We start from the raw sequence: 113212 nt of genomic DNA, 5'->3' as shown, positions 1-113212 counted from the left end.
CTCCTAGCGAATGAGGGGCGCCCTGAGACGCCCCAGATCAATTAGGCAGCAGCGACTGCACCGGTGACGAAGGCTTCGGGACGATACACGGCCAGAGCCAGGCGCTCTTCGGCGCGGATCGTGAACATGTTCTTCTCGAAGTCATCGACGTTCTCGCTCGACAGAAGGACTTCGATGTCCATGCGGTCGAAGATCTGAGCGGCGTAGGAGAAGGCACCCGTCAGGAACTGGCCGGAAGCCATGGCCTGCGTCGACACGACGGGCAGGTTCCAAAGGGTCGGCGTGAGCGAGCCCTGCGGATTGCCGATGATGTAGTTATTGCCTGCATCCTTAGTCAGCTCGATCTTCGCCCAGTCGATCGGGTTCAGAACGAATGCCGTAGCCGGATACTCGGCGAGAACAACCTGGAGAACAGCGAGGCGCAGTCGGTCGATGCCAGTGGAAGCAGTCGGCGTAAACGCCGGAGCGAATGCGGTCGCCTGCGGCACAAGGCCAGCAATGTTCTGGCCGGTGCCAGAGCCGTTCAGCAGCTGGTTTTCTTCGACGAAGCGCAGACCATAGCGAGCGCGGCCGTCGATGTAGCTGCGGAGAGCCGGAGCGTCATCCAGGATCTGGCGCGATGCCTTGAACAGGTGCGCGATCGTACGAACAGGCGCAGAAGCCATATCGAACGTCAGATCCGAATACGGCTTGGCAGTCGTTTCAGCGACCGGAGCGGCGTTGTTCGTGTAGCCGGTTTCCTTGACGTACTCGACGTTGTTCGACGCGGTCTGGCCCGGCAGGATCAGGTCGCGGATCGTCATCTGGCGCTCAGGAAGGCCAAAGATGCCGGGGACGCGAGCGCCTGGAACAAGCGAGGTGCCAGGCGAACGGCCAGTGCCGACGGTCGTGTTGGCCGTGGTAATGGCGGCGCGGTCGGCGGAGACCTTAATTGAGGCGCGGCTGGAGCCGGTCAGATTGCCTGCCTTGTAGGCTTCGGAATCGATGACCAGCTGGCCGAGCGACTTCTGTTCGTCCTCGCCCTGCTCCTTCTCACGAGCGGCGCGCTTCTCCAGATCGCCGAGGCGATTGGTGACGTCGCCAAGCTCGGAGAGTGCCTTGTCGGTCTTTTCCTTGAGTTCGGCCGAGACTTCGCCGTTGGCGGCAAGCTTCGAGGTGAAGTCGGAGGCGAGATTGCCAACCTGCTCCTTGATGGAGGCCAGCGAAGTGCCGAGCTCGCCGATCTTGTCGGCAAGTTGATTATCAGCCATAAAAGGCTCCTTTATCGAATAAGTGGAGTTTTTGCTTCGGCTAGAAGCCGGTCTAGGGCTGCCAAAGCAGCAGCATCCGCATCGATGTCAGGAGCCCCCTGACCGTCCTTGAGGTAGAGCCGAGCGGCCCGCTCTGCCTCAGAGCCCGTCAAACCCATCAGTCCCCTGATGCCGTTCTCGAACTCGCGTTTCGTGATTGGTTCGCCAGCGGCCATCTTGGCGGCAAGCGTTGTGGCGGATTCGGCGCGCGCAGCGTTTGCCGACTTTATCCGACGGATCGACGGCGGCTGGGTATCAGCGCCGAAGCGCTCCAGCGTCTCGTCGAGCGTGGCAATCCTGTCGACCATGCCTCGATCGAGCAGCGCCTCGGCGTAAAACACCCTGCCCTGACCGTATCCGTCTTCGACCTTACCGACGGTGGTGCCGCGACCTTCCGCAACAGCAGCAACGAAGCGATTGTAGGATCGATTCACGCCGTCCTGCACATGCGCGAGCGTTTCCTTGCTCAGCGGCTCGGTCTCATTGCCTTCGACCTTGTGCTTGCCGGCAGAAATGTAGGTTCGCTTGATGCCACGCTGCTCAAGGGCAGCCGAAACGTCATCGTGAGCGGTGTAGACGCCGATTGAACCAGCGCGACCGGACGGCGTGACAACGATTTCGTCGGCCGAAGACGCGACCCAGTAGGCCGCGCTCGCTGCGAGGCTGTTGACCTGCGCGATGATCGGCTTTTCGCCGCCGCGGAGCTTCCGAATCTCGGTCGCGAGCTCATCGGTGCCCGGCACCGTGCCACCGGGGCTATCGACATCAAGCACAACGGCCTTAACGTCGTCATTCGCGAGAGCGGAATGAAGCGCCCTCTTGATGCCGGCGTACGAAGTGCCGCCGCTCATCGCTGAAACCAGGTCCATTTTCTGCGCCAAGACGCCGTAAACCGGGATAATCGCGACTTTGCCGTTGGTTTCAGCGATTTCCTTGGCTCGCGCCTCATCAATGGAAGCTGCGAGCTCGGTAGATATGAATTTATCGCCTTCGGCACGAGCGACGAGAATATCGGCCAGAACACCGAGTTTTTCGCGCTGTATCGCCCAAGGCTCGGCCAAAAAGGCCGATATAAGGTGTTCGAACTTCATGATTTGTCCTTACGCAGCGCGCGCTGCAGGCGTTGTAGGCTGCGCAACTGGCTCTTCGCCGAGCTTGTCGAGCGGCGTCATGGTGCCGTTGACGATCGAACGGTTGCCGCCGGGCGTTGGAGCCTTGTCTTCGTACCCGCGAGCCTCGTCGACGTGGTAGATGCCGGCCTGAACCATCTTCGAAAGGAACTCAGCACGCGCCTGGCTGTCGCCGCGCAGGAGTTCTTCCATGTTGAATTTGACCTTGACCGTCTTGCGGGTGGTCGCGTCCAGCAAATCTCGGTAGATGGCCGCCTCGATGCGTTTCAGCATCGGCCGCATGCATGTCTTGGTAAACTGCAAAATCAGCTGCTCAATGCCGCTGCCCCAGGTCGTCGTGCCGTTGGCGGCATGGCCGATCATCACCGGCGGAACGCCAAAGATGCGGCATATCTGCTCGACGCTGTACTGTCGAGCCTCGAGGAACTGCGCGTCCTTTGGGTTGATCGACATCGGATAGGGCTTAAAGCCCGCCTCCAGCACCGTCACGCCGCCGGCTTTCTCTGCGCCGGCAAACTGCGTCAGCGTGTCCGCGATCTGCTTTCGCTGCTCAGGCTTGAGTACCTGGTCGGAGCTGACAATAAGAGACGACAGAAGTCCGTTCTTAAACATCCGACCGGCGACTTTCTCGCCAGACAGAGCGTTTCCTACCGTGTTCCGGACAACACCGATCGGTGACATGCCTCGATCACAGCCAGGTAGACGCGCTCCACGAACGTGGAACATCTTGCCTTCAGGGATGCGGCGCTTCTTACCGTCCTCAGTCACCTCGTAATAGCGGGTGTTGCGGCCGTCGCGGCAAACCTCGACGCTCAGAGGATGAAGCGGGTTCAGCGCCACCAAGCGATCGCCGTTCATCTTCTTCTCAGCGAAGAAGTTGCCGTCCATCATGAGGCACAGCGCCGCCATCGACCAGAATTCCGGCGCGGTGTCGTCGATGTTGGGCATGTCATGCAGGATTTCGTAGAGAGGCGAGTTCTTGTCGATGGTCACGCCATCACCGCCGTATACGATGCACGGCAGGGTGCCGGCCGCGTTCTGGACTAAATTAACGCAAGCCCAAACGGCGTCCAGCGAAAGCGCGCTCTCGATCGTGACTTTCTCGCCTGAAGTCGTGCCCAGGCCGAAGAAACCGCGCCAAAACTCGCCGTCAGTCAGCTTGATAGGCGTACCGCGCCATCTCTCGAAGAGGCCCATGGCAATCCTTTACGGGTCACCATGTGACCGAAATCATGTTGTTTACGAAGTCGTCGAGGTTGCCTTCATCGCCACCCTCGTAGGTGCCGGCCATCGCCGTCGCCATCGTCAGCGCCACAGCACCGTCGATACGTCCCCTGGACTTTTGCTTGTCGAGCTTGCGGTTGCCGCTCGGATCCTGCTTCACCGTCGCGTTCATCACGCACATAGTGAGGACCGGATGGCCGCCGTGGGCGAGCTTTCTGTTGAGCACGATGCTCTCGAGCTCACGGATGGCAGGCGACATTGACGCGAAGCCCTGCCCGAACTGCTTGAAGATGGCCTCGTCACCCTCAAGCTGCTCCTCGGTAAAACCGACCTTGAGCAACCAAGGCTTGAGATGGCGCCAGTTCCAGCGGTCGAACGCAATCTTCCGGATGTCGAGCTGCTGATGGAGCTCGAAGAGGTAGTGCGCGACGAACTCGTAGTCGACTGTCGGTCCGGGTGTCGTCTCCAGGAACCGCTGACCGTCGTCATTCGGCTTGTTCCAGATGTCGTAAGGCACACGGTCGGCCTTGGCCTTTTCGCGCAGAGCCTCTCCCGGCAACCAGAACGTCGGCTTGACGTGCCACACCGTGCCCATGTCCGTCTCCTTTGGCGCCATGAGCACCAGGGACGTTAAGTCTGACACTTCTGACAGGTCGAGACCGCCGAACACCGGTAGGCCAGCGAAATCTTCGACAGCAGCGTCGCAAGCGCGCCATACGGTCGGCGGGAACAGTGGAGCCGATGCATCAATGCGTTGATTCAGGAACAGCCAGCGAAAGCTGGCTTCCTTCGTCGGCATGCGCATGGCCAGCTGCGAGAAGTCTTCGACGTCCTTGACTGAACGGAAGACGCCTAGCGCTGGATTGGCTGCGGCCCACCCTGTTCGGTCGTTAAGTTCAGACTCTACCGGCGCAGTGTAGATATGCGAGACAATCCGCGGATCCTTCGACGTCTCGGCGTCGTCGATCCATCGGCTGAAAAGGTCGTTGTCCGTGGCGGCCTGCGTCGAGATGGCGAACAGCATTGCCCGGCCTTCGTAGGCGCCCTGCGAAGTCTCGATCGCTTCGACGAAGTCATCCGTCGGGCCTTTGATCTGGCCGACTTCATCAAGGATGGCCAGGATCGGCGAGCCGCCGTGCGCGCTCTTGGCCTCTGCCGAACTAGCCTGATACTCGACGTTCTTGGCGAGGCCGACAATCATCTTCGCCGACGGCACGATGCGCGCGAGCTTGGACAGCTCTGGCGACATCATGATCATTTTCGCACTGTAATTGAAGACTTCGGCAGCCTGTTTGCGGGAGCGAGCGCCAGAGACTATGCGGCCGTTCTGGTATGCCTCCGGCCCGACGATATGCGCCAGCAGAAGGCAAGCAATCAGGCCCGTCTTGCCGTTCTTACGGGCGATCGAAAGGTAGGCGCGAGACGTTCCGACTGGGTTGTCATAAACCGCCAGAATGAACTTCTTCTGGAAGTCCAGCAGCTTTACCGGCTTGCCGAGCAACATCCCTTCGGGGACGAGGCAGTAGCGTTCCACGAACGCAATCACGCGCTCGCCGCGGGTCATCGGCTTTTTCGCCATTCACTGTCAGCCCGGTCGCGCCAGCAAATCATCCTCTAGTGGATTGTCTCCCTCGATATCTTTCGCAGCCTCGCGCCTCTTGGCGGCATCCCTCGCCTCGCCCTGAATGGCGCGCGCGTGGAGGGCAAGCGATCGACGGAATGACAGGATTGAACCGGCGTGCATCTGCACGATTGATTTGCGTGGGTTAGCCACAGGCGTGCCTTTGTCGCTGTAGGCAACGCCGCCCTCATCACGAAGGAGCGATTGCTCGCGCACGAGGTCAGCCATTGTTCTGGCGAGCATGGCAGCGAGCTCTAGCTGATGGTCGGTCCATTCAGACCGAGCGAACTCGGCAACAACGTTTCGAAAGAATGGTTCGTCAGCTTCGTCGAGAGGCACGTTCGCAGGCGGCTGGATCTCTGTGGTGGCTTTCGCCATGACGCGCACGGCTTCGGCCGCGCTATCGATGCGCGCCTTCCTCTTGGCCATGTCGTGGATCCTCGTCAGGCCTCGCGCGCTTGCGCACGCGGGAGGCAAAAAACTGTATTAGCGCTATCGTTGTTGGACACCGCCGGTAGGGCGGCCGGACGGGCCAGACTTTGACCCACCCCCTACCCACCTCGTTGGCGTGGCATCCGCGGCGGGTCGATCACCCTATCTCGATCGGATACCCGTCGACCCCGATGATGGCGATCTTCTTGCCTCGCTCCATCATTTGCTTGGCGCTATCGTGATGATGCTTGCACAATGACTGAAGGTTGTTTGGATCGCGGAACAGATCAATGTCGCCCTTGTGAGGCTCGATGTGGTCGACTACCTCGGCAGCCGTGATCTCTTCTGTAATCAGACAGAACTCGCAGAGCGGCTGTATCGCTAGCTGATGCTCGCGCAAGCGCTTCCATGCTGCTGTGTCGTAGAGGTGCTTCCAAGGGTGTTTGGTTGCGGGGGCTGGACTTGAACCAGCGACCTCTTGGTTATGAGCCAAGCGAGCTACCATGCTGCTCTACCCCGCAGAATTGGTCTAAGTGGCAGGGTTCGAACCTGCGACCCCGTGAGCCCAAGTCACGTGCGCTACCAGTCTGCGCTACACTTAGATGGTGCCGGCAGCAGGTATCGAACCCACGACATCCTCGTTACAAAGGAGGCGCTCTACCAACTGAGCTATGCCGGCATTGGCTGGAATGGTTGAGGGCGTGCCAAGCGCTACCTTGACTGGGGACCGGCTTGCTCCTCTTGCGAGGCTGTCGATCGGGGCTTTCGCCTGCCTGCTACGCCTGCTTCTTCGTGCCGACGCCCTCGCGCTTCACTACGCCATGAAGCAAGAAAACAAAAGCGGCAGGGAGCGCAGCGCCTGTAGCGTCGCCATGCTCTACCTGCCGCAGGACTGCCCGTCGCCGAGAGGAGGCGGCGCCAGGCAATGGGGATAAGTGCCAGCGGGTGGGCTTGCTCATGCCTAGGCATGGCCGGGCATCGAACCCGTTACACCATTCCAGATGCCGTAATTTGTGCTGGTCAGAAAGTTACGCCCGGCTCATCGCTGGCCGAGCGTCCGTCGCAACATCGGTGCGCCCGGATAGATGTGGGGCACCTAGCGGCAACCCCTTCACCTATACAGGTGGCAACTTCGCAGAAAGTCAGGCCGATTTGGCGTACCGAGCTAATTCCAGCGCTTCTGCGAAATTATCGTTGGCAGCTATGAGAAGACGCCTGCCCGCTTCGATCGCATACTGGCCTTTGAAGCCGCGAGCCTGACCGAGCTCCTTCAGGTTCCTCGCCTTGCTGGCCTGCGTCAAAACGTCGAAGTGATCGTCAGCCATGTATCCTACCGCCTCATGCCAGGACCTGCGCTGCTCGGTCTCAGACACGACATCTTGCCACGCCATCGATCCACCGCCGGCGCATGTCGTCTTCCGCATGCCAAGGAAGCTATCTGCGACCTTTTGAGATCCGCACGGAAGCCCATCCGGATACCGCGTGATCAGCTTGCTGATATCGCCAGCCTTGGCATAGGCGTCGGCCAGGATCTGCTTTGCTTCCTCGCGACTGATATGCTGCCGAGGCTGGCGCTTCCGTGTCGCCGTGACGTATCGACCTTTCCGGGTCTTGAGCATCTCGGCAAAGTATTCGTTGCTGTCCGTTAGCTCCTGCGGGTTCTCATCGCCGCCACGTTGAGCCCGTTCCTTGTCGACCGTGCCAAGCATAGCGCCGGTGGGCATGCGGTCCTGAAACGTTACGACCTTGCCGTCGATCGTGACCTTCATGGCCTGCTCGGTCTGCGTGCCATCGGAGAAGCGCAAGCGTCCGATGCGAACCGTCTGGCCAGCTTCGTTGCGGTGAACCGGGCCAGCCTTGACCTGCTTCATCATTTCCTCGACCGAGGGCGAGATATCCCAGAGGCGTTCAGTCTTGAGGTCGGCGACGTCTTCCGGATTGTTGTCATTGGCCGGGGTGATGGTCCAGTTCGTCTGGATCGGCTCTGGCTCGTGGTCCGGTGCAATGGCGAAGGTTAGGAGCGCGTCAAGCTGCTCGGCAAGTGATCCGTGTCTGGCCATCAGGCTGCTTCCTCCACCATCTCGTCGATTGCTGCGGCAATCTCCGCCTCAACCCTCGCTGCTATCGATCGAAGTTCATCAGGCACAATACCGTGCTTTCGGTACAAAACACGTTGATCAGTATCCATCGCCTCTATGAGGTCACCCTCCAGTTCGTATCGAATATCCGCTTCTTTCTCCGTGCGGAGAGATGACTTGCGCCGAGAATGCACCGGTTGATTGTCGTTGGCTGCTTGCATACTGATCTCCTCTTTTGTGGTGGTGAACAGCGTGGTGGCTGCGAAAGAGTAAGTAATACCAGGCGCAAAAATTCGCCACTCAGACGCAGAAAAGGCCGCTGGGTGGGCGGCCTTTTGTCGGTGGTCGTAGGGCTTAGGATCTTCTGTCGGTAATCTCGGCCATACATCCTCATAATTAGCTATTGGTTCGCGCACTAACTACGAAACTTTTACAAATTTGTCAAAATCATTGTTGTCATTTTCTGCGATCCATTTGCGGACAAGATCTACGGCCTGCCTCGCCCCATCATCGCCGGTGACGGCGCGGACGACTGCAACGTGGTGGCCTAGACGCGCAAGTGCTGGATGACGCTCCTTCTGGCTGTCGGTGAGCGACGCTCGGCCGACCTTGTTCTCGATGAGTCGTATCTGACCGTTGGCGAGATAGATCCGGACGTCCGGCTCGCCCGGTGTCATCCCCGCGGCAATCGCTTCCTGCTGTGCTCGCGGGCCACGCTTAGCTGCGTTCTGATCTCCGGCCAGGAGAAACTGGGAGCCGTATTCTGGAAGCAGCCGCAGAGCGCGAACCTGAGCCGCCTGGAGCTCCCACTCTTTCGGTAAGGCTGCCTTGGTCGTTACCTTGCCGTTGGCCGACGTGCGAATGATGGTGCGGACGCCTTTGATGCGGACTGTCTGCTGCGTTGGCTTTGCCATGGTGCCTCCTGAGTGGTGTTGGTGAAGTGGATATATGAAATCCGCCTGTGCCCTGCCACTCAGGTTGTATTTCTTCCGCCCGTCTGCACGGTGCACGGTGCCCAATTATATTTGTTGAGAACCGTGCGCGCGGCACACCGCCCTGCACGGTTGCACGGTAATGGGTATATATAAATATATACCCTTATGACCGTGCACTAACCGGGCAGCGTTGTGCAGGTGTCTCCGCCCGGATGTGCACGGATAATGCACGGTTTTTGAAAGCGCATCCGTGCAGTATCAGGGGTTGTAATTGGTGGTTGTGAGGTTGTGTATTAATCGCGAACCGTCACGTCGATCCAACGACCCGAAGCACCGCGGCCGTATATTTCGACGTCGATCCAGACACCACCCTGCACAATCATGCGTGCTGCTTCGTCGGTCATGTTGCCGTTGCGAAGCATATTCTCAAGAGCCTGCCGGTTGACCCCGTCGGCGAAGAACGTGTCTGCCTCGTCATCCCTATCTCTTACGCCGTAGACATAGAAATTCGCGCGGTCCTGTCGAATTATCTGCCAAGGCTTGGTCAGCCGAATACCGGTGGAATTGAATAAATCGTCTTGCCCGATGTAGGCGCGGTAGCTCTCTATCAGCCTATTTGAGTGCTCCACGGTCACGCTTGATTGCGACGACGCAGATGACGCCAATAGAGAAAACGACAAACCAAAAACGACCGAAAAAACGAACCTGCGCATTGCTTGATTGTGCCCCGCTAAGAATACCCTAGTTGGACATTACAAAGCACCGAAACCGAATGCAAAGACGGTCAGTGTGCGTGGTTAAGACACAAAAAAAAGCGGCCCAAAGACCGCTTTCTACCACCAAAATGGTGGCGCTCACTTGACCCACCAAAATGGTGGGTGTATGGATAGTTCACCGAAGCAATCCCGCTTCGGCAACCGACTGGAGGACACCATGAGCTTCAAGCTCACCTTCCAAGTCCGGTTCGGCAAGTGGAGAGTAGCAATCTCCATCGGCCGATAAACTGGGGGCCGGAGGGGCTGCAACCTCTCCGGTTCCCGAAATATAGCAAAGCGTGGGGTAGTTTTCAATGTCGGTCGAGAAGTTGAAAGAACTGCGTGAGGCTACGCATTTAACCCAGGCCGCATTTGCGAAAGCCATGGGCGTGCCTTTGCGCACCTACGAAAACCTGGAAAGCGGCAGGGTAGATGTGCGCAAGGTCCACCTGAACGCCGCAAAGCTCGCCATCATAGAGCTTCTTTCGGATGATGAGATAGGCATCATCAATACGCCTGACGACATCGGCGTGTTGATTGAGCGCGCGTATGGTAACCTTGGCTAAGCCGCCCTGACGAACACCGCCATCTCTCGCCGGATCGGATCTCGCTCCTCGACCTCGACGAGCGCGCCCTCCTTAAACAGCGCCGTGACGACGGTGCCAGCTTTCTTTCTCGCCGCAGCGTCCTCCAGATCTAGCCCCATGGCATAAGCCACAGCCGCACCAACCCAGTTCTTGGCCTTGGCCGACTTCTTGTAGTCAGAGCCGCCTACTGCTGCCAGGATTGCCTGACGCTGCTCTGCGGTTAGCTCGCCTGCCACTTCTTCGGCGCTGGGCCACTGCCACTCCGTGACGACTGGCGCGAAGTCCTGGGGCTTCGTCAGACCGCGCCCGTTCCCCAGAGGCACGCCCTCCAGCTTGCGCCAGTCCAGGCGCGACGACAGGGGCGTGAGGTTCGACTTGCCATACGTCACCGAGAAGTGCCCCATACGATCCTCCGGCTTTACGCCAGCCTCTGCCGCCTGTTCCGGCGACATCCGGTTGAGCACACGCACCGATCGAGCCGCGCCGATAAGCGAGACGGCACCTCGAGCGTCTTCTACTGTCGCCTCGCGATCGGCCACCTTCCGGAGGTGGTGCACGATATCAATGCTGCAGTTCGTGTAATCCGCGATCTGCGCCCATAGCTTCGCCACCTTGTCGATGGCGCCGTTGTCGTTTTCGTTGACGCCGTGCGTCGATACGAACGGGTCGACGATCATCACGTCGATGCCGTAGCGCTCGATCTGCTCCACCACCGCCTCGACGATCGGCTGTTGGATCCGCACGCCGGCCTTCTTGTCCTCGATGGCGACGCAAAGCTCCTGCTCGCGGCCGCTGTCCAGGAACAGATGGCCCTCGATGTCCTCCGGCTTGAGATTATAATGGATGCAGGCCGCCATGATGCGCCGCTCCATTTCATCGCGCGGATCCTCGGCATTGAACACCCAGACCTTGAGACGCTGCGGCGGCTTTGTGCCGAGCAGCGCCCTGCCCGACGTCATGGCAAGCGCTTCGGCAATGCTGCTGGACGTCTTGCCGAGGCCGCCTGGGCTGACGGTGACTGAGACGTACTTGCGGATGAAGTGCGAGCCATAGGCGAATTCACGGCGCGGGATGGTGGCCGGGTCGATCCACTTGAAGGCGGTGGCGGTGATGGGCGAGGAAGGATGGTTGTCGTTGGCAGGCTCGACAGGTTCCGGCTCGTCCTCCACGACCACCTGCTCGCTCACCACCGCCTCTACTCTCGCCTCCAGAGCCCTCGCCTTCTCAAGCCCACGCTGAATCATCCGCGTGATATCTACAAGGCGCGTGTTGTCCTGCGGCTGGAAGTCCGGCTCCGGGATATGGCGCGGCTGCGCAATGCCAGCCTTCAGTCCGTTCTCGATCGTCTTGCAGCACCGGGACCAGTCCCTGCCCCAGCCGCGCGCCACGTCTTGCAGCAAGGCGCGCGCCTCGGCCTCGGGCAGCGCACCGGCGCCGACGAACGTGCCAAGCGCGAACGCCGCGTCATTCAGCGAGTTATTGCGGTTGCCCATCGGTGCACCGGCGAGATCCGCAAGCTCGCGATCTACGGCCGCGTCGACATAGGCGTTGTTGGTCGCGCTCGAAGCTGTGTAGCTGCTGTGCGTCGGCGCCGACTTCGGTAGCAGCAGGTCCAGCAACCACGCCGGCGCGTCGGCGATCTCGCGCACGTCGTCGACCCACTTGTACTGCCGACCGTTCGCCATCGTGCTGCCGGCCGCCACCACGTAGCCGCCTTCAGACCGGATGTCGACGCCAGCGCCAAGAGCGCCGCGGTTGCGGGTGCCCACGACGTACTTGAAATAGATGTGCATCCCGCCGTTCGGGCTGATGACCCTTGCGGTGGGAGGAAGCGGGCCATGCTCGGCCTGCATCTCGTCGAGCCAGATGAAACCATTCGATCCGCCCGGCTTATTGTCGATGTCGAGGGCGAAGAAGCCTGTCGGCGAGCCGGTCGGCAAGCCTACGGCAGCGTCGGGCCAATCCGTCCACCAGCGGTCAAGGATCCGGGCAAAACGCGTCGCTGCCTTGAAACCATTCGTGGTTAGCGGCGTCTTCTCGCCGAGCGTGGTGATTTCGCCGTGTTGGTCGACGTGCTCCTCGGCGTGCGAACGGCACGGAAAGACCGGCCAGCCTTGTTCAGTGTAGTGCTGGGCGAGTTTAAGCGGCGCCAGCGATGTGGTAGGATTAGACATAAACCCTCCTCCGGAGATACAGGCATGCATCAGCAACGGTATGACATGCGCAAGGAAGCTGATGGTTCGTGGACGGTGTTCGACATCGAGACCGGTGATCCGGCAGAGGTGGAGAACGTCCCGCAGAACGGGCTAGAGATGGAGCAGGCCGATGATTTAACCGACCTGCTCAATTATCTTGAGACTAAGCGGCGCAAAGAGATTGCGCAGTGACGTTGTCGTTGGCGACCGCCAGATGCCCGCAGTTGGCCGCGACCAGGGCGCGAGCCACTGGCGGCGACACCGGTTGATGCGCCACCGCCGGCGGCGAAGCTGTCGATGATGAGAGGGCGTGCGGGTTTCGGCGCGAAGTGAAGCGTCATGGTGATCTCCTCAGATTGTGGTGTAGTGGTTCCGAGACGTTGGTGGCGTCTCGGCTAAATTAATCCGGTACTTGATGCATCTTTTTGCTCCTTTGCTTGTTCGAGACGTGAAGGAGAACTCGAATGACAGAAGCAATGAGCAAGAAGCCTGACGTGTCGCCTGTGAAAGACGAAGGACATCAGCGAATCAAAGAGTTCGTGGACACAACGAAAACTCCACAGGAAGAAAGAGATGATCCGCGGCGCGGTGATGCCGGAAAACCGGACGCGACGACAAAATAAGTCAAAACGGCGCATCCCCTTTCCTGACAACTTCCCTCAGCCTGTCGGCGCAACCCTTCCATATCGCGCCGCAGAACATGAGGACTTGCTCTTCGCTCCATTCGGCCAGATCGCTGCCGAACTCGTCAACGAGCGGCCCGGCTGCTTCCATGCCACCCATTCGGGCCTCAAGCTCATACGGATCGAACCGACGGACGCGCTTCAGCTGCTCGACGAGGATGACGCACTCCTGGCAGAGGTAGCGGGGCTCCTTTGCGTCCCCGATGCCAATGCCGATCGCGTGGCGGCCACAGCAATTGCAGACGGCCGGCGTGTCTCCGACGGTGGTGGGTTGAAACGGCATCAGGCCGCCACCTTGAACAGATCGCCCGACTGACCCACGGCCGCAGCCTCGCCCAGGTTCTTCACCGCCTGCCGGAAGTAGTTCGGGTTGAGCTCGGTCCCAATGAACCGTCGCCCCTGCTGCAGCGACACGTAGCCCTCGGAGCCGATGCCCATGAACGGCGAGAAAACGACGTCGTTCGGGTTCGACCACATGCGCAGCGCGCGCTTGGTGATGTTGAGCGGCATGGGGCAAAGGTGCTTCTCGTCCTTGTCGGAGCGGGCGACCTTCACATTGAGGACGTCGGTCTCCGGCAGATCCTGCTTGCCGAAATTCCAGACCGGCGACGCATGGTCCTGCCATTCTTCGACCGGGAATGTCTCCTTGGTGTGGGTGACGGGCGCGACCTCTTCGCCGTCCTTCGCCCACTTGCGGAATACGAGCAGATATTCAGGCATGCCCATGCGGCTGAACGTGCTGTCGGCGCGCAGTGTCTTCCAGAGAAGGCCGTGCGCCTTCGTCTTCTGCATCTCGCGCACCGGGTCGCGCCAGATCGTGATGCGGCTGTGGAAGTCCCAACCTTCCTCTATGTGGAGGCGCGTGCAATCGTCGGAGAAAGGACGAAGTCCGGCTGTTCCGCGGTCGCTGCTGTTCTGGTAGTAGACGAGATCCTTGACGTGGATGGCCGTCAGGCGACCCGGCCGAGTGGCGCGGAATTTCTCACGCACCAGGTAGCGGTATTGCTCGAAGAACTCGTCATCGCTGGCGCAGTTGCCCATGTCGGCGACGCTCTCGGAGTAGATGTAAAGCGACGAGAACGGCGGCGAGTAGACGCTGAAGTCGATGCTGTTGTCAGGAAGTCCAGCGGCAAAAGGCACGCAATCGGCGTTATAGGCTGACCAGTTTTGACCTGAAGCTTGATCCAGAACGTTCATGCGGCTACTCCTCTCATCCATGCAGGCAGCGCGACAGGCTTGGTCGGCTGGTAGTCGATTTTGACTTGGCGGCTTTCGTGTGCGCGGCGCATGGCGGCGTACATCTCGATCTTCATCTGCTCGTGGTCGCCGCTCTTGCGGTTGACGACATCCCAGATGGCGCGCTCGGTGTCGGCGAGTGCTATGTGGACATCGACCGGACGCTTCTGCCCGAACCGGTAGCAGCGGCGGACGGCCTGGTAGTAAGCCTCGTAGCTGAAGGACAGTCCGGCAAACGCCATACGGGCGCAGTGCTGCCAGTTTAGACCGAAGCCTGCGATGCTCGGCTTACTGATCAGGACGCGGACGCTGCCCTCGCTGAAGCCGACAAGGCGGCTTTCTTTTACGTGGTCCGGCATCGAACCTCGAACCTCGACCGCATCGGGAATGAGCGCGGAAAGTGCGTCAGCCTCGTAGTCGGTGTCACACCAGACAATCCACGGTTCTTCGCGCTCCTCATTCACTCGCCCAGCGATGACAGCAGCTCGAGCTCCAGCCGTGAGGCGCTTCTCTTTGTGGATCGCGGTGGCGCTGGTGTCGGGAATCCGGAACAGGAGGTCGCCGGCGTCGATCGAGATGTCTGACTTGACCTCGTGCCGATGAATGTTCAGCGGCGGCAGCTCGAATCCGTCATCCGAATAGCCGAGATCCGACGGCTTGGAGATGCAGCGAGCCCAGCTGGCAACCCAGTTCCAGAACGGCTTGACCGCATGCCCCTTGAGGCGATAGCGGCCCATGTTGGTCTGGTCTGCAATAAACCACCGTGTCAGCATCTCGTTGCTGTTCATCACGCCGAGGAACTGCGAGTGCTGGCCGAGCTCCATGTGGTCGTTGGGCGCCGGGGTTGCGGTGCAAGCCAAGCGGAACGGCGTCGACTTCCACATCGCAATCATCTTGCGCGTCGTCTGGCCGGTGAAGTTCTTGATGATGCTGGATTCGTCGAGAACAACACCCGCGAACGCAGATGGATCAAAAGCGTCGATCTTGGCGTAGTTGGTCACATTGATTCCGGGACCGACCTCGCTCTGATCGCGAACCACCCGCGCATCTTCGTAGCCAAACTTCTTGGCTTCTCGGACATGCTGCGGAGCTACGGCGAGCGGTGCCAACATAAGAACTGGCTTGCTCTCGTTTTCAGCGACGACGCGAGCCCATTCCAGCGAAACGAAGCTCTTGCCGAGGCCGGTGTCCAGAAATGCCGCTCCACCGCCGACGCCGAGCAAGAAACTCGTGATGTCGCGCTGATACGGGAACATGTCTCCATGCAGTGACGGGATTTGCGATAGCCCGCGTACGGGCGCGTCGACGCTCTTGCGCGCCAACAGCTCGGCGTAGCTCATATAGTCTCCTCTTGTGGTGCTTTGCGCGGTGGTGGCGCGCTGGTCCTGACGTCGCGATTAAAAGTCAGTAGGTCGAGACTGCTCGCCTAGAAGGCGGAAAATCCCCAGTCGCCGGCAGATCCGTAAGAATCTGCACTTTCTTCGCTCTGCATCATGCCGACACAGACAGCCAGCGAGCGAACCTTTGGGCAGATCGACACACCGGTTAAATTCCGCTCAACCCACAGAATGTACCGAGGATTTGAGCGGGCCACGTAGTCGCCTGTCTTGCCTTTGTACCTTCCAAACCAGAACTCCCCGTCAAGGGTGATCTGGCGCTCCTTCTTCTTTTTCTCGGCCGCCACCATGGCGATGATGCGGGCGGCTTGAACGGCTGCGCTGCCGTGGGCGATCATGACGGTTTTGGTCATGGCGTCACCGGATCGCACATGAGCGCGTAGCTCTGCCCGCTCCACTGATGCTCTGCAAGGAAGCCGCCGATGCCGTCCTTGTGCTCGGTTGCGATGGCCACCAGTTCGGCAAGCCACGTAATCGGAATATCTCTGTCGTGGACGATGACACAGGAATGTCCGACGCGCAGAGTTGCCGTGCCGCACTCGTAGTTAGGACTTACGATTTCGAAGAAAGACCCGCCGCGTGCGCCTTCGCCGCCAAACCGGTTATTGCAGACATGCCTAGCCATCATCGAGCCACCCGATCTTCAACAATCGTGAATCCCTCGATCGAGCGCACACCACCGCGCACCTGTTCCTCCGCGAGAGACAGCGCCATAGCCATGAAGTCGCCCGGCGCATGCGTGAACGCCCAATCCAAGGCCTTCTCTTCATCCGCGATATTCACGTTCCAGACCGAGCGAAGGCCGGTTCCGGTCGTCGCGGCCTTATCCGCCAGGCGCGCGCCCCGCTCCAGCTTCTTCGCATCGGCCAGCAACTCCTCGGCATATTCGCGTGCACCGAGATTGCCTGACGACGAGCGGATCGCGGCCTCTGCGGCCTCTTTTGCTGCTGCAGCCTCTGCGGCCTGTTTGGCGGCCTCCGATGCCTTTTCGTCCGCTACCTTCTTGCGCCATGGCGCCAGCAGCGCGCCGAGCGTCGACTTGGCAAGATCGACCTTGCCTTTCTTCGGCTGGATGTACTTGTTGTAGCGGTCCTGTATCTCTTTGACCTTCTCGTCGAGCGGCTTCTTCTCCTCGACGCGTAGCGCATCGGCACGCTTTCCGGCCTCGTGCAGGCCGTCGTAGAGCTTCTCGATCGCGTCGTGCATCTCCTGGCTAGAGATTGCTTCGCCGTCGGCCCAATTCTTGGCCTCGTCATAGAGGTCGTCGATCTCGGTGAAGATGGCGATATAAGCAGGCTGGTTGTGCGTCTTCGGGACGCCCGCAATGTCAGTGGGATCGAAATCAGGCGCAGCTGCGGATCTCGGCATGGTGGCTCCTCTTGTGGTGTGGTCTTCTGCCAAGCGCTGGTGAGGCGCTCAGTCCTTGTACGGGTCGAACTCATTGGCGCCGGCCATGATGACGCCGCGCGGCTTGAGCACATGCTCGATCGAGATCGTGCCTGCATGTGCCGCCAGAACATCTGGCAGTCGGCGGTAGGCCTGCGGTGCCTCGTCGAGATCGCTGCCAAGGACGGTCACTCCCTTATCGCGGATCCACTGCTGCCACTCGTCGTGGCGGACCTTGCCGGGTTGGCGGATTTTCTTGCCGTCAATCTTCACGAACTTGCCGCGAGCCTCGGTGCGAGACATGACGCGACCGGCGCCGTGGACGGTGGAGTACAGGCTGGCCTTGCTGTCCGCACTCTCGATGCCGCGCAGGATGACGGCATCATCGCCCATCGATCCGCCGACGAAGCCGTACTGCCCCGGAAACGCTGGCGTCGCGCCCTTGCGAACGACCCACATGGCGACGCCGTCGTGCTTTTCGTGCCAAGCGAAGTTGTGGTGGTTGTGGACCGAGAAAGTCACCTCGCCGCCAATGATTTTACGTACGCGCTCAACCACCCACTCGCGACCGGCGTAGGCGTAGAGGCCGCCTAGTTCGATGCCGGCAAGATATCCACGGCCCATGTCGTGGTCGGCCGGAAGCAGTGCCGGTGGCACTTCCATACCGTCCTTCGCTCCAGCCATGGCGAGGTACTTCGTTGTGATCTTGTGACCCAGACCGCGCGAACCGAAATGCACACCTATCCAAGTGGCCTCGTCGCCGTCCTCAAAGATATCGACGTAGTGATTGCCGGAGCCAACCGTACCCAGCTGCGCCTGTGCCATCGCTTTAAGGTCTGTCACATCAGCAGCGCGCCAGAGGTCGTCTCGGTCGAACAGCTCGTGCTCGACGCGCTCTTCGTTCTTCCGACCGACCCCGAACGATACGACGCGCGAAATGTCCTGCAGGATCTCCCCGATGCGTGGCGCGATCTCGGCGTAAGGTGTATCGAGCCGGACGGCCATGTTGCCGCAGGCAATATCAAAACCCACCCCGCTAATGCTGATGTGGTCGGTATAACCGACTACCCCGCCGATTGGGTGCGCATAGCCAAGGTGGCCGTCGGCGCAGAGAACTCCAGCAGCGGCGCTGCCGGTGCTCATGCAGGTTTCCATCTGTCTGATGGTCTTGTCGTCGTGCTGACCGTAAATCTTGAAGGTCATTAGGTCTCCTCTGCCGTGGTGTTTGGTAGCATCCACCATATGCATTTTTACAAATTTGTCAAGTTCAGAACGGAATATCATCCCAGTCTGGCTCCTGCATGTACGCCGGACGATTATCATTCGCCGGCTGCTCCCCGTTGTCGTTGGCGGCCACATAATCTCCGACGACATGCCCGACGACATCCCAATATTTATCGCGAGGCTTGACGGTGATTTCGACCGTTTCCTTTAGCTCCGACTGGCGCTCAAGCCAATCGAGCACTGCGCGCGGGAACGGCCTTTGCCCGCCATGAGCCATCCAGAATCGGTCAGCCTTCGACTTTGCAAATCCGGAATGCTCCGGGCATAGCCACTCATTGATGGCCGTCATGCCCGACATATACGTGACCTTGACCGACGGTGGCTTGTCGCCCTTCCCTTCATGGAAGCGGAAGGTGCGGCTCGTGACCGTCCTGCTCTCTGGCTCCGCCATGGTCATGATCGGAACGTCGGCGGCGTTAGCCGAAATCTTGGGACTGTCGTCGATGTCGAACTCGAAGCCGCAGCAGGTGCAGATCCGGGCAGAGGCATGCAGCTTCTCACCGCATCCTGGCGCGCCGTGCTTATCGAAACCGTCCTGCGGGCAGATCTTCATCGGCGCCTCGCCGTCGCCGCTGCCAGGCTCCTTCGGCTCGACCATATCGACCGGACCATGCTTGTCGACGAGGCCGGCAAAGTCCAGCACAAGGCAGGACGGCTTCGGCCCGGCGGCGATAGCGGCGCGGCGCTCCTCGGGCGTCTCAAGCGACATACCTGGAGCATAAAGCACGCGGGTGCCGCGGCCCATCATTTGCAAGTACAGCGAAGCTGACAGCGTCGGCCTAAGTGCCGCGATGAGATCCACGCCCTTGTGATTGAATCCTGTCGTCAGAACGGAGTTGTTCGTGAGTGCGCGGATCCGGTAAGCCTTGAAGTCTTCGATTATCCGGCGGCGCTCTTCCTTCGGGGTGTCACCGGTGATGGTCTCGCAGCTGATGCCGCGCGACCGGATCTCATCGCGGACGTGCTCGGCGTGTTCGACTCCGGAGCAGAAGCAAAGCCAGGAGCGCTTGTCGGAGCCCTTCGCCACGATCTCGTCGACCGCGGCGCGCGTCACGTCCATTTGGTCGACAGCGGCCTGCAGCGCCGACTGTTTGAAGTCCCCGCCCAGCTTGCCAACGCCTTTGGTATTGAGTTCCATCGCTGTGTGCTTTGACGACAGCGGCGCGAGATAGCCGTCCCGCACACCGTCGGCGATGCCGTAGGTATATACGACGCGATCGAACATGCGATCGTCGCCTTGGTCGAGGCGGCCGCTGTCGAGACGGAATGGCGTTGCTGTCAGGCCGACAATCTTCAGGTCCGGATTCACTTCGCGCATGACGCGGAAGAACTGGCCATACTGCGTGTCGCTGTTCTTTGGGATCAGGTGGCACTCATCGACCAGCACCACGTCGATAGGCCGGTCGAATAGCCTCTCTCCGTCAACGATGCGGGCGCCACAAATCAAATCTGCTTTGTTCCAAACGGTCTGGATACCGGCGAAAATAATCTGACTGCGCGCATCGCGACGGTTAAGGCCGGCCGAAAAGATGCCGGCCGGCGCGTTCTTCCAGACGCCGATGAGCTCGAGGAAGTTCTGCTCGATGAGCTCCGCTACATGGGTCACGACCATGATGCGCATATCGGGCCAGCCTTCAACCAGCTGCTTAATGACCGTGGCCATCACCATCGACTTGCCCGTGCCGGTGGCAAGGTCGATCAAAGGATTGCCGGCCTCCTCGCCCCAGTAATCGAACAGCGCCGCAACGGCGTCCTCCTGATAATACCGCAGACCCATCACGCGGCCTCGCGCAGTTCGATGAGACGCAACCGCTCGCGCTCGCAAAGCTGACGGATCCGCTCGCGGCCGACGCCGTAAGTCTGGCCGATCTCTTCCAGCGTGTCGCCCATGGCCAGACGCGCAAGAGCTTCGCCGTCGCGGCCTGACAAGGCACGGATGGTTTCGAATGCCTCGATCTGCCTTTCCTGCGGCGCACTCATCGCCATACGATTGGCGTAGCGGCCGTCGGCATCGTCGACAGTCTGGATTGCCCGGCGCGCGGCCTTACGCCGTTCTTGCGCACAGGCTCGCATGGTAAGCGATAGCCAGTTCCAGAACCCGCCATCTTCGCGGAAAGATCCCCAGCGGTGCAGCGCGGTCATCATGGTGTCGGATACGAGGTCTGTGCCCTCCTCGCCGCGAAATCCAAGGCGGGATGCGAGAGAACGCAGGCCGGGCATGTAGGAGACCAGGCGATCGTCAAAAGCCTTCGGTCTGCCCGGCTTGGTGGGCTTTATGTTTTTGGTCATGGCAGTCTCCTCTGTGGTGTAGTCAGGCCGCGGCGGTGGTGGCGCCGTCAGTCCAAGTCTCGCCACTGGCGAGGCGGTAGGTGATGGTCTCGGCGTCCTCGTCGACGTCGATCTGCTCGCCCGGCACCATGGCCGGAATCGTCAGATGCGTCGGGCATGCCTCTTTCTGCTCATCGAATGAGATCGGCTTGGCCCAGCGGGCGCAGGACCAGTGCCCGTCGCCGCCCATCTCTGGCGTCGAGTGAATGCAGGATCGGCAGGTGACGCGCGGCCAGGCTTGCTGTTTGCATACCGGCTTGTGCTTGCAGAACAGGCATTCAAACCATTCCGGATCCTCGCTGATGCGCGAGGGCGGCTCCGGCGAGTTGATGATGCGCTCAAGGCGAGCCAGAAGTCGCAAGCAGAACTCGGCATCGTATTCGATGCGCTCGGCGTAGAGCGTGTCGTCGTCCTTACAGCTTACCAGGTAGAGCGCCCGGGTCAGACCAAAGGCGTGCATTCCCAGCTGAACCTGGCCGTAGTGGAGTGGCTTTTCCTTCTCGCAGCCTTCCTTAACAATCAGCTTCATGCCCTTGGCATTGCTCGATTTAAATTCAAGCAGGTGCTCTGTCTTCGGCGCCTCGACGACACCCATTGCCTTGCCGTCGCACTTGCCGCGAACATGGTTGCCGACGAGGCGAATGCGGTCCTGCTGACCGTAGACATCAACGCCGATGCGTTCGAGGTCGGCGACGAGGCGGTCCTCTTCGATGTTGCCCGTTTCGAACAGCCGCAGCTGCCGGCCGTGATGTTTTTCCAGCGGGCTAGCCCAACGGAAGGCGTACCAAAGCTGTCGATCGCAAGGCGCGTTCGCTTCGCCGACCGAGATGCCGAGGCTGTCCCAGGAGTTGGCCGCCGCTTCGTAGGCAGCGTAGATGGCGCGGACAGTGCTGGCTTCAGGTTTGGGGAGTGGGGCCAAGCGGCATCTCCTTCGTAAACAGGCATCGCGCTGGGCGCTCTGGATCCTGCCGGAATGATAGACACCAAGGCTGTCCATGCCGGGTTGTCCACTCGTCGGGATGACCGCCGCATTGCGCGAGGGTTAGGATCGAGCAGCAACCATCGACGTGGTGGCCGAACTCATCTTCCCAGTCTTCGCCACGTTCCTCCAGGCAATGGCCGCACCAGTCGTGCTCGAAGTCATGGCCCTCAGTCGCGTTGGCGGGCCGCCACAGCCCGCCTTCCTGTTCGGTGGGTGCCATCAGACGCGAACGGGCATCAAGACGCCGTCCCACCCTTCGAGGCCGCCGGTGATAACTGCAGGCGATCCAGGCCCGGCCATCTTCATCGCGACCTCGCCCGCAGGCAGAACCCCGAAGATTGCGCTGACGTAAGCTGCGTTGAAGCCGATCTCGAAAGGCTCGCCGGTGTAGTCGGCCGCGACTTCGTCCTGCGCCTCGCCGACGTCGGAACGAACGGCAAGCGCAATTCCACCCGGTGCGATGGAGAACTTCACGGCGCGGCCGCGCTCTGTCGAGACTGACGTGACGCGGTCGGCCGCCTTCATCATCTCATCGCGGTTGACGGTCACTACCTTTTCGTTGTCACGCGGGATCACGCGAACATAATCCGGGAACGTGCCGTCGATCAGTTTCGACACCAACGTGAGGTCGGTGCTCTGTACTCGGATCTTTGTATCCGAGACTGATACGTTAACAGATCCTTTCGGCAGTAACCCGACGGTCTTCCGCGGCACGATGATGCCCGCAAAGTCGGGCAGCTCCGGCCCACGATGGCGTGCAAGACGATGGCCGTCGGTCGCCACCGCGACGCCAGCGCCGTCGACGACGTGGAAGAAGATGCCGTTCAGATAATAGCGCGTTTCTTCGGTCGAGATCGCGAATGCCACCGGCGCGAACAGCCCAGCGAGGTCGATGTCGAAATCGGCAACGTAGGTGCCGCCAGAGAGATCCGGGTAATCAGATGCCGGCAGTGTCTCGAGCTTGAACTTGCTGCGGCCCGATTTCACATCGAGGCGACCGTCCTTGAGTTCGATCGAGATATCGCCCGTCGCCTTGCGCACGATACTGTCGAGCAACTTGGCGTTGACGGTGATGCGGCCTGGCTTCTGGATGGTCGCTTCAGCGGTCGCAGTGGCCTGGATGTCGAGATCCGTGCCGGTGACCTTGAGCGTGTCGCCCTCTGCCTCTAGCAGAAGGTTAGACAGAATCTGGATGGTATTTCTGGCTTCGACGACCTTGCCCACGGCGCCCACGACGCGCGCGAGTTCGGTGCGGCTGATGTTCAGCTGCATTGGTGGTCTCCTCTTGTGGTGGAAAGGCGAGCCGCTGGTGAGGCGGCCCGCCGGCTACTTACTTGTTGCCGTTACCCCAAGGACGGCGCGTGCCACCTGCAGCTGCGCCACCGGCCGGCTTGCTGGCCGCGTTGTCGTTGGCCGCTGTGCGCCGGTTGTCGTTGGCCGGTGCAGCACGCTGCGCAGGCTGGTTGGCGTCGATCTCCGGCGCCGGTACATTGCCTTCGTCCGGATAAAAGAATCGCTTGATCTCGTTGCGCGGCTCGTAGCCCTCGCGCGGCTTTTCCACGCCGACCTTTGCGGTGAACGAGATGAAATGTAGCTCGTCGGAGTCGTTGACCTCGTCGAGGCCGATGGCGCGGCATAGCTTCGCAAGATCGCGCTGGCCGATTTCCTGCGCCGTGGCGTTGGCGTTCTCAAGGTTGATGTTGGCGAAGATCTTCCGGCCCTTGAACTCCGACGGCTCGACGACGTCGTAGGTGAGCTTGAGGATGGTGCCGTTGCCCTTCGCGGTCGGCTTCACTTCTGAGGCCGAAACCTCAAGCACATAGGTGCCGTTCGGCACGTTGCTGCCGCGTTGTTCGGTATCGTGATCCTGAGCGTTAAATCTTTGACCAAGTCCGGCCATACGTAGTCTCCTTCTGTGGTGGTGGTGTTAGGCGTAGTAGCGGAAAGGCCCGCTACCGTAGGGGCTTACGATGCGCTCTCGCCACACCGTCTCAAGCCAAGCCAGACGCCGCACGCCGCGGTGGCGTGCGATGACCGGGAACCAGGCGAACCAGTTCTCGCCTTCGGACATTCTATCCTCCTATAGAAGCCGCCCGCGTTCTTGAGCGAAGTCTATTGGGTGCTTGGCTGCCTTCTTGAGATTGCAAGGCGGGCAGAGCACCTGAAGGTTCTGTTTTCCATTCGAACCTCCGCGCGATAGCGGCATGATGTGATCGACGTGCCGCTCTGTGGTCTTGCGAACCGACGCTCCACACTCGGCGCATCGGTACTTTTGACGCCGCATTATCTCCGCGACATCATCCTTTGTGTGAGTGTCGGGGCAGCCGCGACGCAACGCGCGGCGGTTTCTGTCTGCCACCAGCCTGAGCTCATGAGCTCGCTCTGGATTGGCCTCAGCCCAACGCCTGGCCCGCCTCACGTTGTTAGCGGACACCTCTGGTTTGGAGTTCGAACGACGAGCGTACTCTCGCTTGAGCTCAGGGTTGTTGGCGGTCCACTTCCGGAGGCTTGCCACCCGGCTCTCACGTTCCTTCTCTGGATTCGCGGCTGCCCATTCTCGGCGGTGCTCACGCTGACAGTCGACGCACTGGCCGGTGCTGGTGTAACGGCAAGCAACGTGCCATCGCTTGCAGGGTAGGCCAGTAAAGTAGTGCCTGAGGCCCGCTTCTCTTGCTGCTTCCTTTGTGCTCGGAAGCTTGTCGTTCGCCGCATCCACTACTGGATGCCCGTTGGCTCAGGAAAATACTTTGCCAACTCGCTGTAGCCACTGCCCTTACGGTAGGGGATGGTGTCTGGCATGCTATACCTGTTCTTGGCTTGGAAACCTGCGCCCTCGTTTAGGTGGATCTGGCGCTCCTTGCCGCCTTCCGCATGCGCCACCTTCGTCTGGCGAGCCACTTCCTTCTCTTTGATGGAGACGCGATAGTTGCAGAACGCGACTATGTCCGACTTCTCACGAACCAGCGCATTAGCGCGCTTGTGAAGCTTCGGCTGGTATCGGCTGTACGGGTCCGTCACCGGGCTGTCGAAGCGCACGATCTCCGGGTGGGCAAGCATGACGACGCAGATGCCGCGCTTAGCCAGCGCCGAGACCGCAGACATCAGCTCGTTCCACTCGGTGTCGGTCTCGATGTAGCCACGGCCATAGCCCGGCTCTTCGATGGTCGCGACGCCGATACGTTGGCATGTGGCGCGCCAGACGAGCGGCTCGAGTCCGTCGAGGCTGTCCAGGATGACGGTCTTGCGGTCATGCTCCTCGGTAAGAAGCTCGCCGAAGATGTCGAGCAGTTCGTCAAAGCTCTCGATCGTTCCGGGCGTGACGAGCTCGACGTCAGACGGCGGTCGCTCGCCTTCCGTGGCGAGATAGATGGCGTCGGGAAACTCAGCGGCGAGGCTGGTCTTGCCGATACCATCGACGCCGTAGAGCAGAATCACGGGCGGATCGGCTCTCTTCGTCGATTTCAGGGATGATAGGCTAATAGCCATGCAGTCTCCTCTTGTGGTGGGTGGTTAGATCAGTGCGCCGAGCAATACGCCGGCAATGAGCGCGCCTGTGGCGTAGACCCAGCCCCAGAGCCTAGAAGGCCGGTCAGGAATGTCAGACTTCTCGACGATGGGCGCATCGATCGGCGTGTAATCGAGCGGCGTGCCGGTGGTGGCGTAGTGTGCCCATGGGGATTTCATGCCGCCGCCCTTACCTTCTCTGCGCGCCAGCGAGCGCGAGCCGCGCTGTGCATGAAGAGGTAAGGCCGATCCTCGCTGACCTTCGCATCGAAGACGGCACGCAGGGCGCGCTTGCGCTGGCCGCGAGTTGTGCCGTTGGCAAACTTGCGCAGTTCCTTCTTTGGATTGCGCCAGCCTTTGCCGCCGGCGAGCTTCTCCATCAGCGTCTTGCGGCGGACGCGGTGCTCGTAGCTGGTGGACGGCATGCCGAGCTTGCTGTCGTTCTCGTGCTCGCGGTTGGCGAGATCTGTGAAGATGTTGGACATAGGTCTCCTCTTGCCGTGCGCTGGTGAGGCGCACGGCTGTTGCTGTGGTGATGGTGGTGGGGTTGGTTAGGCGGCGCGAAGGACCGCGGTCTTGGTGATCACCTCGTCAGCAATCCTGCTGTCCGCAAGAATGAAGACGCCGAACTGCTGGCCGGGATAGGCGAGAGCGAGGCGCTCCGCTTCCGCAGTGGCCGATGCCTGGTCGGCGTGGATCTTCGGCTTTGTGGCCGGCTTCGGCTGGCCGTTTTCGATCAGGGCGACGATGGCGAGTGTGGAGGGCGCGAGCTCGAGTTCGCTTTCCAGCCACACGCAGCCGTGCGCGCCTTCGCCACCCCACGTTTTCTCGCCATCTACTTTGTACGTTTCGCGCTGGATGACGAATTCGTCGCCGATATGCGGCTTCTTGTGGGACAGTCGTGCTCTCACGATGCGCACCCGATCACCCACCTTGAACTTCGGCTTCGCCGCCGCGTTGTCGTTGCTGGCCTTGGCAATCCGTGCAGCGGGCTCGTCGACCCATTCGGCGATGAGGTCGTCTTCAGGAATGTACGGGCACGAGCCATCAGCATTGTAATATGCCTTACTGCTGCCTTCCGCTGCGCCGAGGAATGGCCAAGTATAGTCGATCTTCTCCATCGGCCCAACTTTCCGTCCGTCGCGCGTCTTGTAGAACTTGCCGGCTTCGATGCTGAGGGTTGCGTTATCGACTGGTGCGAACCGGTCAATTGTCCAGCGAGGACCGGCGCCGCCCGGCGTAGCTGCAATCGTCAGTCCGGCCTGCCCATCGAGATAGCGCGGTGTGACCTTGCTGACATAGACGAGATCTCCGTTACTCAAGCGTGCGCCGACCTCATTTGCCCAGTGCATATTCCAGTGGCTAACCACATCCGACGCAACGATTTTGACGCGGTCGCCTACCTTCGGCAGATTTTCAAACTTACCCATAATCACGCCCTCCCCGCCGGCTTCGCGCCGCGCAAATAGTCAGCAAAATTCACGATTACGCCCGGTGTCGGCTCTTCCGCCTTGCTCGGCGGCGTCTCGTCGTCTGCGATCGCCCGGAGTTCCCACTCATGGAAGGAAAGCACTTCGAGCGTCGGGCTGGTGCGGATAACCGCAAGGCTTCCCATGAAGCCGATGACGATGCCAATGACGTTGGTGTTCATCTTGTGCTCGACGACATCACCGACGTCGAGAGCTCCGCAATCAGGGCAACTCATGCCGCCACCTGCAGATCGGGGCCGTCGACAGTCGGCACGCGAGCCAAAGTCACCGGCATCATGCCGCTAAGGGTAGAGCAACCGCCGTTATGTGCGGCCATCTTGCGGACCCGGCCTGGCACGTTGTCGTTTGCGGCGACGGGGCGTTGCTTATAGATATCCAGGCCGAACTCGCGGCGCAGACGTTGGTAGACGGTCATCTCTTTGATGCCGTAGGATCTGGCGATATCAGCACAGCTCTCGCCTCTGAGGCGACGAGCGTGCATATCCGCCAGCGTATCGCTGGTGATTTGCGTCATATTGCTCCTCTGATGTGGTGTACGGGCCATGCCCGGCCAAGTGTGGTTGCACTTGTAATTAACGTTCGCAGACTATATTGTTTTTACAAATTTGTCAATATTTGGCGGTCGCCCTCCTCATGCCTGAACAAAAATCTCGCCTCTCGCAACTCATCATCAACGAGCAGAAATCGCGCGGCCTGACCGAGCGAGAGTGCGCTGTGGAACTTGGCGTCCTGCAGCAGACGTACAGCACTTGGAAGGCTGGACGCATACCGCGAGAAAAGGTGTGGCCTGCTCTTTCGAAGTTTCTGAACGTACCAGAAGACACACTGAAAGAATTGATCGACGAGGCGACTGGCTCGCCCGGCGGCAAGCTGCCGCCCCTCACTGTGTACTCCAACGTCCGCACATACGGCCGAATGGCTGACCGCAAGGAAGCCAAACTGAAGTTCGACACAAGCCGCAAGAACGTCCCTGAAGGGCGGTACGCTGTTATCGTCGACACGAAAATCATGGAGCCGGCGCTTCCGGTTGGGTGCAAGGCATGGCTTGATCCTGGCATTTGGCCCAAGCCGGGACATGACGTTGTCGCTCACGCTCGTGGAAACGGTTGGATCGGTCGGCTCGCGAAGCTGGAGAACGGCAATGCAACCCTGCACCGCTTTGGGGCTGATCCGATTGAAATTCCCGACGTCGATGCTGTGCACGTAATAGTCCTCTCCGAGCGCATCTGAAAGCCCACCTAACGGCCACCTATTAGCAGGTGCTATTTATCATCATAGATATTTGACAAATTTCACAAATTGAGTCATAACGACATCGCCGATGTGGTGTCGGTATGGAACAGCCTTGAGTAAAACCGCTGCGGCAGTCTCCTCCTCGGCTTAGTACGAACTTCAAGGGCAGCAGCTAAGCGGGTGGTGCCGACCTTCGGGTCTGCCTGCACCTTGAAGAAGAAATTAGTGACCCGGCTTGCCGTGGTGAAGCGATCGACGGGGATGGTGGAGATGCTTGGTAGGCGCCACTGTCCCCGGACTTTTGCCGGGTGGCGGGGGATCAGTCCCGCTCTTTTAGCTCCAAGCGCCAAAAGCGCCGCGGGCCTTCGCCAGCGAGCGCACAAATCTGTTCTGTTTTCTGAAATCTTCTCATAGTCCCCTCGAAGTGTGGTGGTTGGTGGTGGGAGCAGAAATTACTGCTCCTATAAAAAGGAAAAGCCGCCCGGAGGCGGCCTGCATCTTCTTCTGGGTGGAATCCACCTGCTATCCAGTCTTCTTCTTCCGCCTTCGCCCTCTGAAATCCGCATATTTTCTCCTCATGTGTGGTGATAAAAATGGTTTGCGACCTTCATGGCCTAGTATGTGGGCGGTCCTCGCCCCTTCTTTGAAACTCTTCTTTGCGGCTCCTGCCCCCAGGAACCTCTTCTGTCAGTCGAAGTAAAGTCGTTCGCCATGTTCGTCTCCGCGTGGTGTTTGCCCTACGACCCGGTGACACTTGAATGGGTACACGTTCCGTACTAAGAACGCAACATAAATTCGTACAGCGGGTACATAATTTTTTTAGTACCCCATGTGCATGGCCGAAAAAAGCAATTTAAACAAAGAAGTTACAGAGCAAATGGCTCAAAGGCTCGTCGCTGCGCGCGTTGCCGCCGGCTATCAGAAGCGATCACAGGTATTCGAGAGGTTTCCATCGTGGAACCAGGACACGTACTCAAGCCATGAACTCGGCCGCCGAAAAATCAGCGAACCGTTCGCGCGTAAGTACGCCGAGGCTTTCAAGGTAAGCGTGTCGCACTTGCTGGGCCACGACCTCGTCGAAGAGATCGAGGTGGTCAAGCCAACGCCGAACGCCAGCTTCCCTCCCCGGTGGCAGCGCTTCTCTGCGACAGAATCAATACCCCTGCTCGGCCAGACCGCAGGTGGCGCGAACGGACGGTTTATTCTCAATGGAAGCGAGGTCGGACGCGTTTTCACGCCGCCTATGTTGGAAGGCGTCGAGGACGCATACGCTGTGCGCGTATACGGCACATCGATGGAGCCGCGATATTATGCCGGAGAAACCGTCTGGCTGAACCCGCACGAGCCTGTACGGCAAGGCGATGACGTTGTAGTCCAGTTGCTTACCGACGAGGAGAATGGCCGCGAAAGCTACATTAAGCGCTTCGTCTCGAAATCCTCCAAGGTGACCAGGCTCTGGCAGCACAACCCCGACGAAGCTGAAACAAACGAACTCGAGTTCGACTCAGATCGAGTGTTTTCGGTTCACAAGATCGTCTTTCACGCCACGGTGTAAGCCGCAACCACTTCCTCAAGCCACGTTGGCCGGATGGTCAAATTTCTATGGGCAGGCGGCGCCTTCGGGCACTCGCTGCACCTGATCTTTCGGCAGAGCTGCATGTAGTTGTGCACGCCCAGTTCTGACGCGCGCCGTAGGCCGCTGATGCTGAGCACTCTAGAATGGCCGCAATCGTCGCACGCGACATAAAGACTCGACAGCTCGATCACCAATCGCATTGCATCTGGATGATTGACTGGCGCATGCCGCATCGCCGCTAACCCCGTTCCCTTTTCGTTCTCTTTTGTAAAGCAGGACTCGATCGTGATGTCGAGTCGAATTGATTCGGCGCGTAAGAAAACCTTGTCGCAGAAGCCGCTTATCTGTACGTAATTATTTTGTACGCACCGTACTTGCTTTTTGTTTCCGCGCGGTGTACACCTCTCCTCACTCGCTGGAACCGCGGCGAGCACCACGCTCTTGAGGAGATTACCAATGTACAGACCTACCCCGGAAGATTTCGACGACATCAGAACGCTCGCCAGCTCTGCCGAGCCGATGCTGCGCCCTGACCATAAGGCTAAGAAGAAGTCTCGCCCGCGCCGCAATGAAAAAGTCGGCGGCGGGCATTTTGTGTTCCATCGCGGCGAGCGCAACGGCCGTGTAACGCCGAGCGGCTACCCTTTCGAACACCCGAACATCGACTCGGCTCGCACCGAAGCTGAGCGTCTGCAGAAGCAGAACGGCGGCCGTTACGACGTGCTGTCTGTCTCGTCGATCGTCGACGGCGCGGACTGGGACGATCAGCAAGACGCTGCCTGATGTGGTTCTCCACAGCTGACAAGCTCCCGCCTGTTGGAGTTGTCGTGGAGACCAAGATCGACGACGCGGACGGCATCCGGAATATCCAGAAGCTCAAGCGCAACGGCAATCTTTGGTGGCATCCTGACGGCTCTATGTACGTCTACTACACGCCGACGCACTGGAGGTTCTCATGACCTTGCGCGACTTCCTGCATGATCTTGTTTCCGCTCTTGCAGCAGGTAGCTGCATCGCTGCCATCACCATTTGGGGCAGCCATCTGAATTTCTAATTGCCCTCGGGGCAATACCGGCGCGGCTGCGGATGGTGGCTGCCAAACTTCCATCATGGTCGCGCCGGTCACCAATCACCAACCACCACCACAGAAGGAGACCAAAACATGCGCCAACAGGACGCCAGAAGACTTGCGGCCGAATTCCATGCGGACTTCGTGCCGACCCGCCAGGCTGACAATCTAGAGGTTATCGCCAACCTCACCGAGGACACCAACACGGCGAAGGTGCTTGCCGCAGTCGCGGGCTGGCACGAGCGGAAGCGCAACCGCCGCCATCAGGCCATTGCTGCTGCCCTGCGCCAGGTCAGCGGCACCAAGCCGCGCCCGGCCAACGACAACCGCCAGCAGCGCCGTGCTGCGTAGGCTGGTCGTGCTGATTATCGCAGCGGCCCTTACGGGCTGCTGCACTTCCACACTGCAGCGTGGCTGCGATCCGATGCCCAAGTGGCGCGGATATGCCTTGGAGGCGAAGTGATGACGAGTTGGGAATTGATTTTGTGCGTGTGGACGCTTGTTGCGATTGCGAGCGGCGCGGCCCTTGGCACTATGATTGACAGGATGGGTCGATGATCAATCAGCGAATGATCGACGAAGGCACCCAGGCTTTGGCAGACCGCGTTGGCAAAGGCACACCAGATGCGTTTCGCGGGGCTGCTGAGGCCGTCCTTCGTGTCGCTCTTTCGGGCAGATCGGACCCCTCGACGTCACCGAGCCTGTCAGCCGGCGTTGAGGCCGCCATACACGATGATGACGCCAACAAAAATTGCAAGAATCGCCCCGAGGGACAGTGCTCCTACGAGGACCATACTTCCCTTGCCGAACCTCTGCTTAAGGGGTGGCCTGCCGCTGTTAACTCTGTCTTGTCTGCTAGCCATGATATCCCTCGTGTCTGTGCTTCCTCAGACTACGAACTGATCCCGGTAGGCAATAGTTCCGACCAACCGCACCAATTGAGGGATTGGGTACTCCATGACTAAACGCATCACCAGCAAGACCGCCAATGAGTGGCGAGCTATGGCCGGCAATGTGCCAGTCAAAGAGATCGCGGAGCGGTACGGCGTCCACACTGGCACCGTCTACTACCATATCAATCGCAAGCATGCCGCCATTCGCCGAGAGCAGTGGCGGAAATGCACCGCGAGAAGAAAAGCCGAAAGGAGGGCTGCGGCGTGAGCATGTCACCAGCCAATGACAATAGCCCTCGCCTACTCGGCAGAAGAGAGGCGGCAGCCTACCTCGGCATCGGGGAATCGACATTCTCCCTTTGGGTATCCACCCATAAGATGCCAGCGGCAATCGCAGGGACGCGAAAGTGGGATAAGAAGGCAATCGACGCGAAGCTCGACGCCATCAGCGGCCTTGATGTCGCCAACGACAATCAGGAAGACGAGTTCGAAAAATGGGAGCGGGAATATGGCTCGGGAAAAACTGAAGGGCCTAGCCACGGTAAAAAAGCGCCTTGCAAGCGGTAAGACCATAACTTACTGCTATGCCTGGCGTGGCGGTCCGCTCCTAAAGGATAAGGCCGGTCGCCCTATCCAGCCAGGAGATCCGCTTCTCATGCGGGCTTTTGTTGAGGCCACCAAAGATCGGTTCATTGATCCTGCTGAGAACATGAACAAGCTAATCACTGAGTACCGGGCATCGACGGACTTCACCAAATTGTCGAAGGATTCGACACGCAACTACAATCGTTACCTCGACCAGATCCGGGACAGGTTCGGGAAGATGTCGCTCGTCGCCATCCAGGATAACCGCGCACGAGGCAAATTTAAGGAGTGGCGCGACACCATGGCCGACCGCCCTCGCACGGCTGATTTCGCATGGATGGTTCTGGCGCGGGTCTTGTCGGTGGCGAAGGATCGAGGGCGAATCAACGTCAACCAAGCTCAGCGCGGCGGCCGCCTGTACGTGGCGGATCGCAACGAAAGCATCTGGACCGACGAGAAGCTCGAAGCGCTGTTCGCCGTAGCCTCCGAAGAAATCAAGGCTGCTGTCATCATGGCTCTATGGACAGGTCAGCGAAAGGGCGACTTGCTGAGGGCGCCTTGGAGTGACTACGATGGCACGCACATAAAAGTGAAGCAGGGAAAAACTGGAGCTCGGGTCAAAATCCTAGCTGGCGGACAGCTGCGAGATCTTCTCGACACTCTGCCGCAGATCTCGCCAGTAATCCTGACAAATAAGCGAGACAAAAAACCGTGGACCCCGGATGGCTTCAACACCAGCTGGTCGAAAGCCAAAAACAAAGCTGGCTGTGGAGATCTCACGTTTCACGATCTCCGCGGCACCGCCGTCACCAGGCTGGCTTTGGCGGGATGCTCTGTTGCTCAGATCGCCGCCATCACCGGACACAGCCTGAAGGATGTTGAAGCTATCCTTGACGCCCACTATCTCGGTGGGAAGACGGCCTTGGCAGAGGAAGCCATCAGGAAGCTTGAGGACTTCCAGTCCAGCCAGAAAAAAACAGAGAAAAAAAAGCCCGCGTGATGCGGGCTTTTTCATTTCTGGGTTGTGTGGCTAGAACAACGTATGAACGGATTTTGCAAACCGCTCCCGTTTTCTGCAAACCGCAGAACCACGATCGCCACATAAACTATTGAAATTGTTGGCGACCCCTGCAGGACTCGAACCTGCGACCTGCTGCTTAGAAGGCAGCTGCTCTATCCAGTTGAGCTAAGGGGCCTTATAGGCGGCAGCTTTGTGCCGCAATAATCAGTGTGTCCAGGGCTGCAGGCGATTGAACCGGAAATTGTCCGTGTAGGACACTGCCTGCCGGTTTGCGTCTTTCGGGTGAATGACCCGGTATTCTATGCCCTCGCGCTGCGCATAGGCTTCAGCCAGTTCCTGCGTCTCGAAAGTCAGACGGAGCTGCTGCTTCATGTCGCCGGATGACGTATAACCCAGGATCGGATCGATGCTGCGCGGCGTTTCAGGATCGAACTCCAGAACCCACAGACGGGTCTTGGCCTTGCCCGACTGCATTGCAGTTTTTGCAGGACGATAGATCTTCGCAGCCATGAGTTCACCAACCCCATAAATTCGTCCGCGATCCAGGCATCCTATCTGCCTGAGAATGCCGTCAACCGATTCAACGATATCGCGGCATTGCGGTACCAACGCTTTTGCCGTGTCCCCGGTTCATTGTCAACGACCTCCATGGCCATTGAAACAGCGGAGGCTAGGGCCAAGCCCCGACTTCTATCTTACAATCGTCAGCGTCTCGGCGGCCCGGGTGATCGCCGTATAAAGCCAGCGCTCGCGCGTATCGCGAAACGCAAAGCTCTCGTCGAACAACACGACATTGTTCCATTGCGAACCCTGCGCCTTGTGGCACGTCAGCGCATAACCGTAATCGAACTCGTCGTAACGCTTGCGCATCGACCACGGAATTTCTTCCTCGCTCTCGAAGGCAGCCTTGAGAAGCTTGATCTTCGCGGCACCGCGATCCATGTCGTCGTCTTCCGGGCGGATCATCAGGTTGATGCCCGGCTTCACCGTTTCTCGTGAGGCGCTCATCACCTGCCAGAGCGAACCGTTGAGCAGGCCCTTGACCTGGTCGTTCCTCAGGCATACCAGCTTGTCGCCGGATTGCGGATAATCGGCCGTAAAGCCCTTCAGCTCGCGCAGGCGCTGGTTATAGCGCTTGCGGGTGCGGTTGGTGCCGACAAGAACCTGGTCGGCACCGAGCACAAGATCCTGAGTCACCTCGTCGCGTGAAATGACCTGCGCCTTTCCGTAATCCCCATACATGATCTCCTTGCCCTCGCGCACCTGCATGGCGAGCTGGATGATAGGGTTGTCCTGCGCCTGGCGATGGATTTCGGTCAGGAGATAGTCCGGTTCCTGCTCGGTGAAGAAACCGCCGCCTGAAACGGGCGGCAGCTGACCGGGATCGCCGAGGACCAGGATTGGCGTACCAAAGCTCATCAAATCTTTGCCAAGCGCCTCGTCGACCATCGAGCATTCGTCGATGACTATGAGGGCTGCCTTGGCGACGGGGCTCTGGCGATTGATGGCGAACATCGGCGCGATCGAGGTCTTGCCTGTCTCTTCGTCTTCGACCGCCTCCTCGCCGCGTGGGCGGTAGATCAGCGAGTGGATAGTCTTGGCGTTGCGGGCGCCTCTGGAGCGCAACACCTGCGCCGCCTTGCCGGTAAAGGCTGCAAACAGAACCTCTCCGTCCACATGTTCGGCGAAATGTTTGGCAAGCGTCGTCTTGCCGGTGCCGGCATAACCGAACAGCCGGAAAACCTGGCTGCGCCCATCCTTCAGCCAGCGCGAAACGGCCTTGAGGGCCTCATCCTGTTGCGGTGCAAATTGCATGCCGGGACTTGGCAGGATTCTCGGAGAAAGCGCAACAGAAAAGAACGAAAGATGAATCAAAGCCGAGGATAACGGCGCCTGCTGCGCTTATCGGCCGCCTGTCTGTCGAAAATGAAAAAAATCTTCGGCTCGTGGGGAATAAATTCGGGCATGCCGGTGTCATGACATCGGTGGCCGGGAGAGAGCCACCTCAAATCAGGAGACGCCCGATGAAAAAGCTCATCCTCGCTACTACCGCATTCGCCGCGCTCGCCACCGCAGCCCTCGCCGCAAGCCCGTTCACGACGGTCAAGACCGCCAAGGGAAACGTGCTTGCCGGCGAAAAAGGCATGACGGTCTACACTTTCAAGAACGACAAGGCCGGCACGTCGAACTGCTACGACAAATGCGCCCAGAACTGGCCGCCGGTCATGGCCGCTTCCGATGCCAAGCCTGATGGTGCATACTCGCTCGTCACCCGCAAGGACGGGGCAAAACAATGGGCCAAGGACGGCATGCCGCTCTATTACTGGGTGAAGGACACCAAGCAGGGCGACACGACCGGTGATGGCGTGAACGGTGTCTGGGATGTCGCCAAGCCCTGATCTTCCCAACTCTGAAAGGGCGACCGGAGGCGAGACCGAAGACCTCGCACCGGTTGCCTTTGAAGCAAGAATCCTCGCTCTCCTGCCGCAGCTCAGGCGCTATTCACGCAGCCTGACGCGATCGGACACGGAGAGTGAGGATTTGCTGCAGGACTGTGTCGAAAAGGCCCTCGTCAGCCGCAGCCAGTGGCGCGGCACAAATTTCAAGGCATGGGCCTACCGGATCATGACTAATCTTCATCTCAACGCGCACCGATTTCGCATACGTCACCCATCGGCGACAATCGATGGCAGCGAGATCGACGATCTCGCCATGACGTCCGCAGATCCGCTCGAAAGCCGGCGGCTGATGCAGTCTCTGGCAAACCTTCCGGCAGAATTTCGCGTCGTCCTAACATTGGTCGTCGTCGAGGGATATGCCTATCAGGAGGTGGCCGAGATGCTGGACATCCCCATAGGGACGGTCATGTCGCGGCTATCGCGCGCACGTCACGCACTGCGGGAAAAGATGCGCGAAGCCAACATCATTCCACTGCGGAGACCCCTATGACAGAGCGCCGCTCCATCTCCGAGGAACAGCTGCACGCCTATGTCGATGATCTCCTCGACGAAGCAGATCGCCGGCGCGTGGAAGAATTTCTCGGTGAAAATCCCGAGGCGGCAGAAATGATCGCCGACTGGCAGTCGCAAAACGACGGCCTCCGCTCAGCCTTTGCCGGTTACCGGAAATCGTCAGCCGCAGACCTTCAACTGGTTACCATGAGCGGCAACCGGACGAGGAGCCTGCGTGCAAGCCGCCTGTCGCTCGTCGCAGCGTCGATTGCGATCTTCGCGCTTGGCGCGCTGGGCGGGCATTACACCCCTGCCCTGTTTGAGAAATCCGAACTCGCGCAGGCCTATGCCGATGCCCTTCCGCAGGAGGCCCACAACGCCTTCCTCGTCTATGCAAGCGAAGTCCGCCACCCGGTCGAGGTTTTTGCCGATCAGGAGGCACATCTCGCCACTTGGCTCGGCAAACGGCTGTCGATCCCCGACCTCAAGGTGCCCAACCTGCAATCGCTTGGCTTTCGCCTTGTCGGAGGACGATTGTTGCCGGTCGTCGGCACTGCCGGCGCCATGTTCATGTATGAGGATGCAGGCGGTCAACGGCTGACCGTGATCGTCGGGCGAAATCCGCAAAACCAGTCCACAAGCTTCCGCTTTGCCTCTGCCGGCGATATCGAGACGTTCTACTGGATCGACGGCGATCTAGGTTATGCGGTCACCGGTGAAATCTCGCGAACCACGCTGCAGAAAGTCGCGGAGGAATGTTATCGCCAGTTTCCGTCCTGAGCGATGCTTGGCATCCGCAAAGAAAGTCTTAGGTTAGCCTTTTAAAGGCCGAACCGGGGTTTTCACATGCACGATATTGCCGCCGCAACTCTCCCGTCCGGAACACTTTTGCCCTCGCTGGGACTCGGGACATGGAAGATGGGCGAGAATGCCCTGACCTCCAGCCAGGAGGTCGAGAGCCTGAAACGCGGCCTCGATCTCGGCATGACGCTGATCGATACGGCCGAAATGTACGGCGAAGGCGGAGCCGAACTCATTACCGGAAAGGCAATCGAGGGGCGGCGTGACGACGTCTTCCTCGTCAGCAAGGTCTATCCCTTCAATGCCAGCCGCCAGGGCGTCATAGACGCCTGTGAGAGAAGCCTTCAAAGGTTGAAAACCGATCTGCTGGACCTCTATCTTCTTCATTGGCGTGGCGAGCATGATCTTGAGGAAACCGTGGCCGGTTTTGAGGAGCTGCGCAGAGCGGGCAAGATTCGCGAATGGGGCGTCTCGAATTTCGATGTCGAGGACATGGAAGACCTGATGGAGGTGGAAGACGGAGAAAACTGCGCCGCCAATCAGGTCCTCTACAATCTCTCCCGCCGGGGTATCGAACACGACCTCCTGCCCTGGTGTCAGGAACGCGGCATTCCGATCATGGCCTATTCGCCCATCGAACAGGGCCGGATATTGCGCAACACTGAATTGATCCGCATCGCCAAGGCCTATCAGGCAACACCAGCCCAACTGGCGCTGGCCTTTGTCATGCGAGCGCGAAACACGATCGCCATCCCGAAATCCAGCGATCCTCACCGCGTTGAGGAAAATGCTGGCGCCGCAGGGCTGGAGATCAGCAGGGAGGATTGGGCGGCACTCGACACAGTCTTCCCGCCGCCGTTCAGGAAACAGCCGCTGGAAATGCTGTGAGCTAAAGATGTGCCCGCCCGGCGACGATCGCATCGATCGCCTTAAACACATTCGACGCCTGCCGGGTCTCCGGATCGCGATAGATCGGATAATCGATGAAGGCAGCAGCGGTAAGCTGGTCGATACTGCGCGTTATCCCTCGGCGCTTAGAGACGGTTGCTCGGGCAAGCTCGTTCATGTGGTCCTCGGTCAGGCCCCAACTGCTATAGAAGGGCGCGGCGTAACAGCGTACCGGCACACCGCGCAAAAGCGCGTCGAAACCGAACTGGCTGGCAACCGTCCAGACCTCGTCGACCACCTTCAGGATCGACGCAGCTGAGACAGGTTCGGCCGACAGCGTGACCCCCGCCCTGCCTGCCGCCATCTCGGTAAGATAGCCCTTCCTGTAGCCGGCAATAACGTCCGGATGAGTACGAACGATACACTGGGCACCACTCGCCAGCGCATCGTCGAGCATGGCGACGAAGGATGCCGATGAGCCGAGCGAAAGCGGAACGGAGACGTCTCCCTTCACCTGGTCGATCAGAAGAATTCTGCGTTTGCCGCTTGGCTCGAACTTCGGTTCCTGATGCGGAAGATGGTTGTATTTGGAAAGGCCATGCCGAACGATCGCGTCGCGCACGTCCCTCGCCTCCTGCCCGCCATCGTCTGACATTTCAGCGATAATTCGCTCCAGGCGCGACGCCTTCGACGCATCCGTTGACAAGGCCAGATCGTCCGCGACGATAGAAAATGGCAAAACGCCGGATTTTCCGAGTTGAACGGAACGGAGAAATCCATCCTCAAGCCGCCAATGCGGCAGATTGCGCGCCGCTGCTATCGTCTCCGTCATCTTCGCGACGATGCGGCCACCCCAGGCGATGGTTCCGCCAATGCCAGGAGCAAGGCAGGTCCGGACCTCAGGCAATCCGAGATAATCCTTCACCCACGGCATGTCTTTGCGAAGCCACCGCATGGCTCCGAGCGACGTTCCGACCGGGGGGAGCCAGGGCTTTCCCCCGATCCTGCCGGGATCATCATATTTCAAGGCAACGACCGTCCACGTTTGAGGCGAATTGTTATCGCCTACTCCGGACGGTCAGCTTTGTCCAATCGCGTTACATGCCCTGTGGGCCGCGATTCATCGCCGCGATGCCCGTGCGGCAGACTTCAATCAGTCCGAGCGGCTTCACCACCGCCACGAACTGGTCGATTTTCGAGGATTTTCCGGTGATCTCGAAAATGAAGTGACCGACCGTCGCATCCACAACCTTCGCCTGGAAGGCATCGGCAAGGCGCAAAACTTCGGCCCGGCTTTCACCGGTTCCGGCCACCTTGATCAGCGCCACTTCGCGCTCGATCGGGCGTTCCTGACCAAGCTGGCCCGCACGCACCGTCAGGTCGACGACCCGATGCACCGGAACGATCCGCTCAAGCTGCGCCTTGATCTGCTCAAGAACGGTCGGCGTACCGTTGGTCACGATCGTAATTCGCGATAGGTGGGATTCGTGTTCAGTCTCCGATACGGTGAGACTTTCGATATTGTAGCCACGGCCGGAGAAAAGGCCGATGACGCGGGCAAGCACGCCCGGTTCGTTGGTGACAAGAACCGATAGCGTATGGCTCTCGACCTTGGCGGTTTCCGGGCTGATGAAATAGGCAGAACCGGTCGGCTGCTGATGTGCGTTCATGATCTGGGTCCGTTCCTTAAAATCTTGTCAGGAATGCCAACTCGTATCAAACGAGCTGGCGGCCCTTTGCATCGATGGCCGTCGCAACAGCTTCGTCCGAAGCCTCATCCGGCAACAGCATCTCGTTATGTGCCTTGCCAGATGGGATCATCGGGAAGCAGTTGGCGAGATTGGCAACCCGGCAATCAAAGATAACCGGCGCCTTTACCGCGATCATCTCGGCAATCTTGCCATCCAGTTCCTTGGGATCGTCGCAATACATGCCGACAGCGCCATAGGCTTCCGCCAGCTTGACGAAATCGGGCATGGCTTCGGTGTAGGAATTCGACAGGCGGTTGCCGTGCAGCAGCTGCTGCCACTGGCGCACCATGCCCATATACTGGTTGTTCAGAATGAAGATCTTCACCGGCAGGTTATGCTGGATGGCGCAGGACATTTCCTGGATGCACATCTGGATAGACGCGTCACCGGCAATATCGATAACAAGCGCATCCGGATGTGCAACCTGAACGCCGAGCGCTGCCGGCAGGCCGTATCCCATCGTGCCGAGACCGCCTGATGTCATCCAGTGATTTGGCTCCTCGAAGCCGAAGAACTGGGCTGCCCACATCTGGTGCTGGCCGACTTCGGTGGTGATGAAGGTCTCCCGGCCCTTTGTCGCTTCAGCAAGACGCTCCAGCGCATATTGCGGCATGATGACGTCGTTGGAGTTCTTGTAGGAGAACGACTTGCGTGCGCGCCAGGTCTCGATTGAAGAGCGCCATTCGGCGGCCTGGGCCTTTTCCGGCTTCTTCGGCAGCGCCCGCCATAGGCGGACCATGTCTTCCAGAACATGACCGACATCGCCGATGATCGGAATATCGACCCGAACGTTCTTGTTGATCGACGACGGATCGATATCGACATGGACCTTGCGCGAATTCGGCGAAAACGCGTTCAGGCGGCCGGTGATACGGTCGTCGAAACGGGCGCCGATACAGACCATGACGTCACAGTCATGCATCGCCATGTTGGCTTCGTAGGAACCGTGCATGCCGAGCATGCCGAGCCAGTTCTTGCCCGAAGCCGGATAGGCGCCCAGACCCATCAGCGTCGAGGTGATCGGGAAATCGGTCAATTCGACCAGTTCGCGCAGCAGCTTGGAGGCTTCCGGGCCGGCATTGATGACGCCGCCGCCGGTATAGAGGATCGGACGACGAGCTGTTGCCATCAGTTCGACTGCAGCCTGGATCGCCTTCAGATCACCATTGACCTTCGGCTTGTAGCTCTTGCTTGCCGACGCTTCCGAAGGCGGAACATAGGTGCCGGTGGCGAACTGTACGTCCTTTGGGATATCGACAACGACCGGGCCGGGGCGACCAGTCTGTGCGATACGGAACGCCTCATGGATGATGCCTGCCAGTTCGTTGACATCCTTCACCAGCCAGTTGTGCTTGGTGCAGGGGCGCGTGATGCCCACGGTATCGGCTTCCTGAAACGCATCCGAACCGATCAGCGTGGTCGGAACCTGGCCGGTCAGGCAGACCAGCGGGATCGAATCCATCAGCGCGTCCTGCAGCGGCGTGACCGCATTTGTTGCACCCGGACCGGAGGTCACCAGCATGACGCCAACCTTGCCGGTGGAGCGAGCGTAACCTTCGGCCGCATGGCCGGCGCCCTGTTCATGACGGACGAGAATATGCTGGATGTCATCCTGCTGGAAAATCTCGTCATAGATCGGAAGAACGGCGCCGCCTGGGTAACCGAAGAGATGTTCGACGCCATTGTCCTTCAAAGCGCGAAGCACGATTTCGGCGCCTGTCATCCGGTTGCCGTTATCCGCCGTGTCCGTCATGTCCTGTCCTCCTGATGTCTGGCCTTTTATCTGCAATGGCCTGGATTGCTGCTGGAGATTTGCTTCTGGTCCTTTGGATTGAGATGATCGACCGGAAACAAGGCATAAAAAAAGGCCCCTTAGGAGCCTGTCTTTCCGCGCATGGGTGGCTAACGCCGGACGGTTACACCGTCCTGCCCATGCGCGTTCCCACCACAATAAGTGCCTTCGAAATCTTCATGGCCGGGAGTGTTAGCCGCATAATACACATTCGTCAACGCGGCGATTAATCAAAAAGCCTCTCGGAGGCCCTGTTTTCAATCAACCTGATCATTTCGTTGGCAGAACCTACACCAGTTGTTAAGCGGCACGCCATAATTTGCATTTCCAGTACGCCGCCCGGACACTGCTTGAGTTTCCACCCCAATGACAGGGGCGCCTTTTGCTGAATGACGAATCCCATCGCTCTCCCACATCAGGAGAGCAAGATCGCCGGGATCCTATGAAGCCGGGAAACCGCTTCCTGGGAAGGGTTGTTTCTTGCAATGGAGCGCACGCAACCATCGCAGCCGTAGCAGAGGCTGGCGAAACCGAGCTCACCGAGCTCTGGTCTGTAGGGCGCCTCATCTCGATTACCGTTGGCAAGAACCGCGTCGTGGCATTGGCCTATTCGATGCAGACCGGCATACGCGAGTGGTCGGAAACCGATGACACCAAATTTCAGATCGAAGTCGAGCTTCTCGGCGAGGTTCGTGTTGGGCCGGATGGGCGAGAGCAGTTTTCCAGAGGCATATCGCGATACCCCTATCTTGGAGCGATTGCCCACCGGATACGCTCGTCGGATCTCGTAAAGATCTACGACCCCGGCAAGAGCGAAACATGTGTCGTCGGCAAATTGACCCAGGACGAAAGCATCGATGCTGCGATCCATGTGCCGACGATGTTGTCGAAACATTTCGCTATCGTCGGCTCAACCGGCGTCGGCAAGTCGACTGCGGTTTCTCTGCTGTTACACAAGGCTATCGAGTCAGACCCGAAACTCAGGGTTCTTATCCTCGATCCGCACAACGAGTTCGCGGCAGCCTTTCCCGAACACGCGGTAACAATCGACACCGACACGCTGGATCTGCCTTTTTGGCTCATGCGGCTTGAAGAATTTGCCGAAGTGGTGTTTCGCGGACGCCCGGGGGTTCCCGAAGAACTGGATATGCTTCGCGACCTCATCCCGGAAGCCAAGCGAGCTTTCCGCGGCAGCGAATCCAGCCTGACCAAAAGATCCGCAGAGAAAAGCTCCGTTACGGCGGACACGCCGGTTCCCTACCGCATGGCCGATCTTCTCGCACTGATCGATGACCGCATCGGCCGCCTCGAAGGCCGCGCTGAAAAACCATTCCTCCGGTCGCTGAAAATGCGCATCGTTTCCGCCATCAACGATCCGCGCTATCATTTCATGTTCTCCAACAACACGATCCACGACACGATCATGGAGACGATCGCGCACATATTCCGCATTCCCGGCAACGACCGTCCGATCTCGACCTTCCAGCTCGCCGGCATACCGTCGGAAGTGGTCAATTCCGTCGCGTCGATCCTCTGCCGTATGGCCTTCGAGCTTGCCCTGTGGAGCAATGGCGCCATCCACATGCTGGTGGTCTGCGAAGAAGCACATCGCTACGTGCCGGCCGATCCCACTCTCGGTTTCATTCCGACCCGCCAGGCAATTGCGCGAATTGCCAAGGAAGGCCGCAAATACGGCGTCTCCCTCGGCGTGATCACCCAGCGTCCGGGCGAACTCGATCAGACCATTCTCTCACAGTGTTCGACGCTGTTTGCCATGCGGCTCTCCAACGACCGGGATCAGGAGATCATCAAGTCGGCCATTCCGAATTCATCGGTCTCTACCACGAGCTTTCTCTCCTCGATCGGCAATGGCGAGGCGATCGCATTTGGCGAAGCAATTGCCGTCCCGATGAGAATGAAGTTCACCCACGTCGATTCTCAGCACCTGCCCAAGGCCCACGGAATCGTTGACAAGAATCACGAGGAGACACCCGACACCGTCGACTTGCGTACCATTGTCTCGCGTATGCGCTCAGTCAGCGGCCCCGATATCAGCACTTTCCAGCAAAGTTATCTCGCCGCCGAAGCGGCTGGCACAATGCCTGCTGCTCCCTTCATCCCCGAAACCAACGTCGACTTCCCCCCGGCAAGTGATGCCGAACTTGATCGCTGGAAGCGGGAGATCGGGTCTCACAGCGCTGCAGAAACCAGATCCAGCCAGTCTACAGAACCCTATCGCCCGGACATGTTACCGAGGCCGGCAAGGGTCGAGCAAGCAACGCCACTGGATAACCGGAGCGGCGGGCGTGACCGCACGCTGGCACCCTCGCCCGATCCGGTTGCACGACCCAATCCGTTCCTGAAACGGGAAGGTTCCTTCCGGGATAGCTTGCTGAAGAAGCCTTTGAGCAGTCTTTACGACAAGGACTGAACCAACGCAGGCAAACCGTCAATACGGCGCCAGTCTTCATCCATCTGATTGCGGAACCAGGTCATCTGCCGTTTTGCATATTGCCGTGTCAGGGCCGAACTGCGTTCGATCACGCCTGCTCTCGACATCTCGCCATTGAGCATTCCGGCGATCTCGCGCACTCCGATTGCTTTCATTGCAGGCAGATCATCAGAAGGATTTTGCGCAAGAAGCGCCTTAACTTCATCGATCGCTCCTTGGTCAAGCATCTTCTCAAAACGGCGATTGATGCGATCGTGAAGAACAGCGCGATCCGGCAGTACGACAAATTTCTGTGCGCGGGCAGGATCAATAATCACCGGCCCTTGCTTGCCCTGAAACTCGACGATCGACCGCCCTGTGGCCTGCAGGACCTCAAGCGCTCTGACAATCCTCTGTCCATCCCGAACTTCCAGAGCATCGGCCACCGCTGCATCTTTCTGCGCCAGCTCCGAGTGAAGCGCCTCCGGCCCTTCATGCTTCAGCCTCAGCCGAACCTCGCAACGTATCTCCTGGGGAATTTCCGGCATGTCCGAAAGACCACCGGTCAGCGCCTTGAAGTAGAGACCAGTGCCACCGACGAAGATAGGCAGCTGACCGCGAGCGCGAATGTCTGGCAGAAGAGAGGCCACGTCACGCAGCCATTCTCCTGTCGAATAAGCCTTTGTCGCAGCGACATGACCATAGAGATGATGAGTTATTCCCTCCATCTCATCGTCCAATGGCCGTGCGGTCAGCATCCGTAGCGTATCATAGACCTGCATGCTGTCGGTGTTGATGACAACACCATTTCGCTTCTCGGCCAGCCGGACGGCCAGTGCCGACTTGCCGCTGGCCGTCGGCCCGGTTATCAGGATCGCGTCGATGTCTTGCACAAGGTTTTCCATATGGCTTTCGTTGCCACGCTCATTGCCCATCCGTCAAATCCGGTTCTCAACTCGGCTCTTGCAGAGCAGGCAGCCGGAGCCGTCAGGACTTCGGGTCTATACTGGCTTGCGGACGGCATAGCCTGCGACATTGCCCTGCATGACGACGAAGACGTAAAGACCGCGGAATCCAGGTTGCGCAAGCTGATAGCAGATGCACCGGTTGATGTCGTCGTCCAGCAAGCGGAAACACGACGCAAGCAGTTTCTGATCGCCGACATGGATTCCACCATGATCGGCCAGGAATGTATCGACGAACTCGCCGACGTCGTCGGCCTGAAAGACAAGGTAGCAACGATTACCGCCCGTGCCATGAACGGCGAAATCGCCTTCGAACCTGCCCTACGCGAGCGTGTCGCCCTGCTCAAGGGCCTTCCGATCACGGTGGTCGATGACGTAATTGCCAAACGCATCACACTGACATCCGGTGGCCGCGAGCTGATTGCGACGATGAAATCGAAGGGATATTACGCTGCCCTTGTGTCTGGCGGCTTCACGGTATTTACCAGCCGGATCGCGGCCACGCTCGGCTTCGACGAGAACCGCGCCAACGTCCTGATCGAAAAGGACGGCATTCTTACCGGCGAGGTTGCCGAACCCATCCTCGGCAAGCAGGCCAAGGTCGATGCACTGGAGGAGATTTCAGCCAGACTTGGCATCTCGCCCGATGACGTAATCGCGGTTGGCGATGGCGCTAACGACCTCGGCATGCTGAGCATTGCCGGTTCCGGCGTCGCACTCCACGCCAAGCCCACCGTCGCCGCACAGGCAAAGATGCGCATCCACCACGGCGACCTGACGGCCCTGCTCTACATCCAGGGTTATCGGAAAAGCGACTTCGTCACCGAATGAGCCGGCGGGTCGCCATCATCGAGACGCCCCGTCTGATCCTGGGCACCTGGATCAAAGCCGATCGCGACCTTTTCCGTGAAATCAACGCCGATCCTAAGGTCATGGAGTTTTTTCCGTTCCGGCGAAGCTACGAGGAAGCCGACGCGTTCCTGGACAAGCTCAACGGGATGATAACTGAAGATGGACGGGGGTTCTTTGCCGTCGTACTGAAGGAGACACAGGAACCGGTTGGTTTCTGTGGCCTGTCTCATCCCAATCTTCCAGGGATATTCTCAGATGATACAATCGAGATCGGTTGGCGTCTCGCGACACGGTTTTGGGGAAACGGTTACGTCACCGAAGCGGCAAGCGCGCTTTTGGATCAAACCTTCGCTCGCCGAAATGTAGATTGCGTCGTCTCCTTCGCGGTTGAGAAGAACCATCGCTCGACCAACGTTATGAAACGCCTTGGAATGCGCAGACGCCAAGAGATGGGCTTCAGCCATCCGCGTATTCCCGATACATATCCCCACCTGAAACGGCATGTCGTTTACACCATTTCAAAAGACGAATGGCAGGCCCGAAGGCCTGCCTGATTTCGATCTCAATCGAGAGGGATCGCGACGAAACGCAGATTACCCGCCTTGTCCGCGATCATGATGTGAGCGTTTCTGCGTCCCTCCGCCTTCAGCGCATCCATCCGGCTGGTGACATCACTTGGCTGCTCGACGAAATCCTGCGCCACCTCGACAATGACCTCACCCGGCTTCACGCCTTTGTCGGCTGCAAGCGAGCCGGCGGCAACTTCAGTCACCACCACGCCCTCAACGCTTTCAGCGATATCGAAGCTCTTGCGGCGCTCTTCATCGAGCACGGCAATCGTCATGCCATAAGCTTTTACCGGCTCCTTGCTCTGCTCGGCGCCCTGATCGCTGCCGTCATTCGTTTCCGGCGCATCGTCGGCCTGGGGATCCTCGCCGTCGGCATCTGCAGATTGAACGCTGTCTTCCAGCCGACCCGGTGTTACCTTGACGGTCTCCTGCTTGCCATCGCGAAGGATGACGACATCAACCTCCTTGCCGACAGGGCTTTCAGCAACAATACGGGGCAGATCCCGCATCTCGTTGATCGGCTCGCCATCAAAGCTGACGATCACGTCGCCGGCCTTGATCTCGCCGTTCTTGATCGGTCCATCATTGATGATGCCGGAAACCAGCGCACCTCTCGCCCGGTCGAGACCGAGACTCTCGGAGACTTCATCTGTCACCGGCTGAATACGCACACCGAGCCATCCGCGTCTTGTCTCGCCGAATTCGATAAGCTGACGCACGACATTCTCGGCAATCTCCGTCGGCACGGCGAAACCGATGCCGATCGAACCGCCCGAAGGCGAAATGATAGCCGTGTTGATCCCTATGACCTCGCCACGCATGTTGAACAGCGGACCACCGGAATTACCCTTGTTGATTGCCGCATCCGTCTGAATGAAGTTGTCATAAGGGCCTGCATTGATATTGCGGCCACGCGCCGAAATGATCCCCAGCGTCACGGATCCGCCAAGCCCGAACGGGTTGCCGATCGCCATGACCCAATCGCCAATACGCATACGGTGCGAGTTTCCAAAGGGAACCGCCTTCAGAGGCGCTTTGGGTTCGACCTTCAATACGGATAGGTCTGTCTTGGTGTCGGTTCCGATCAGGGTCGCCTTGAGCTTGGAGCCGTTGGCAAAGACAACCTCGATATCGTCGGCGCCTTCGATGACGTGATTGTTCGTCACCACATATCCAGCGGGATCGATGACGAAGCCGGAACCAAGCGAAGAGACTTTCCTGTTGCCGCGCTGTCCGCCCTCACCATCAAAAAAATCGTCGAAGAACTCCTGAAACGGTGACCCCTCCTGGATTTGCGGCGGCTGAGGGCCGTTACCGGAGCTCTTTACACTCTGCGAGGTCGAAATATTGACCACAGCATCAAGCAAGCCTTCGGAAAGATCCGCGATCGATGCAGGTCCCCCCGGGGTCATGTTGGCCGGCGGCGAAGGTGGCGGATTGAAAGATGTCGACGGCGGCGCAGGCGCGGGCAGCATCGCGCCAGGCGCGCTCGGCCGCGACTGCGAAGGCGTCGAAGGTGCCTGGGCTGGAGCCGGAGCATCGGGCTGCGTCTGTGCCCAGCCGGGCATGGGCGCGACGGCGACGGCCAGAGCAATACCTCCCGCGGCAAAGCGCTTCCAGGACGATCGAACCTGCTGAGCCATCTGGCCTCCTCACATTGTGGACTGTCTGCATTGCCCACAGGAATGTGGGCTTTATCGATCCCCTTATAGGAACGACTGAATCGGGCAGAGTTTCGGCAAAGAATAGGGTGGAATGGCCCGGCAGGAAATTACCTTTTCGTGAGGAAGCGGCCACTCTGCACATAAAACGTGAAAAGGGCGGCCAAAGCCGCCCTTCTCTACCAGTTCAATTTGCCGGAGCAGGAGCCGTAGTTCCCGCCCGCGGAGTGCGGTTTCCATCCGGCGTCTCGAAGTATTTGAAGAAATCCGAATCCGGCGAAAGAACCATCGTCGTGTTATTGTCACCGAGGGCCGAAACATAAGCCCGCATCGAGCGATAGAACTCGAAGAAGCTCGGATCACGCTGAAACGCTTCGGCAAAGATCCGGTTACGCTCTGCATCGCCCTGACCGCGTAGGATTTCAGAATCCCTCTGCGCCTCGGAAACCAGCTCGACGACCTGACGATCAGCTATCGCTCGGCGTCGCTGACCTTCTTCGTTACCGCGAGCACGGATCAGTTCGGCCTCGGCCAGACGCTCGGACTCCATGAGCTTGAAAGTCTGTTCGGAAACGTCCGGCGTAAGATCGGTACGGCGGATGCGAACATCCTCGATCCTGACGCCCAGCGTTTCAGCCGCGGTATTAAGATCGCGATGGACCTCGGTCATCATCGATGCCCGTTCTTCCGACAACGCTGCTTCAAAACCTCGAAGACCATAGACACGGCGAAGACCGGAATCGAGACGCGTCCTGAGACGCGATTCAGCGGATTCCCTATCGCCCGAGACGGTCTCACGGAAAAGTCTCGGATCAGCGATGCGGTATACGACGAATGCATCCACGTCGTAGAATTTGCCGTCATTCACCTGAACACGAATATTGTCCAGATCAAGTCGCAACGCGCGCTTCTCGACATACTGAACACGATCCGCATCCATGAAAGCAAAGGGCAGCTTGAAATAGAGGCCGGGTTCGCTCTTGACCGACTGGATTTCACCGAACCGGATGACAAGTGCCTGCTCGCGCTCGTTGACGACAAAAAGCGACGAATAAGCGAGAAACAGAATAACGGCCAATCCAACGAGGAAGGCTGGAAGACGGTTGGAATTCATCGGCTTCCTCCCTGCGGCTGTGCGGCCGGATTACGCATCATCTCGTTGAGCGGAAGATAAGGAACTGCTCCCTGCTGCTGACCATCCATGATGATCTTGTTCGAGGATTTCAGCACCGCTTCCATCGTTTCGATGAAAATACGGCGACGCGTCACTTCCGGTGCATTGGCATACTGGTCGTAGATGGAAATGAAACGCTGAGCCTCACCCTGTGCTTCGTTCACGACACGGTCGCGATAAGCGGAAGCCTCTTCGCGTACCTGGGCCGCTTGACCGCGTGCTCCACCAAGCTTCTGGTTGGCGTATCGGTTCGCTTCCTCCTTCGCTCGGTCCTCATCCTGCGTTGCGCGCTGAACTTCCTCGAAAGCATCAGCAACTTCACGTGGCGGCGAAGCATCCTCGATGGACACGGCATTGATCGCAATACCCGAACCGTAGCGGTCCATGGTCCCTTGAATGATGTCGCGCACCTGGGTCGACATGGATTCACGACCGCCGCGGAAGATATCCTGCGCCGGGCGGCGTCCAACCACTTCGCGCATCGCGCTATCGGCAACCTGCTGAAGCGTCGCAGCCGGCGTCTCAAGGTTGAAAAGATAGGACTTGGGGTCAGTGACCGTGAACAGAACTGAGAATTGAACGTTGACGATGTTCTGATCGCCCGTCAGCATCCAGCCGGCATTCGAGCTCGATCCCCTGGCTGCACCGATATTCTGCTGCTGCTCGGTAACCTTGACGATTTCGACAGTTTCAAACGGCCACATGTGGAAATGCAGGCCCGGCATGGAAACTTCTTCCTTGGGCTTTCCGAACCGCAATTCGACGCCGCGCTCGTCCGGCTGCACCGTGTAGATCGACTGGAAAACCAGGAATGCTGCAACCACGAGCAGCACGATAACCACCGCACCGCCGTTGAAGCCGCCGGGTACGATCCCCTTCAGCCGATCCTGACTGCGGCGTATGATGTCCTCGATATCGGGCGGACCGCCATTGCCACCGCCGCCGTTACCGCGCGGACGGTTTGGTCCCTGTCCCCATGGACCTTGATTATTACCGCCACCGCCGCCGCCGCCCCATGGGCCGCCGCCGCCATTCTGATTGCTCCAGGGCATCAAAACCTCTTTGTAAGTGTCTCCCTTCCCTCGCGCCGCAACTGATCGAAGAGCAGCAAGGGTTCCTGCCCGTTATAGGTATCAGAAGCTCAGCTTTCAACGCGACTTCAATAACTTCCAAGTCAACGGTAACGAAATGTTTCAGTTTGCCGCGTTTTTCCGCCGGTAGACGGAAAAACGCGTGGGATAATTGTCCTTGTCTCCGGCAGGAATTGCCTCTTCGGACACTTTCTCGAAGATATCGGGATCGATGTCCGGGAAGAACGTGTCGCCATCCAGAATATCTGCTTCGACATGCGTCACATAAAGCCGATCAACGAAATTCATAGACTGCCGGTATATCTCGCCTCCCCCGATAATGCCGATTTCGTCGGCACCGGTCGCAGCGGCGATCGCCTGCGCGGTATTTACCGCCTCTTCTACGGAGCCGGCCAACTGCACGCCTTCGATGATACGCGACACGTCACGCGTTACCACGATATGTGGGCGGCCGGGCAAAGGCTTGCCGCCGAACGAATCGAGCGTCTTGCGCCCGACGATGATCGGCTTTCCAAGCGTCATAGCCTTGAAACGTTTGAGGTCGGTCGAAAGCTTCCATGGCATATCGCCATCGCGACCGATCACGCCGTTGCGGGAAACGGCAACGACTATGGAAAGCGGAGCTTTCGCCATTACACTGCTACCACGGCCTTGATATGCGCGTCGGCGACATAATTCTCGAGTTCGAAATCCTCGAACCTGAACCCGAAGATATCCTTGACCTCAGGATTGATCTTCATTGTCGGCAGCGGCTTGGGATCACGCGTCATCTGCAGCCGCGCCTGTTCCATATGATTGGCATAGATATGCGCATCACCGAACGTATGGATGAATTCGCCAGGCTTCAGCCCCACGACCTGTGCCACCATCATCGTCAGCAGTGCGTAGGAAGCAATATTGAAGGGTACGCCCAGAAAAATATCGGCAGATCGCTGGTAGAGCTGGCAGGAGAGCCTGCCGTCGGCGACATAGAACTGGAACAGGCAGTGGCACGGCGGCAGCGCCATGTCGTCCACCTGAGCCGGGTTCCATGCTGAGACGATATGGCGGCGGGAATTGGGATTAGTCTTCAACCCCTCGATCAATTGAGCGATCTGATCCAAATGCCCGCCATCAGGCTTGGGCCAGGAACGCCATTGGTATCCATAGACCGGGCCGAGATCGCCGTTCTCATCAGCCCATTCGTCCCAGATTCGAACGCCGTTTTCCTTCAGGTAGGCAATATTCGTGTCACCCTGCAGGAACCACAGAAGTTCATGGATGATCGACTTCAGATGCAGTTTCTTCGTCGTCAGAACCGGAAAGCCGTCCGACAGATCAAAACGCATCTGGTATCCGAAGACGGAGCGCGTGCCGGTGCCGGTGCGGTCACCACGATCGCTTCCGGTTTCCATCACATGCCGGAGAAAGTCGAGATACTGTTTCATGGGTGTCTAGCCGATTCCTGAGTTTCAGGACTTACATAATAGCATGCCGGCCGCACACCAATCACGTGCCGGTGACGCAAATCCGCTTTCCCCGGCTTTTCACTATCGTCACACCAATATGACAAGACCTCTTTTCAACGGTCACGCAAACACCTATATCAGCCGTGCCGGACTTCGGTTCGGATATGGCGATAAACGGTCGGTGTAATAAACCTATTGGACCCGGGGGCGGTACCCGGCGCCTCCACCACAAGGTGGCCTCCGATGGCCACTTTATGATGGGGGCGAAATAGGATCGACAAGGGTGTAAAGATCGAACTTTTGCTCGGCATGATACCGCCGTTATCGGGTCACAAGTGTAGTTGCAAATGACAACAACGCTAAGGGTTATGCTCTCGCTGCCTAATGGCGGTGCGGGAAATCCGAACTAAGTCCTTACGGTTAGCCCCGTAAGGCGGGGTCCGAAGGCACCTGGCAACAGAAGCCTTCACCTTCCCCTAACACTGGAATACAATCGTAAACTGACTCGGCGGCTCGGGACTTCCGTCCGTTGAAATGGCATGGCATAACGCGTCTTACTAAAAGACGTTAACAGGGAAAGACAGGACCGCATGGCTCAGGATCATATCCGTTACGATATTCTGGCACAGGATGCGCTGCGTGGCGTTATTCGCAAGGTTCTGACAGAGGTCGCGGCTACAGGCCGCCTGCCCGGCGACCACCATTTCTTCATTACCTTCCTTACAGGCGCGCCCGGTGTGCGCATCTCGCAGCACCTGAAGGCGAAGTACAACGAACAGATGACGATTGTCGTACAGCACCAGTTCTGGGATCTGAAGGTAACCGATACGCAGTTCGAAATCGGTCTTTCTTTCTCCGATACTCCTGAACGCCTGGTCATCCCGTTCAATGCCATTCGCGGCTTCTACGATCCCTCGGTGAATTTCGAACTGGAATTCGAGGTGCCGTTGACCGAGGAAGATGAAACTTCCGCGGAAATCACCGCCATTCCGGTGGAGGCAATCGCCAAGACTTCAGAACCTGCAAAAGAAGACGGCGAAGAGAAGAAGGAAGGCTCGGTCGTGTCCCTCGATTCCTTCCGGAAGAAGCAGTAGGCCAGATCGACGGGAGATCGTTCCATGGGTGACGTCGTCAATCTCCGGCAATTCAAGAAGACCAAGGCGCGCTCCGAGAAAGAGAAGCACGCCGAGCAAAGCCGTATCAGCCATGGCCGCACCAAGGCTGAGAAATCGCTGACGACAGCGCTAAACGACAAGGCTGAGAAATCCCTAAATCAGGGAAAGCTGGAAAAGTCTCAAAAAAATCCAGAATAAGTGGACATTAACGGCCTGTTAGCTGTGCCCATTTGGGTCGCTTGACCCACACCGTTCCGCCAAATTTATAGGGGCCTCTGGTCATGACGATCACGGAGCCACTCTTGATTCACAAGCATTCCGCCACCCTTCACGGTCACCGAACGAGCTTTTCCCTGGAGGACGAATTCTGGTGCGAATTGAAGGCGATCGCCAAGGAAAGAGGCATGAGCCTCGCCAGCCTCATCACCGAAGTCGATGACGAACGCGGTGGCCTAGGCAACCTCTCATCCTCTTTGCGCCTCTACGTTCTCCGCTATCTGAAGGGAACTGACCCGGTTATAGGTAACGACATGGCGAATGAACCGCTGCCTTCGGCAAAAGCGCGCGCCTGAATCGCTACTGGCCGAGACCCGGCAAATTTCCTTCGCCGAAAGGCCTGCCAACCTGATTGCCGGGTTGCAGGTTCTCATTGGTCGGCGGCACTGTAAGCTGAAGTTCGTTCGCCTTGCGTTGCCGCTCCTCTTCCGCAGCTTTCGACGCCTCGACCATCGCTTGACGCTGCCGCTGCTCGGCCTCAACACGGGCTTTTTCTGCCGCACGCTCCGTCGCATTGAAGTTGTAAAGCGAGACCTCGCGGCGAAGACGCTGCTTTTCCAGTACGCTTGACTGAAGCATTTCCACCCGTCGACGCTCCTGCTCATAGGCGCGCATCGACAGGAAGTTCGTCAGGGCAGCAATATCTATGCGTTCCTTGGGCTTCGTCCGATCGCCCGAATAAAGCAGGCGCACAGTCGGGTCTCCACCGGCAACCGCATCGTCACCGGCATTGTAGGAGATAGCGACAGAGGCATTCATGCCGCGCTCGAAAATGCCAGCAGTTCCTTCCGCCGCAAGGTTGAGACTTCTCGATGGCAACCTGATTTCCTGGACGCGCAATTCACCGCCACTGATCGAAAACGGGATATGCACCTGCCCAAAAGCCACTTCGCCCTGATGGACGAGGGCCGCCACTTTGCCACCGACACTCGCTTCCTTCACCTCGCCCTTCGCGGCATCGGTCGACGCCATCACGGTCTTGAGCAGGTCCGGATTGATGCCGTGAACAGTCACATCAGAAAGCTGAACCTCGCCTGATCCGCTCAGAGCAGCAGCAAGATCGCGCATATTGCCGCCGCTTGCCTCGGCCGAGGCATCGAAACTGACCCTGCCATCCGCAACAGTGCGATCTCCATTGCGCCAGACGATGGATGACAGATCGGCATTTTCCACATGCAGTTTCGTCTGCATGATGCCGGTACCGTTTCCATTGGAGATCAGAAGCTTGCCTGCAATTTTTCCGCCCTGCCATTCGCCGGAAGCGTCATCGAGAGAAATCCCGCCTCCCCGATGCAGAAGCTTTGTCGAGAAATTCGCTATGCCCCCAATTTCGTCCGCATGGAAAACCTTGGCCTTCACATCCAGCGAAACTTCACTGTCGCCGAAGACGGGCAGCGAGAATGGTTCTGCCAGCGGCTCTCCATTCTCGGGGTTTGTAATCGGACCGAAGACAGCATCGCCAAGCCAGGCGAGATCCAGCGTATTGACGGCAAGCGCACCATCGGCTTTCAAGCTGGCTGAAGCACGATCGATCGACAGCTTTCCATCAAAAGCGTTGCCATCTGCGTTCCCACGCAGCGACTTGATAACGATCGACTTGTCAGTGAGAGCGATATCGGCCTGCATATCGACTGGCAGCCCACCGCCGAACTGCGGAATTCCGATACCGGTCAAAAGCAGATAGGGTTCGATATTCCGGCTCTTCAGCTCGACATGGCCGCGCCCTTGCGCAAAATCATCCGCCATCAGCGATATGTCACCACTGGCGGCAAGCGATGTCCGATCCGTATTGAAGGCAAGCGTCGTGCGGGCGGCGACATCAGAGGACTTCTCAACATTCAGCGCCAGCCTGCCCGGACCATCACCGCCAAAGGGCAGAATATTGAGGCCGGCCTGGCCGAGCAGGATTTCCGACTTGGGATTATCCAGCGACGCCGCAATCGTCATCGCGTCGCCGCCTGTCAGATTGAACAGCGTCGGCAGCTCTATGTCCGCCTTGACCGCACTGCCGTTGATGGAGCCGGCAACCTTCACCGACGCGCCATCCGACTGCTCTCCGATGCTGAGCTCCGCGGTCAGGTCAGCGTCTGAATAGAAGGAAGCATTGGCACTCAGACGATCAAGAACCGGATGCGCCGGCAATTGCTGCTTGAGCATTGCCATGAATGCCGTCGGGTCTGCCGACTGGAAATGCACCTTCGCGGTCCCGCGATAATCGAGCAGCGAGCCCTGCACTTCGCCCTCGGCAGAGACGCGGGCACCTGCAATATCGCCTGCGGACAGATGCCCAAGCGACAGGACGCCACCCGCCATGGTGAAAGCGGTATCGACATTCTTCGCGACGACTCCGGACACGGTGAGTTTCTCGGCCTTGAGCTTGGCCTCCAGCCGGTGGTCCAGCACGCTGCGGCCCGCATCCTCGCCAGTGACCAGCGAGGCAAGCGCCCGCATTGCATCGAGATCGATTTCATCGCCTGCAAGGTTCACAGACAATCCGGGTGATTGCGTGCCCTGGGATTGCCGTTCCATGCTTCCCTTGAGCGTCGCCGGCCCGATCGCGAGTTCCAGTCCTTCGAAACGCTGAACATCGGTCGCCAGATCAACCTTGGCCGAAAAGCCGGCGGTGCGGAGCTGGCGGATTGCCGGATCGACCCGGCCCGAAAGCCAGTCCGCCAGGCCGGACGGCTGGGTGGAGGCAAAAAGCATGTCACCCTTGAAGGATGGACTGCCCTCCAGAACGAGTGCACCGGTCGCTTCCATCCGGGTGCGTCCCGGCAAGGTCGCAATCGCCTTGTCGACCGTCCAGCCGCCATCCGCCGGGCGCACGTCGAGCTGAATATCGCGGATCGTCGTATCGTTCAAAATGACGGCCGGCAGCTTGAGGCTAGCTCGGCCGGGAACCTGCGGAATGGGAATGGATGCGGCCATCTCGACGAAAGCCTGCAGCCGGCGCTGCGCGGACGCGGCGGCATCGCGGCCCGTCTTTCCGCGCATTCCCTGCTGGCCGAGCTTGTTGACGTCGATCTGCTGGCCTTCGGCAGTCAGTAGAAATTCGGGCCGGCTGCCGGTATCGAGCGTGGCTTCTCCGGTCACCACATAAGGTTCGTTGAGCGCACCAACCTCGAGCCGATAATCGGCAACGCGAATCCGGTCATTGGTTATTTCGAAACCGCCCTTCACCCGAGGCCCGGGCGGCGGAGCGGTAACCGGCTCCGTCTCGTCCTCTTCCTGCAGCACATTTGCAGTAAAACTGCCGCTATAGGTCGGCACATTTTCGGCCAGGGTCAGCTCGCCGTCGAGATTGACTTCGAGAGGCTCGTCCTCCGGCCAGAGCCGCAGCCTGAGCGGCAGGCGTTTCGTCTCGGCGTTCGCGGCACCGGTTACGAGACTGAAGCGCGCCTTTTCACCGTCCAGAATGGCATTCCCCTCGCCGCGCCATGGACCGGCAAGCGATGCTGCAGACATTTCGGCCGTCAGCCCGGTGATGTTTCGGGATCGTCCGGATTGCTCATCGATAACGGCAATCGCCGCATTGCTGATGTGAACATCCTCGATCACCACGACGCGGGTCGGAATGGCCGGATGGCTGCCACGCATCCAGTCGAGCGTTCCGTCTTTCAGCACACGGACGCGCACGGTCGGATCCTCGATCCGCATATCGAAAATCCGCGCCTCGCCGGAAAGAAACGGCGCAAGTTCCATGTCCATGGAAAAACGGGCGATCTGCGCCAGAGGCTGGCCGTCGAAATCCTGCCCTACACGAACGTCATGCAGCGTGATCGACGGAAACGGCAGGATACGGGCATCGACCTCGCCATGCACCGACACTTTCTTGCCGAGCATGCGGCTTGCCTGCTGCTCGAACTCCACCCGGAAACTGGACCAGTCGAGAAAGAACGGCGCAAGCAGCGCGGCAAAAAGAACCACGACGATCGAGCCGCCGATTGCCATCATCACGCGTCCAAACACCGTCCCAATTCTCCTGTTTCACTCACACTACCGGATCGGCAGTCGCGTTCAAGTCACGCCTGCGCCATACGGAAGATCTTGCCGGGATTGAAGATGTTTTCGGGATCGAGCCCCTTCTTGACCGACCGCATCACATCGAGCGCGCCACCCAACTCTTCGTCGAGATAGGACATCTTGCCCTGCCCCACGCCGTGCTCGCCAGTGCAGGTGCCATCCATGGCAAGCGCGCGGCGGCTGAGCCGTTCTGTGAATGCCTCGACATTAGCAACCGATGCTGGGTCCTTGTCGTCGAAGAGCACCAGAACATGGAAATTCCCATCTCCTGCATGGCCGACGATGGGCGCAAGAAGACCGGAATTCTGGATATCTGCCTGAGTTTCGGCAACGCATTCGGCGAGCCGCGAAATTGGCACGCAGACATCCGTAGAAAGACCGTTTAGCGACGGGTCGAGCGCGCGACCCGCCCAATAGGCATTGTGCCGCGCATTCCAGAGCTTGGTTCGCTCCTCGGCATTGGCAGTCCAGTGGAATTCGTCGCCCCCGCATTCGGCAGCGATCTCGGCAAACTGCTCCGACTGGATACGGACCGTATCCTCGGTGCCATGAAATTCCAGAAAAAGCGTCGGCTTCTCGGGATAGGAGAGATTGGAATAGGCGTTGCAGGCCTTGATCTGCACGTCATCCAGAAGCTCGATACGTGCAACGGGTATGCCCATCTGGATCGTCATGATGACTGCATTGCAGGCATCTTCGATCGTCGGAAACGCGCAGACGCCGCCACCGATCTTTTCAGGGATACCCTGCAGCTTCAGCGTCACCGAAGTGATGACGCCGAGCGTGCCTTCTGCGCCGACGAAAAGTCGGGTCAGGTCATAGCCTGCCGAAGACTTCTTGGCCCGGCGCGCGGTGCGGATTTCCTCACCGTTGGCAGTCACCACGGTGAGCGCAAGAATATTGTCCTTCATCGTGCCGTAACGCACTGCGTTCGTGCCCGAAGCGCGGGTCGAAGCCATACCACCGATGGTGGCATTGGCGCCGGGATCGATCGGGAAGAAAAGCCCCGTATCGCGCAGTTCACGATTAAGCTCTTCACGGGTAATGCCGGGCTCAACCGTGACATCGAGGTCTTCCGGACTGATGCGCAGCACCTTGTTCATCCGCGAAAAATCAACCGAAATACCGCCGGACGGCGCATTCACCTGACCTTCGAGCGAGGAGCCGACACCGAACGGGATGACGGGAACGCGATGTTCCGCACAGATCCTGACAACCGATTTAACGTCTTCGCTCGTCTCGACGAAGACGACCCCATCCGGCAGCTGCGCTGGCAGATAGGTGGTGGTATGGGCATGCTGCTCGCGAAACGACTGGCCGGTCTGGAAACGATCACCGAACGCCTGCTTCAAAATCCCAAGGACCGTGCTGATACCGTCCTCATTGCGAGCGCCAGACTGAACGTCCCGAATTGCCATGTCGAACTCTCCTGCATGCTGAGCAGGAGATTGGTTAGGAGACAGGACCTTGTTTGTCCAGCCGAAAGGCGGTCGACGCGGTACGTGATGACCGATCCTATTCGGCAGCCATCAAAGGCGGCTGCTTGCTGTCGTTCGCTCGGCTCTTTTTCGCATTCTCCAGCTCGTCATGGAAACGGGCTTCCTCATGCGCGTGCGGCTTGGCGAAGCGGGCAAGCAGGAGATAGGCAACCGGCGTGATGTAGAGGGTCACCAGCGTGGCAAAGCCAAGGCCGCCGACGATCACCCAGCCGAGCGCGATACGAGCCTCGGCACCGGCACCTTGAGCCAGAACCAGCGGCAGACCGCCGATCACGGTCGCGATCATCGTCATCATTACCGGGCGCAGACGCAGGCTACAGGCCCGTTCGATCGCCTCCCGGCAATTGGCGCCCTCGTTTCGCAGGTGATTAGCAAACTCGACGATCAGAATGCCGTTCTTGGCCATTACCCCGACAAGCAGGACAAGACCGATCTGCGAATAGACATTCAGGCTGGACCCCGTCAGCACCAGTGCAAACGCGGCGCAGGCAAGCCCCAGCGGCACAGTCGACATGATGATGATCGACGACAGCACGCTTTCGAACTGAGCCGCCAGCACCAGGAAGATGATGGCGATGGCAAAACCGAAGGTCAGCGCCATGCCGCTGGAATTTTCCTTGAGCGTCGCCGCTTCCGCAAGCGGGATCAGGCGCGATCCCTGCGGCAACAGCGGCTGAGCCAGTTCGGTCGCCACCTGAACCGCCTGGCCGAGCGATACCCCATCCTTGAGACCCGCGGAGAAGGAAACCGAAGCAAGCTGCTGCTCACGCCGCAACGTCGGAGACACCGCGCGTTCCTCCAATGTCGCGACGGTCGACATCGGCACCATTCGTCCGTCCTTGGTCTTCAGGAAGATGCTTTCGAGATCGGTTGGATCGTCGATCGGCCTCGTGGTTGACTTGAGCTTGACCGGGATCGCCTCGCCATCGACGAACACATCGACGACAGAACGCCCTTCGAGAAGCGATTGCACCGCCGTGCCGAGAGCCTTGATGTCGATACCGAGGTCAGACGCACGTTCGCGATTGACCGTTATGAAAATTTGCGCCTGATTAGGCTCATCGTTCAGGCGTGGCGTATCGAACAGATTGGTCTCACGCAGCGAATCCACCAGCTTTGCCGCAGCCGCTGTCAACTGTTCGTGGCTGGTACCGACCAGCGCCATCTGCAACCCGTTGCCGGCGCCGCGGATACGCAGGCTATTTTGCTGCTGGGCGAAGGCTCTGAGTGCCGGCACAGTCGCCGTCGCCGCGTTGATATCCTTGACGATGTCCGCCTGGCTGCGCTCGCGCTCCGACCAGGGAGCGAGCGTCAGCACCATGAAGCCGTTGTTCTTCGCTCCGCCCTGCCCCGAGATCGAATAGATGTTCTGGATCTCTCCCGCGTCGACGAGCGGCTGAAGTTTTTCTTCAACTTGCTGCAGCTTGTCCCGCATATATTTCAGGCTGACGCCCTCCGGCGCGGTGGCACGCAGGAACACCATCGCCCGGTCTTCCGGCGGTGTCAGTTCGCTCTTGACCGTCTTGAAGGCCATGTAGCCAGCACCACCAAACAGTAGCGCGACCACAACGACTGCAGCCGGCACGTTGAGGCAGGCATGGAGCGTCGTTCGATAGACATCGGCAAACAACGTGCCGAATCTACCGAGCAGCCCGTCATGCTTCTCCTTGATCGGCTTGGTCAGCATCCGCGAGGCAAGCATCGGGCAGAGCGTCAACGCCGTGATCGATGAAAGCGCCACAGCGAAAGCGAGAACGAAACCAAATTCGCGGAACAGACCGCCCATCTGGCCGGGCAGGAAGGAAAGCGGGATGAACACTGCGGCGAGCGTGGCCGTCGTCGCAAGAACCGCGAAGAACACTTCCTGGGTCCCGATCACGGCCGCAGCACGCGGCCCCATGCCTTCGGCTCTTCGCCTCACGATATTTTCCAGAACGACGATCGCGTCATCGACCACGAGGCCGGTCGCCAGAACGATGGCCAGAAGGGTGAGAATATTGATGGAGAACCCGACCATATAGATCGCGACCAGCGTGCCGATCAGCGCAACCGGCATGGTCAGCGCAGGAATGAGCGTCGCCTTCCAGTCGCGCAGGAAAAGGAAGATAACAAGCACCACGATCGTGCCGGACAGAGCCAGCGCGATCTCCACCTCGTGCAGTGCGCCCTGAATGAATACGGCGTCATCGCTGGTGATCGCGATCCGCGTGCCTTCCGGCAGGCTCTTCGACAATTCCGCAACGGCGGCGCGAACACCTTCGGAAATACTGAGCGTGTTCGACTGCGCCTGGCGAAGCACGCCGAGGCCGACACCCTGGATTCCGTTCGAGCGAAGTGCTGTCGTCCCGTCATCCGGCCCGAGCATTACGGTCGCGACATCACGAAGCCGGACATTGTCGTTGATCAGAATGTTTTCGAAATCCTCCGGCTTGGTGAGGTTCGCGGTGGCGCGAACGACAATGTCCTGCGTGGAGGATTCGAGCGACCCTGCAGGCACGTCCATGGCAGCCGTGGACAAGGCATTCGAAAGGTCCGCAATCGTCAGACCGCGGCTCGCCAGCGCCGTCTGGTTCACATCGACGCGAAAGATTTTCTCCTGGTCACCGTAAAGTTCCACATCGGCAACACCATCGACGGCGGCCAGCCGGTCGGAAACCTCGTTATCAACGAGAAGCGTCAGCTCTTCCATCGACATGGTGGACGAGGTCACGGCAAGACGCATGATCGGCTGGCTGTCGCTATCCGCCTTGATGATGCGTGGCTCGTCGGCATCCTCCGGCAATTGCCCGGTCACGCGGCCGAGCGCATCGCGCACGTCGTTCGCCGCCACAGCCAGATCCGCAGTATCGCTGAATTCGAGTGTGACCCGGCTCTGGCCGAAGTCGGAAATCGATGAGATCGTTTTCAGGCCGCTGACTCGCGCAACGGCACCCTCGATGACATCGGTCACCTCCTGGTCCATCGTTTGCGCCGACGCACCGTCATAGGTTGTGCGAACGCTGATCACCGGCTGATCGACATCCGGCAGCTCGCGGACTTCGACACCGACAAGCGCGGCAAGACCGGCGACCACCAGCAACGTGTTGATGACCGCGGCGAGGATAGGACGCCGTACGAAAAGCGCGGTGAAACCCTGCTTGCCGGATTGGCCGTTTGATCCGCCCTGCGCGACCTCGTGCGATTGTCCGCCTTTATCCTCGCTCATCGGCTGGCAACCTCCGGCGGCTTTTCACCGGCAATGCGCACTGCACCACCTTCGCGAACCCGCTGCAGGCCTTCCGTTGCAATCGCATCGCCTTCGTTCAGGTCTGCCGCAACAAGAATGGCGTCCGGATTGCGCTGGATGATCCTGACCCTCGCCTTTACCGACTTGTGGTCTTCGATCCGCCAGACGAAGGAGCCCTGCGTATCCCATTGGATCGCAAGTGGATCGACAGCGGGATAGGTTTCGCCGGGGAAACGCATGGTAACGCCGAAGGACATCCCAGCCCTCAATTCATCTTCGCCATTCGGAATTTTTGCGCGGATGCGGATCGTGCGGCTGGCGGGATCGACGCGGTTATCCACCGCCTCGACAGACCCCTTGAATGTCTGTCCGGGACGGGAGATCGACGCGGCCTCCACCGGCATGCCGGTCTTCACCTGCACGGCAAACCGCTCCGGCGCCCAGAAGTCCACAAGCAGTTCGGATCGATTATCTATTGTCACGACATTGCTGGTCGTTGTGACGTTATCGCCGATATTGATGGCGACGATGCCGACAATGCCATCGATCGGCGCCACAACGGACCGGCGCTTCAGTGAGAGCTGCGCATTGGTCAGAGCAAGCTGCGCCGTCTCTTCGGCAATCTGCGCATCAAGGACTTCGAGCCGCGAAAAGCTTTTCAGGTTCTGGTAGCTCTCCGACTTTTCCTTTGCGCTGCGCAGAAGCACCTGCGCCTGATCGCGCAGGATGATCTGTTCGTCATCGTCGAGCTGGGCAAGAACCTGCCCCTTCTTTACCTGATCACCAGACTTCACCAGGATCTCGTTGATCGTGCCTGCGGCTTGCGGCATCACGATAACCGACTGGATCGCCTCGCCGTCACCGATTGCGGAAAGGCTGTCGTTGACGATGCCAGCTCCGACCGGACGCGTTGCAACCAGCACAGCCTGCCCGCCCGACGAATTCTGCCGGTTGCCGCCCGCGCCTGTCGAGCGTTGGCCGCTTCCGGCCACGGTCGCCGAAGCCGGTTCCCTCGCTTTAGGATTGATCGTCGAGACGATTGCCTCAGGCGCTCCCATCGAGACCAACGTGCGGCCAGCATCCGCCGACAGATAAACCCAGAAACAGAGGCCTCCGAGTAAAACCGCAGCCGACAGAAGAAGCTGGTTCCAGATCCGCATTCATGTCCTCGTGAAGTATCTTATGGGTATGAGGAGTATCCTCGTTTCCCTATTAACAAGCAATGGCTGCACCACTGCCTTACCGATTTGTAACATCACGGGATTTCACGCTTATGTCAGAATGAGATCATCCCTTTGGTTGCAAAAAACGTCGTTATCGACAGCTTTGTCAGCTTGAACGATTTTCGCGTGTCGTAGTTCAATTCGCACCGTGATGGACTATTTCATCCACCAAAACGGGAATGAAAAGAGAACATCGACTGGCCTTTCCGGCTCGAATCACTACATTGGCCGCATGAGTAACAGTTTCGACGATATTCCGTTCTTCGATGAAGAGCCGGAACCCGCGCCGCGCAGGCAGCAAGCCCCATCTGATCGCCAGCAACTCCAGAGCGGGGCATCAGGTGGATTGGGCATAGCGGCTCGCGCCATGGCAGCGCGCGATGGCGCACGCCCTGCCGCGGATTATCTATCCGGCCTGAACCCTGAACAGCGCGAGGCCGTGGAAACCGTGGACGGCCCGGTTCTTGTTCTTGCAGGAGCCGGTACCGGAAAGACGCGTGTCCTGACCACTCGTATCGCTCATATTCTGGCGACCGGTAAAGCCTGGCCAAGCCAGATTCTCGCCGTCACCTTTACCAATAAGGCGGCGCGCGAGATGAAGGAGCGTATCGGCGTCCTCGTCGGCGGTGCAGTCGAAGGCATGCCGTGGCTTGGTACATTCCACTCGATCGGGGTGAAGATCCTGCGTCGCCATGCCGAACTCGTCGGACTTCGTTCGGACTTCACCATTCTCGATACCGATGACGTGGTTCGACTGATCAAGCAGCTGATCCAGGCCGAGGGCCTGGACGACAAGCGCTGGCCGGCAAAACAATTCGCCGGCATGATCGACGGCTGGAAGAACAAGGGGCTGCTTCCACACGATATCCCCGAAGGAGACGCGCGCGCCTTCGCCAATGGCAAGGGCCGCGAACTTTACGCTGCCTATCAGGCGCGCTTGAGAACGCTCAACGCCTGCGACTTTGGCGACCTTCTGCTGCATCCGATCGCGATCTTTCGCAAGACGCCGGACCTGCTGAAGGAATATCACGAGAAATTCCGCTATATTCTGGTCGACGAGTATCAGGACACCAATACCGCACAATATATGTGGCTGCGCCTGCTGGCACAGCGACCTAAGAACGTGCCTCAGAACGTCTGCTGCGTTGGCGACGACGACCAGTCGATCTATGGATGGCGAGGTGCGGAAGTCGACAACATCCTGCGCTTCGAAAAGGATTTTCCGGGCGCCAAGGTCATCAAGCTGGAGCGCAATTATCGTTCCACCGAGCACATTCTCGGCGCTGCCGGCCACCTGATCGCCCATAATGAAGGCAGGCTCGGCAAGACGCTGTTCACCGATCGCGTCGATCCGGACGATGAGAAAGTCATCGTTCATGCAGCCTGGGATTCGGAAGAAGAAGCCCGTGCCGTCGGCGAGGAGATCGAGCGGCTGCAGCGGGGTGACGGCGACGGCAAGAAGCATGCACTCAACGATATGGCGATCCTCGTGCGCGCCTCCTTCCAGATGCGCGAGTTCGAAGATCGCTTTGTCACACTCGGCCTGAACTATCGCGTCGTCGGCGGTCCACGTTTCTACGAACGGCTCGAAATCCGCGATGCCATGGCCTATTTCCGCCTCGTCTGCCAGCCGGCGGATGATCTGGCCTTCGAGCGTATCATCAATACGCCGAAGCGTGGGCTTGGCGATACGACCGTGCGTTATCTGCACGATTCCGCCCGCGCCCGCGACATTCCGATGCTGCAGGCCGCGGCCGAGATGGTCGAAACGGATGAGCTGAAGCCGAAGGCGCGCAAGGCGCTTTTCGATGTCGTGCAGAACTTCAGGAACTGGCAGGAACGGCTTGAAAGAACGGAACATACCGAACTTGCCGAGCAGATCCTCGAAGAGTCGGGCTATACCGACATGTGGAAGAACGACAAGTCAGCGGAAGCACCGGGTCGTCTCGACAACCTGAAGGAACTGATCCGCTCGATGGAGCAGTTCGACAGCATGCGCGGCTTCCTTGAGCACGTCTCTCTCGTCATGGATGCCGAGCAGAACGAGAACCTCGACGCGGTCTCGATCATGACGCTCCATTCGGCCAAGGGGCTGGAATTCGACACGGTCTTTCTGCCTGGTTGGGAGGAAGGCCTCTTTCCGCATCAGCGGGCGCTTGATGAAGGCGGTCGATCCGGTCTCGAGGAAGAACGCCGCCTCGCCTATGTCGGGATCACGCGCGCAAAGCACCGCTGCCATATCTGGTTCGTCTCCAACCGGCGTATCCACGGCCTATGGCAATCGACCATGCCGTCCCGCTTCCTGGAAGAACTGCCGCAGAACCACGTCGATGTGGCAGCTTCCGATTCATCGAATTACGGCGGGTATGGCGGGCGTGGCGGTTACGGCCAGTCGCGTTTCGACAAGGCCGATCCGTTCGCCAACAACTACTCGACGCCAGGCTGGAAACGCGCCCAGGCCAACAAGACGGACGCCACTCGCGACAATTGGGGCAACCGCTCCGGCCATGCGGTGGAACGCATCGGTTACGGAGAAAGCGGCCCGCGCGGCCGCACGATCGACGGCGAGCTTGTGGCCAAGTCGGTGGCCGACACGCCATCGAAATTCACTATCGGCGATCGGGTTTTCCACATCAAGTTCGGCAATGGCAATGTCATGGCGATCGAAGGCAACAAGCTGACGATCGAATTTGACCGAGCTGGTCAAAAGCGCGTTCTGGATGGTTTTGTGGAAAAAGCGTGACGGCAGTCGCCACGCCTCTTACCGCTTGTACTCTTGCTGCCAGCGTGAAGCAGTGGCGAGGCTTATCTCGCGACGATTGAATTTATGAACGCATCGACTTGGCGCGTGTAATCACTTTCAAGCCCGAGCGTACGGTTGATCGCCATGTGGCGCAGGGAAACCGGAAGAACCCTCGCCTGTCCGCCGGATTTTCTGGCAAAAGCATTTGCCTGAGGACAGGAATCGCTCCGAAGACTGGAGCATACCAGCAACATGCGCGGCATGTTTGAGCCAGCATAAAACGTCGGAGAAGCTATTTTCCAGAAACGGGGATCGCTTCCGAATGCCTGATCATAAAATCGGGGATGGTTCGGCCGCTCCATGATGGACGAAACGTCGTAGGCTGCACTATCGATCGCTATGGTTCCTGCCCATGGCTTCACGCTCGCCTTCTGGGCGATAGAACGATCGACAGAGACGAGTGCGACAAGATGAGCACCGGCCGAATGTCCCATCAGAACCATCTTCGAAGGATCGCCACCCCATGACGCAGCGCGGCGCTGGACCATCGCCATTGCAGCCGCGACGTCAGTCGCCTGCTCAACCGGATCAGCGGCAGGGGCCAACCTTGTCTCCACAGAAACGAAGATAAATCCCTTCGGCAACCAGTGTGCGACTTTATTGTCGACTACGCCCGGAGCGGATTTCGAGCCGAACGCCCAGGCACCGCCATGCACCATCACTATGATCGGTGATCTCTGCGCGTTCTGTGGCAAATAGACATCCATGCGTTGCTCGGCCATGGAGCCATAGGCAACATCGCGCTCCACACCTCCTCCGTTCGCTAGCATCCCGACCTGCCGCCCAAATTGCTGTGCGTGAGCGGAAGCCGCCATTGCAGCCGTAAACAAGGCCACCCCCGACAGCACACGGGCGGTGGACAGATACCTTGAAAAACCGAAGCCAGTCACATGTCATTCCTTCAGAAACAGATAGAGCAGATACGAGTTGAGGCTCCAATCATTGCTGTAAGATTTCAGGCGCGAAGTTTTCTCGCCGCATTGCTCCTTTCAAAACTGTTCGCTAGGTCTCTTTCCCAGCCGAGAATACGGAGCACGTTCATGTCTCTCACCAATCACGACATAATCGAAACCACGGCCTGGCGCCGCCATCTTCACACCATGCCGGAAGTCTCCGGAGAAGAGGTGGAGACTGCGAGAGAAGTCGTCCGCTTCATGCGCCAGACCGAGCCAGACGCGATTGTGGAAGGACTTGGCGGAACCGGCGTGGCGGTAATCTATGACAGCGGCAAACCTGGAAAGACCATGATGATCCGCGCCGAACTCGACGCCCTGCCGATCGAGGAACTCGGCGATCCGGATTACAGATCGAGAATTCCCGGCAAGAGCCACATGTGCGGCCATGACGGCCATATGGCGACGCTTGCCGCCATTGGCCGCGTGCTCGGCCGTGAACGCCCCAAAAGCGGCCGCGCCATCCTGCTGTTTCAGCCGGCAGAAGAAAACGGCGCCGGTGCTGCAGCCGTCATCGCCGACGAGAAATTCGCCGCATTGACGCCTGATTTCAGCCTCTCCCAGCATAATATGCCTGGTGTTCCTTTCGGCCATGTCTGGCTGAAGGACGGCCCGGCCAATTGCGCTTCGCGCGGCATGAAAATCATTCTGTCTGGCAAGACCGCCCATGCCGCCTATCCCGAAACAGGCACTTCGCCTGTCACTGCCGTTGCAACCCTGATGCCGGCACTCAATGCCCTATCGACGGGCACGGTATCGGAAGGCAATCTCGTCCGCGCCACCGTCACCCATGCGGCGATCGGAGAGCCGACAGTCGGCGTCGCTCCGGGCTATGGCGAGATCTGGGTAACGTTGCGCACATCGACGGACGACCAGATGGCGGCGCTTGTCGGAAAAGCTGAAACCATGGCGCGTGAGGCTTCCGAGACGGCAGGACTGAAGCTTGAAATCGAATACCAGGAAGTGTTCGGCCATTGTGTCAACGATGCCGATGCTGCCGATATACTGCGTGCGGCAATGGATGCCGAAGGCGTCACCCATGAGCCCGGCGAAGGTTTTCGTGCTTCGGAAGATTTTGGCCGTTTCGGCGGCGTATCCAAGTCGGCTATGCTGTTTCTCGGCGCTGGTGAAGATCACCCCGCGCCGCATAATCCGAACTATGATTTTCCGGATGACCTTATCCCGATCGGCGCGAAAATCTTCCTCCGTGCCGTGCGCGATACACTTGGCTAAATGCGAAACCGGAGCCAGAAGGCTCCGTTTTTTATGCGTCGTTGTTGCCGAACAGCTTGGCCATGAAGCCGCCGCCAGAACCCGAGCCGGGGCGCTTGCCATCCCATTTGGGCACGATGATCATGTGAGTGATCTCACCGCGTTGGAATGCCTTTAGGAAACGATCGTAGTCGGCAAATGCGACGCAGCCGTGCGAATCGCCACGAACGCGAAGCAGGAAGCTATGTGCCAGAAGCCCGGTGCGGCCCTGTGGCGGCTTTCCGTCCGTCGGCGTAAGGCGAATTGCGGCAACGCCATGGAACAGAGATTCGCGCATCGAAAGCTTATAGGTACCCGGAGGGGTCGGGCCGCGCATCTTCACATGGGTGAATTTCGGGTTGTCGCGCATGCTGCCGATGCCGGAATGCGCCTCAAGCTTGGTTCCGTTCGGCATGTGCACGACACCATTGGTGATGTCGTAGATCGCAACCTTGGTGCCGAGACCGGGCCATTTGGGCGAAGGCGCGGCTGGGCTTTCCGGCTCCTCGCGCATCGGGTTGTCGGGCTTGGCGAATGCAAGCACCGTCGGCTTGTCATCCCCCGCAGGCTTGCCGGTTTTTTGAGGTGCAACCGATGCGATGGCAGCCAGAGCATTAGCCCGAACGGCAGGCTTGGCGTCATCGCCGCGCATGCCAGCCGCAGGCCGGATTACCGGCAGCGGACCTGCCTTGGGAAGTGCGTAAGTGTCGGCTGCAGGTGGAACAGCAAGCGCCACGACGTCCTGTGTGATTTCGACCGATGGCGAACTGACGGTCGCGTCATCGCTGTCCGAAGTATCGAGCGAAGCCATTTCGACGGGCTTCATGTCCTTCAGCGCGGCAACATTGGTAACGTTTTCCGCATCCTGAATCATGTCGGGCATCGCGCTATCGCCGCGCGGTGCGACCAGTACAGTATCTTCCATTGCCTGGGCGAGCGCGGACCTGATCGCGGTGGCAGCCGGACGCCTGGTCGTCAGAGCCGCAAATTGCTGCTCGTTCTCAACCTTGCGGGCCGCTTTCGCCATGGCATGATGGAGCGCCTGGCTGACTGTAGAGCCTTCAGGACGCAGTGCTTCCAAGGCAGCAGCCTCTGCCCCGGCCAGACGGCTCCCCTTGGCTTCAGCCAGTGACTGGCCGGGCAGTCTGGAGAATTTCGCAACGTCAAGCGTTCTGTCGGCACGATCACGCGTCAAATGCTCACCCTCGACAGCAGGCGAAAGAAGAGCGGTTTGAAAATGCATATCCCGGGCAGGCTTTACCGCAGTTGCCACGGTAATCGCCGAAGCACCGATCAACGCCGAAGCGGTGAGCCCGATGCCAATCGCCATATTCATAAAGATCGAACGGCCATGCTTGCGCTTCGCCGGACGCTTCGAGACCTTGTTCCGCTTCGTGGAGGCTTCGACCCTACGCACCATCACTCGTTACCCGAACCGTTACTCATCACTGCAAAGGCCGCAAAAAGCGCCTCGCCTGCCAGACTGGAGTGGTCTTCCGAAAAGGAATGATTCCGCGCAAAGCCACTCTGCGAATGGGTGAGAGAATGAACGATTATGGTAACCAATGTCTTTACGCCGCCCCGATCAGTTTCGATGGCGCTCATAAAAGCGCATGCCGTCGGAAGTTTAGCCAAAATGCGGCAAGGCTGTGTTTCTGGCCTCGTCGATTAAGGCGGGTCAAGCTGACGACTGTTGCTGTTTAGCGACAAAAACCCGGTTATACAAGGCAACGGGAATAAATCGCTGGGGATGCGACGCTGTGCAGCGGCACAATAAAAAAGACCCGTGATGAAAAACGGCCACGATATACGCGGCCGTCACTTGTCAGAAACAGCGATATTTTATCAGCCGTCGATACGGCGGATCGCTCGACCTTCGTTAAAGAACCAGGGCCTGAGCTTTACGCCGGCAACATTACCTGCAAACGCAGCGACAGCCCAAAGGTAGCCATGCAGACTCCCGGAGGCGATCCCGGAAAAATAGGCACCGATATTGCAGCCATAGGCAATCCGGGCACCGTAGCCCAGCAGCAGACCACCGATGACCGCCGCCAGCACCGAGCGCAACGGAATATCGAGATTGGGCGCAAACTTGCCCGCAAGAGCTGCAGCGAGCATCGCACCTGCAATGATGCCGAAATCCATGACCGAGGTGACATCAGCAAAAACACTCGATGCCAGGGCCTTGGCATTACCCGGCTGCTGCCAATAGGGCCAGGAAGCCGGATCGATCCCGATCAACTGCGCTCCCTTGGCACCCCACAGAGCGAAGGCCGAGGTAACCCCCCAGGGCCGCCCTGCGATCGCAAGCGTCGCGAAATTGAGGATTACCAGCGCGACCGCACCAAACACAAGCGGCCAGGGTCCGCGCAGATATCGTGCAAAGCCCTGCCGCGGTGATGGCGGCGCCTGTTCCAGCGCGCCGTTCCGCTTCTTCTCCACCACCACGGTAATCGCGGCGATTGCGCCGAAAATGATGAGAGACACGGCGATACCGCCGGCGGCACCGAATGTCTGAAATAACGCTGTCGGCGGCAATGAAGGCAGCGCCGCCCACCAGGCGGTATGCAGGGTCGCAATCAGCGAACCGACGATAAAGAAAAACAATGTGACCAGCATGCGCGCATTGCCGCCACCGGCGGTGAACAAAGTGCCGGAAGCGCAACCGCCGCCAAGCTGCATACCCACGCCGAACATAAAGGCGCCGACAATAACACCGATGCCGGCCGGAGAAATATTGCCCCGCACTTCATTGCCGAACAGTGTTCCGCTCGCCAGAAACGGAAAGAACAGAATGACGGCAAGCGCAAGCAGGATCATCTGGACGCGCAGGCCGCGCCCCCTGCCCTCGGCGATGAAGACCCGCCAGGCAGAGGTAAAACCGAAAGCGGCATGGTAAAGAGAAATTCCCAGCGCGCCACCGACGAGAAACAGCGCGCCCTGAGCCGGCCCATAAACTGCGCCGAGCGCCAGCGTACCCGCAACGAGCACGACAAGGGAAATGAGACCTGGCGCTCCAAGAGGCGACGCCGTCGGCGCTCCCGAGCCCATCGAAGAGGAAATCGTCATAAAATTAAGCTCCTGATTTTGCGCTGTAGGTAGCGGCATCGCCAGGATGTTACGAGGTAGACATTTTTACCGCAGCTCCGCGCTGAAGAATATATTTCCACACCAGACGAAGTGTGCAGTCGAAATCAGACTACCAAGCATTCCACCCCGCGAGGGGGATCGCGGGGTGGAACGAGCCGAATGGCGGGGGGAATACCAGTTCGGCAGGGGTTCTGAGAACTGCTGTCAAAACTCGCCGGAAAGACCGACGCGGACGCCGGGTGTTCCGCCGCCGGGCGAATAACCAACCGAGGCATCAAAGATGACCGGATAGTTGCTGTCGAACATATGGGCTACAGCAAAGCTGGTGGCCATCTCGCCGTGATATCCGGCAATATTCGTCGACCAGGATGTCTTACCCGGCGCAGAGGGCTTCGGTGCAGCCGTCATCGACATCGCAGCCGCGATGCCCTTGCGGGTTTCCCGGCGTAAGCTGGACACATCGCCGCGCAGATTGGAAATGTCAGAACTGATCCGGTTAACGTCGATATTGGCCGACGCGATATTGCCCGCTGCATCGGTCGTCAGAACCTGCGTCGGCCCACTTTGTGCCGCCCGGCTCGCGACCGAGGTCACGCCCGGCATCGTATAGGTATTTGTCGAGGTTCCGATCATAACCTGACCTGCGCGGGTGGTGGTCGCCCCACGTCCGATCGCAGTGCTGTTGGCATGAGCTGCGCTGGATCCGTAGCCTACGGCCGTTGCGTCGGCACCGGTTGCAACTGCATTCGGCAGACCACTCGTGTTGTTGGCAGCCAGAGCCCCGTTGGTGCCCGCGCCGCCGATAAAGGAGTTGATCGCCTGGAGCGCCGAATTGACATCGGTATAGGTGTTGCCGCGCAACGTATAGCTCGGCCCGGTAAAGACATTGGTGCTGCTGTTGTAAGTAGATCCGCCACCAAGAGCGATGGCAACATCCCCAAGGCCGGTGGTGACGGTATCGCTCACGGCGCGCAACTGCCGAACGTTGACAGCATCGGTGTCGGCCGTACCACCCGCGAGATTGGTGATCTGACGCTCTCCACCCGCTGTACCGACAGAAACGGCACCGGCGGTGGACGAGACTGCGGTCCCCGAGAAGAGTTCGGTGGCGCCTCCCATGCCTGCACGTGATGCCACCGAACCGGAACCAAGTGCGACACCACCGGCGGCGCTTACATTCGCATCCGCACCAAGTGCCACGCCGTTTGCGGCAGTCACCGTGCCCCGCAGGCCGAGTGCGATAGCATTCGCCGCAGCCGCACTAGTTGTTGCACCGTTACCGATGGCGACCGAATTCACCTCTCCCGCAACAGATGCCGCATTTCCAGCTCCACCAAGCCCACTGAGGCTGCCGCCGCCCATCGAGATGCCCCGCGCGTCATCGATATCGATCGAGTCGGCAGCCAGACCGCAGTCCGCGCTGCTGACAGCTTGGCCGTTGGTATCCAGAACACTGAGACCGATATTCTGGCCACTCAGTGCCCCGGCAATATTGAGATCGATCAGAGATGCCAACGGATTGAGCAACGGGTCCAGTATGCCCGTGGTCACTGGCTGAAGCACCGGAAGATCGACGCTGAGGCCCGAGCACACATTGACGAGGGGTGCCGACTGGGAATGCGCCGCAGTACTGTAGAGGCTTGAGACAAGCGTTATAGGCAAGGCAATTGCGGGAAAGACAAGGCGTTTCATGGCGACCCCTCCAGTTCGGATAACCAATCATTTCGCAACATGCTTAATAAGCTATTTCTAATTTAGTTTCCTTATAGACACCTATTCGATCACCATGAATTTCTTGAACAATTTTCTTGATCATGGAATTGTGGCTTGGCATTCTGCTATCGGAAAACGCGGGAGAGCGTCATGAAAGCACTGCTGTTGATAGACATGCAGAACGGGTTTTGCCCGGGCGGAAACCTGGCCGTACCAGACGGCGATTCGGTGATCCCCATTGCCAATCGCCTGATTCGCGATGGCGGATATGACGTAGTCGTGGCCTCCCAGGATTGGCATCCCGCCAATCATGGCAGCTTTGCCTCACAGCACCTCGGTAAAAAACCTTTCGAGATGGGTGAACTCTCCGGCCAGCCTCAAGTGATGTGGCCGGATCATTGCGTGCAGGGCACCCCAGATGCGGAGTTCCATCCTGATCTTGAAGTAAGCGAGATCGACTACATACAGCAGAAGGGTGAAAACCCAGCCGTTGATAGCTATTCTGCCTTTCGTGACAATGACCATGCCGCCTTGACCGGGCTCGCCGGTTATCTCAAAGCCCAGCAGATAACCGAATTAGACATTTGCGGCCTTGCTACCGACTACTGCGTCAAGTTCTCGGCTCTCGACGCCCGTGACATGCTGCCGAACGTCAACGTCCGGCTCATATCTGACGCAAGTCGCGGTATCGATCCGCAGGGGATAAAAGACGCAATCTCCGAAATGCGCGAGCGCGGCGTCGATATCGTCACCAGTAAAGTTATCCTCGCCGACTAAGGCGTAACTTTTTCGCCTCCGAAGCAAAGGCGAATTGCCTCGCCCTGCCATTATCAACAAAATCGATGAATTGAATAAACGCAATTCAATTGCGTGTAACTGCGGCTGCTTCTACACGCACATGATCTATTGAGTAGACTGGAGAATGCGCATTCTGCTCGGTCAGCTATGCGGGAGCCGTCATGCAGCCGGAACAGAGTATGGATAAACGAGAGCAACTGACAAACGGGCTGAAGAAAGGCGCTGTCGTGGCGATTTCATCGGCCCCTTTCGGCATCCTTTTTGGCGCCATTGCGGTCGACAACGGTTTTAGCATTGCAGAAGCGGCCCTTATGAGCGGTCTTGTCTATGGTGGTGCCAGCCAGTTGGTCGGCATCGAGTTGTTTGGCCATCACGTCGCCGCATGGGTCATCGTATTGTCCATTCTGGCAGTAAACTTTCGCCATATCCTCTATTCCGCGGCACTCGCTTCTGTCATCGGCCGTTATCCGCACATCCAGCGCTGGCTTGCTTTTTTCCTGCTCGTCGATCCGCAATTCGCAGAGACGGTAAAACGCGAAGATGCTGGAAAACCGGCGACGTTTCGCTGGTATTTCGCAATGGGCGCAGTCGTATGGGTGTCCTGGATACTGACAACGATAATCGGCGCATTTTTCGGCCGCATGATCGGTGATCCGAAAGCACTTGGCATCGATGTTCTCCTGCCGATCTATTTCCTCGGACTGACCATGGGGTTCCGCGGCCGTCACAACTTCTTTCCCGTCATGTTGGCCGGCGCTCTCGGTTCGGTCGTCGCCTTCCACGTCGTCGGTTCGCCCTGGCATATCAGCGTCGGCGCAGCACTCGGCATCCTGATTGCCGCCATCCTGCCACCACCAAAAGTGCACGAGGAGCCGGACGTATCGGAAATAGAAAGGGAGGCGATGTGACATGGAAAGCGAAATGAACGCCTTTTCCATAAATTCGGGCACGGCCATGCTGATCGTGGTCGCGGCAATCGCCACCTATTTAACGCGTGTCGGCGGTTATGTGCTGATGAGTAGCATGAAGCGCATCCCGCCACGGGTGGAATCGGCACTCAACGCCGTGCCGGCCGCGGTATTGACGACGCTGGTAGCGCCGCCATTCGTTTATGGCGGCTGGGACATCAAGATTGCCATGGCTGTTGCCCTGGTCGTAGGGCTGCGTTTCCCCGGCCTCACAATTCTGGTCATTGGCTGGGCGGCCGTGATGGCCGCCCGTTACGGGTTCGATCTCGGTGTCTGATCAGGCACCGACCGGTGCGGTAGCGGCTTCAAGCCATGCCCGCACCGCCGCATCGGTGATCAGCGGCAGCAGCTTTTCACGCACAGTGACGTGATACGCGTTCAGCCATTCCAGCTCCTCCTCCGTCAGCAACGAAGCGACAACCAGGCGACGATCGATCGGGCACCAGGTCAGCGTCTCGAAAGAGCGCATCGGCATGTCGCCGCCAACGATCTCCTCTGCTTCACGAACGAAGATCAGGTTCTCGATACGAATGCCGTAATGACCGGGACGGTAATAACCCGGCTCGTTCGATAGGATCATACCGGGCAGCAGCTCCTGCGTGGCAAGCCGCGAAATACGCTGTGGACCTTCATGCACGGAGAGATAGGATCCAACTCCGTGGCCCGTGCCATGGGCGAAATCGCCACCCGCCTTCCACAACGCGATGCGCGCCAAAGGATCAAGGTCACAGCCACGCGTGCCCTTGGGAAAACGTGCCGTGCTGATACCGATCATGCCTTTCAGCACGAGCGTGAAGAAACGCTTGCGGTCCTCGGGCACATCGCCGATCGCCACCGTGCGCGTGATATCGGTGGTGCCGTTGATATACTGCGCACCTGAATCGATCAGGAAAAGTTCGCCTTCTTCAATCTTGCGGTCGCTCTGGCGGGTGACGCGATAGTGCATGATCGCCGCATGTTCACCGGCTCCTGCAATGCTGTCGAAAGAGACGTCACGCAGAGGGTTCTGCAGGTTCTGGCCAACGCGCGCACGGGCCGCTTCAAGAGCCTCGACCGCCTGGATTTCGGTGAGTGATCCGGGTTTGGCCTGATCCAGCCAATAGAGAAACTCCACCATGGCAACGCCATCCTGCACATGCGCGTCGGCCGAGCCTTTCAGCTCCACCGCATTTTTGATGGCGCGCGGCAGGCGTGCGGGGTCAGTCCCCTCGACCACGACGCCACCCGCGCTCTCTATGGCGGTGATCAAAGCGAGTGCCGTCAGCTCGGGGTCGACAAGGATACGACCGCCATCGGCGGCGTAAGCGCCAATCCGTTCGATCAGCGCGGCAGGCTGCTTGATGCTTGTGAGCTGCTGCAGGTGGGTGCGGGCCTCATCGCCAAGCTTGCGTTCATCGATGAAGAGTTCCGCCTTGCCATCCGCGGCAACCAGCGCGCGCGACAGCGGATGCGGCGTATGCGCAACATCGCCACCGCGAATATTGAAGATCCAGGCAACCGAAGACGGATCGGCGACCAGGGCGGCAGCGATATTCTTCGCCTTCAGACCGGCTGCAATCTCCGCGATCTTCTCCGCCGCCGATTTTCCAGCATGAGCCTCCTGCTGAACGGCAACTGCGCCAAGCGGCTCGGCCGGACGATCGACCCAGGCGGTATCCAGTGGGTTTTCGGGAAGAAGCACCAGCAATCCGCCAATCTCCTCCAGCGCTTTCTCAAGCCTCTTTACCTCCTGGCCGCCATGCAACCAGGGATCGATACCGAGACGAAAACCTTGCTGAGCATGCGAGCGGAGCCAGAGATGCGGCGGCTCATTGACGAGATCACCGGGGGTGAACACGCTGCCATCGACCTGTTCGGCAACCTGCGTCACATAACGGCCGTCGACAAAAACAACTGCTTCTTTCTGCGTGACAAGCGCCATGCCCGCCGAACCGGTAAATCCGGTAAGCCAGGACAGCCGCTCGGCCGATTCCGGAACATACTCGCTCTGGTATTCGTCAGCGCGCGGCACGAGAAAACCATCAATACCGAGATCCGCGAAGCGAGCGCGAAGCGCCGCGACACGCTCGCGACCATATTGGGGAGAGGATTTATTGTCGAAAGACTGAAACATGGCTGCCATTCCAATGCTGCGATTCCGTTGAACATCCACGTTAAAGCATGTCGAACGAAAGTGTGCAGCGGTTTTGCGCGAGACACATGCGGCAAAACAAGAGGTCGAAGATTGAAACCTCCTGGCGGCACGCGGATCGCCTTAAACGAAATGCCAAATATTGAAGCACCAAACCGCGCAACCATGCATTGAACGCATATCACCAATGATCGAAGCCTACTCACTGTGCAACTCGATGAGGCATATATTCAAGCCATACCAAGTGAGACAACACAGCGAAGGACGAAATCAATGGCAAACTCCGTGTTCCGTAATGCTATGAACCGTATGGCCCAGGCCCGTGAAAAGCAGGTTTCCCGCTACGTTAACGGCGCCCTCATGAGCCTTGATGACGAAACCTTGAAGAACCTCGGCACGAGCCGCGAAGAGCTTCGCCGCAAGGGCGCAACCCCGTGCTTCTTCTGATCTGAGTATCGCGAGGAGCTAAACGGCTCCGACGAGAATAAAGCCCGCTTGAGCAGCAATTCCTCCCTTGCGCTCGTGGGCATCCAGGCCGAAAAGCCTGAAAAGGCGGCGCGCAAGCGTCGCCTTTTGTTTTGCAGCATATCGGATTGACGCCATGCGCTCAGCGCAATGCAGAGACGCAATATCACCGATTGGTGAAATGCATCGTCACCCAGCCGTTTTTCCAGATCGTGGAGAGATGGCGCATGCCTGCACCATTATAGGCGGCGATCACCTTCCAGCGCTGTGCGGCCAGAATTCCCGAAAGGATTACCGATCCGCCCGGCGCCAGATGATGGCCAAGCTCCGGCGCCATTTTCATCAGCGGACGAGCAAGAATATTGGCAATGATCAGATCGAACGGCCCATCCTCACGAAAAGCCGGAGAGTGGAAGCCCGGTGCAGTCTCGACCCGAATACCCGACGCAATACCGTTGCGCTTCACGTTTTCCCGCGCCACGCGAACCGCGACCGGATCGATATCGGTTGCAAGAACCGGGATCTTCCTGACCTTGCGCACAGCGATCGCCAGCACACCGCTGCCGGTTCCCAGATCGAGCGCATTCCTGACCTGCCTTGCGCGCAGAACCTTGTCGATCACTTCCAGGCAGCCAGCGGTCGTGCCGTGATGACCTGTGCCGAAAGCCTGCCCCGCATCGATCTCGATCGCCACATCGTTTTCGCGAACCTTGTCGCGATCATGCGAGCCATGCACGATGAAACGGCCGGCACGAACCGGCTTCAGCCCCTCGAGCGATTTGGCGATCCAGTCGACATCGGGAATAATTTCACGGGCAATGGACAAATCGGGAAATGGCTCGGCAAGCGCATCCGCAATCCGTGCGCGAACTGCGTCTTCCTCGTCGGCCATCATATAGACCGAGGCTTCCCAGATATCGCGCTTCTCATCCACCTCCGTGGTGGCGATCGCGAAGTCTTCTTCACCGAAGACATCCGAAAGGAGGTCGAGAACTTCGCCTGCCGTTACTTCATTGACTGTCACGTAGAGGCGGATCTCGCTCACGGTCTTCTCTCTCAGCTGATTGTTGCGCAGACCATTGCCACAGAAGCCCTGCGCCATTCAACCGGCAACGCACCCAAACGCCGCCAATCAACCCTTGATCAGATTTGCCAGCTTCTTTTCTGCCGTTTCGGCATTTTCACCATAGGCGATCGTGCCCGCAAACCGGCCCCCCTGATCCAGCAGGAAAACCGACGCCGTGTGATCCATCGTGTAGTCACCGTTGGGATCGGCTGCGTCGACCGGCACTTTCTTGGCATAGACCTTGTAGCCCTTGATCATAGCAAGAACGTCGGCGGGCGGTCCTGAAATACCCTTGATGCGATCGGTAACATTGGAGACATAGAGGCCGAGCACCTCCGGCGTATCGCGCTCGGGGTCGACGCTGACGAAATAGCCGTTCAGCTTGGTTCCGTCGGGATCGACCTTGTGCATCCAGCCGTTCAGCTCGAACAAGGTTGTGGGGCAGACTTCCGGGCAATGTGTAAAGCCGAAAAACAAAGCGGTGGGCTTTTCACGAAAAGCCTGCTCGGTAATCGGCTGGCCATTCTGCGCAACCAGACGGAACGGGACACCAAACGGCCCTTCGGCGAGATCCTGCTTTTGCCGTGTTACCTCCAGCGTCAACCACACCAGAACGCCCGCAAGAGCAAAGACCGCAATCCAGAGGGCAATCCGAAGGCTTTTCATGGGTTAGTCTCTTAATTCAAAGGAAGAATGCCTCAGGCATAGACACAACCGCTCACCGGCGCAATTCAACATCCCGTAGTCCAGCAAGGGAGCCACAAGATCAAAGGCACCAGGAAAGGGCTGTCTCCCCCGCCGCAAGGAGGATGGAAGAACCGTAGTTGATCCAGCCCCAAAAGCCGGCAAGCGACAGTCCAAGCACGGCAATCCCGATAAGGAGCGTCGCGGGCAGAGCAAAGTGATGGCTGGCGCTTGTTTGCATGCTGCCGTTTTATACGAACGGGAACGGACTGAACAGATAGCCTGCTGCCCTATGTCGCAGATCGAAATTAACCCGGTTACACCAGAAGATTCACCGGTTTTTCACTTCTGGGCGGCAATGATCATTTCAACATGATTCCAGAAGCCCCGCATGTCCGGGCTTTTCAGCCAAACGGAAGAGTTCTGATATGAGCAATGCGATAAAGCAGTCCGGCGCCTATCTCGAGATCGTCTCGTTTCATCTCGGAGACCAGGAATTCTGCATCGACATCATGGCGATCCGCGAAATTCGCGGCTGGGCGCCGGTGACCCCGATGCCGCATACCCCGCCTTATGTCCTCGGCCTCATCAACCTGCGCGGCGCGGTTATACCGGTTATCGACATGGCCTGCCGCCTCGGCATGAAGATGACGGAACCATCCGAGCGTTCCGCAATCATCGTCACCGACATCGGTGGCAAGCTTGTCGGCCTGCTGGTCGAGCAGGTTTCCGACATGATGACGATCAAGAGCGAAGACCTGCAGCCGGCGCCGGAAATCATTCCCGAAGCCCAGCGCGACTTCTGCCGCGGCATCGTTGCCCTGGAAAAGACCATGGTTTGCTTCCTCAACCTCGACACCGTCATCGCCGACGAACTGTCTCGCGAAGCCGCCTGATATTCGTCCAGTTCTTGAAACGCCCGGCGAGACATCTCGCCGGGCGTTTTTGTTTGCCTTGGAAAAGCCTCACCAGTTCGTGTTGCACGCATATGTGATGGAACGGCAAGCCATTGCAAAATAAAGATTTTTCATGAAACCTTTCGGGATCATGGACGGTTTAGTGCTTGTCAACTCAGACACGATGCAACGAAGAAATGCTTTTCGTCGCGTGAAAGAAAACGACAACAAGGAGAATTGCCATGAAAAAGGCTATTGCACTTGCAGCACTTATTTCCGCATCCGCCTTCGCAGCCGGCGCGTCCGCCCAGACAATGGATATGCAGGTTCCGACCGCATCGACCGCCGGCGTCACAGTGGTGAATGTGACCAATGATCCGAGCTCCGGCAATGGCAGCCGCCTGCCTCAGTCCGTAAGCAATCCCAGCCCGGATGTGATCCAGAATGCTCAGGCGGAGTTGCAATCCGACCCGGGTCTGGCTGATGCGCTGACAATGCAGAATGTCGAACTGGCCAACGTCATCGCGATCCAGACAGCCGCAGATGGCGGCAAGGTCGTGTACATCCGCTAACGAAAATTCGGTCAAACAAAAAGCTGGACGTGCATGTCACGCCCGGCTTTTCTCATGTGATTTGGGGCACGGTTTCAAGGAGCTGGTTTGCCCTTCGTCCAGTTTACCTGCTGGCCGTAAAGCGGCACCGTGGAAATCGCCATCTTGGCAGAACCTTCCACCACCTGACGCGAATGCGCCAGATAGATCAGCGTGTCATTGGTCTTGTCATAAATGCGCTTGACCAGCAGGTCCTTCCAGATCAGCGACCGTCCCTGACGAAACACTTCCTCGCCACCCTTATCGAGCTCGATGTCGCCGATCTCGATCGGCCCGGTCTGACGGCAAGCGATGGAATTGTTGGACGGATCTTCGAACCAGTTCCCGTTCTTCAACCGGTCGATCACACTGCGATCGAAATAGGTGACGTGGCAAGTGACACCCTTCACCTGCGGATCAGGCACAGCTTCGACGATAATATCATTGCCGATCCAATCGACGCCGACCTTGCCGACCACTTCCGCGACAGCCGGCGCAGCCGCAAGCCCGGTTAGAATGGCAGCGGCAGAAACGAATGAGACAATGCGGCGGTTCAGGCGGGGCATGAGGCTAATCTCCGGTCAACGATCCGCGATCAGAGATAAGGTGCTGCAGACAGCTTGCAAGACGGCTGCGGATTATTCACCTGCCGATCAAAACAGCAGACCGTTTGGCCAGAGTACACGCTTCGTAACCGCTGGAGAACAGCCGGCCGGCTTTCATCCCGATGGCAGCAGGAACATCGCAGATTTCGGACAGGTTCAACGTCGATGCAATCGCGATCGCGGCCTCGGCACAGATGGCGGCATCCTCTGCCGCGTTATGGTGAAGGAAATTCAGCCCGAGATGCTGCGCCAGGATATTCAGCTTATGCGAGATCAGATGAGGCCACACCTTCTGAGCCATCTTGACGCTGCAAAGATAGGAAAGCTCGGGATAGGACTGGCGGTATTGGTCGAGACAGGCGCGCCAGACGCTGAAGTCGAATGCCGCATTATGAGCGATCATCGTCGCACCGGCAAAATCGTCTGCAAATTCGTCCATCACTTCCGGAAATTCACCGGCATCCTCGACCTGCTCGGGGCGAATTCCGTGGATGCCGATGTTGAAAGAAGAAAACCGCATGTCCTTCGGCCGGATCAAACGTTCTTCGACGCGAACCACCCTGCCATTTTCGATCCACGCAAGCCCTACCGAACAGGCGCTTCCACGCTGCTCGTTGGCGGTTTCGAAATCGATCGCGATGGTCTTCAAGCTGAAATTCCGGTTGGACGACTGCGTCGCTTTTAGGCCGGGCAACGCGATTCGGCAAAGAGCCGCATATGCGGCAGCTTGACCTGTTTCCACATTCATGGCCAAATCCGGATCATGATCAGCTTTATCGCCCTTACCCATATGACCGTGACCATTCGCCCTGCAGGGCGCGTGGCGGGTTTGGCGCTTTAGCCGGCATCCGTCCACCACCCTGCCTCATGATGGCAGGGTCGACATCGTTCCGCTCTGCTTGGGCAAAACCAAAGAGAGCGACATGCGCGAACTTGAAAATCCTCCACCATTGGCGAAAGATGCAGCCTGGCCCCAAAACCTCGTCATACGGGCAAGACGGCCGTCAGATGCCGAAGGAATAGTGACGCTGCATAATCTCCCGGGCTATCGGTACGGCACGCTGCGCACCCCGCACCACACGCCCGATGAAATCCGCAAGGGTATTGAAAGTCAGCCGGCAAACGCCACGAGCCTGATCGCTCTCCTCGACGGCAGGATTGTCGGCGATGCCGGATTGACGCGGCTCTCCAATCGTCGTGTCCACGTCGGAAGTATCGGCATGGGTGTTCACGATGCCTATGTCGGCAAGGGGATCGGCCGAGCGCTAATAGGAGAAGTCCTCGCCCTTGCCGACAACTGGTTCAACCTGCGTCGCGTCGAACTGACGGTCTATACGGACAACGAACCAGCCATCCGTCTCTATGAAAAGAACGGGTTCGTCACCGAAGGCCTCATGAAGGAATTCGCTTTTCGAGACGGCAGCTATGTCGATGCCTATTGCATGGCACGGATCAGAACCTGACGATCAGCCACCGATAAAGGTGAGCCACTCATCCTCCGTCATCACTTCGACACCGAGTTCCCGAGCCTTGTCGAGCTTGGAACCGGCGCCGGGGCCAGCGACGACATAGTCGGTCTTTTTCGATACGGAACCGGCCACCTTCGCCCCAAGGCCTTCAGCACGAGCCTTGGCTTCGTCGCGTGTAAACCGCTCTAGCGAACCGGTGAATACGACCGTCTTGCCCGCCACCGGGCTGTCGGACGCTGCAACCTGCTCCGCAGCCTGCGGCGTCACCTCTTCTAGCAATCGATTGATGACATCGAGATTGCGAGGCTCCTTGAAGAATTCGACGATGGCGCGGGCGACGATCTCACCAATGCCCTCGATATTGTTCAGGTCCTGCCATGCGTCACCGGTCAGTGATGACGCATCCTTCATCGCCCGATCGAATGCTTCATAAGTGCCGTAATGGCGGGCAAGCAGTTTTGCAGTCGTCTCGCCGACATGGCGGATACCGAGTGCATAGATGAAGCGATTGAGCGCTATCGAACGACGTTCATCGATCGCATCGAACAGTTTTCTGACGCTGACCCTGCCAAAACCCTCGATGTTTTCGAGCTTTATCAACGGCGAAGCTTCCTGCCGCTTCTTCAGCGTGAATATGTCGGGCGCAGTGCGAACCTGCAACGCAGGATCTTCGCTCTCAAAGAAGAAGTCCACCTGCTTCGTGCCCAGCCCCTCGATATCGAAAGCATTGCGCGAGACGAAATGTTTCAGGTGTTCGGTTGCCTGCGCACGGCAGACGAAACCGCCGGTGCAGCGTGTGACCGAATCGAGCTTGCCGGTCTTTTCATTTTTCTCGCGTACCGCATGACTGCCGCAGACCGGGCATTTGGTAGGAAACTCGTATTTCTTCGCATCAGCCGGGCGCTTCTCCATCACCACGTCAAGCACCTGCGGGATGACATCCCCTGCCCGCTGAACGATGACGGTATCGCCGATGCGGATATCATGCTCCTCTTCCCGGATCCGCTCGCCGGAATTGCCGATACCTTCGATGTAATCAGCATTGTGCAGCGTCGCATTGGTGACAACCACACCGCCGACAGTGATCGGCGTCAGCCGCGCAACCGGCGTCAGTGCACCCGTTCGGCCAACCTGGATATCGATATTCTCGACGGTAGTGAACGCCTGCTCGGCCGGAAACTTGTGCGCCGTCGCCCAGCGCGGCGAACGCGAGCGAAAACCGAGGCGGGCCTGCAGATCCAGCCGATCGACCTTGTAGACGACGCCGTCGATATCGTAATCGAGTTCCGGGCGCGCAAGGCCGATCTCGTGATAATGCGCCAGAACGTCATCGACCGAATTCAGCCGCTTCATCAGCGGGTTCACCGGAAAGCCCCAGTCCTTGAAGGTCTGCACCATCTCGTACTGGCTCTTCGGCAAGTCGTTCGGCTCGGAAATCTCACCCCAGGCATAGGCGAAGAATTTCAGTTTACGACTTTCGGTCACCTTGGCATCTAGTTGTCGCAAGGAGCCTGCCGCGGTGTTGCGCGGATTGACGTAAAGCTGCTTGCCCTGCGCCTCCATCTCTGCGTTGAGCGCCAGAAAGTCGCTCTTGGCCATATAGACCTCACCGCGCACCTCGACGACCGCTGGTACGCCCTTGGGCAGGCGCTGAGGGATTTCCTTAATCGTCTTCACATTGGCGGTGACATTTTCACCGGTCGTCCCGTCGCCGCGCGTGGCGGCATTGACGAGAACACCGTCCTCGTAGCGGATCGACATGGAGAGGCCATCGATTTTCGGCTCGGCGGTAAAGGCGATCGAGTTGTCCGGCAACTGCCCGAGGAAACGGTAGACCGAATTGACGAAGTCACGCACGTCCTCATCGGAAAACGTGTTGTCGAGCGACAGCATCGGCCGGGCATGGGTGATCGGAGCAAAGGTGGCGAGCGGTGCGGCACCGACAGTGATCGAAGGACTATCCGAGCGGATAAGCTGCGGAAAGCGTTCTTCGATGGCAAGGTTTCGACGCTTCAGTGCATCGTACTCGGCGTCGGAGATCTCCGGCGCATCCTTGGCGTGGTACAGTTCGTCGTGATGGGCCAGCTCTTTCGCCAGCCGCTCCAGTTCGGCAGCAGCCGTCTGTTCGGTCAGCGTTTCGATTGGGGTCTGATCGGCGGCCATGCGGGAATCTCCATCTTCACCGTTTTTCTAGTGCAATCACCATGGATTGGAAGAACCACGTCATCTCGGAGAGTGGAAAACACGCCACGATATTGAGGCCGTCAAATATCGAAAGCCGGTGTTAGCCGCTGCCGGATAAAAGCGCCGCGGCAGCAGCCCTAGCCTCGTCAGTCACAGAAGCACCGGAGAGCATCCTGGCAATCTCCTCGGCGCGATGTTCAGGAGCCATGGTCGCAACGCGCGTAGCGATCTTTTCGGAACCGTCGGCCGCCGGTCCCTTCGAGATCAGGAGATGCGTCGCGGCGCGTGCCGCCACCTGCGGCGCATGCGTAACGGAAAGAACCTGGACCGTCGATGACAACCGTTTCAGACGCTGACCGATGGCGTCGGCCACCGCGCCGCCGACACCCGTATCGATCTCGTCAAATACCAAAGTCGGTGCCGAACCGCGGTCGGCAAGAGCCACCTTCAGCGCCAGCAGGAAACGGGAAAGCTCGCCACCCGAAGCCACCTTCATGATCGGGCCGGGGCGCGTGCCCGGGTTGGTCTGCACGTGGAATTCGACCGTATCAATCCCCTCGGCAGCAGCCGTCTCGGGATCGGCGGTAACCTCGACCATGAAGCGTGCACGCTCAAGCTTCAATGCCGGCAGTTCGGCCATGACGGCGGCAGCAAGCGATTCGGCACCAGCCTTGCGCTTATCTGAAAGCACAGCGGCTGCGCGATCGAACTCTTCCTTGGCAGCGGCAGCGATCTTCTCCAACTGCCCGAGCTTCTCTTCACCGGCATCGAGATCGGCGAGATCAGCCACCATCTTTTCGGCCAGCGCCGGCAGATCGACCACGGCGACAGAATATTTGCGGCCAGCGGCGCGCAGAGCGAAAAGCCGCTCCTCGACGCGCTCCAGTTCACGCGGATCGAACTCAGTGCGCCGAAGCGCCGCCTCGACCTCCATCTGCGCATTCGAGAGATGATTGAGCGCCTGATCCAGAAGCTCCACAGTCTCTTCCAGAAGACCTGGCGCCTCATGGCTCTTGCGTTCCAGACGGCGCACCATGGACGCAATCATCGGGACTGGTGAGGCATTGCCATTGAGGAATTCTGAAGCCTCGGAAATGTCACCGGCAATTCGCTCGGACTTCTGCATCTTCGAGCGCTGTTCGGCGAGCTCTTCCTCTTCGCCGTCGCGCGGCGAAAGCGCTTCCAGCTCTTCGACCGAGGCACGGATATAATCGGCCTCGCGGGCCGCAGCTTCCACCTTGGCGCGGTGCGCCTTGAAAGCACGCTCGGCATCACGCCATGTGCGATAGAGACCGCTGACTTGCTGCACCTCGTCGGACAAGCCCGCAAACGCATCGAGCAGCATGCGGTGTGCATTGGTGTCGATCAGGGCACGGTCGTCATGCTGGCCGTGGATTTCCACGAGCACCTGGCCGACCTGCCGCATCAACTGCACGCTGACCGGCTGGTCGTTGATCGACGCGCGCGTGCGCCCGTCCGCCGACTGGATCCTGCGGAAGATCAGATCGCCATCGTCATCGATGCCGTTTTCCTTGAGGAGTTTTCGTGCAGCGTGCTGGCCCGGCACATCGAAGACGGCCGTCACCTGCCCTTTGTCTTCGCCATGGCGCACGAGACCACCGTCACCACGACCGCCAAGCGCCAGCGAAAGACTATCGAGCAGGATGGACTTGCCGGCGCCGGTTTCACCCGTAAGCACCGAGAGCCCGGCCTCGAAACCGAGATCGAGCCGCTCGATCAGAACGATATCGCGGATCGACAACTGGATCAGCATGTGGCCTCGTTATTGACCTCTGGTCTCTCAGGCGCCGATGAGCTTGGCACCGGCGCGCGAGATCCAGGACCCCCTGTTTTCGCGCGGCTCGACACCACCTGAATGCAGCAGCTTGTAGCTATCGGCATACCACTGACTGTCCGGATAGTTCCGTCCAAGCACCGCTGCAGCCGTCTGCGCCTCTTCTACGATGCCCATACGATAATAGGTCTCGGTCAGACGCGCCAAAGCCTCTTCCACCTGATTGGTGTTGGGATAGGTTTCGACAACATTGCGAAAACGCTGGATGGCGGCAAGGTATTCTTTACGCTCGAGATAATAACGGCCGATCTGCATTTCCTTGCCGGCCATCTGGTCGCGTGCGAATCGAATCTTCGCCTGCGCATCCTCGACATATTCCGAGTTCGGATAATCGTTTACGACCTTGCTCATCGCAGCGATCGTATTTGCCGCGGCCTTCTGGTCCTGCGTCACGTCGGAAATCTGCTTGGAATACGAAAGGCCAACCAGATACTGGACATAGGCCGAGTCCTGCGACTTCGGATACTGGCTGAGATAACGGTTACCGACCGAGATCGCATCGTCGTTACGGCCCATGCGCTGCTTGACGAAAGTGCTCATCACAAGCGCCTTGCGGCCCCATTCGGTAAACGGGTTCTGCTTGTCGATAGCATCGAACTTGCGCCCAGCTTCGGCCATGTTGCCGGCCTTCATGTTCGCAAGGCCCTGATTATACAATATCTCCGGGGACTCGGCTTCGAAGCCAAGCTTCGTTATATCGATGTCCTTGTCGGATTGGCATGAAGCCAAGCCAACCCCGGTCCCGATGAGTGCAATCGCCAGGAGGCCGATCCTCGTAAAGCTACGCATTTCTACAGACTTTCCATCAGCCATCCGACAGTCCCTGATCGTCCCCGCGTGAAACTACTCGTGCCCAGCGGCGTACTAGCCATAAAAGCATGGTCAGGGCAACGCAATGGGTCGGCATTAATGCATTTTTGTGGCGATCACTGCCAGCAAGTGCCTTTTATGAAAAGAAAAAGGCCGCTCCTTGCGGAACGGCCAGTCTGACGGAGATTATAAAATTCAGGCAAACCAGGGAGCACATTCCGTCATGCTGACGGGAACGAACTCACCAGCACGAACACGTGTGGCAACAGAAGACGGGGCCTCGACCACTTCATAGGCGGTCGAGTCGCTCAGAAGAGCCTTCAGCGCATTTGCATTCATCTTGTGTCCGCCGCGATAGGAGCGGTAGCAACCAATGAACTGCGCTCCTGCAAGAGCCAGATCGCCAACGGCATCCAGCGTCTTGTGACGAACGAACTCATCCTTGGCGTAACGCAGGCCTTCGACGTTCACGACAGTTTCATCGTCGGAAATCACGACCGAGTTTTCCAGCGAAGACCCAAGTGCATAACCTGCAGCCCACAGACGCTCGACGTCACGCATGAAGCCGAAGGTGCGAGCGCGCGAAAGCTCGGACTTGAAAGTTGCAGCAGTCAGGTCACCCTTCCAGCTCTGACGACCAATCAACGAAGACGGGAAATCGATTTCCACTTCGAATCGGGTGCCGTCATAGGGGCGGAACTCGGACCAGGATGCGCCTGATTCGATTCGCACCGGCTTGATGACGCGAATGTAACGACGCTTGATCCCGAGATTGACCGTGCCGACCTGTTCGATCGCCTCGATGAAGGGATAGGAGCTGCCGTCCATGATCGGCATTTCGGCACCATCGACTTCGACGATGATGTTGTCGATGCCCATCGCATAGAGCGCAGCCATGACATGCTCGATGGTCGCAACCCACTTGACTGGCGACACGCCGAGCACGGTGCAGAGATCCGTCGGGCCGACCTGCGACGACACGGCACGATATTCGACCGAAGTGCCGTCTTCGAGATTACGGCTGAACACAATACCGGTTCCGGCTTCCGCAGGCTGGAACGTAATCATCACCGGCGCTCCGGAATGCACACCGATGCCGCTCAACGTAACCGGAGCAGCAATCGTTGCCTGAAATCCGAGCAATCCAATTGTCATTAACGTAAGCCTTCTTGATTCCGTCGCACCCGTGATCAGCAGGTCCGTATTCGCATTCCGTTGAAACGAACGAATTGTTCCAACTCTGTCAGCGTCTAAATACGCATGCTCTACGCTGTTTCCAAATCACTGTTCGTTTCGGATTGTTACGGTTTTCTAACAACGTCACCATCCTTGGCCGCGACATACTTTTCATCGCGTAAACATCTGATTGGAAAGGTTATTTTTCCACAGTTAATATGCTCAACTTAAAAAGGCCCGGATGCTGATCACCCGGGCCTCTTCAACTTTGTTATACGCCGTTAACTCAGTTCGACTGGCGGCGCAGGAAGGCCGGAATTTCGAGCTGATCGTCCTCGTGGCTCGCCTGCGGAGCAACACGCCCACGGTCATCGAGATTCCCGCGACGCGGGGCATAGAGGCTGGCTTCTGCCGAAAGCGGACGACGCTGGGGAACAGGAGCCGAAGCCGTCATGTCCGACTGGACCTGCTCTTCCTCTTCCCGGCGACCGAGCGAATTGGTAATCCGCTTCAGGAGGCCCATCGGTCCACGCTCTTCCTGAACATGGGCCGTCGCCTGGGCGCGATGTTCCATCTCAGCCTTCACGACCGGCGGAAAATCTTCCACCTTCGGCATGCGAACCGGCTCCATGACAGGTTCGCGATAAACAGGCTCATGCTGAACCGGCTGTGCCATGCGAGGAGCCGGCTGGCTCATAACCGGTGCAGCGGCGGGCGCCGGCTGATGGTAAGCCGGAGCCGGCTGAGGTGCCGGCTGAACCGGACGGGTCATGACCGGTGCGGGAGCCGGAGCTTCTGCAACCGGAGCTGCGAAGAGACGGCTCTGCGGACGGAACTCGTCCTGCTGCGGCTGCGGTGCCGGAGCAACGGGCTTCGGGATTGCAAGAACCTGTTCCATTTCAGCTTCCGCCTGGCGGATAGTCTCTGCGATCGGGTCGGCAGCCTTCGGTGCCTGGGGGGCCTGCATCATGACAGGCTGAGCTGCGGCCGGAGCCGGAGCAACGGCCGCGGAAGGACGGATAATCGGCTTCTGAGCGGCGCGCATTTCAGCGGCACGCAGGTCGACTTCGCCATGAGCGCGATCGATACCGGTTGCAACGACGGAGACGCGGATGAGGCCTTCAAGTGCTTCATCGAAGGTCGCACCGAGGATGATGTTGGCATCCGGATCGACTTCTTCGCGAATACGGGTAGCCGCTTCGTCGACTTCGAAGAGAGTAAGGTCGCGACCACCGGTGATCGAGATCAGCAGGCCCTGAGCGCCCTTCATCGAGGTCTCGTCGAGCAGCGGGTTGGCGATCGCGGCTTCGGCAGCCTGCAGAGCGCGGCCCGAACCGGAAGCTTCGCCCGTACCCATCATTGCACGGCCCATCTCGCGCATGACAGAGCGAACGTCAGCGAAGTCGAGGTTGATCAGGCCTTCCTTGACCATCAGGTCGGTGATGCAGGCAACGCCCGAATAGAGAACCTGGTCGGCCATCGCGAATGCGTCGGCAAAGGTCGTCTTGTCATTGGCGATACGGAACAGGTTCTGATTCGGAATGACGATCAGCGTGTCGACCGACTTCTGCAGTTCCTGAATACCCTGCTCGGCCAGACGCATGCGGCGACCGCCTTCGAAGTGGAACGGCTTGGTGACGACGCCGACTGTCAGGATGCCCTTGTTGCGGGCAGCCTGCGCAACGACCGGAGCAGCACCGGTACCGGTACCACCACCCATGCCTGCGGTCACGAAGCACATGTGGGTGCCGTTGAGATGATCGATGATCTCATCGAGGCATTCTTCAGCGGCAGCGCGGCCGACTTCCGGCTGCGAGCCGGCACCGAGACCTTCGGTGACCTGCACACCCATCTGGATGATGCGCTCGGCCTTGGTCATGGTCAGTGCCTGGGCATCGGTATTGGCAACGACGAAATCGACGCCTTCGAGCCCGGCAGTGATCATGTTGTTGACGGCGTTACCGCCGCCGCCACCCACGCCGAAAACAGTGATCCGAGGCTTCAGCTCGGTGATGTCAGGCTTGTTCAGCTTGATCGTCATTGTACCTTTTCCTTCTGCTTTTGGTCGCGTCGCCGAGCTGACCAATTCTTTTCCAATTCACTTTGACAAGGGAGGGGCTGTCCCCCTGGTCAAAAACTCTCTTTCAGCCACTGTCCCATGCGGGCCAAACGACCGGTTCCGTTGCCGAACGAACCGATGAGGCCGCCCTGCGATGCATGCGTTTCCATATCCGCCACCTGCGGATAGATGATCAGTCCCACTGCGGTGGAGAACGCCGGGCCCTTGGCTGCCGCCGGAAGACCGGAGACACCCATCGGACGACCGATGCGAACATTGCGGGCGAGAATCCGCCGTGCCGTTTCCGGCAGGCCGGTCAGCTGGCTGGCGCCACCCGTCAATACGACCCGCTTTCCGACAATCGGGCTGAAACCCGACTTCTGGATGCGGTCACGAATAAGCTCCAGCGTCTCTTCGATGCGGGCGCCAACGATACGGGTAACCAGCGAGCGCGGCACCTGGGTCGGCTGATCGCGATCATCCTCGCCGATCGGCGGTACGGAGATCACGTCACGTTCATCGCCACCATTGGCGAGTGCCGAACCATGTACGACTTTCATGCGCTCGGCATCTTCTATCCGAGTCGATAGGCCTCGCGCCAGATCAGTTGTGACATGATGGCCACCAAGACCGATTGCATCCGTATGAACGAGCTTGCCTTCGCAGAAAACGGAGATCGTCGTCGTGCCGCCGCCCATGTCGATGGCTGCGCAGCCGAGTTCTACTTCGTCGTCGACCAGGGCAGCAAGACCGCTGGCATAAGGTGTAGCCACCATGCCCTCGACCGATAGATGCGCACGATTGACGCAAAGCTCGAGGTTTTTCAGCGTGATGCGTTCAGCGGTGACGAAATGCATGTCGACACCCAGTTCATCGCCATACATCGACAGCGGATCACGGATGCCGCGCTCGCCATCCAGCGAGAAGCCGGTGGGCAGCGAGTGAAGGATGGCGCGATCATGCCGCTGCGACTGGTTGCTTGCCGCCACCAGAACCTTGCGAAGATCGGAATTCTCGACTTCCTGGCCACCAAGATCGATGGTCGCAGTATAGACATCGCTTGCCAGACGGCCGGCGGAAACGTTGACGATCAGGCTGTCGACGGTGAGGCCAGCCATGCGCTCGGCAGCGTCGACGGCAAGCCGGATAACGCTTTCGGCTGCATCGAGGTCGGCGATCACACCTGACTTCACGCCACGTGAACGCTGATGGCCGATGCCGATGATCTCGATGTGATGCGTGCGGCCCGGAAGGATTTGGCTTTCCTGGCGCGGAGTGAGGCGGGCAATCATGCACACGACCTTGGTCGATCCGATATCCAGAACCGACACGACGTGGCTGCGCTTCGATGACAGGGGCTTCATACGCGGCATACCGAATTGGGAGGAACCGAACATATTCACGATTTCGCTCCAGCTTTTTTCAGGGCCTTGGTGCGAGCGTCGAGCGCTTGCTCACGACGCTCCACCGCAGCGGAAGTCAATTGAATGGTTGTGCGATCTTCAAGACGAAGGTCTACCGCAGCGACATCGCGCTCCAGCACACCCTGCTCTTTTTCCAGTTTGGACAAGAGAGCCAGAGCAGACGGGATACGCTCTTCCGGAAGTTTGAGAACGATGCCGTTATCGAGATGCAGATCCCAACGGCGGCTGGAAACCCGGACATAGGCCCGCACGCGGCTTGCAATCTCAGGCCACTTGTCCATTTCCTGCGCGAAGGATGCGGCAGCAATCTCTGCATCACGACCGACGAACAGGGGCAAGGAGGCAAACTTGTTGTCCTTGAGTGGCGCGATAACCGATCCGTTCTTTTCGATCAGCGAAAGTTCAGATCCGTGCTGCCAGATGGCGAAAGCCTTGCGCTCCTTGAGCATGACCTCGATCGTGCGCGGATAAACCTTGCGCACTTCCGCATATTCGACCCAAGGCAGCTCGGACAGCTTGCGCCTTGCGGCATCGATATCCAGAGCAACCAGTGACGTCGTGCCATCGAGACCGAGAAGCTGAAGAATGTCGATTTCCGAAGTCTGATCGTTACCCGAGACCCGAACGTCTTCGATCGCGAATCCGACCGCGGCAGTTGTGGACTGGGCCACAACATGACCGTGACCACCGAGAGACATGCCATAGAGACCTACGGCAGCGAAAAACGCGAAGGTGGACAGCGTGCCGGCATGCGCCGGAATATCGATCCTGCCGGTGGCAAGACTGACCGCAAAGCGCACGACGCGACGCAGCGGCCGCGGCAGAACGCGACGATCGTCAGCGCCCACCACGCCGGAAGCAGCGCGACGATGCGATCCACCAGCCATTTTGCCGATCACCGTAGACAAGAAGCGTCCTCCACCATCCAGCGAACAAGCTCACCGAAGGAATAACCCGCATGAGCAGCCATTTCAGGCACGAGAGATGTCGGGGTCATTCCAGGCTGGGTATTGACCTCAAGCCAGATGACTTCACCTTCACCGGAGAACCGATCATCGAAGCGAAAGTCGGAGCGACTCACGCCACGGCAACCGATAGCCTCGTGCGCCTTGACCGCCCATGCTTGTATTTTTTGGTAAATATTCGGTGAAATCTGCGCCGGAATGACGTGTTTTGAACCACCAGCAACATACTTGGCGTCGTAATCGTAGAATCCCGGACCAGTCGGGACGACTTCCGTGACACCGAGAGCCTGACCATTCATGACCCCACAGGTCAGCTCACGACCATAGACATAACGCTCGACCATCACCTCGTCGCCGTAGCGCCATTCAGGCGACGTCACGATCTGCGGCGGATGGGACTGATCCTCACGAACGATCACAACACCGAAAGAAGACCCCTCACGAACCGGCTTGACCACATAGGGCGCACGCATGGGATGAACATTGGTGAAATCCTTGCGATCCATGACAAGCGCATCGGCAACAGGCACGCCTGCAGCCTTGGCAACATGCTTTGCCTGAGCCTTATCCATGGCCAACGCAGAGGCCAGCACACCCGAATGCGTGTAAGGAATTTCCAGGTATTCGAGCACACCCTGGATAGTCCCGTCTTCGCCGAAGGGACCATGAAGAGCGTTAAATGCAACATCGGGCCGAAGACCAGCCAGCACCGAACCGACGTCACGCCCGACGTCGACACGCGTCACCCGATAACCTTCGCCCTCAAGCGCATCCGCACAAGCCTTGCCGGACGACAGGCTGACAGGCCGCTCGGAGGAAAACCCTCCCATCAGAACAGCCACGTGCTTGCCACTCATCCATCACCTCTTGAAAAAGAACAACTCCCGGATTTCGAACCTCTCCCGCCTCTTGCGGCCAGCGACTCTCACCGAACTCGTCCCTCATTGGTGCAGCAAAATGGTTAACAAATCGTTTACTTTGCTTAACGAGACAGCCCAATACACTGAAAACAAAGGATAAAATTACGAAGGAAATAGTTAACGCGACACTTGAGGAAATCACAGATCATGGCGCACTCCCTTTCCTGCGGGACGTCTCAGCTCGTCGCATGATTCTTCGCAAGACCTGTTTTTTTTGCATTTATTGCGACAGAAAGGGTTTCGGTCGCCATAAAATTACGATACTGCGCATGCGGCCCTCCCAAGAGCCATATAAAAACCTTTTCTGAACTGGAATCAGTATGACTAACGCGACGCCCTCCGCTTCGCCGTCTGCTGAGCCGTTAGCGCCTGTTGCAACGAACTCTCCTGCACAAGTCCTGACGGCCAGCGTGGTCGGCACGACGATCGAGTTTTTCGATTTTTATGTTTATGCGACCGCCGCCGTCCTGGTGTTCCCGACGCTGTTCTTCCCCGGCAGCGACCCCACGAGCGCGCTTCTCGCATCTTTCGCAACCTTCTCCATCGCATTCTTTGCACGCCCGCTCGGCGCGATCGTGTTCGGCCATTACGGTGATCGTATCGGCCGCAAGACGACGCTGGTAGCCGCATTGCTGACCATGGGTGTTTCCACGGTCGTGATCGGCCTTCTGCCGACCTATGAACAGATTGGCGTCGTCGCACCGCTGCTTCTGGCGCTTTGCCGTTTCGGCCAGGGCTTCGGTCTCGGCGGCGAATGGGGTGGCGCGGTTCTACTGGCCACCGAAAACGCTCCTCCGGGCAAGCGCAGCTGGTACGGCATGTTCCCGCAGCTCGGCGCCCCGCTGGGCCTGTTCCTGTCCTCCGGCGTATTCTGGATCCTCCTGCATTTCATGTCGCAGGAAGCGCTGCTCAGCTGGGGCTGGCGCGTTCCCTTCATCGCATCGATAATACTGGTCGCTGTCGGCCTTTGGGTTCGCCTTACGATTACCGAGACCCCGGCATTCCAGAAGGCAATAGACAGCCATGAACGCGTCGAAGTGCCCGTCGCGGAACTCTTCCGCAAGCATAAGCGTAGCCTCGTACTCGGCACATTCGTAGCACTTGCCACTTTCGTGCTGTTCTACATCGGCACGGCCTATCTTCTGTCCTACAACGTCAAGGTTCTGAAGATGCCGTTCCTGGATGCGCTGGAAGTCCAGCTTCTCGGATCTGTTGTCTTCGGTATCTTCATCGTCGTAATCGGCAAGCTCGCAGAGCGTTACGGCCGACGCGAAATGCTGATCCTCACCAGCGCGCTGATTGCAGCCTTCTCGTTCCTCCTGCCGGCCTTGATGACCAACGGCGAAGGCATGATCTTCCTGTTCGTGATTCTGGCCATGGTCCTCATGGGCATGACTTACGGCCTGATCGGTACGGCGCTGGCCGCACCATTTCCGACCACGGTGCGCTATACCGGCTCGTCGATCACCTTCAACATGGCTGGCATATTTGGCGCCTCCCTGGCCCCCTATATCGCCACCTACCTGCAGGCTAACTACGGCATGGCCTATGTCGGCTACTACCTGCTTGTTGCCGCTCTAATCACGCTTGCCTGCATCTTCCTGTCAGGCAAGGAAGAAGTCTGATCCTTAACCGGATCGGAATCAGATCATAAGAAAAGCCCGCGAAGCCATTGGCCTCGCGGGCTTTTTCTTGTCTGGATATTGCCTGATATTAGATTGTTTCCGGAATGGATGCACATCTTGGATGCGATTACCCCGTGCGTTCAGAATAACGGTAATCCAATCTGCATCAGCAATCAGGAACGGCAAAATAGAGAGAAAAATAAGGGGGCGCTTATCTGATCAACGCTCCAAAACAGCGAGGCGCCGAGGTCAGCAACCAGAAGTCGCCAAGCCATCGAAGGCCAATCCGGAGAATTAGCCAGAGGCTTGGTCCGTTCAGGTGGAAAGGCATTGTTTACGCCTCCTGAACGGACCGAGCGGCCGGTTACTCCGTGGTCGCGCCCTGGAAAGGCTTGACCTCACGCCCGGGCATGAAAATGCCCAGCCGCTTGATTTCCCATTCCAACTTGATGCCGGCATGTTCGAACACGCGCTGACGCACCATCTCCCCGAGATATTCGAGATCGTAACCGGTCGCATGGCCGATATTGATCATGAAGTTGCAATGAAGCGACGACATCTGCGCGCCGCCGTTCATCAGGCCACGGCAGCCGGCATCATCGATCAGCTTCCATGCGGAGTGATCTGGCGGGTTCTTGAACGTGGAACCGCCGGTCTTTTCCTTGATCGGCTGCACTGTTTCGCGATGCTGGCGGACGGCATCCATCTCGGCTCGGATCTTGGCCCGATCTTCCGGATACCCTTCGAATACGGCATGCGTGAAGATCAGATCCTTGGAGGCTGCCGTATGTCGATAGGTATAGCCCATGTCTTCCTTGGAGAGCACGTGCTTGTTGCCCTGCCGATCAACAGCATGGACCTCGATCACGCGCTGGGAAGTCTCCCCCCCGTTAGCGCCGGCATTCATCCGCAAGGCGCCGCCGATCGAGCCAGGAATACCGTAATAAAAGGCAAAGCCGCCGATACCGTTATCCATGGCCATCGCGGCAATATGCTTGTCCGGGCAGATCGCACCGGCGCGAATGCGGTTTTCGCCGACAAGTTCGACCTGGCCAAATCCCTTGGCGGAGAGGCGGATGACAACGCCCGGGATGCCCCCATCGCGAACAAGCAGATTGGACCCAACGCCGACAACCGTCAGCGGCACTTCGGCCGGCAACAGTTTCAGGAAGGTTATCAGATCGTCCACGTCATGCGGCTGGAACATCAGTTCCGCCAGACCGCCCGCCTGGAACCAGGTTACCCTTTCCATCGATGCGTCCGGTGTAAGACGCCCGCGCAACTGGTTCACGCCCTCCCCGAGCGAGGCCAGCAGCTTTTCCCCATCTACCTGCTTCATACTTACTGTCCTGATATGCTTTCCAGTTCCCTCGGCAATGACGCCGCCCACTGTGTAATATTACCCGCTCCCAGAAGAACCACGAAATCACCTGGTTTCGCAATGCCTGAAACAATATGTGCCAGTTCAGCCGGCGACGCCATATAGCGCGCGTCGCGGTGGCCGCCCGCACGGATGTGCGAGACCAGCGTCTCCGAATTGACACCTTCAATCGGATCTTCGCCCGCAGCATAGACCGGTGCAAGGATAATGCTGTCCGCGTCGTTGAAGCAGGTCGCGAAATCCTCGAAAAGGCTCGAAAGGCGTGAATAGCGATGCGGCTGGTGTACCGCGATGATCCGCCCCTTGCAGGCCTCGCGCGCAGCTCTCAGCACCGCCTTGATCTCGACCGGATGGTGCCCGTAGTCGTCGAATACCTGCACATCATTCCAGGTTCCCGTAAGCGTGAAGCGGCGTTTCACGCCACCGAACGCAGCAAGCCCCTTGCGGATATCCTCTTCCGAAATACCCAGCCGGTTGGCGACTGCAATCGCCGCCGTGGCATTGGAAATATTGTGCCGACCCGGCATAGGCAGGGTCAGGTCCTTGAAATTGAATACCCGGCCGGTACGGCGACGGCGTATTTCGACATCGAAAGTCGCCTTTGTCCCATCCATGCGGATATTAGAAAAGCGTGCATCGGCCTGCGGGTTTTCGCCATAGGTGACGACCTTGCGGTCCTCGATCTTGCTGACCAGCGCCTGAACCTCGGGATGATCGATGCAAAGAACGCCGAAACCGTAGAACGGCACGTTCTCGACGAACTGACGGAAAGCTGCACGAACGGCATCGAAATTGCCGTAATGGTCCAGGTGTTCCGGGTCGATATTGGTGACCACCGCGACTTCCGCCGGCAGCTTCAGGAAGGTGCCGTCCGATTCGTCGGCCTCGACCACCATCCACTCGCCCTCGCCCATGCGGGCATTGGTGCCGTAGGCGTTGATGATCCCGCCATTGATGACAGTCGGATCGAGCCCTCCGGCTTCAAGCAGCGTGGCGACCATCGACGTGGTCGTGGTCTTGCCATGCGTGCCGCCGATGGCGATCGCGTTACGGAAACGCATCAGTTCCGCCAGCATCTCGGCACGACGCACGATCGGCAGCGATTTTTCACGCGCAGCGATCAGCTCCGGATTGGTCTTCTTGATCGCAGTCGAAACGACCACGACTTCGGCATCACCGAGATTATTGGCTTCGTGGCCGACGAAAACCTCGATCCCCTTGTCGCGAAGGCGCTGGACGTTGGCACTGTCCGACTGGTCGGAACCTTGCACCTTGTGTCCGAGATTGTGCAGCACTTCGGCGATACCGCTCATGCCGATGCCGCCGATGCCGATGAAATGTACGAGGCCGATGGCCTTGGGCATCTTCATGCCTGAACTCCACTCTTTTTCTTATTCTTGTATTCGGCGATCGGGCACTTTTCTGCAATAGCAATGACGAGATCAGCCAGATCTTCGGTCGCGTTTGGCTTACCCGCCCTCTTCGCATCCGCCGCCATCGTCTCAAGACGATCAGGCTCGTTCATTGCGGAAGCCAACAGTGCCGACAGCTTTTCCGGCGAAAGATCAAACTGCGCCACGACCTGCGCACCGCCCTCGGCAACTAGAGCCGCGGCGTTCGCGGCCTGATCGTGATCGAGCGCGTAAGGATACGGCACGAGGATCGACGGGCGACCGATAACCGAAAGCTCACTGACGGTAGATGCACCGGATCGGCAGATGACCAGATGCGCCTCGGCCAGCCGATCCGCCATATCGGTAAAGAACGGGGCAATATCTGCCGGGGCATTGAGCTTGGCAAAGCAGGAAGTAACGCGATCCTTGTCCTCCTTGCGCGCCTGCTGGGTCACGACGAGACGCTCCCTCAGCGCTGGCTCCAGAAGACTGATCGCCGTCGGCACGGCCGAGGAGAAGAACTGAGCACCTTGGCTGCCGCCGAAAACGACAAGACGGAACGATGCCTCGCCGCGCGATGCGAGATAGGGGATCTTGGCGGCATCCAGAACCGGCGGGCGCACGGGATTGCCCGTTACGACGATCTTGGCCGCATGCTCGCCTCTGCCTTCCGGAAGAAACCCACCTGCGATTGCCTGAACGCGCTTTGCCAGCGCCTTGTTGGCGCGCCCCATGACTGCGTTCTGCTCATGGATCAACGTCGGAATTCCAAGGCCCGTGGATGCCAGAAGAGGCGGCACGGTCGGATAGCCACCGAAACCGACGACAGCCAGCGGACGAAGACGCGACATCAGCTTTCGCGCCGTACGAAGTCCCCTCCAGAGCGTCCACGCGGTCCTGGCCATGGCAACCGGGTTCTTGGACGCGAAGGTGGCGGAAGGCACGATATGGATTTCGTCGGCGGGGAATTTTCCCGCAAAGCGTTCGGCGCGGCTGTCCGTCACGAGATGAACCGCATAACCACGATTGCGAAGCTCATGTCCGAGAGCTTCTGCAGGAAACAGATGACCGCCGGTTCCCCCGGCGGCAAGAACGATCGTGCCCTTAGTCATTTACTCACTCCGCGGGAACGCCATGCGCAGCCCGAAACAGGCTCCGCTCCTGTGCCCGCTTTTCGGGCCGGTGACGAGTCAACGCCAGGATGAAACCGGCAGTGATGCAGATCGCGACCTGCGACGAACCGCCATAGGAAATCAGCGGGAGCGTCATCCCCTTTGCCGGCATCAGTTCGAGGTTCACACCGATATTGATCATCGACTGGATACCGATCAAAAGAACGAGACCTGCAACGGCAAAACGGTTGAAGTCGTTGCGTTCCTTGAAGGCATGGTTAAGTCCGCGCAGCACGATGAAGCCGAAGATCAGCACCAGCGCCATGCAGAACACGATGCCGAATTCTTCCGCGGCGACTGAGAAGACGAAGTCGGTATGGCTGTCCGGCAGGATACGCTTTACGATCCCCTCGCCCGGCCCCTGGCCGAACCAGCCGCCACGCACGATCGCCTCATGCGCCGTCTCGATCTGAAAGCGGTCGCCTTCGCCGGTCAAGAACTTGTCGAAACGCGCCGTCACGTGCGGCAGCATGTAATAGGCCGCCACGAGACCACCTGCGCCAACGCCGCCAAGCAGGAAAATCCAGATCCACGGCATGCCTGCCATGAAGAACATGCCGCCCCAGACGACGCTGGTGAGGATCGTCTGGCCAAGGTCGGGCTGGGCGACCAGAAGTGCTGCCACGATGCCGAACAGGATGATCGCGAAGAGATTGCCGGGTATTTCCGGCTGCCGCGCATGTTCGGAAAACAACCAGGCGCAAACGATCACGAAGGCTGGCTTCATGAATTCGGAAGGCTGGATCGAGAAGATACCGACGCCGATCCAGCGACGCGCCCCCTTGACCTCGACGCCGAAAAACAGCGCCAGAACCATTAGCACCAGCGAGACGGCCAGAAGAATGATGGCCGTTCGTCGCACCTGCCGCGGGCTGAGAAAGGACAGGCCGAACATCACGATCAAGGACGGGATGATGAACATCGCGTGCCGCTCGACGAAATGGAAACTGTCGAGGCCGATACGCTCTGCAACGGCGGGCGAAGCGGCGAAGGACAGCATGAAGCCCAGTCCCATCAACAGGATGAAGGCAGCAAGAAAATAGCGGTCGATCGTCCAGAACCAGTCTGCGAGCGGCCCTCGGTCTGCGCGGCTTACCATAGTCTCAGCTCCTGTTTCCGGTATCGACCAGCATTGTCACGTCCTGCAGGTCGCCCACGAGTTGCACGAAGGCATCTCCGCGGACCTCGAAATTCTTGAATTGATCGAAGCTTGCGCATGCGGGCGACAGCATCACCGCCGAAGCGATTGCATCGCCATCGGCATCAGCGGATGCATGGGCGACGGCCTGATCCAGCGTGCCGGAGATTTCGTAGCGCACGCTTTCGCCCAATGTGGCCGCAAATGCCGGCGCAGCCTCTCCGATCAAATAAGCTTTTACTATATGAGAGAAAAGTGGTGCGAGGCTTGTGATGCCCCCTTCTTTCGGCAATCCACCGGCGATCCAGTAGATGCGGTCATAGCTCGACAGCGCAGGTGCAGCAGCCTCCGCATTGGTTGCCTTGGAATCGTTGACGAACACCACGTGACCGCGGCGTCCAACCGGCTGCATCCGGTGCTTGAGGCCGGGAAAGGACTTCAGCCCCTGAACAATCTCGGTCGGCGTAAGACCCACAGCCAGGCAGGCTGCCACTGCAGCAGCCGCATTCTGGGCGTTATGCGCGCCTTTCAGTGTCGGAATGCCATCGAGATCGACGAACAATTCGCTCGCACCACCATACGCAAGCACGAGCTTTGTGCCCTCCGCGTAGATCCCGTCAGCGACAGGGCTACGCTTCGAAATCCGCTTCACAGCTACGCCTGCCCGCTCGACACGGTCGGCGATCAGCGTGCAGAAGCTGTCGTCGACGCCGATGATCGCCGTTTCGCTGCCGGCAACGAGGCGTTCCTTCACGTCGGCATAATGCTGCATCGTGCCGTGCCGATCGAGATGATCGGGCGTCAGGTTGAGCAGGATGCCTGAGGTCGGGTTGAGGGTCGGCGCAAGATCGATCTGGTAGGAAGAGCACTCCACGACATAAAATCGCCCCGCCTTCGGCTCGTCCAGCGTCAGGACCGCGGTGCCGATATTGCCGCCAAGTTGGGTATCGCGACCGCTCTCCTTCAGGATATGCGCGATAAGAGCCGTAGTTGTCGATTTGCCGTTGGTGCCGGTAATCGCGATGAACGGACTATCCGGCGCATGGGCGCGGCGCTCGCGCACGAAAAGCTCCACGTCTCCGATGATCTCGACACCGGCAGCCTTTGCAAGATCGACAGTCCAATGCGGCTTAGGATGGGTCAGCGGCACGCCCGGTGAAAGCACGAAAGCATCCTGCTTCGTCCAATCTATCCCCCTCAGATCGGCAACATTGATGCCGGCCTGCGACGCCCTTGTTACGCTTTCAGGGTTGTCATCCCAGGCGGTAACATTCGCACCGCCAGCGACAAGCGCCTGCGCTGTCGCGAGACCCGATCCGCCGAGCCCGAACAGTGCTACATTTCTACCCTTGAAAGTCGTAACCGGGATCATCGCATTATAACCGAAATTACCGAAGCTTGAGTGTCGAAAGTCCGAGCATCGCAAGGCCGACGGCGATGATCCAGAAGCGGATCACGACCTGACTTTCCGTCCAGCCGAGCTTTTCGAAGTGGTGGTGAATGGGCGCCATGAGGAACACCCGCTTGCCGGTCAACTTGAAGAAACCGACCTGGATGATGACCGAAAGTGTCTCCATAACGAACAGACCACCGATGATCGCCATGACGATCTCATGCTTGGTGGCGACGGCAACCGAGCCGATCAGGCCGCCGAGCGCCAGCGACCCGGTGTCGCCCATGAAGATGGCGGCGGGCGGTGCGTTGAACCACAAGAAGCCCAACCCCGCGCCAATGACTGCGCCGAGAATGACCGCAAGTTCCCCGGTGCCGGGCACGAAATTGATCTGCAGATAATTGGCGAAAACCGCATTGCCGGCGAGATAGGCGATAACGCCGAAGGATGCAGCCGCAATCATCACCGGCACGATTGCCAGACCATCGAGACCATCGGTCAGGTTCACCGCATTGCCGGCCGCGACGATGACGAAGCCGCCGAACAGAATGAAGAAGAAGCCGATATTGAGGACATATTCCTTGACGAAGGGGAAAGCGACAGATGTCGCGAGGCCCGGATTGGATGTCTGGGCGTGCATTGCCATGCGCATCATAAAGAAGACGGCGATGCCTGCGATCAGGAACTCGATGCCGAGACGTGCCTTGCCGGAAAAGCCCTTGTCCGACTGCTTGGTGACCTTCAGGTAATCGTCATAAAAGCCGATGGCGCCGAAACCGAGTGTTACCAGCAGCGTCGCCACGACATAGACGTTGGAAAGGTCGGCCCATAAAAGCGAGCCGCCGACGATGCCGGCGAGAATCATCAGACCACCCATGGTCGGCGTGCCGGCCTTCTTGAAGTGTGTCTGCGGACCGTCAGCACGGATAGGCTGGCCCTTGCCCTGGCGCACACGCAATGACGCGATCATCCGCGGGCCGAACAGGAAGACGATCAGGGCCGAGGTAAACAGGGCTGCGCCAGTCCGGAAGGTGATGTATCGGAACAAATTGAAAAACTGCAGTTTGTCCGACAGTTCGACAAGCCAGATCAGCATGAAGGCCCTTTCCCGAAGCCGCTAAAATTCAAAGTTGATGGTCCGTGTCGGAGAATGCCGGATAGTTGTCAAGCAGACCGGCAACGATCTTGCCGAAACCGATGCCGAGCGACGACTTAACCATGACCACATCGCCGGACCTGACGGAGCGCACGACATAGTCGACGAGTTCCGACGTCTGTTCCCGGTATTCCACCTGAACGCTTTCCGGAAGCGCGTCCCGCAATACCGACATCTCCGCGCCGGCAAGCCAGACATGCTCTATCCCGGCGGCAAGCAGCGGCCCGGTCAGTTCCTCGTGCAACTGCGCGGAAAACTCGCCCATCTCCAGCATGTCGCCAAGCACCGCAATCCGCCGGCCGGAAAGGTCCGGCATGGTCGAGGCAAGCAAAGCGATTGCCGCCCGCATCGAGGCGGGGTTTGCATTATAGCTTTCGTCGATCAGCGTCAGATAGCCCTCGCCGATCGCAAGACGGTGACGTTCCCCCCTGCCCTTGACGGACTTGAGGCCCGCAAGCACTTCGATCGCCTGATCGAGATCAGCGCCGACGAGATCACAAGCGCCGAGCGCCGCAACGGCGTTTTCGGCGATATGCCGCCCCGGTGCACCGATCCGGACTTCGCGCGTCTCGCCATCGAGAACCGCCCAGATCGTCGATCCCTCGCCATCGCCTTCGAAATCCGCAAGACGAAAATCCGCCTTGGCATGCTGGCCGAAGCTGCAGATACGCGCCACGCCGGCTTCCTTTGCGCGTTCCGCCAGAAACTCGAACTGCTTGATATCGCGGTTGAGCACGGCAACGCCGCCCTCGACCACACCATTGAAGATCTCGGCCTTGGCCGCGGCAATCTCTTCCAGATCCTTGAAATGACCGAGATGGGCAGCCGCAATCGTGGTGATGATCGCCACATGCGGCTTGACCATCTGCACCAGCGGCGTGATCTCGCCGGCATGGTTCATGCCGATCTCGAAAACACCGAAATCGGTATCTGCCGGCATGCGCGCCAGCGTCAAAGGCACACCCCAGTGATTGTTGAAGGATGCAACGGCTGCATGGACCTTGCCCGACGGAGCAAGCACCTGACGCAGCATTTCCTTGGTTGTCGTCTTGCCGACCGATCCGGTCACGGCAATGATACGCGCGCGGCTGCGGGCGCGGGATGCCACGGCCAGCTTGCCGAGCGCCACCAGCACATCTTCCACCACGATCATCGGCACGGTCAGCCGGCCGAGTGCGGGAAGCTTGCCTTCACTGACGACGATCAGCGACGCGCCATTGGCAACCGCAATGCTCGCATAATCATGACCATCGACACGGTCGCCCTTGATCGCGAAAAAGGCTTCACCCGCGCCGATGGAGCGGCTGTCGATCGAAATGCCCGTAATGCCTTCCGGAAGCGTACCGATCGGACGACCTTCCATGACGGTCGCCATTTCTTGCGATGTCCAAAGAAAGCTCACGATACCCTCTCCTCCAATGCACGGCGTATTTCGACATGATCCGAGAACGGCAATACCGTCGCTCCGATCGTCTGCCCTTCCTCGTGCCCCTTGCCGGCAACGATCAACGTATCGCCCGATTTGAGCAGGTTCACGGCGTGGCGGATGGCGCTTGCCCGGTCGCCGATCTCGATCGCCCCCGGTGCAGCCGCCATGATCTCGGAGCGAATGACTTCCGGAACCTCGGAACGGGGGTTATCGTCGGTGACGACGACGACATCGGCCAGACGCGTGGCAATATCCCCCATGATCGGACGCTTGCCCTTGTCGCGGTCGCCGCCGCAGCCGAACACGACAAGCACCTTGCCGCTGGTAAACGGCCGCACCGCGGTCAGCACCTTTTCCAGCGCATCCGGCTTGTGGGCATAATCGACATAGGCAAGCGCGCCATCCTTGGTATGGCCGACGAGCTCCAGTCGTCCGGCAGCGCCGGTCAGGGTCTCAAGCGCCTTGAAAGCGGTCTTAGGCTCGACACCCGTCGAAATTGCGAGACCCGCCGCGACCAGCGCATTGGCAAGCTGGAAATCACCGGCAAGCGGAATGTCGATTTCGAAAATCTGCCCGTTGTGATGCACTTCGGCCATTTGCTTGTGGCGGAAATGCTCGACGCGTTTGATGCAGAGATAATCGCCCTTGCGCCCAACCGTCCGCACATCGAGGCCTGAAGCCTTGGCAACCCGGATAGCTTCCTCGGACCATGCATCGTCAGCAAAAATGACAGCCGGAGAGCCCTTCGGCATCAGCGTATCGAACAGCCGCATCTTCGCGGCCATATAGTCCTCGACCGTCGGATGATAATCCATGTGGTCGCGACCGAGATTGGTAAAGGCTGCAGCGGAAAGCCTGACGCCATCGAGACGCGACTGGTCGAGCCCGTGGCTGGATGCCTCCATTGCTGCGTGCGTCACGCCTTCATCAGCCAGTTCGGCAAGAAGCTTCTGCAGCTCCACCGGATCGGGCGTCGTCAGCGATCCATAATCATTGCGGCTCGGAGAAATGACGCCGGTCGTGCCGATCTGTGCCGCGTTCAACCCGGCCTTCGCCCAGACCTGCCGGACGAATGACGCAACCGATGTCTTGCCCGCCGTACCGGTCACCGCCACCATCGTTTCGGGCTGCTTGCCGAAGAACCTGGCCGCTGCCAATGCAACGAAACGGCGTGGATTGGAAACGACGAGAACCGGGATTTTCGCTTCGACCGGATGCGCCGACACCGCGACTACGGCGCCACGCGCCGCAGCATCGCCGATAAAGCCCTGCCCGTCGGCCTTGACGCCAGCCAGAGCAGCAAACAGCATGCCCGGCTCGATCTTGCGGCTGTCCAGGGAAATCCCGCTAATCTCGAGGTCTCCAAGGGGGCCAGCGAGAAGGTCGTTAACTTCCGGAAAATCCGGACCGGCAAGATCGCGCAGTTTCATCAGTCTGTTCCATTTTTCGAGCGGCGCTCACGAATCGCCGCTCGAGTTGTTGTCGCTCAATAAGACACAAGCAGGGCAGAACCGTCATTGCCGAATTTCGGCTTTACACCGAGAATGGGAGCCGAACGGCTGATGATCTCCTTGACCATCGGCGCCGCCGAGGTGGCAGCGAGCGCCGCACCATTGCCCTTGTCCGTCTTCGGCTCGTCGCTGAAGCTCAGGACCACATATCTGGGATTGTCCATCGGAAAGGCCGACAGGAACGCGTTGAAGTTCTTGTCATGCGCATAACGTCCGTTGACGACCTTGTCGGCCGTACCCGTCTTGCCGCCGACATCGAAACCATCGACGCGCGCATTTCGGCCCGAACCGTTGGCACCGTTCCATTCGAACAGATAGCGCATATCGCGGCTTGTAGACGGCTTTAGCACCTGGGTCGCGACCAGATCTGCCTCTTCCCTCGTGCGCGGCAGGAAGGTCGGCGAGATCAGCTTGCCGCCGTTGACCAGTGCAGCACCGGCAACCGCCGTCTGCAACGGGGTGGTGGATACGCCGTGTCCGAAGGAAATGGTGATCGAGTTGATCTTCTTCCATTGCCGCGGCTGGCTCGGCATAGCCACCTCGGGCAATTCCGTCTTCATTCTCGACAAAAGGCCGAGACGCGTCAAAAAGTCCTTGTGGCCATCGATGCCGACGGCGTCGGCAATCTTCGCCGTACCGATGTTCGACGAATACTGGAAGATCTCAGGCACGCTCAACACGCGTCCCTTGCCGTGGAAATCCTTGATGGTGAACCCGCCGATACGGATCGGGAAACGCGCATCGAAAGTACTGTTGATGTTCATCTTGCCGTCGTCGAGGCCCATGGCCAGCGTGAACGACTTGAATGTCGAGCCCATCTCGAACGTGCCGTTCGACATGCGGTTGAACCAGCCCTCTTCTCCGCCGGCAGCGGGATCATTCGGGTCGAAGTCAGGGGCAGATGCCATGCCGAGGATTTCACCGGTATGGACATCGAACACCACAGCACCGGCGCCGATCGAATGGTACTTGCCGATCGAGGAAGAAACGACATCCTGCACGATCGCCTGAACTCTCAAGTCGATGGAAAGCTTGACCGGCTCCAGCGGCTGGTTCGAGGTCATGCCGACAGAGGCAAGGTCTGCAAGTCCCTGGCTGTCGACATAGCGCTCCATGCCAGCAACGCCACGATTGTCGATATTCACGTAACCGACGATATGAGCGGCCGTGCGTCCGCCGGGATAGAAGCGGCGCTTCTCGGGCCTGAAACCGATACCCGGAATACCGAGCGCAAGGATCTGGCTTTGCTGCTTCGGCGTCAACTGGCGACGCAGCCACTGGAAACGCGAATTGGACTTGAGCCTCGAATAGGTCGACTTGACGTCGAGATCAGTCAGTACGGTCGAAAGCTTCTCGACCACCTCGTCGGCATCGACAATCTTGTGCGGCTCGGCGAACAGCGAGACGGTGCGAATGTCCGTCGCAAGGATCGCGCCGTTACGGTCGACGATATCCGGGCGCGAGGCCATCAGCCGATCCGCAGGCAGGATGCTCGAGGTCGTCTCCGGCTGGGCCATACCATACTGCGTAAGACGGCCGCCGATCACGACGTAAACCACGGCGAAACCGGCGATCAGCAGACCCACGCGATTGCGCGCCTGCGCAGATTTCTTCTTGCGCGTTCCTTCAAACGCAGCGCCGCCAACGGCAGACCTGCCCTTGCGGTCAGATGAAAAATGCGCCCGGCGTTTGACCACCATAACTTTAGAAAGAAAAGACATCAGCGCCTCACCGAGCCAGTGGACATATTATCCGGCGCCCATCCTCGAGGCAGCGGCAATGGAACCTTGGGAGCCGGCGTTGCCTTCGCCTGCTCCACTCCCTTGAGAGCCGCAGCTACCTCACCGTTCTTGCCGGCGATAATATCCTCAATCGTCGTATCGGGCTGCGGGAGTTGCGATCTGTGCATGGGCAGCTCCTTTGGCATTGCGAGCTGTGTCGGCTGCGTGGGAACAAGACCAAGCTCCGAATCGTAATTCTTAATCAATGGCTGCAGGCGGTTCGGCTGCGTCACGAGAGCCCAGTCGGCCTTCAGAAGATCGATCGTGTCGCGTTCAAGCCTGATCTCAGCCTCGAGCCGGCGAACTTCGCTCAGCTTTTCGTCCGCTCGATGCTTGATCGTGTAGGTAACGACCGCCATCGTGGTCATCACGCCGATCAGGACGAGATCGAAACTCCTCAGCATCGTCAGGCTCCCATGGTCGCAAGGCTGGCCAGCTCAGGCAGCGAGAAAATAGACAAGTCGTCAGCACCAGGCTTGGCTTCGGTACGAACGCCCATACGCAGCTTGGCGGACCGTGCACGCGGATTGACCTCAGCCTCGGCCTCGCCAGCGGCAATCATCTGCTTGCCCGGAAATTCGAAAACAGCGGAACGAACCTCGACCGCCGGCATATGTCGCGAGCCGGAAGCCTTACCTGAACGATCGGAGAAAAATTGCTTCACGATCCGATCTTCGAGAGAATGAAACGTTACGACAACCAGACGACCGCCCGGCTTAAGCGACCGCTCGGCGGCAAAAAGCGCACGAGCCAGTTCCCCAAGCTCGTCATTCACGAAAATCCGAAGCGCCTGAAAGACACGAGTCGCCGGATGAATCTTATCCTTGGCTTTGCGCGGATTGACGCTCTCGATCAGATTGGCGAGATCGCGTGTTGTTTCGAACAACTGTGTCGCACGCCGCTTTTCGATGGCGCGAGCAATACGCCCAGGATGCTTTTCTTCACCGAGAAATCCGAAAATCCGAATAAGGTCACCGACCTTGGCCCGATTGACGACATCAGCGGCGGAAACACCCGAAGACGACATACGCATATCGAGCGGCCCATTGCGCTGAAACGAAAAGCCGCGTTCAGCCTCATCGATCTGCATCGACGACACGCCGATATCAAAGACGACACCATCCAAACCGCCATCGGGAACATACTCCGCAAGACGGGAGAACTCGGAATGGATAAGGGACAGCCGTCCCTCGCTCTTCTGAACCAGCGCCTGACCTGCAGAGATCGCAGTCGGATCGCGATCGAGAGCAATTACCGAAGAACCGGCAGAAAGAAGCGCGGACGTATATCCGCCTGCACCAAAAGTGCCATCGAGAATGACCTTGCCCGCTTCAGGCTGAAGCGCAGCAACCACTTCCCCAAGCATAACCGGGATATGGCGCGCAGACCCAGTTTCGGTCTCGACCTCAGCACCATCAGACCCATTCGCCATACTGCACTCTCACTGCAATTAGAGCAGAAAAACAACAGCCCCTTCCGCCGGAAAGCCCACCTTCAATTCACGACCATCCGCAAGGAACCGAGACAACCGATTACCAAGGCAAACATCGCCCCTCGCAGCAGAGAAAAATGAAAGAACGATCGACTAAAGAGACACCCACGGAACGAGCCTTGAAAACCCCTTCCTACATGCATTTATTTATGACCCGTTAAGTTTAACAAAACATTACCAAGGCGGGTTTTGCGATCGGAGAGAGGCACTCGAAAACGTCGGATAAACATCGATTAAGCTATTGAAATAATGAAAACTCTCCACTTTCTCGAAGAACGGGAGAGCAGCCGGACGCTGACAGCGAGAAGAAGACGTTACATCACCGCCGCATTATCAGGTCCGATTCGCCAGTTGGCCTGTAAGCCGGGTTCTGTATGGCTCCGATGCAAGCACCGGAACGTGGCAGCCATTCATCTGGGACGATGCTTGCACATCGCCTCACGCAACCCACCCGGATGACTGGCCCAGAAACAGGCTGTAGGCGCTTTTGGCGCCCCGCGTCATCCCTATTCGGTCTTGCTCCCGGTGGGGTTTACCTTGCCGCCGCTGTCACCAGAGGCGCGGTGGGCTCTTACCCCACCCTTTCACCCTTACCCCGCATATAGCGAGGCGGTTTGCTTTCTGTGGCACTTTCCCTAGGGTCGCCCCCGCCGGACGTTATCCGGCACCGTGTTTCCGTGGAGCCCGGACTTTCCTCACCCTACCGTCTTTCGACATTGGTAAAGCGCGGCTGCCCGGCCAACTGGCACCGGCTCCTTAAACGGTTTGATCCGCAAACGCCACAGCACAGAGCAAAGAATTCGCAGAATGCGTGGGATGTAAAGCGCTTCGAGCGTTTTCCGGAATCAGAACATCAACGGGTAGGTGCGACCATAATCCAGCGCCACCGTCGCATAGGAAACAGCCTCTTCCGGCTTGGCGCGATCCATTGAGGCAATCACCATCTCAACCTTGTTGCAGTAACGCTGCGACACCGGGTTCATGCGCTTTGCACCATGGCCGGCATTGTATTTGAGGATGGTCCGGCAGAGCTTTCCATCACCGAGTTCATGCGCGCCGGCGAGATATTTCATACCATAGCGAATGTTGGTTTCAGGATCATAGAGACCGGAGGCACGCCCCCTGTACCCCATCAGCTTGGCCGTTGCAGGCTTGATCTGCATCAGGCCGATCTCTCCCGCGCTTCCCTTTGCCATCGGCTGGAAATTGCTTTCGATCCGCACGACAGCCATCGCCAGCTCGGTCGGAACGCCGTATTGATCGGCATATTGACGAATCAAACCCTCGTAACGCGACTGGCGAAGCGAAGGCTGATCTTCCGGCGTCTTGGCCTGCATGGTGGTTTCGCGCGTTTCCCAGGGCTTGATGACCTGTTTTTCTGTAGAGTTCGTCGTCTCCCCACCGTCTTCGGCGCGCACGAAATCCGTACCCGCAGCAAGCGCAATCACGCCCGCTGCGGCTGCAATAGCCAGCATTCTCATGAAGTAAGTCAGTCTCCGGGTAAGGTCCTTCAACTCATGGACCTGAAAGGCTCGCGGCCGGCACATGCCGATCCTTCGGAAGCAATGCCGGAAAGACGATGCAACCGTTGACGAAACCCGTTCGTTTTTCTTTGCAATCCCCGCCTACAAGGCGATTGCGCGAGCCACTGCTTAAACCCGGTTATTAAGGAAAGTCTGTGGCAGCGCAGCAAAACGACGTTTTTACTACCTTACAACTCTCAGGAGATCAGATTTCTACCTGGCTATATTTCGGCAACGAGGTCAGCAATCGGTGCAAGGTATCGATCGTGGAGAAATCGGCTATTCCATCGACCAGCGCCGGACGAAAATGCCGCTGAAACGCTTCCAGCACACCCTTGGTGCGGTCGCAGAAATTGCCTGTTATCTCAAGATCGTAGCCGTAGAAGGATAGCATCGATTGCAGCGCCTCGATGGGCTGCCCCGCCTCGCCCAACTGGAAGAACCGCCCGCCGGCAATCGGACTTGCGTCGACCCAATGACCAACACCCGCATCATACAGCCGCTTCCACGGAAAATTCTCGCCCGGATCAACCTTGCGGATTGGCGCGACATCGGAGTGACCGAGCACCCGTTCCGGCCTTATGGACCACCGCTCGCCGCAATCCAGACACAATTGAACCACCGCTTCGATCTGGTCGGCAGGAAACATCGGAAGCCCGCCCGGATGCCCGGGATTGGCGATCTCGATACCGATCGAACAGGAATTGATATCGACCTCTCCCGCCCAAGCACTTTTTCCTGCATGCCATGCACGCCGCGTCTCCGGCACGAGCTGGATCACACGCCCGTCCTCATGAACGAAGTAATGGCTGGAAACTTGGCTCTCCTCGTTACAGAGCCAGTTCAGCGCCTGATCGGCGTCCGGCATGCCGGTATAGTGAAGGATGATTGCATCAGGTTGACGGCCGGAAACTCGCTCCCCGTGATTGGGAGACGGCCGGACAGATGCTGCCGCATAGTCCGCAACGAAATCACTCATGCTGCGCGACGCTCTTTCTCGATCGCCTTATAAGCCGCGTTCAGCGCAGCCATCCGCTCGTTTGCGGCAGCGTGAAGCGTGGCAGGCACGCCCCGCGCAATCAAACGGTCCGGATGATGTTCGGAGACAAGAAGGCGGTATTGCTTGCGGATCGCAGCGAAATCATCCTCGGGGGAAACGCCGAGCACCAGATACGGATCCCGACCATCGAGATGCACGTGCCGCGCCATGATTCGGCGGAAATGTTCGTCATCTATCCGGAAGATTTCCGCAATACGGCCGAGGAACAGAAGCTCCTTCTCATGCACCAGGCCATCCGCCTTGGCGATATGGAAAAGCCCATCCACGACACTCTCGAGCATCGGGCAGTTCTCGGCAGCTCCCGAACTGCAAAGGTTTGAGAGCTTGGACGCATAGGCCTCATAACCGGCCACGTCCTGACGCGCGAGATTGTATAAACGCGCGACGTTGCGGGCTTCTTCATCCGGAAAATCGAAGATTTGCTGGAACGCCTTCACTTCCGCTTCGGTGACGATTCCATCCGCTTTGGCCATCTTCGCGGACAGCGCGATGATGGCAACGGAGAAGGAAACCTGCCGGCGGGTCTCGGGATCCCCCTCGAAAAGCGTGCGGATAGCCTCCACCACGCGCCCCAGCGCGCTACCGGCGGCATCGCCGATCGCACCGATAAGCCGCTCCCACAAGGAGGAAATCTGCAGACAGGAAAAATCGAATATCATCCGCCTAAATGACCAGATAACACCAAAAAATGCAACGGATCGGGCGTTCACCACCAGATTAAACTATGTTCATGTTATTCGAACAATGAGCTGGCTCGGAGGTCAGGCCGACTGCTTTCATGGCATCTGAAATCAGCCCCCCCTTCAAAGCCATCCGCTGCGCACCAACCTCCGCCATATGTGATGCAGCGCAGCTTTATCGACGCATCCGTTTGAAAACACGGAATTATTACCCACCGAAAAACAAGGCGCGCGACGGAATAGGCGAAGAAATGCACTTTACACCGTCTGCCCTCTATCGCATCCATACCGCCGGAGAAATGCAGGGGAAGCGTTTACACGCGACGGAGGAACCATGGCCAGAGAGAAAGTAGCAATGTTGACGGCAGGCGGTCTTGCTCCCTGCCTATCATCGGCTGTGGGAGGCCTCATTCAACGTTACACCGATGTCGCTCCGGATGCTGAACTGATCGCCTATCGCTCCGGATACCAAGGGGTTCTTCTCTCGGACCGAATCGAAATCACAGCGGAGATGCGAGAGAATGCGCATCTGCTCCACCGTTATGGCGGCTCGCCGATCGGCAACAGCCGCGTCAAACTGACAAATGCCGCAGACTGCGTGAAGCGGGGCCTGATCAAAGAAGGCCAGAACCCTCTGGCAGTTGCAGCAGAGCAGCTTGCCGAAGATGGCATCACCGTGCTTCACACTATTGGCGGCGATGATACCAACACCGTAGCTGCCGATCTCGCAGCATATCTAGCCGCAAACGGTTACGACCTCACCGTAGTTGGCCTGCCGAAGACGGTCGACAATGATATCGTTCCCATTCGCCAGTCGCTGGGCGCCTGGACAGCAGCGGAAGTTGGCGCAGCATTTTTCGACAATGTTTCGAATGAACAGACGGCGGCGCCGCGTACCCTCATCATCCATGAGGTCATGGGTCGCCATTGCGGTTGGCTTACCGCGGCAACGG

110 protein-coding genes, 4 tRNA genes and 2 other RNA genes (1 of these 116 only partly in view) are annotated in these 113212 nt (G+C 58.8%); 33 read left to right on the top strand and 83 right to left on the bottom strand.

Annotation, left to right across the window (positions count from 1 at the left end):
* Positions 1-41 precede the first annotated feature (41 nt).
* The 13 genes from MRBLMR1_RS05650 to MRBLMR1_RS05590 form a co-directional block, all read right to left on the bottom strand.
* Positions 42-1250, bottom strand: coding sequence for a phage major capsid protein (locus MRBLMR1_RS05650; RefSeq protein WP_500063894.1), 1209 nt, complete (start codon positions 1248-1250; stop codon positions 42-44).
* An 11-nt stretch (positions 1251-1261) separates the two neighbouring features.
* Positions 1262-2380, bottom strand: coding sequence for a S49 family peptidase (locus MRBLMR1_RS05645; protein ID WP_500063892.1), 1119 nt, complete (start codon positions 2378-2380; stop codon positions 1262-1264).
* A gap of 9 nt (positions 2381-2389) precedes the next feature.
* Positions 2390-3616: a phage portal protein gene (locus MRBLMR1_RS05640; RefSeq protein WP_500063890.1), complete on the bottom strand. Its 1227-nt coding sequence runs from the start codon at positions 3614-3616 to the stop codon at positions 2390-2392.
* Between the two features lie 16 nt (positions 3617-3632).
* Positions 3633-5222: a terminase large subunit gene (locus tag MRBLMR1_RS05635; RefSeq protein ID WP_500063888.1), complete on the bottom strand. Its 1590-nt coding sequence runs from the start codon at positions 5220-5222 to the stop codon at positions 3633-3635.
* A gap of 6 nt (positions 5223-5228) precedes the next feature.
* Positions 5229-5693: a phage terminase small subunit, hendrixvirinae-type gene (locus MRBLMR1_RS05630; RefSeq protein WP_500063886.1), complete on the bottom strand. Its 465-nt coding sequence runs from the start codon at positions 5691-5693 to the stop codon at positions 5229-5231.
* Positions 5694-5853: 160 nt separating this feature from the next.
* The gene (locus MRBLMR1_RS05625; protein WP_500063885.1) at positions 5854-6096 is read right to left on the bottom strand and encodes an HNH endonuclease; all 243 of its coding nucleotides are present in this window, start codon (positions 6094-6096) and stop codon (positions 5854-5856) included.
* 44 nt (positions 6097-6140) lie between these two features.
* Positions 6141-6217: transfer RNA gene (locus MRBLMR1_RS05620), tRNA-Met, on the bottom strand.
* Between the two features lie 4 nt (positions 6218-6221).
* A tRNA-Pro gene (locus tag MRBLMR1_RS05615) sits at positions 6222-6298 on the bottom strand.
* 1 nt (position 6299) lies between these two features.
* Positions 6300-6375, bottom strand: a tRNA-Thr gene (locus MRBLMR1_RS05610).
* Between the two features lie 463 nt (positions 6376-6838).
* A complete protein-coding gene (locus tag MRBLMR1_RS05605; protein WP_500063883.1) occupies positions 6839-7756 on the bottom strand; it encodes a hypothetical protein in 918 nt (305 codons plus the stop codon).
* Positions 7756-7995 (bottom strand): hypothetical protein, encoded by a 240-nt coding sequence (locus MRBLMR1_RS05600; protein WP_500063881.1) that lies wholly within the window; start codon positions 7993-7995, stop codon positions 7756-7758. The genes MRBLMR1_RS05605 and MRBLMR1_RS05600 overlap by 1 nt, the downstream gene beginning before the upstream one ends.
* Positions 7996-8193: 198 nt before the next feature.
* The gene (locus MRBLMR1_RS05595; RefSeq protein ID WP_500063880.1) at positions 8194-8688 is read right to left on the bottom strand and encodes a VRR-NUC domain-containing protein; all 495 of its coding nucleotides are present in this window, start codon (positions 8686-8688) and stop codon (positions 8194-8196) included.
* Positions 8689-9002: 314 nt separating this feature from the next.
* Positions 9003-9422, bottom strand: coding sequence for a hypothetical protein (locus MRBLMR1_RS05590; RefSeq protein WP_500063878.1), 420 nt, complete (start codon positions 9420-9422; stop codon positions 9003-9005).
* A 356-nt stretch (positions 9423-9778) separates the two neighbouring features.
* Between MRBLMR1_RS05590 and MRBLMR1_RS05585 the strand changes: the two genes are divergently transcribed.
* Entirely contained in the window at positions 9779-10030 is a 252-nt protein-coding gene (locus MRBLMR1_RS05585; RefSeq protein ID WP_500063876.1) for a helix-turn-helix domain-containing protein, read from the top strand.
* Here the strand turns inward: MRBLMR1_RS05585 and MRBLMR1_RS05580 are convergent.
* Entirely contained in the window at positions 10027-12225 is a 2199-nt protein-coding gene (locus MRBLMR1_RS05580; protein WP_500063874.1) for a bifunctional DNA primase/polymerase, read from the bottom strand. The genes MRBLMR1_RS05585 and MRBLMR1_RS05580 overlap by 4 nt on opposite strands.
* A 24-nt stretch (positions 12226-12249) precedes the next feature.
* Here MRBLMR1_RS05580 and MRBLMR1_RS05575 point away from each other — a divergent pair, with 24 nt between their 5' ends.
* Together MRBLMR1_RS05575 and MRBLMR1_RS05570 are read left to right on the top strand one after the other, a co-directional pair.
* Positions 12250-12438 (top strand): hypothetical protein, encoded by a 189-nt coding sequence (locus MRBLMR1_RS05575; protein ID WP_148170167.1) that lies wholly within the window; start codon positions 12250-12252, stop codon positions 12436-12438.
* Between the two features lie 272 nt (positions 12439-12710).
* Entirely contained in the window at positions 12711-12869 is a 159-nt protein-coding gene (locus MRBLMR1_RS05570) for a hypothetical protein (protein ID WP_183685921.1), read from the top strand.
* Between the two features lies 1 nt (position 12870).
* Here the strand turns inward: MRBLMR1_RS05570 and MRBLMR1_RS05565 are convergent, their stop codons facing one another.
* The 20 genes from MRBLMR1_RS05565 to MRBLMR1_RS05470 all read right to left on the bottom strand — a co-directional run bounded on the left by MRBLMR1_RS05565 (position 12871) and on the right by MRBLMR1_RS05470 (position 27050).
* Positions 12871-13212 carry a DUF6511 domain-containing protein gene (locus MRBLMR1_RS05565; protein WP_500063872.1) on the bottom strand — a complete coding sequence of 114 codons (342 nt, stop codon included), beginning with the start codon at positions 13210-13212 and terminating at the stop codon, positions 12871-12873.
* On the bottom strand, positions 13212-14126 hold the full coding sequence (locus tag MRBLMR1_RS05560; RefSeq protein WP_500063870.1) for a DNA-methyltransferase: 915 nt from the start codon (positions 14124-14126) through the stop codon (positions 13212-13214). The genes MRBLMR1_RS05565 and MRBLMR1_RS05560 overlap by 1 nt, the downstream gene beginning before the upstream one ends.
* A complete protein-coding gene (locus MRBLMR1_RS05555; protein WP_500063868.1) occupies positions 14123-15505 on the bottom strand; it encodes a helicase-related protein in 1383 nt (460 codons plus the stop codon). Before MRBLMR1_RS05555 ends, MRBLMR1_RS05560 begins: the two co-directional genes overlap by 4 nt.
* An 86-nt stretch (positions 15506-15591) precedes the next feature.
* The gene (locus MRBLMR1_RS05550; RefSeq protein ID WP_500063866.1) at positions 15592-15915 is read right to left on the bottom strand and encodes a hypothetical protein; all 324 of its coding nucleotides are present in this window, start codon (positions 15913-15915) and stop codon (positions 15592-15594) included.
* On the bottom strand, positions 15912-16187 hold the full coding sequence (locus MRBLMR1_RS05545) for a hypothetical protein (protein WP_500063865.1): 276 nt from the start codon (positions 16185-16187) through the stop codon (positions 15912-15914). Before MRBLMR1_RS05545 ends, MRBLMR1_RS05550 begins: the two co-directional genes overlap by 4 nt.
* Positions 16187-16930, bottom strand: coding sequence for a hypothetical protein (locus MRBLMR1_RS05540; RefSeq protein WP_500063863.1), 744 nt, complete (start codon positions 16928-16930; stop codon positions 16187-16189). The genes MRBLMR1_RS05545 and MRBLMR1_RS05540 overlap by 1 nt, the downstream gene beginning before the upstream one ends.
* 48 nt (positions 16931-16978) lie before the next feature.
* A complete protein-coding gene (locus tag MRBLMR1_RS05535; protein WP_500063861.1) occupies positions 16979-18151 on the bottom strand; it encodes an RtcB family protein in 1173 nt (390 codons plus the stop codon).
* Between the two features lie 64 nt (positions 18152-18215).
* Positions 18216-20009 carry a DEAD/DEAH box helicase gene (locus MRBLMR1_RS05530; RefSeq protein WP_500063859.1) on the bottom strand — a complete coding sequence of 598 codons (1794 nt, stop codon included), beginning with the start codon at positions 20007-20009 and terminating at the stop codon, positions 18216-18218.
* Positions 20009-20521, bottom strand: coding sequence for a sigma-70 family RNA polymerase sigma factor (locus tag MRBLMR1_RS05525; RefSeq protein WP_500063857.1), 513 nt, complete (start codon positions 20519-20521; stop codon positions 20009-20011). Before MRBLMR1_RS05525 ends, MRBLMR1_RS05530 begins: the two co-directional genes overlap by 1 nt.
* Positions 20522-20543: 22 nt before the next feature.
* A complete protein-coding gene (locus MRBLMR1_RS05520; RefSeq protein ID WP_500063855.1) occupies positions 20544-21479 on the bottom strand; it encodes an oxidoreductase in 936 nt (311 codons plus the stop codon).
* A 282-nt stretch (positions 21480-21761) separates the two neighbouring features.
* On the bottom strand, positions 21762-22814 hold the full coding sequence (gene dnaN / locus MRBLMR1_RS05515; protein WP_500063853.1) for a DNA polymerase III subunit beta: 1053 nt from the start codon (positions 22812-22814) through the stop codon (positions 21762-21764).
* A 58-nt stretch (positions 22815-22872) separates the two neighbouring features.
* Positions 22873-23442, bottom strand: a complete 570-nt coding sequence (locus MRBLMR1_RS05510; protein WP_500063851.1) for a DUF669 domain-containing protein — start codon at positions 23440-23442, stop codon at positions 22873-22875.
* 27 nt (positions 23443-23469) lie between these two features.
* On the bottom strand, positions 23470-23613 hold the full coding sequence (locus MRBLMR1_RS05505; RefSeq protein WP_500063849.1) for a hypothetical protein: 144 nt from the start codon (positions 23611-23613) through the stop codon (positions 23470-23472).
* Between the two features lie 9 nt (positions 23614-23622).
* Positions 23623-23826, bottom strand: coding sequence for an HNH endonuclease (locus MRBLMR1_RS05500; RefSeq protein WP_500063847.1), 204 nt, complete (start codon positions 23824-23826; stop codon positions 23623-23625).
* 431 nt (positions 23827-24257) lie between these two features.
* Positions 24258-25028 (bottom strand): ATP-binding protein, encoded by a 771-nt coding sequence (locus MRBLMR1_RS05495; protein WP_500063845.1) that lies wholly within the window; start codon positions 25026-25028, stop codon positions 24258-24260.
* A 24-nt stretch (positions 25029-25052) separates the two neighbouring features.
* Complete coding sequence (locus MRBLMR1_RS05490; protein ID WP_500063843.1) at positions 25053-25226, bottom strand: hypothetical protein; 174 nt, start codon at positions 25224-25226, stop codon at positions 25053-25055.
* A complete protein-coding gene (locus MRBLMR1_RS05485) occupies positions 25223-25531 on the bottom strand; it encodes a hypothetical protein (RefSeq protein ID WP_500063841.1) in 309 nt (102 codons plus the stop codon). Before MRBLMR1_RS05485 ends, MRBLMR1_RS05490 begins: the two co-directional genes overlap by 4 nt.
* Before the next feature lie 66 nt (positions 25532-25597).
* Positions 25598-26476, bottom strand: a complete 879-nt coding sequence (locus MRBLMR1_RS05480; RefSeq protein ID WP_500063840.1) for a hypothetical protein — start codon at positions 26474-26476, stop codon at positions 25598-25600.
* Between the two features lie 2 nt (positions 26477-26478).
* Positions 26479-26751, bottom strand: a complete 273-nt coding sequence (locus tag MRBLMR1_RS05475; protein WP_500063838.1) for a hypothetical protein — start codon at positions 26749-26751, stop codon at positions 26479-26481.
* Positions 26748-27050, bottom strand: a complete 303-nt coding sequence (locus tag MRBLMR1_RS05470) for a helix-turn-helix domain-containing protein (RefSeq protein WP_500063836.1) — start codon at positions 27048-27050, stop codon at positions 26748-26750. Before MRBLMR1_RS05470 ends, MRBLMR1_RS05475 begins: the two co-directional genes overlap by 4 nt.
* A gap of 119 nt (positions 27051-27169) precedes the next feature.
* On the opposite strand from MRBLMR1_RS05470, the gene MRBLMR1_RS05465 reads away from it, so the two are divergent.
* From MRBLMR1_RS05465 to MRBLMR1_RS05430, 8 genes are all read left to right on the top strand, one after another.
* Positions 27170-27766 carry a hypothetical protein gene (locus MRBLMR1_RS05465; RefSeq protein WP_500063834.1) on the top strand — a complete coding sequence of 199 codons (597 nt, stop codon included), beginning with the start codon at positions 27170-27172 and terminating at the stop codon, positions 27764-27766.
* Between the two features lie 838 nt (positions 27767-28604).
* The gene (locus MRBLMR1_RS05460; RefSeq protein WP_500063832.1) at positions 28605-29324 is read left to right on the top strand and encodes an XRE family transcriptional regulator; all 720 of its coding nucleotides are present in this window, start codon (positions 28605-28607) and stop codon (positions 29322-29324) included.
* A gap of 477 nt (positions 29325-29801) precedes the next feature.
* A complete protein-coding gene (locus tag MRBLMR1_RS05455; protein ID WP_500063830.1) occupies positions 29802-30128 on the top strand; it encodes a hypothetical protein in 327 nt (108 codons plus the stop codon).
* A gap of 44 nt (positions 30129-30172) precedes the next feature.
* Positions 30173-30304 carry a hypothetical protein gene (locus MRBLMR1_RS05450; protein WP_312405288.1) on the top strand — a complete coding sequence of 44 codons (132 nt, stop codon included), beginning with the start codon at positions 30173-30175 and terminating at the stop codon, positions 30302-30304.
* Positions 30305-30507: 203 nt separating this feature from the next.
* Positions 30508-30765, top strand: coding sequence for a hypothetical protein (locus tag MRBLMR1_RS05445; protein ID WP_500063828.1), 258 nt, complete (start codon positions 30508-30510; stop codon positions 30763-30765).
* Between the two features lie 606 nt (positions 30766-31371).
* Positions 31372-31575 (top strand): hypothetical protein, encoded by a 204-nt coding sequence (locus MRBLMR1_RS05440; RefSeq protein ID WP_500063826.1) that lies wholly within the window; start codon positions 31372-31374, stop codon positions 31573-31575.
* A complete protein-coding gene (locus MRBLMR1_RS05435; protein ID WP_500063824.1) occupies positions 31533-31874 on the top strand; it encodes a helix-turn-helix transcriptional regulator in 342 nt (113 codons plus the stop codon). The genes MRBLMR1_RS05440 and MRBLMR1_RS05435 overlap by 43 nt, the downstream gene beginning before the upstream one ends.
* Before the next feature lie 88 nt (positions 31875-31962).
* Positions 31963-32892 carry a tyrosine-type recombinase/integrase gene (locus MRBLMR1_RS05430; protein ID WP_500063822.1) on the top strand — a complete coding sequence of 310 codons (930 nt, stop codon included), beginning with the start codon at positions 31963-31965 and terminating at the stop codon, positions 32890-32892.
* A 119-nt stretch (positions 32893-33011) separates the two neighbouring features.
* Here MRBLMR1_RS05430 and MRBLMR1_RS05425 read toward each other — a convergent pair.
* From MRBLMR1_RS05425 to MRBLMR1_RS05415, 3 genes are all read right to left on the bottom strand, one after another.
* Positions 33012-33088 (bottom strand) — tRNA-Arg (locus MRBLMR1_RS05425).
* A 29-nt stretch (positions 33089-33117) separates the two neighbouring features.
* Positions 33118-33423 carry an ETC complex I subunit gene (locus MRBLMR1_RS05420; RefSeq protein ID WP_148147662.1) on the bottom strand — a complete coding sequence of 102 codons (306 nt, stop codon included), beginning with the start codon at positions 33421-33423 and terminating at the stop codon, positions 33118-33120.
* 180 nt (positions 33424-33603) lie between these two features.
* Entirely contained in the window at positions 33604-34728 is a 1125-nt protein-coding gene (locus tag MRBLMR1_RS05415; protein ID WP_148147661.1) for an ATP-dependent DNA helicase, read from the bottom strand.
* A gap of 209 nt (positions 34729-34937) precedes the next feature.
* Here MRBLMR1_RS05415 and MRBLMR1_RS05410 point away from each other — a divergent pair, with 209 nt between their 5' ends.
* The 4 genes from MRBLMR1_RS05410 (at position 34938) to MRBLMR1_RS05395 (ending at position 37553) form a co-directional block, all read left to right on the top strand.
* The gene (locus MRBLMR1_RS05410; RefSeq protein ID WP_148147660.1) at positions 34938-35312 is read left to right on the top strand and encodes a hypothetical protein; all 375 of its coding nucleotides are present in this window, start codon (positions 34938-34940) and stop codon (positions 35310-35312) included.
* Positions 35296-35862 (top strand): RNA polymerase sigma factor, encoded by a 567-nt coding sequence (locus MRBLMR1_RS05405; protein ID WP_148147659.1) that lies wholly within the window; start codon positions 35296-35298, stop codon positions 35860-35862. The genes MRBLMR1_RS05410 and MRBLMR1_RS05405 overlap by 17 nt, the downstream gene beginning before the upstream one ends.
* The gene (locus tag MRBLMR1_RS05400) at positions 35859-36644 is read left to right on the top strand and encodes an anti-sigma factor family protein (RefSeq protein WP_148147658.1); all 786 of its coding nucleotides are present in this window, start codon (positions 35859-35861) and stop codon (positions 36642-36644) included. Before MRBLMR1_RS05405 ends, MRBLMR1_RS05400 begins: the two co-directional genes overlap by 4 nt.
* A 66-nt stretch (positions 36645-36710) precedes the next feature.
* Positions 36711-37553, top strand: coding sequence for an aldo/keto reductase (locus MRBLMR1_RS05395; RefSeq protein WP_148147657.1), 843 nt, complete (start codon positions 36711-36713; stop codon positions 37551-37553).
* Between the two features lies 1 nt (position 37554).
* Here the strand turns inward: MRBLMR1_RS05395 and MRBLMR1_RS05390 are convergent, their stop codons facing one another.
* The 3 genes from MRBLMR1_RS05390 to MRBLMR1_RS05380 all read right to left on the bottom strand — a co-directional run bounded on the left by MRBLMR1_RS05390 (position 37555) and on the right by MRBLMR1_RS05380 (position 41057).
* Positions 37555-38508, bottom strand: coding sequence for a capsular polysaccharide export protein, LipB/KpsS family (locus tag MRBLMR1_RS05390; protein WP_148147656.1), 954 nt, complete (start codon positions 38506-38508; stop codon positions 37555-37557).
* A 142-nt stretch (positions 38509-38650) separates the two neighbouring features.
* Positions 38651-39223 (bottom strand): acetolactate synthase small subunit, encoded by a 573-nt coding sequence (gene ilvN, locus MRBLMR1_RS05385; protein ID WP_112503697.1) that lies wholly within the window; start codon positions 39221-39223, stop codon positions 38651-38653.
* Between the two features lie 46 nt (positions 39224-39269).
* Entirely contained in the window at positions 39270-41057 is a 1788-nt protein-coding gene (locus MRBLMR1_RS05380; RefSeq protein WP_148147655.1) for an acetolactate synthase 3 large subunit, read from the bottom strand.
* Between the two features lie 421 nt (positions 41058-41478).
* Here MRBLMR1_RS05380 and MRBLMR1_RS05375 point away from each other — a divergent pair, with 421 nt between their 5' ends.
* Complete coding sequence (locus tag MRBLMR1_RS05375; RefSeq protein WP_148147654.1) at positions 41479-43527, top strand: helicase HerA domain-containing protein; 2049 nt, start codon at positions 41479-41481, stop codon at positions 43525-43527.
* Here the strand turns inward: MRBLMR1_RS05375 and miaA are convergent.
* Positions 43512-44432 carry a tRNA (adenosine(37)-N6)-dimethylallyltransferase MiaA gene (gene miaA, locus MRBLMR1_RS05370; RefSeq protein ID WP_148147653.1) on the bottom strand — a complete coding sequence of 307 codons (921 nt, stop codon included), beginning with the start codon at positions 44430-44432 and terminating at the stop codon, positions 43512-43514. The two genes, MRBLMR1_RS05375 and miaA, sit on opposite strands and share 16 nt — an antisense overlap.
* On the opposite strand from miaA, the gene serB reads away from it, so the two are divergent.
* A complete protein-coding gene (gene serB / locus MRBLMR1_RS05365; protein ID WP_148147652.1) occupies positions 44433-45323 on the top strand; it encodes a phosphoserine phosphatase SerB in 891 nt (296 codons plus the stop codon). It begins immediately after the preceding gene.
* Positions 45320-45898 carry a GNAT family N-acetyltransferase gene (locus MRBLMR1_RS05360; protein WP_148147651.1) on the top strand — a complete coding sequence of 193 codons (579 nt, stop codon included), beginning with the start codon at positions 45320-45322 and terminating at the stop codon, positions 45896-45898. The genes serB and MRBLMR1_RS05360 overlap by 4 nt, the downstream gene beginning before the upstream one ends.
* Positions 45899-45906: 8 nt before the next feature.
* Here the strand turns inward: MRBLMR1_RS05360 and MRBLMR1_RS05355 are convergent, their stop codons facing one another.
* The 5 genes from MRBLMR1_RS05355 to MRBLMR1_RS05335 all read right to left on the bottom strand — a co-directional run bounded on the left by MRBLMR1_RS05355 (position 45907) and on the right by MRBLMR1_RS05335 (position 51266).
* Complete coding sequence (locus MRBLMR1_RS05355; RefSeq protein WP_500063817.1) at positions 45907-47556, bottom strand: Do family serine endopeptidase; 1650 nt, start codon at positions 47554-47556, stop codon at positions 45907-45909.
* Between the two features lie 205 nt (positions 47557-47761).
* Positions 47762-48688 (bottom strand): protease modulator HflC, encoded by a 927-nt coding sequence (gene hflC / locus MRBLMR1_RS05350; protein WP_148147649.1) that lies wholly within the window; start codon positions 48686-48688, stop codon positions 47762-47764.
* The gene (hflK, locus tag MRBLMR1_RS05345) at positions 48685-49800 is read right to left on the bottom strand and encodes an FtsH protease activity modulator HflK (protein WP_148147648.1); all 1116 of its coding nucleotides are present in this window, start codon (positions 49798-49800) and stop codon (positions 48685-48687) included. Before hflK ends, hflC begins: the two co-directional genes overlap by 4 nt.
* 141 nt (positions 49801-49941) lie before the next feature.
* Positions 49942-50472 (bottom strand): dihydrofolate reductase, encoded by a 531-nt coding sequence (locus tag MRBLMR1_RS05340; protein ID WP_148147647.1) that lies wholly within the window; start codon positions 50470-50472, stop codon positions 49942-49944.
* Positions 50472-51266 carry a thymidylate synthase gene (locus MRBLMR1_RS05335; protein ID WP_148147646.1) on the bottom strand — a complete coding sequence of 265 codons (795 nt, stop codon included), beginning with the start codon at positions 51264-51266 and terminating at the stop codon, positions 50472-50474. The genes MRBLMR1_RS05340 and MRBLMR1_RS05335 overlap by 1 nt, the downstream gene beginning before the upstream one ends.
* A 127-nt stretch (positions 51267-51393) precedes the next feature.
* Here MRBLMR1_RS05335 and ssrA point away from each other — a divergent pair.
* From ssrA to MRBLMR1_RS05315, 4 genes are all read left to right on the top strand, one after another.
* Positions 51394-51758, top strand: a transfer-messenger RNA (tmRNA) gene (gene ssrA, locus MRBLMR1_RS05330).
* 119 nt (positions 51759-51877) lie between these two features.
* Entirely contained in the window at positions 51878-52381 is a 504-nt protein-coding gene (locus MRBLMR1_RS05325) for an SspB family protein (protein WP_148147645.1), read from the top strand.
* A 24-nt stretch (positions 52382-52405) separates the two neighbouring features.
* Complete coding sequence (locus tag MRBLMR1_RS05320; protein ID WP_148147644.1) at positions 52406-52600, top strand: DUF4169 family protein; 195 nt, start codon at positions 52406-52408, stop codon at positions 52598-52600.
* Between the two features lie 104 nt (positions 52601-52704).
* Positions 52705-52974, top strand: a complete 270-nt coding sequence (locus tag MRBLMR1_RS05315; RefSeq protein WP_148147643.1) for a ribbon-helix-helix domain-containing protein — start codon at positions 52705-52707, stop codon at positions 52972-52974.
* Between the two features lie 4 nt (positions 52975-52978).
* Here MRBLMR1_RS05315 and MRBLMR1_RS05310 read toward each other — a convergent pair whose 3' ends face one another.
* From MRBLMR1_RS05310 to MRBLMR1_RS05295, 4 genes are all read right to left on the bottom strand, one after another.
* The gene (locus MRBLMR1_RS05310) at positions 52979-56647 is read right to left on the bottom strand and encodes an AsmA family protein (RefSeq protein ID WP_148147642.1); all 3669 of its coding nucleotides are present in this window, start codon (positions 56645-56647) and stop codon (positions 52979-52981) included.
* Positions 56648-56700: 53 nt separating this feature from the next.
* A complete protein-coding gene (locus tag MRBLMR1_RS05305; protein ID WP_148147641.1) occupies positions 56701-58119 on the bottom strand; it encodes an FAD-linked oxidase C-terminal domain-containing protein in 1419 nt (472 codons plus the stop codon).
* A 97-nt stretch (positions 58120-58216) separates the two neighbouring features.
* Complete coding sequence (locus MRBLMR1_RS05300; RefSeq protein WP_148147640.1) at positions 58217-61405, bottom strand: efflux RND transporter permease subunit; 3189 nt, start codon at positions 61403-61405, stop codon at positions 58217-58219.
* Positions 61402-62586 (bottom strand): efflux RND transporter periplasmic adaptor subunit, encoded by a 1185-nt coding sequence (locus MRBLMR1_RS05295; RefSeq protein WP_148147639.1) that lies wholly within the window; start codon positions 62584-62586, stop codon positions 61402-61404. Before MRBLMR1_RS05295 ends, MRBLMR1_RS05300 begins: the two co-directional genes overlap by 4 nt.
* Positions 62587-62881: 295 nt before the next feature.
* On the opposite strand from MRBLMR1_RS05295, the gene MRBLMR1_RS05290 reads away from it, so the two are divergent.
* Positions 62882-65392, top strand: coding sequence for an ATP-dependent helicase (locus tag MRBLMR1_RS05290; RefSeq protein WP_183685877.1), 2511 nt, complete (start codon positions 62882-62884; stop codon positions 65390-65392).
* A gap of 62 nt (positions 65393-65454) precedes the next feature.
* Here MRBLMR1_RS05290 and MRBLMR1_RS05285 read toward each other — a convergent pair whose 3' ends face one another.
* Entirely contained in the window at positions 65455-66201 is a 747-nt protein-coding gene (locus MRBLMR1_RS05285; protein ID WP_183821497.1) for an alpha/beta hydrolase fold domain-containing protein, read from the bottom strand.
* Positions 66202-66492: 291 nt separating this feature from the next.
* Between MRBLMR1_RS05285 and MRBLMR1_RS05280 the strand changes: the two genes are divergently transcribed.
* A complete protein-coding gene (locus MRBLMR1_RS05280; protein WP_148147636.1) occupies positions 66493-67638 on the top strand; it encodes an amidohydrolase in 1146 nt (381 codons plus the stop codon).
* Between the two features lie 31 nt (positions 67639-67669).
* Here the strand turns inward: MRBLMR1_RS05280 and MRBLMR1_RS05275 are convergent, their stop codons facing one another.
* The 3 genes from MRBLMR1_RS05275 to MRBLMR1_RS05265 all read right to left on the bottom strand — a co-directional run bounded on the left by MRBLMR1_RS05275 (position 67670) and on the right by MRBLMR1_RS05265 (position 72438).
* Positions 67670-69076 (bottom strand): DUF2778 domain-containing protein, encoded by a 1407-nt coding sequence (locus MRBLMR1_RS05275; RefSeq protein WP_500063811.1) that lies wholly within the window; start codon positions 69074-69076, stop codon positions 67670-67672.
* Between the two features lie 425 nt (positions 69077-69501).
* Positions 69502-70725, bottom strand: a complete 1224-nt coding sequence (locus tag MRBLMR1_RS05270) for a YeeE/YedE family protein (protein WP_148147635.1) — start codon at positions 70723-70725, stop codon at positions 69502-69504.
* 225 nt (positions 70726-70950) lie between these two features.
* A complete protein-coding gene (locus MRBLMR1_RS05265; RefSeq protein ID WP_148147634.1) occupies positions 70951-72438 on the bottom strand; it encodes a hypothetical protein in 1488 nt (495 codons plus the stop codon).
* A gap of 171 nt (positions 72439-72609) precedes the next feature.
* Here MRBLMR1_RS05265 and pncA point away from each other — a divergent pair, with 171 nt between their 5' ends.
* From pncA to MRBLMR1_RS05250, 3 genes are all read left to right on the top strand, one after another.
* Positions 72610-73236, top strand: coding sequence for a bifunctional nicotinamidase/pyrazinamidase (gene pncA / locus MRBLMR1_RS05260; RefSeq protein WP_148147633.1), 627 nt, complete (start codon positions 72610-72612; stop codon positions 73234-73236).
* A 200-nt stretch (positions 73237-73436) separates the two neighbouring features.
* Positions 73437-74165, top strand: a complete 729-nt coding sequence (locus MRBLMR1_RS05255; protein ID WP_148147632.1) for an AzlC family ABC transporter permease — start codon at positions 73437-73439, stop codon at positions 74163-74165.
* 1 nt (position 74166) lies between these two features.
* Positions 74167-74502, top strand: a complete 336-nt coding sequence (locus MRBLMR1_RS05250; protein ID WP_500063808.1) for an AzlD family protein — start codon at positions 74167-74169, stop codon at positions 74500-74502.
* Here the strand turns inward: MRBLMR1_RS05250 and MRBLMR1_RS05245 are convergent, their stop codons facing one another.
* Positions 74503-76338 carry an aminopeptidase P family protein gene (locus MRBLMR1_RS05245; protein WP_148147630.1) on the bottom strand — a complete coding sequence of 612 codons (1836 nt, stop codon included), beginning with the start codon at positions 76336-76338 and terminating at the stop codon, positions 74503-74505.
* A 291-nt stretch (positions 76339-76629) separates the two neighbouring features.
* On the opposite strand from MRBLMR1_RS05245, the gene MRBLMR1_RS05240 reads away from it, so the two are divergent.
* Entirely contained in the window at positions 76630-76803 is a 174-nt protein-coding gene (locus MRBLMR1_RS05240; protein ID WP_183685874.1) for a hypothetical protein, read from the top strand.
* 184 nt (positions 76804-76987) lie between these two features.
* On the opposite strand, the gene MRBLMR1_RS05235 is transcribed toward MRBLMR1_RS05240, so the two are convergent.
* The 3 genes from MRBLMR1_RS05235 to MRBLMR1_RS05225 all read right to left on the bottom strand — a co-directional run bounded on the left by MRBLMR1_RS05235 (position 76988) and on the right by MRBLMR1_RS05225 (position 78812).
* Positions 76988-77866, bottom strand: a complete 879-nt coding sequence (locus MRBLMR1_RS05235) for a 50S ribosomal protein L11 methyltransferase (RefSeq protein WP_148147629.1) — start codon at positions 77864-77866, stop codon at positions 76988-76990.
* A gap of 87 nt (positions 77867-77953) precedes the next feature.
* Positions 77954-78553 carry an SCO family protein gene (locus tag MRBLMR1_RS05230; protein ID WP_148147628.1) on the bottom strand — a complete coding sequence of 200 codons (600 nt, stop codon included), beginning with the start codon at positions 78551-78553 and terminating at the stop codon, positions 77954-77956.
* A gap of 100 nt (positions 78554-78653) precedes the next feature.
* Positions 78654-78812, bottom strand: coding sequence for a hypothetical protein (locus MRBLMR1_RS05225; RefSeq protein WP_183685872.1), 159 nt, complete (start codon positions 78810-78812; stop codon positions 78654-78656).
* A 187-nt stretch (positions 78813-78999) separates the two neighbouring features.
* Between MRBLMR1_RS05225 and MRBLMR1_RS05220 the strand changes: the two genes are divergently transcribed.
* Together MRBLMR1_RS05220 and MRBLMR1_RS05215 are read left to right on the top strand one after the other, a co-directional pair.
* Positions 79000-79467, top strand: coding sequence for a chemotaxis protein CheW (locus tag MRBLMR1_RS05220; RefSeq protein ID WP_112503741.1), 468 nt, complete (start codon positions 79000-79002; stop codon positions 79465-79467).
* Between the two features lie 242 nt (positions 79468-79709).
* Positions 79710-80039: a hypothetical protein gene (locus tag MRBLMR1_RS05215; RefSeq protein WP_148147627.1), complete on the top strand. Its 330-nt coding sequence runs from the start codon at positions 79710-79712 to the stop codon at positions 80037-80039.
* Between the two features lie 74 nt (positions 80040-80113).
* Here MRBLMR1_RS05215 and MRBLMR1_RS05210 read toward each other — a convergent pair whose 3' ends face one another.
* Both MRBLMR1_RS05210 and MRBLMR1_RS05205 read right to left on the bottom strand, forming a co-directional pair.
* Positions 80114-80623: a CreA family protein gene (locus MRBLMR1_RS05210; RefSeq protein WP_148147626.1), complete on the bottom strand. Its 510-nt coding sequence runs from the start codon at positions 80621-80623 to the stop codon at positions 80114-80116.
* A gap of 76 nt (positions 80624-80699) precedes the next feature.
* On the bottom strand, positions 80700-81362 hold the full coding sequence (locus MRBLMR1_RS05205) for a 3'-5' exonuclease (RefSeq protein ID WP_500064041.1): 663 nt from the start codon (positions 81360-81362) through the stop codon (positions 80700-80702).
* 223 nt (positions 81363-81585) lie between these two features.
* Here MRBLMR1_RS05205 and MRBLMR1_RS05200 point away from each other — a divergent pair, with 223 nt between their 5' ends.
* On the top strand, positions 81586-82125 hold the full coding sequence (locus tag MRBLMR1_RS05200) for a GNAT family N-acetyltransferase (protein ID WP_148147624.1): 540 nt from the start codon (positions 81586-81588) through the stop codon (positions 82123-82125).
* A gap of 3 nt (positions 82126-82128) precedes the next feature.
* Here MRBLMR1_RS05200 and ligA read toward each other — a convergent pair whose 3' ends face one another.
* From ligA to MRBLMR1_RS05160, 8 genes are all read right to left on the bottom strand, one after another.
* A complete protein-coding gene (ligA, locus tag MRBLMR1_RS05195) occupies positions 82129-84294 on the bottom strand; it encodes an NAD-dependent DNA ligase LigA (protein ID WP_148147623.1) in 2166 nt (721 codons plus the stop codon).
* 121 nt (positions 84295-84415) lie between these two features.
* Positions 84416-86089: a DNA repair protein RecN gene (recN, locus tag MRBLMR1_RS05190; protein ID WP_148147622.1), complete on the bottom strand. Its 1674-nt coding sequence runs from the start codon at positions 86087-86089 to the stop codon at positions 84416-84418.
* 27 nt (positions 86090-86116) lie between these two features.
* Complete coding sequence (locus MRBLMR1_RS05185; protein ID WP_148147621.1) at positions 86117-86959, bottom strand: outer membrane protein assembly factor BamD; 843 nt, start codon at positions 86957-86959, stop codon at positions 86117-86119.
* 216 nt (positions 86960-87175) lie between these two features.
* Positions 87176-88135, bottom strand: a complete 960-nt coding sequence (gene lpxC / locus MRBLMR1_RS05180; protein ID WP_148147620.1) for a UDP-3-O-acyl-N-acetylglucosamine deacetylase — start codon at positions 88133-88135, stop codon at positions 87176-87178.
* 307 nt (positions 88136-88442) lie between these two features.
* Complete coding sequence (gene ftsZ, locus MRBLMR1_RS05175; RefSeq protein WP_500063803.1) at positions 88443-90197, bottom strand: cell division protein FtsZ; 1755 nt, start codon at positions 90195-90197, stop codon at positions 88443-88445.
* 89 nt (positions 90198-90286) lie between these two features.
* Positions 90287-91618, bottom strand: a complete 1332-nt coding sequence (ftsA, locus tag MRBLMR1_RS05170) for a cell division protein FtsA (RefSeq protein ID WP_148147618.1) — start codon at positions 91616-91618, stop codon at positions 90287-90289.
* Positions 91615-92526: a cell division protein FtsQ/DivIB gene (locus tag MRBLMR1_RS05165; protein WP_148147680.1), complete on the bottom strand. Its 912-nt coding sequence runs from the start codon at positions 92524-92526 to the stop codon at positions 91615-91617. The genes ftsA and MRBLMR1_RS05165 overlap by 4 nt, the downstream gene beginning before the upstream one ends.
* 8 nt (positions 92527-92534) lie before the next feature.
* Positions 92535-93461: a D-alanine--D-alanine ligase gene (locus MRBLMR1_RS05160; protein WP_148147617.1), complete on the bottom strand. Its 927-nt coding sequence runs from the start codon at positions 93459-93461 to the stop codon at positions 92535-92537.
* Positions 93462-93844: 383 nt separating this feature from the next.
* Between MRBLMR1_RS05160 and MRBLMR1_RS05155 the strand changes: the two genes are divergently transcribed.
* Positions 93845-95149, top strand: coding sequence for an MFS transporter (locus tag MRBLMR1_RS05155; protein WP_148147616.1), 1305 nt, complete (start codon positions 93845-93847; stop codon positions 95147-95149).
* A 364-nt stretch (positions 95150-95513) separates the two neighbouring features.
* Here the strand turns inward: MRBLMR1_RS05155 and murB are convergent, their stop codons facing one another.
* The 15 genes from murB to MRBLMR1_RS05080 form a co-directional block, all read right to left on the bottom strand.
* Complete coding sequence (murB, locus tag MRBLMR1_RS05150) at positions 95514-96488, bottom strand: UDP-N-acetylmuramate dehydrogenase (protein WP_148147615.1); 975 nt, start codon at positions 96486-96488, stop codon at positions 95514-95516.
* Positions 96489-96490: 2 nt separating this feature from the next.
* Entirely contained in the window at positions 96491-97900 is a 1410-nt protein-coding gene (gene murC, locus MRBLMR1_RS05145; RefSeq protein ID WP_148147614.1) for a UDP-N-acetylmuramate--L-alanine ligase, read from the bottom strand.
* Positions 97897-99036, bottom strand: a complete 1140-nt coding sequence (gene murG / locus MRBLMR1_RS05140; protein WP_148147613.1) for an undecaprenyldiphospho-muramoylpentapeptide beta-N-acetylglucosaminyltransferase — start codon at positions 99034-99036, stop codon at positions 97897-97899. The genes murC and murG overlap by 4 nt, the downstream gene beginning before the upstream one ends.
* A gap of 4 nt (positions 99037-99040) precedes the next feature.
* On the bottom strand, positions 99041-100195 hold the full coding sequence (gene ftsW, locus MRBLMR1_RS05135; protein WP_148147612.1) for a putative lipid II flippase FtsW: 1155 nt from the start codon (positions 100193-100195) through the stop codon (positions 99041-99043).
* A gap of 4 nt (positions 100196-100199) precedes the next feature.
* Positions 100200-101606 carry a UDP-N-acetylmuramoyl-L-alanine--D-glutamate ligase gene (gene murD, locus MRBLMR1_RS05130; protein ID WP_148147611.1) on the bottom strand — a complete coding sequence of 469 codons (1407 nt, stop codon included), beginning with the start codon at positions 101604-101606 and terminating at the stop codon, positions 100200-100202.
* 16 nt (positions 101607-101622) lie between these two features.
* Positions 101623-102723 carry a phospho-N-acetylmuramoyl-pentapeptide-transferase gene (gene mraY, locus MRBLMR1_RS05125; protein ID WP_148147610.1) on the bottom strand — a complete coding sequence of 367 codons (1101 nt, stop codon included), beginning with the start codon at positions 102721-102723 and terminating at the stop codon, positions 101623-101625.
* A 28-nt stretch (positions 102724-102751) separates the two neighbouring features.
* Positions 102752-104185 carry a UDP-N-acetylmuramoylalanyl-D-glutamyl-2,6-diaminopimelate--D-alanyl-D-alanine ligase gene (locus tag MRBLMR1_RS05120; protein ID WP_148147609.1) on the bottom strand — a complete coding sequence of 478 codons (1434 nt, stop codon included), beginning with the start codon at positions 104183-104185 and terminating at the stop codon, positions 102752-102754.
* Positions 104182-105642, bottom strand: a complete 1461-nt coding sequence (locus MRBLMR1_RS05115) for a UDP-N-acetylmuramoyl-L-alanyl-D-glutamate--2,6-diaminopimelate ligase (RefSeq protein ID WP_148147608.1) — start codon at positions 105640-105642, stop codon at positions 104182-104184. Before MRBLMR1_RS05115 ends, MRBLMR1_RS05120 begins: the two co-directional genes overlap by 4 nt.
* A 56-nt stretch (positions 105643-105698) precedes the next feature.
* Positions 105699-107444 (bottom strand): peptidoglycan D,D-transpeptidase FtsI family protein, encoded by a 1746-nt coding sequence (locus MRBLMR1_RS05110; RefSeq protein ID WP_148147607.1) that lies wholly within the window; start codon positions 107442-107444, stop codon positions 105699-105701.
* The gene (gene ftsL / locus MRBLMR1_RS05105) at positions 107444-107908 is read right to left on the bottom strand and encodes a cell division protein FtsL (protein WP_148147606.1); all 465 of its coding nucleotides are present in this window, start codon (positions 107906-107908) and stop codon (positions 107444-107446) included. Before ftsL ends, MRBLMR1_RS05110 begins: the two co-directional genes overlap by 1 nt.
* A 2-nt stretch (positions 107909-107910) precedes the next feature.
* On the bottom strand, positions 107911-108936 hold the full coding sequence (gene rsmH / locus MRBLMR1_RS05100) for a 16S rRNA (cytosine(1402)-N(4))-methyltransferase RsmH (RefSeq protein WP_148147605.1): 1026 nt from the start codon (positions 108934-108936) through the stop codon (positions 107911-107913).
* Positions 108937-109339: 403 nt separating this feature from the next.
* Positions 109340-109742: RNase P RNA component class A (gene rnpB, locus MRBLMR1_RS05095), an RNA gene on the bottom strand.
* Between the two features lie 99 nt (positions 109743-109841).
* Positions 109842-110477 (bottom strand): lytic transglycosylase domain-containing protein, encoded by a 636-nt coding sequence (locus MRBLMR1_RS05090; RefSeq protein ID WP_148147604.1) that lies wholly within the window; start codon positions 110475-110477, stop codon positions 109842-109844.
* 247 nt (positions 110478-110724) lie between these two features.
* Positions 110725-111498, bottom strand: coding sequence for an N-acetylmuramoyl-L-alanine amidase (locus MRBLMR1_RS05085; RefSeq protein WP_183685868.1), 774 nt, complete (start codon positions 111496-111498; stop codon positions 110725-110727).
* Positions 111495-112238 (bottom strand): J domain-containing protein, encoded by a 744-nt coding sequence (locus MRBLMR1_RS05080; RefSeq protein WP_183685866.1) that lies wholly within the window; start codon positions 112236-112238, stop codon positions 111495-111497. Before MRBLMR1_RS05080 ends, MRBLMR1_RS05085 begins: the two co-directional genes overlap by 4 nt.
* A 355-nt stretch (positions 112239-112593) precedes the next feature.
* On the opposite strand from MRBLMR1_RS05080, the gene MRBLMR1_RS05075 reads away from it, so the two are divergent.
* Positions 112594-113212 carry the 5' portion of a pyrophosphate--fructose-6-phosphate 1-phosphotransferase gene (locus tag MRBLMR1_RS05075; protein WP_148147602.1) on the top strand. It continues 593 nt past the right edge of the window, so the window shows 619 of its 1212 coding nt (coding positions 1-619); its start codon is at positions 112594-112596; its stop codon lies off the right edge, out of view.

The sequence above is a fragment of the Neorhizobium sp. LMR1-1-1.1 genome (genome assembly GCF_040675795.1).
Taxonomy (GTDB): domain Bacteria; phylum Pseudomonadota; class Alphaproteobacteria; order Rhizobiales; family Rhizobiaceae; genus Neorhizobium; species Neorhizobium cellulosilyticum.
The sequence above is the reverse complement of the archived record's forward strand: the minus strand, read 5'-3'. Positions and strand labels throughout refer to the sequence as shown.

Coding starts and splice junctions, on each gene's coding strand:
- MRBLMR1_RS05650 (WP_500063894.1), bottom strand. CDS start 1,250: ATGGCTGATAATCAACTTGCCGACAAGATCGGCGAGCTCGGCACTTCG.
- MRBLMR1_RS05645 (WP_500063892.1), bottom strand. CDS start 2,380: ATGAAGTTCGAACACCTTATATCGGCCTTTTTGGCCGAGCCTTGGGCG.
- MRBLMR1_RS05640 (WP_500063890.1), bottom strand. CDS start 3,616: ATGGGCCTCTTCGAGAGATGGCGCGGTACGCCTATCAAGCTGACTGAC.
- MRBLMR1_RS05635 (WP_500063888.1), bottom strand. CDS start 5,222: ATGGCGAAAAAGCCGATGACCCGCGGCGAGCGCGTGATTGCGTTCGTG.
- MRBLMR1_RS05630 (WP_500063886.1), bottom strand. CDS start 5,693: ATGGCCAAGAGGAAGGCGCGCATCGATAGCGCGGCCGAAGCCGTGCGC.
- MRBLMR1_RS05605 (WP_500063883.1), bottom strand. CDS start 7,756: ATGGCCAGACACGGATCACTTGCCGAGCAGCTTGACGCGCTCCTAACC.
- MRBLMR1_RS05600 (WP_500063881.1), bottom strand. CDS start 7,995: ATGCAAGCAGCCAACGACAATCAACCGGTGCATTCTCGGCGCAAGTCA.
- MRBLMR1_RS05595 (WP_500063880.1), bottom strand. CDS start 8,688: ATGGCAAAGCCAACGCAGCAGACAGTCCGCATCAAAGGCGTCCGCACC.
- MRBLMR1_RS05590 (WP_500063878.1), bottom strand. CDS start 9,422: ATGCGCAGGTTCGTTTTTTCGGTCGTTTTTGGTTTGTCGTTTTCTCTA.
- MRBLMR1_RS05585 (WP_500063876.1), top strand. CDS start 9,779: ATGTCGGTCGAGAAGTTGAAAGAACTGCGTGAGGCTACGCATTTAACC.
- MRBLMR1_RS05580 (WP_500063874.1), bottom strand. CDS start 12,225: ATGTCTAATCCTACCACATCGCTGGCGCCGCTTAAACTCGCCCAGCAC.
- MRBLMR1_RS05575 (WP_148170167.1), top strand. CDS start 12,250: ATGCATCAGCAACGGTATGACATGCGCAAGGAAGCTGATGGTTCGTGG.
- MRBLMR1_RS05570 (WP_183685921.1), top strand. CDS start 12,711: ATGACAGAAGCAATGAGCAAGAAGCCTGACGTGTCGCCTGTGAAAGAC.
- MRBLMR1_RS05565 (WP_500063872.1), bottom strand. CDS start 13,212: ATGCCGTTTCAACCCACCACCGTCGGAGACACGCCGGCCGTCTGCAAT.
- MRBLMR1_RS05560 (WP_500063870.1), bottom strand. CDS start 14,126: ATGAACGTTCTGGATCAAGCTTCAGGTCAAAACTGGTCAGCCTATAAC.
- MRBLMR1_RS05555 (WP_500063868.1), bottom strand. CDS start 15,505: ATGAGCTACGCCGAGCTGTTGGCGCGCAAGAGCGTCGACGCGCCCGTA.
- MRBLMR1_RS05550 (WP_500063866.1), bottom strand. CDS start 15,915: ATGACCAAAACCGTCATGATCGCCCACGGCAGCGCAGCCGTTCAAGCC.
- MRBLMR1_RS05545 (WP_500063865.1), bottom strand. CDS start 16,187: ATGGCTAGGCATGTCTGCAATAACCGGTTTGGCGGCGAAGGCGCACGC.
- MRBLMR1_RS05540 (WP_500063863.1), bottom strand. CDS start 16,930: ATGCCGAGATCCGCAGCTGCGCCTGATTTCGATCCCACTGACATTGCG.
- MRBLMR1_RS05535 (WP_500063861.1), bottom strand. CDS start 18,151: ATGACCTTCAAGATTTACGGTCAGCACGACGACAAGACCATCAGACAG.
- MRBLMR1_RS05530 (WP_500063859.1), bottom strand. CDS start 20,009: ATGGGTCTGCGGTATTATCAGGAGGACGCCGTTGCGGCGCTGTTCGAT.
- MRBLMR1_RS05525 (WP_500063857.1), bottom strand. CDS start 20,521: ATGACCAAAAACATAAAGCCCACCAAGCCGGGCAGACCGAAGGCTTTT.
- dnaN (WP_500063853.1), bottom strand. CDS start 22,814: ATGCAGCTGAACATCAGCCGCACCGAACTCGCGCGCGTCGTGGGCGCC.
- MRBLMR1_RS05510 (WP_500063851.1), bottom strand. CDS start 23,442: ATGGCCGGACTTGGTCAAAGATTTAACGCTCAGGATCACGATACCGAA.
- MRBLMR1_RS05505 (WP_500063849.1), bottom strand. CDS start 23,613: ATGTCCGAAGGCGAGAACTGGTTCGCCTGGTTCCCGGTCATCGCACGC.
- MRBLMR1_RS05500 (WP_500063847.1), bottom strand. CDS start 23,826: ATGCGGCGTCAAAAGTACCGATGCGCCGAGTGTGGAGCGTCGGTTCGC.
- MRBLMR1_RS05495 (WP_500063845.1), bottom strand. CDS start 25,028: ATGGCTATTAGCCTATCATCCCTGAAATCGACGAAGAGAGCCGATCCG.
- MRBLMR1_RS05490 (WP_500063843.1), bottom strand. CDS start 25,226: ATGAAATCCCCATGGGCACACTACGCCACCACCGGCACGCCGCTCGAT.
- MRBLMR1_RS05485 (WP_500063841.1), bottom strand. CDS start 25,531: ATGTCCAACATCTTCACAGATCTCGCCAACCGCGAGCACGAGAACGAC.
- MRBLMR1_RS05480 (WP_500063840.1), bottom strand. CDS start 26,476: ATGGGTAAGTTTGAAAATCTGCCGAAGGTAGGCGACCGCGTCAAAATC.
- MRBLMR1_RS05475 (WP_500063838.1), bottom strand. CDS start 26,751: ATGAGTTGCCCTGATTGCGGAGCTCTCGACGTCGGTGATGTCGTCGAG.
- MRBLMR1_RS05470 (WP_500063836.1), bottom strand. CDS start 27,050: ATGACGCAAATCACCAGCGATACGCTGGCGGATATGCACGCTCGTCGC.
- MRBLMR1_RS05465 (WP_500063834.1), top strand. CDS start 27,170: ATGCCTGAACAAAAATCTCGCCTCTCGCAACTCATCATCAACGAGCAG.
- MRBLMR1_RS05460 (WP_500063832.1), top strand. CDS start 28,605: ATGGCCGAAAAAAGCAATTTAAACAAAGAAGTTACAGAGCAAATGGCT.
- MRBLMR1_RS05455 (WP_500063830.1), top strand. CDS start 29,802: ATGTACAGACCTACCCCGGAAGATTTCGACGACATCAGAACGCTCGCC.
- MRBLMR1_RS05445 (WP_500063828.1), top strand. CDS start 30,508: ATGCGCCAACAGGACGCCAGAAGACTTGCGGCCGAATTCCATGCGGAC.
- MRBLMR1_RS05440 (WP_500063826.1), top strand. CDS start 31,372: ATGACTAAACGCATCACCAGCAAGACCGCCAATGAGTGGCGAGCTATG.
- MRBLMR1_RS05435 (WP_500063824.1), top strand. CDS start 31,533: ATGCACCGCGAGAAGAAAAGCCGAAAGGAGGGCTGCGGCGTGAGCATG.
- MRBLMR1_RS05430 (WP_500063822.1), top strand. CDS start 31,963: ATGCGGGCTTTTGTTGAGGCCACCAAAGATCGGTTCATTGATCCTGCT.
- MRBLMR1_RS05420 (WP_148147662.1), bottom strand. CDS start 33,423: ATGGCTGCGAAGATCTATCGTCCTGCAAAAACTGCAATGCAGTCGGGC.
- MRBLMR1_RS05415 (WP_148147661.1), bottom strand. CDS start 34,728: ATGCAATTTGCACCGCAACAGGATGAGGCCCTCAAGGCCGTTTCGCGC.
- MRBLMR1_RS05410 (WP_148147660.1), top strand. CDS start 34,938: ATGAAAAAGCTCATCCTCGCTACTACCGCATTCGCCGCGCTCGCCACC.
- MRBLMR1_RS05405 (WP_148147659.1), top strand. CDS start 35,296: ATGTCGCCAAGCCCTGATCTTCCCAACTCTGAAAGGGCGACCGGAGGC.
- MRBLMR1_RS05400 (WP_148147658.1), top strand. CDS start 35,859: ATGACAGAGCGCCGCTCCATCTCCGAGGAACAGCTGCACGCCTATGTC.
- MRBLMR1_RS05395 (WP_148147657.1), top strand. CDS start 36,711: ATGCACGATATTGCCGCCGCAACTCTCCCGTCCGGAACACTTTTGCCC.
- MRBLMR1_RS05390 (WP_148147656.1), bottom strand. CDS start 38,508: ATGCGGTGGCTTCGCAAAGACATGCCGTGGGTGAAGGATTATCTCGGA.
- ilvN (WP_112503697.1), bottom strand. CDS start 39,223: ATGAACGCACATCAGCAGCCGACCGGTTCTGCCTATTTCATCAGCCCG.
- MRBLMR1_RS05380 (WP_148147655.1), bottom strand. CDS start 41,057: ATGACGGACACGGCGGATAACGGCAACCGGATGACAGGCGCCGAAATC.
- miaA (WP_148147653.1), bottom strand. CDS start 44,432: ATGGAAAACCTTGTGCAAGACATCGACGCGATCCTGATAACCGGGCCG.
- serB (WP_148147652.1), top strand. CDS start 44,433: ATGGCTTTCGTTGCCACGCTCATTGCCCATCCGTCAAATCCGGTTCTC.
- MRBLMR1_RS05360 (WP_148147651.1), top strand. CDS start 45,320: ATGAGCCGGCGGGTCGCCATCATCGAGACGCCCCGTCTGATCCTGGGC.
- MRBLMR1_RS05355 (WP_500063817.1), bottom strand. CDS start 47,556: ATGGCTCAGCAGGTTCGATCGTCCTGGAAGCGCTTTGCCGCGGGAGGT.
- hflC (WP_148147649.1), bottom strand. CDS start 48,688: ATGAATTCCAACCGTCTTCCAGCCTTCCTCGTTGGATTGGCCGTTATT.
- hflK (WP_148147648.1), bottom strand. CDS start 49,800: ATGCCCTGGAGCAATCAGAATGGCGGCGGCGGCCCATGGGGCGGCGGC.
- MRBLMR1_RS05340 (WP_148147647.1), bottom strand. CDS start 50,472: ATGGCGAAAGCTCCGCTTTCCATAGTCGTTGCCGTTTCCCGCAACGGC.
- MRBLMR1_RS05335 (WP_148147646.1), bottom strand. CDS start 51,266: ATGAAACAGTATCTCGACTTTCTCCGGCATGTGATGGAAACCGGAAGC.
- MRBLMR1_RS05325 (WP_148147645.1), top strand. CDS start 51,878: ATGGCTCAGGATCATATCCGTTACGATATTCTGGCACAGGATGCGCTG.
- MRBLMR1_RS05320 (WP_148147644.1), top strand. CDS start 52,406: ATGGGTGACGTCGTCAATCTCCGGCAATTCAAGAAGACCAAGGCGCGC.
- MRBLMR1_RS05305 (WP_148147641.1), bottom strand. CDS start 58,119: ATGGCAATTCGGGACGTTCAGTCTGGCGCTCGCAATGAGGACGGTATC.
- MRBLMR1_RS05300 (WP_148147640.1), bottom strand. CDS start 61,405: ATGAGCGAGGATAAAGGCGGACAATCGCACGAGGTCGCGCAGGGCGGA.
- MRBLMR1_RS05295 (WP_148147639.1), bottom strand. CDS start 62,586: ATGCGGATCTGGAACCAGCTTCTTCTGTCGGCTGCGGTTTTACTCGGA.
- MRBLMR1_RS05290 (WP_183685877.1), top strand. CDS start 62,882: ATGAGTAACAGTTTCGACGATATTCCGTTCTTCGATGAAGAGCCGGAA.
- MRBLMR1_RS05280 (WP_148147636.1), top strand. CDS start 66,493: ATGTCTCTCACCAATCACGACATAATCGAAACCACGGCCTGGCGCCGC.
- MRBLMR1_RS05275 (WP_500063811.1), bottom strand. CDS start 69,076: ATGGTGCGTAGGGTCGAAGCCTCCACGAAGCGGAACAAGGTCTCGAAG.
- MRBLMR1_RS05270 (WP_148147635.1), bottom strand. CDS start 70,725: ATGACGATTTCCTCTTCGATGGGCTCGGGAGCGCCGACGGCGTCGCCT.
- MRBLMR1_RS05265 (WP_148147634.1), bottom strand. CDS start 72,438: ATGAAACGCCTTGTCTTTCCCGCAATTGCCTTGCCTATAACGCTTGTC.
- pncA (WP_148147633.1), top strand. CDS start 72,610: ATGAAAGCACTGCTGTTGATAGACATGCAGAACGGGTTTTGCCCGGGC.
- MRBLMR1_RS05255 (WP_148147632.1), top strand. CDS start 73,437: ATGGATAAACGAGAGCAACTGACAAACGGGCTGAAGAAAGGCGCTGTC.
- MRBLMR1_RS05250 (WP_500063808.1), top strand. CDS start 74,167: ATGGAAAGCGAAATGAACGCCTTTTCCATAAATTCGGGCACGGCCATG.
- MRBLMR1_RS05245 (WP_148147630.1), bottom strand. CDS start 76,338: ATGTTTCAGTCTTTCGACAATAAATCCTCTCCCCAATATGGTCGCGAG.
- MRBLMR1_RS05240 (WP_183685874.1), top strand. CDS start 76,630: ATGGCAAACTCCGTGTTCCGTAATGCTATGAACCGTATGGCCCAGGCC.
- MRBLMR1_RS05230 (WP_148147628.1), bottom strand. CDS start 78,553: ATGAAAAGCCTTCGGATTGCCCTCTGGATTGCGGTCTTTGCTCTTGCG.
- MRBLMR1_RS05225 (WP_183685872.1), bottom strand. CDS start 78,812: ATGCAAACAAGCGCCAGCCATCACTTTGCTCTGCCCGCGACGCTCCTT.
- MRBLMR1_RS05220 (WP_112503741.1), top strand. CDS start 79,000: ATGAGCAATGCGATAAAGCAGTCCGGCGCCTATCTCGAGATCGTCTCG.
- MRBLMR1_RS05215 (WP_148147627.1), top strand. CDS start 79,710: ATGAAAAAGGCTATTGCACTTGCAGCACTTATTTCCGCATCCGCCTTC.
- MRBLMR1_RS05210 (WP_148147626.1), bottom strand. CDS start 80,623: ATGCCCCGCCTGAACCGCCGCATTGTCTCATTCGTTTCTGCCGCTGCC.
- MRBLMR1_RS05200 (WP_148147624.1), top strand. CDS start 81,586: ATGCGCGAACTTGAAAATCCTCCACCATTGGCGAAAGATGCAGCCTGG.
- ligA (WP_148147623.1), bottom strand. CDS start 84,294: ATGGCCGCCGATCAGACCCCAATCGAAACGCTGACCGAACAGACGGCT.
- recN (WP_148147622.1), bottom strand. CDS start 86,089: ATGCTGATCCAGTTGTCGATCCGCGATATCGTTCTGATCGAGCGGCTC.
- MRBLMR1_RS05185 (WP_148147621.1), bottom strand. CDS start 86,959: ATGCGTAGCTTTACGAGGATCGGCCTCCTGGCGATTGCACTCATCGGG.
- lpxC (WP_148147620.1), bottom strand. CDS start 88,135: ATGACAATTGGATTGCTCGGATTTCAGGCAACGATTGCTGCTCCGGTT.
- ftsZ (WP_500063803.1), bottom strand. CDS start 90,197: ATGACGATCAAGCTGAACAAGCCTGACATCACCGAGCTGAAGCCTCGG.
- MRBLMR1_RS05165 (WP_148147680.1), bottom strand. CDS start 92,526: ATGGCTGGTGGATCGCATCGTCGCGCTGCTTCCGGCGTGGTGGGCGCT.
- MRBLMR1_RS05160 (WP_148147617.1), bottom strand. CDS start 93,461: ATGAGTGGCAAGCACGTGGCTGTTCTGATGGGAGGGTTTTCCTCCGAG.
- MRBLMR1_RS05155 (WP_148147616.1), top strand. CDS start 93,845: ATGACTAACGCGACGCCCTCCGCTTCGCCGTCTGCTGAGCCGTTAGCG.
- murB (WP_148147615.1), bottom strand. CDS start 96,488: ATGAAGCAGGTAGATGGGGAAAAGCTGCTGGCCTCGCTCGGGGAGGGC.
- murC (WP_148147614.1), bottom strand. CDS start 97,900: ATGAAGATGCCCAAGGCCATCGGCCTCGTACATTTCATCGGCATCGGC.
- murG (WP_148147613.1), bottom strand. CDS start 99,036: ATGACTAAGGGCACGATCGTTCTTGCCGCCGGGGGAACCGGCGGTCAT.
- ftsW (WP_148147612.1), bottom strand. CDS start 100,195: ATGGTAAGCCGCGCAGACCGAGGGCCGCTCGCAGACTGGTTCTGGACG.
- murD (WP_148147611.1), bottom strand. CDS start 101,606: ATGATCCCGGTTACGACTTTCAAGGGTAGAAATGTAGCACTGTTCGGG.
- mraY (WP_148147610.1), bottom strand. CDS start 102,723: ATGCTGATCTGGCTTGTCGAACTGTCGGACAAACTGCAGTTTTTCAAT.
- MRBLMR1_RS05115 (WP_148147608.1), bottom strand. CDS start 105,642: ATGAAACTGCGCGATCTTGCCGGTCCGGATTTTCCGGAAGTTAACGAC.
- MRBLMR1_RS05110 (WP_148147607.1), bottom strand. CDS start 107,444: ATGTCTTTTCTTTCTAAAGTTATGGTGGTCAAACGCCGGGCGCATTTT.
- ftsL (WP_148147606.1), bottom strand. CDS start 107,908: ATGCTGAGGAGTTTCGATCTCGTCCTGATCGGCGTGATGACCACGATG.
- rsmH (WP_148147605.1), bottom strand. CDS start 108,936: ATGGCGAATGGGTCTGATGGTGCTGAGGTCGAGACCGAAACTGGGTCT.
- MRBLMR1_RS05090 (WP_148147604.1), bottom strand. CDS start 110,477: ATGAGAATGCTGGCTATTGCAGCCGCAGCGGGCGTGATTGCGCTTGCT.
- MRBLMR1_RS05085 (WP_183685868.1), bottom strand. CDS start 111,498: ATGAGTGATTTCGTTGCGGACTATGCGGCAGCATCTGTCCGGCCGTCT.
- MRBLMR1_RS05080 (WP_183685866.1), bottom strand. CDS start 112,238: ATGATATTCGATTTTTCCTGTCTGCAGATTTCCTCCTTGTGGGAGCGG.